Here is a 113,963-nt window from a genome sequence, read left to right on the forward strand (position 1 = left end):
AGGTCCGCCATGTGGAGCACCGTGCGGGCCACGTCGTCGGCCGCCATCACCGGCTCCACGACCAGTTCGCCGTTGGCCTGGAGGGTCCCCGTCCGCATCCGTTCCGTCATGTCCGTCGCCGCGTTGCCGATGTCGATCTGGCCGCAGGCGATGCGGTACGGGCGCCCGTCGAGCGACAGAGACTTCGTCAGGCCGGTGACCGCGTGCTTCGTCGCGGTGTACGCGACCGAGTGCGGGCGGGGCGTGTGCGCGGAGACGGAGCCGTTGTTGATGATGCGTCCGCCCTGCGGGTCCTGTTCCTTCATCTGCCGGTACGCGGCCTGCGCGCAGAGGAACGCCCCCGTGAGGTTCACGTCGACGACCCCGCGCCAGTCCTCGTACGCCAGCTCCTCGACGGGGCCGCCCGGGCCGAAGGTCCCCGCGTTGTTGAAGAGCAGGTCCAGGTGCCCGAAGCACTCCCGTACGGAGGAGAACAACGCGTCCACGTCCTGCGGGCGCGTCACGTCGGCCGGGACGGTGATCAGCCGGGCCTCGGGGCCCGCCAGGGCGGCGGTCCCGGCGAGCGGACCGGGGCGCCGGCCCGCGAGCGCCACCGACCAGCCCGCGCCGGCCAGCGCGAGCGCCACCGCGCGGCCGATGCCGGAGCCGGCGCCCGTGACCACGGCCGTGCGCGGGGCGGAGTCCTTCGTGGAGTTCAACAGATTGTTGCTCATGCCGCCGCAGCGTACGCGCAGTGCGCACCCCTCGGCCGGGAACGTCCACGCCGGGTTCCGGGGCCTGCCCCAGCAGCGCTGCCGCGCCCCGGTGCGCCGCCACGGGCAGCAGCCGCGAGCAGACGCAGCAGGCGGGTGTACGGTCCCGGGCGCGTCCGATTCCACGACCGGGCCAACCCGATTCAGCATCGGCCGTCGCCCAGGAGACGGGCGCCCCCAGCGGCTCCGTCCACCACCGCTTCCCCCGGCCGGTCCGGACGCGGCGCCCAGCAGCACGGCCGCCGAGCACAGCGCCCGCGCGGACCGGGGCGACGGCGCCGCCTCGCCGGAGGCAACCCCGTGGGGTGAATTCGCGGGAAACTCCCGGCGATTCCCGCGCCGCCGCGCCCCCGCTCGATGATCATCGTTTCGCCGCGAACGCGGAGTTTGCCCCCGGGGGCACCATCCTGGCGCACTTCTCATCCGGGCGACGCCCGCGCGACGCGAACACGACAGGCTGCGGATGCGCCGGGCCGCTGGACTTCCCCCACACCACCAGTCAGGGGAGGGACAGATGACGCACTCATCGCCACAGCAGGAGATGCGCGACGCCGCCCGGCACACCGACCGCCGCCGCTTCCTCACAGTCACCGGAGCCGCCGCCGCGCTCGCCTTCTCGGTCGGGCTGCCCGCCGTCGGGACCGCTGCCGCGAGCGAGATGGACGGCCGGCGGATCGTCGAGGACCCGTTCACGCTCGGCGTCGCCTCCGGCGACCCGCTGCCCGGCTCCGTGCTGCTGTGGACACGGCTCGCGCCCCGTCCGTTCGAGCCCGGCAGCGGCCTGCCGGACGCCCGCTTCGAGGTCCGATGGGAGCTGGCCCACGACGAGCGCTTCCACCGGGTCGTCCGGCGCGGCACCACGTACGCCCACCCGGAGTTCCACCACAGCGTGCACGTCGAGGTGCAGGGCCTCGCCCCGGACCGCGTCCTCTACTACCGCTTCCGCACCGGACAGTGGACCAGCCCGGCCGGCCGCACCCGTACGGCACCCGCGCCCGGCGCCCGCAAGCGGGAACTGTCCCTGGCCGCCGTCTCCTGCCAGGCGTACCACGACGGCTACTTCACCGCGTACCGGCACCTCGCCCAGGAGGACGTGGACGTCGTCTTCCACCTCGGCGACTACCTCTACGAGTACGCCGTCACCGCGACCGGCGGCGCCCGCAACTACACCGACCGCACCCTGCCCGCCCTGTTCAACCGGGAGACGATGACGCTGGAGGACTACCGGCTGCGGTACGCCCTCTACAAGTCCGACCCCGACCTGCGCGCCGCCCACGCCGCGCACCCCTTCGTCGTCACCTGGGACGACCACGAGACCGAGAACAACTACGCGGGGGACACCCCCGAGAACAGCGTGCCCCCCGAGGAGTTCCTGATCCGCCGGGCCGCCGCGTACCGCGCGTACTGGGAGAACCAGCCGCTGCGCACGCCCCAGCGGCCGACCGGCCCCGACATGCGGCTCTACCGCCGCCTGAGCTTCGGCCGGCTCGCCCAGTTCGACGTGCTCGACACCCGGCAGTACCGCAGCGACCAGGCGTACGGCGACGGCTGGCAGACGCCCGGTCCCGAGTCCGAGGACCCGAGGCGCACGCTGACCGGCGCCACCCAGGAGCGCTGGCTCATCGACGGCTGGCGCCACTCGCACGCCACCTGGAACGTCGTGCCCCAGCAGGTCACCTTCGCCCAGCGGCGCGACGTGCCCACCGACGCGTTCAAGCTGTCCATGGACTCCTGGGACGGCTACCCGGCCTCCCGCGACCGCATCCTGCAGGGCGCCGAACGCGTCGGCGTGGACAACCTCATGGTCCTCACCGGCGACGTGCACGTCAGCTACGGCTTCGACATCAAGCGGGACTTCGACGACCCGGCGTCCCGCACCATCGGCACCGAGATCGTCACGACGTCCGTCACCAGCGGGAAGGACGGCTCCGAGAAGCCGTCCAACTACAACAACCTGATGGCGGCCAACCCGCACCTGAAGTTCTACAACGGGCGCCGCGGCTACGCCGTCGTCACCCTCCAGGAGCGGGCGGCACGCGCCGACTTCCGTACGGTCTCGGCCGTCACCAAGCCCGGCGCCCCCGTCACCACCGCCGGCTCCTACGTCACCGAAGCCGGCGCCCCCGGCCTCAAGCCCGCCTAGAGAGCGTCCACCGGGTAGCGGACGCCGATGCGGTCACGTACCGCGTCGAGCGTCCGCATCACCGCGAGCGAGCCCTCCAGCGGCACCAGCGGGGACTCCGTCTCGCCCGCCAGGACCGCGCGCATCACCTCGGCCGCCTCGTACTGCATTCCCGACAGGCCCTGCGGACCCGGGCCCGAGGTGATCTCCTCCGGCTCGGCACCGTCCCGGCGCAGCACGAAGCCCTCCGGGTGGAAGAAGCTGTGCGGGATGTCGATGCGCCCGGCCGTCCCGATCACCGTGGCGGCCGTCGGGTGGTGCCCGACGATCGAGCAGGACAGCAGCGCGTTGGCCCCCGAGTCCCAGCCCAGCAGCATCCCGGTGTTCAGGTCCACGCCCTCCGGCGACAGCAGCGCGTCCGCCTGCACCCGGTCCGGCTCGCCCAGCAGCAGATGCGCGAACGACACCGGGTACACGCCCAGGTCCAGCAGCGCCCCGCCGCCCAGCCGGGGATCGCGCAGCCGGTGGTCCGGGCCCAGGTCCGCCGCGAAGCCGAAGTCGGCCTGCACGGTGCGGATCTCGCCGATCGCCCCGTCCCGCACCAGCTCGGTGAGGCGGCGGATCACCGGGTTGCAGTACGTCCACATCGCTTCCATCAGGAAGACCCCGCGGTCCCGGGCGAGCTTCACCAGCTCCCGCGCCTCGCGCTCGTTCAGCGTGAACGCCTTCTCGCACAGCACGTGCTTCCCGGCCTCCAGCGCGAGCGCGGCGGCCTCCCGGTGCGCGGAGTGCGGCGTGGCCACGTACACCACGTCGACCTCGTCGTCCGCGACCAGACCCGCCCAGTCTCCGTACGCCCTCGGTATCCCGAACCGCTCCGCGAACGCCCGCGCCGAGGCTTCCGAGCGGGACGCCACGGCCACCACCTCCGCACCCGGCACGGCCTGGAGATCGGCGGTGAACGTCGCCGCGATCCCGCCGGTCGCCAGCACGCCCCAACGGACAGTCCTGCTCATGCACGCTCCCAAAAAGGTGTCGACCATCCCCGCCGAGCTGAGAGCATAGAGCCGGATTCAACAACTATGGAGATGAGAATGCCGGAGAGCGGCGTCAGCCGGGCCCAGCACATACGCACCACCGACACCGCCCCGCAGGGGGCACCCCTCCCCGGCAAGGCCACTGCCGCCGCCCGGCGCACCGGCCTCCTCGTCACCCTCGTCCTCGGCGGCCTCACGGCGCTCCCGCCGCTGTCGATGGACATGTACCTCCCGGCCCTTCCGGCCGTCACGGACTCGCTGCACGCCCCCGCCGCCACGGTCCAGCTCACCCTGACCGCCTGCCTCACCGGCATGGCGCTCGGCCAGGTCGTCGTCGGACCGATGAGCGACCGCTGGGGCAGGCGCCGCCCGCTGCTCCTCGGCATGGCCGTCTACGTCCTGGCCACCGCGCTCTGCATCTTCGCCCCGTCCGCCGGGCTCCTCATCGCCTTCCGCCTGATCCAGGGCCTCGCCGGCGCGGCCGGCATCGTCATCGCCCGCGCCGTGGTGCGCGACATGTACGACGGCGTCGCGATGGCCCGGTTCTTCTCGACGCTGATGCTGATCTCCGGCGTCGCCCCCGTCATCGCCCCGGTCATCGGCGGACAGGTCCTGCGCCTCACCGACTGGCGCGGCATCTTCGGCGTCCTCACCGTCGTCGGGCTGCTGCTCACCTTCGTCGTCTGGAAGTGGCTCGGCGAGACCCTGCCGCCCGCGGAGCGCCACACCGGCGGCGTCCGCGACGCGCTGCGCACGATGCGCGGTCTGCTCGCCGACCGGGCCTTCACCGGCTACATGATCGCGGGCAGCCTCGCCTTCGCCGCCCTCTTCGCGTACGTGAGCGCCTCGCCGTTCGTCATCCAGGAGATCTACGGGGCGTCCCCGCAGACCTTCAGCCTGCTCTTCGGCATCAACTCCGTCGGGCTGATCACCGTCGGACAGATCAACGGCAAGCTGCTCGTCGGCCGGGTCAGCCTCGACAAGGCCCTCACCTGCGGGCTCGTCGTCATCGTCGCCGCCGCGACCGCGCTGCTCCTGATGACCTCCGGGGTCTTCGGCGACGTCGGTCTCGTGCCGGTGGCCGCCGGGCTCTTCGTGCTGATGTCGGCGATGGGCCTGGCGATGCCCAACACCAACGCCCAGGCCCTGATGCGCACCAAGCACGCCGCCGGATCGGCCTCCGCGCTGCTCGGCACCTCGCAGTTCCTCATCGGCGCCATCGCCTCCCCGCTCGTCGGGATCGCCGGCGAGGAGACCGCGGTCCCCATGGCCGTCGTCCAGCTGGTCTGCGCGGCCGGAGCCCTGGTGTGCTTCCTCGGCCTCTGCCGCCCCTGGCGGCAGCCCTCCGCGATCTGACGGCGGCCCCGGCCCGCCTACAATTCCTCGGTGAACGCCACCCTCCCCACCGCGGACGCCCTGCGCGCGGCTCTCGCCGGACTCCTGGACGGGCTGCCGCCCAAGCAGGCGGGCCAGGCCGTCGACCGGCTCATCGCCCACTACCGGGGCACGATTCCCACCGACGCGCCGGTGCTCCGCGACCGCTCGGACGTGGTCGCGTACGCCGCGTACCGGATGCCCGCCACCTTCGAGGCGGTACGGTCCGCCCTCGACGCCCTGCGCGAGGCCGCCCCCGACTGGGCGCCCGCCACCCACACCGACGTCGGCGGCGGCACCGGGGCGGCGAGCTGGGCCGTCGCGGGGGAGTGGGAGGGCCACCGCACCACCGTCCTGGACTGGGCCGAACCCGCGCTCGCCCTCGGCCGCGAACTGGCCGCCGCCTCCGGACTGCCCGCCCTGCGCACGGCGGACTGGCAGCGGGCCCGTATCGGCACCGACCTCGCCCTCGCGCCCGCGGACCTGGTCACGGTCTCCTACGTGCTCAACGAGCTGACCGTCCCCGCCCGCACCGCGCTCGTGGACGCCGCCGCCGCGGCCGGACAGGCCGTCGTGGTCGTCGAGGCCGGCACCCCCGGCGGCTACGCCCGGATCATCGAGGCCCGTGACCGGCTCGTCGCCGCCGGGCTCACCGTCGCCGCGCCCTGCCCGCACAGCGGCACCTGCCCCATCGAGCCGGGCACGGACTGGTGCCACTTCTCGGCCCGGGTCAGCCGCTCGTCCCTGCACCGGCAGGTCAAGGGCGGATCACTGGCGTACGAGGACGAGAAGTTCAGCTACGTCGTCGCCACCCGGTTCACGCCCGAGCCGGTGGCCGCCCGGGTCGTCCGCAGGCCCCAGATCCGCAAGGGCCAGGTCCTCCTCGACCTCTGCACCCGCGACGAGGGCCTGCGGCGCGACACCGTCACCAAGCGGCACGGCGCCCTGTACCGCGCCGCCCGGGACACCGACTGGGGCGACCCCTGGCCGCCCCCGCATGACGCCGCCTAGGCCCGCAGCTCCTGCGTACAGCACTTCACGCTGCCGCCGCCCTTCAGCAGCTCGCTCAGGTCCATCGGCACCGGCTCGAAGCCGCGCGCCCGCAACGGGTCGAACAGACCCGTCGCCGCCTGGGGCAGCAGCACGTGCAGCCCGTCGCTCACCGCGTTGAGGCCGAGCGCGGCGGCGTCCGGCTCCTCGGCGATCAGCGCGTCGGGGAAGAGCCGCGCCAGCACCGCCCGGCTGCCCGGCGAGAAGGCCGGCGGGTAGTACATGACCTCGTCGGCCGCGTCGTCGAGGACGCTCAGGGCCGTGTCCAGGTGGTAGTAGCGCGGGTCGACCAGGTCCAGGCCGATCACCGGCCGCCCGAAGAACTCCTGCGCCTCCGCGTGCGAGAGCGGCGAGGACCGGAAGCCCCGGCCCGCCAGCACGTAGGAGGCGGTCACCGCGAAGTCGCCCTCACCCTCGTTGACGTGATCGGGCTCACACACCTCGGTGAAGCCGTGACCGACGAACCAGTCGCGGTGGACGGCCGCCTCCTCGAACCGCTCCTGGTACGCGAAGCGGGCGCCCAGCACCCGGCCGTCGATGACCGTGGCCCCGTTCGCCGCGAAGACCATGTCCGGCAGGTCGGGGCGGGGGTCCAGCAGGTCGACGGTGTGGCCGAGGGCGCGGTAGCGGTCGCGCAGGTCCTCCCACTGGGTCTGCGCCAGCGGCAGATCGACGGGCTTGCTGGGATCCATCCACGGATTGATGGAATACGTCACCTTGAAGTGGGCAGGCGCACACATCAGGTAGTGCCGGGGTGTGGCTTCACGAGGCAAAGAAGGCTCCTCACGAATCGTCGCGGCGGCTCATGGCCGCTGCGGCCGGTGCGTCGCACGGGTGTGTGCGTGAGCCCATGGTGCGCCGTCCGGGCGCCCCGCGCTGTGGTCCGAACGGGTGGTTCGCGCCGGCACCGGCCCGTGGCGCGCCGCACGGCCCGGCCGGGACCCGTCACCGGACGTGCTCTTTCATGACAAAGCGTGTGATAGCGCCCCGCGTGCGGCATCGGCCGTCCCACCCCGCTTCCGGACTCCGGCCACCCGAGGCGCAGGATGGTGGGACCATGGGCAGGGGCAACGCAAAGGCAAGGGGATAGATGGGCGCCGATTTCGGCCGTGGTCGCGGCTCGGAGAGCAAGATTTCCCAGTGGCTGCGGCGACGAGCCAAACCGCAGCAGCGCGAGGTCGACGAGACCGCACGGGAGGCGCTGCTCCTGGCCGTCGCGGAGGCCGGAATGCCGATCGCGCCCGCCGCCCACCCGGTCGGCTACCGATGTTCGTGCGAACGCATCGGCTGCCCGACCCCGGCCCGGCACCCGCTCTCCTTCGCCTGGCAGACGCAGTCCACCACCGACGGCGCCCAGATCGAGCGCTGGGCCCGCAGCCAGCCGCAGGCCAACTTCATCACCGCCACCGGCATGATCCACGACGTCCTCGACGTCCCGCTGGCCGCCGGCGAGCAGGCCCTGGAGCGGCTCCTCGCCGCCGGGGTCGAGGTCGGCCCCGTGGCCCGCTCCGGCGACGACCGGATGCTGTTCTTCACCGCGACGCGCGGCACCCCCGAGGACGAGGACGAGTGGTGGCCGTGCGAGCTGGACTGCCACCCCGAGACGATGGACGAGCACCCGGGCCTGCGCTGGCACTGCCGGGGCAGCTACGTCCTGCTGCCGCCGGCCCAGCTCCCCGGTGAGCTGGACGTCGCCTGGCTGCGCGGTCCCGAGAACCCGCTGCCTGACCCGCTGACGCTTCTGGAGACGCTGACGGACGCCTGCGCCCGCTTCGTGGGCTCCGCCGGGCAGAGCGACGTCGACCACGAATCGGTGGCCTGGCCGCTGCGCCGGTAGCCGGGAGGGACCGGGCCGCGGCCTACGAGCCCTTCGCCGACGTCAGGCCCGGCAGCCGGTTGAGCACGGCCACCCGCTCCGTACCGGCGCCCTTCTTCGGCACGTACACCAGCTGGCTGGAGATCCGCTCCTTGGTCAGCGTGCTCTTCACCTCGCCGGTCAGCAGCGCCTCCACATCGGGGTCGACCGTCGGGCGCAACCCCTGCGCGGCGGTCTGCCGCTCGTAGTGCCTGCTGCTGAAGAAGACCAGCGCCCCGCCGTCCTCGGTGGCCAGCGCGAGCGGGGCGTACGAACCGTCGTCCAGCGGCTGGTCGACGTACTGGTACGAGAACCCGGCCCGCCGGGTGTTCAGCCGCGCCTCGCGCCACTGCGAGGTCGCCGCCCCGGGCGCGAAGACGTCCGGCGAGCCCTTCTGCAGGTACTGCGTGTACCGCGTGCCGAGGTCCTGCGGGGCCACCACCAGGCCGGGGCCGTCCGCCGCGACCGGCTCCGCCCCGCCGTCGCCGTCCTTCGCGAGGGCGGGCACCTGACCGGGCGTGACGACCGACAGATAGGCGGCCTTCCAGCCCGCGTCCGGGCCCGACTTGACGAACGCGAGCAGCCAGCGGGTGTCCTGCTTGCCCTGGTCCCGGTCGCGGTTGGAGTCCGTGTCGGCGACGAACCAGCGCGGCCAGCCCGCCTTCTTCGGTATGACGAAGCGGGTGTCGCTCAGCTCCAGCGGCCGGTGCCGGGCGTTGCCGGTGGGCTCGATCCGGTGCCGGGCCTTGAGCCCCGCCTGGTTGACGGCGCCGAGGGAGCCCGTCACCACGTCCGCGTCCAGCGCCGGATCGTACGCCTTGTCGGCGGCGTTGTACGCGGTGGTGAAGGCCTTCAGCGCCTCGGCGGCCTCAGCCTTCGTCGCCGCCGGTACGACTTCCCGCTCCCCGTGCACCGTCACGCACCCGCTCGCCGTCAGGCCCAGCACCGTCGCCACCGCGAGTCCCGTCACCGGCCGCACCGGCTTCAGACTTCTCATCCGTTGCTTTCCGCGCCTTCTGATCCGCCGCCACTGACCGTCCGAACCCTACCGGGGACAGGAACAGCGCGAGGGCCGGGACCAGATACAGCGCCCAGACGCTGAGTTGGAGGACGGTGGGGTCCGGCTGGAAGTTGAACGTGCCCTTCAGCAGGGTGCCGTACCAGCTGTCCGGCGGGATGGTGGAGCTGATGTCGAACGCCCGGTTCTGCAGGCCGCCGAGGAACTCCGCCTCCTGGAGGTCGTGCACCCCGTACGCCAGCACACCGGCGGCGACGACCACCAGCATTCCGCCGGTCCAGGTGAAGAACTTCGCCAGGTTGATCTTCAGCGCGCCCCGGTAGAACAGCCAGCCCAGGACCACCGCCGTGGCGATGCCGAGGACCGCGCCGATCATCGGGTGCCAGCCGTCGTCCGCCGCGTGCACCGCGCGCCACACGAACAACGAGGTCTCCAGGCCCTCCCGGCCGACCGCGAGGAGCGCGGTGGCGACGAGCGCGCCGGTGCCCATGGCGAGCGCCGCGTCGAGCTTGCCGTGCAGCTCCGCCTTGAGGTGGCGCGCGGTCCGCCGCATCCAGAAGACCATCCACGTCACCAGGCCCACCGAGACGATCGACAGCGAACCGCCGAGCGCCTCCTGCGCCTTGAACGTCATCTCCTGCGAGCCGAATTCGAGCCCGGCGCCGAAGGCGAGGCTGACGACGACCGCGACGGCCACACCGATCCAGATCGGCAGCAGCCGGTCGCGGTTGCCGGTCTTCACCAGGTACGCGATGAGGATGCAGACGACCAGGCTGGCCTCCAGGCCCTCACGCAGCCCGATCAGGAAGTTGCTGAACACGTGTCGGTTCCCTTTCCGCTTCGAGTCCCGTTACGAGAACAGCGCCCGGCCCCACCAGTCGTCCTTGTCGCGGACGCCCGGCGGGACGGCGAAATGCGCCGAACCCACGTGCTGGATGTACTCGTTGAGTGCGTCGTGTGCCGCCAGGCGCCGCTGCAGAGGAACGAACGCCTTGCGGGTGTCGCGCTGGTAGGCGAGGAAGAACAGCCCCGCGTCGAGCCGGCCGAGGCCGTCGGTGCCGTCCGTGAAGGAGTAGCCCCGGCGCAGGATCGTCGCCCCGTCGTTGCTGTCCGGGTGGGCGAGGCGCACGTGCGCGGTCGGCAGCATCGCCTTCAGGAACGGCTCGTCGCGCTCCTTGGACTTGCCGACCGGCGCGCCCTCGCCCTTGTCGCGGCCGAAGACGTCCTCCTGCTCCTGGAGCGAGGTGCGGTCCCAGGTCTCGATGTGCATCCGGATGCGCCGGGCCACCAGGTACGAGCCGCCGGTCATCCAGTCGGGCCCGTCCCCCTTCCCGGCCCACACGTGCTTGCCGAGGGCTGCCGTGTCGGTGCCGGAGATGTTCCGGGTGCCGTCCTTGAAGCCGAGCATGTTGCGCGGGGTCTGGGCGTCCGGCGTGGTCGACGACGTCTTGCCGAAACCCAGCTGGGACCAGCGGATCGCGGTGCGGCCCATGCCGATCCTGGCGAGGTTGCGGATGGCGTGCACGGCCACCTGCGGGTCGTCCGCGCACGCCTGGACGCACAGGTCGCCACCGCTGCGGGACCTGTCGAGGTTGTCGCCGGGGAACTTCGGCAGGTCCACGAGCGCGGCGGGGCGCCGGTCCTCCAGACCGAAGCGGTCCTTCGCGAACAGCGAGGGTCCGAAGCCGACCGTCAGCGTGAGCCGGGACGGCTTGAGGCCCAGCGCCTCGCCGGTGTCGTCCGGCGGGGCCTCGGCGAGGCCCCCGTAGGCGCCGTCGCCGACCGCGTGGCCGGCCGTCATCCGCTCGGCCGCCCGGGTCCACTCCTTGAGCAGCGCGACCAGTTCGGCCCGGTCCTTCGTCGTCACGTCGAACGCGGCGAAGTGCAGCCGGTCCTGGACGGCGGTGGCGATACCGGCCTGGTGCGCGCCGTGGAACGGCACCGCGGCGCCGCTGTCCGCGGCCGGGGCGCCGTCGCCGGAGCGGGCCGCGGCGACGCCGACACCGGCGGCCGCGGCGCCGAGCGCGAGCCCGGCACCGCCCCAGCCCAGCAGGGCCCGCCGCGACGGGGCGTTGCCGTCGCGGGGCGCCTCGGGGGTCTCCTCGGTCATGCCCGGAGCCTCTCTTCGGCCGGTTACTTCGTCACCGCGGCGGCGAGCTTGGACAGCGGCTCGGCCAGCGCGTTGACCGCGTCCGACAGCTCCTTGCGGTCCGCCTTGCCGACCTTGTCGTAGGAGGTGAACTCGTACGAGGAGGTGTGCTTGCGGTACTTGTCGAGCAGCTTGTTCAGCTCGGCGAACCGCTTGTCCAGGGTGGCGGTGAGCGCGGAGTCGTTCTTCGACGCGATCGGCTTCAGGAGGTCGTACGACTGCTCGGCGCCCTCGACGTTGGCCTTGAAGTCGACGAGGTCGGTGTGGCTGTAGCGCTCCTCCTCACCGGTGACCTTGCCGGTGGCGACCTCGTCGAGGAGCTCCTTGGCGCCGTTGGCCATCGAGGTCGGGGTGATGTCGGCGGTGCCGACGCGCTTCTGCCAGTCGGTCAGGTCCTTGTACAGGGCCGGCGCGAGCGCCTTCTCCTCGGCGCCCAGCTTCTTGTCCTGCCACAGCGCCTTCTCCAGGCGGTGCCAGCCGGTCCACTTCTGGGCGTCCTCCAGGCCGTCCGCCCGCACGTCGACCTTGGGGTCGATGTCGCCGAAGGACTCGGCGACGGGCTCGGTGCGCTCCCAGCCGATACGGGAGTCGGCGTACGCCTTCTTCGCGGCCTCGACGTCACCGGCGGCGACGGCGTCCGTGAAGACCTTGACCTTCGGCAGCGTCTCGTCGGCCTGCGCCTGCACGTAGGTGCGGTACGCGGCGACGGCCTTGTCCATCTCGGGGCTGCGCTTGGCCGCCTTGCCGCCGCTGACCTCGATCTTCTGCCGGATGCCGTGGCCCTTCATGCCGGGCTTGCAGGCGATCTCGTACGAACCGGCCTTGATCTCGGCCGTGATGGTGGCCTTGGTGCCGGGGCCGATGTTCTCGCGCTCGGCGACGATGCGGTCGTCCGGGAAGAGGACGTAGACCTCGGTGACCTTGGAGCCCTTGTTCTGCACGGCCAGCTCGATGTGCCCGGCCGGCAGCTTCGTCTTCGAGACCTCGCAGGAGTCGTCCTTGGCGACGACCTGGACGGCCCCGTCACCCTTGCCGTCGCTCTTCTCGGCGCAGCCCGTGACGGCGGTCAGAGCGGCCGCGGTGGCGGCGGCGGTGACGACGGAGAGACGAACGGCTCGCATGGAGGCTCCACATGGGGATGAAGAAGAAGGGAAGAGACCGGACAAAGGCAGGTGAGGCGGACCTAACTTAACCGAGGCTTACCTGCCCGCCACCCACCCGTGCAGTGATTCAGCTCTCACTGCCCGGGCCCGGAAACGGAGTGATCACGGCCGACCCATGGACGAACCTCGCACAGGTAATGCGCAGGTCAAGTCCGGAGGTCCGGAACCACGAGCGGCACTCCGGTCCGGGGATGCGGGAACACCGCGACCGGCGGCTCGGGGGCCCTGGCCTCCACCGGCTCCGACGTGCCCACGGGCCGCTGCTCGCCGCTTCGGGCCTGATCGTGGCGGCCGGTGCCGGAGCGGTCGTCGCGGCGCGCCGCCGCCGTACCACCGCCTGATCCGCGCCCCCGGACGGCATCGCCGCCCGGGTGCAGGCCCTTTCGCGGGGCGGGTGCCCGGGCGGGTGCTTGAATGCCTGACGTGAGCGACTACGACGTACCCGCCGGCACCGACGTCCTGCGCGTGTTCTGCGGCCCCGACGGCCGGCACGGCAACGCCCTCGCGGTCGTACGCGACGGGCGCCGCATCCCCGTCCGCGCGGACCGGCAGGATCTCGCCGGGAAACTCGGCTTCAGCGAGACCGTGTTCGTCGACGACCCCGAGCGCGGGCAGCTCGACATCTACACCCCGGGCCTCCGGCTGCCGTTCGCCGGGCACCCGGTCGTCGGCGCCGCCTGGCTGCTCGACCTGGAGATCCTGGAGCTGGAGGTGGGCGACGTGTTCGCCCGCCAGGACGGCGAGTTCAGCTGGATCACCGCCCGACCCGAGTGGGCGCCGCCGCGCACCCTCCAGCAGTACGCGTCGGCCGCCGAGGTCGACGCGCTCCCGGCGCCGCCGCCCGGCGAGGGCTGGCTCTACGCCTGGGCGTGGGAGGAGGAGGCGGCGGGACGCGTCAGGGCGCGCGCCTTCCCGCGCAGGGACGACGGGATCACGGAGGACGAAGCGACGGGAGCCGCCGCCCTGTTGCTGAGCGCTCAGCTCGGGCGCGCGCTCAACATCACACAGGGCCGCGGCTCCCAGATCCTCACGGCGCCCGCGCCGGACGGCACGGTGGAGATCGGCGGCAGGGTGGTCCTGGCCCATCACGGCTGACGGGCCGAGAGGGCTCAGGCGGCGCGGAACTCCTCGCCCAGCTCCCGGAACACGGCGGTGTTCAGCGCGAAGGCGCGCTTGCACTCCTCCACGATCCGCTGCTTCTCCAGGTCGTCCGCGTTCACCGCGTCAAGCAGCTCGCGGTAACCCCGCTTGAAGGAGGCGGGGTTGGAGATCTCCTGGAAGACGTAGAACCGTACCCCGTCGCCCTTGCGCGCGAAGCCCCAGGTCTTCTCCGCCTTGTCCCGGATGATCTGACCGCCCGACAGGTCGCCCAGGTAGCGCGTGTAGTGGTGCGCGATGTACCCGGCGGGCCAGGTGCGGGCGCACTCGGCGACCCGCCCGGCGTACGCGGCGGTGGCCGGCAGCGGCTCCAGGCCCTCGCGCCAGCCGTCACCGCGCAGATGGGCGAGGTCGCGCTCCAGCTCGGCGGTGCGCATCAGCTCCGGCTGTATGAACGGCCCGGCGACCGGGTCGGCGGCCAGCGCCCGGGCACCCTCCTCCAGCGCCCGGTACACGAACCACAGCTGCTCGGTGTAGCGCGTGTACGCGTCCACCCCGAGGCGCCCGCCGAGCAGGTCGCCCATGAACGTCGAGGTCTCCGCCTCGGTGTGCTGCTCGTGGGACGCCGTACGGATCAGCGTCGAGAAGGGCGTGGCGGTGACGGTTGCGTCCAAGGCGGGCCTCCGGGGCCGAGAGGGACGGGGAGTCCGGGAAGAGACGGAAATATCGGCCCGCCGCAGCTGTCCGCGGTGGCGCGGGCCGATGGCTCGATCTTCCTGTTCAGGTATACCTAAGTCAACTCTTTGCCGACGGCTTGTCGGGAACTGCGGACGTGCCGCCGGACGGTCCGGCGCGGGTGCGGCAGGGGTGGGCGGATCCGGCCGGTGTGTGGGTGCGGCAGGGGTGGGCGGATCCGGCCGGGGTGCGGGTGCGGCAGGGGTGGGCGGATCCGGCCGGGGTGCGGGCGCTCCCGTCGGCTCCGGGTCAGCGGCTCTCGTCGGGGGCGGTCGAGATGCGGTCGAGCAGTTCGCCGAGCAGGGCGCGCTCACCCGCCGTCAGGGCGCCGGTCCGGGGGAGGAGGGCGTGCAGGGCCACGGCCGCCGCGGCCGGGCCGGGGGGCGGGGAGGCGGGCGCCTCGGTGGTGATCGCGGCGATGACGGCTTCCCTGGCCAGCCGGGACACGCTCATGTCCCGGCGGTCCTCGGGGGTGGCGATGAGTGAGAGGGTGGTGCCGCCTCCCACCGCGTGCACCAGGTGGGTGGCGCGCGCCTCGTCGATCCGCAGGCGTCCGGCCTCGGCGATCCGGTGGACGTGCGCGCCGAGGATCTCCAGTGCGGCGGTGGCGGCGGGGGAGGGGGTGCCGGGGCTGGGCTGGGCGTACATCAGTGTGTACAGGGCCGGGTTGGCCAGGCCGAACTCCGTGTTGAAGTTCCAGCCCCTGCGCAGGTCCTCCACCGGGTCGCCCGAGAGTTCCAGCGCGGCCTTCTCGTCGATGTGGCTCGCGAAGCCGTGGGCGGCCACGGCGTCGAGCAGGCCCTGCTTGTCCCCGAAGAGCCGGTAGATGGTGGGCGCCTGGACGCCGGCCGCGGCGCTGACGGCCCGGGTCGAGACCGCCTCGCGCCCTTCCTCCGCGAGCAGCCGGGTGGCGGCGGCGATGATCCGTTGGCGGTTGCTATCGGCGGGGGCGGGGCGCTCGGTCTCCATGGTTTCCGATGATAACGGAATTGTGTTAGCGGTTTGCGCTATCGGCGTTAGCGTGCAACCGTTATCAGTGGAAACGGTGAGTTGCCGGCGATCCGCCGGCGTGCCGTGTCCGCGTCCACCGCCATGCCCGCTTCGGAGGTTCCCGTGATCGTCGTTACCGCCCCCACCGGCCAGATCGGCCGCCAAGTGCTCGATGCGCTGCTCGACGGCAGCGAGAAGGTGCGGGTGATCGCCCGCGACCCCGCGAAGATCGCCCCCGAGGCGCGCGAGCGCGTCGAGATTGTCCAGGGTTCCCACAGCGACCCGCGGGTGCTGAGCCAGGCGTTCGAGGGGGCCGACAGCGTCCTGTGGCTGGTCCCGCCGAACCCCCGCGCCGACGACATCGAGGAGCACTACCTCGGCTTCACCCGCCCGGCCTGCGAGGCCCTGCGGCAGCAAGGCGTGCGCCGAGTCGTCGGCGTCAGCAGCCTGGGCCGCGGATACGGGAAGCATGCGGGGCAGCTGTCGGCCGCGTTCGCGATGGACGAGCTGATCGAGAGCACCGGGGTCGGCTACCGCGCCCTGGCGATGCCGTTCTTCATGGAGAACCTGCTGCACCAGGCCGGCGCGCTGAGGACGGAGGGCGTGCTGTCCGTCCTGGCCGCCCCGGATCGCGCGCTGCCGCTCGTCGCCACCCGCGACATCGCCGCGAAGGCCGCCCGCCTCCTCGCCGACGGTTCCTGGTCGGGGCAGGAGACGGTCCCGCTGATCGGCCCGGACTCCCTGACGCCCGCCGGGATGGCCCAGGTCCTGTCCGAGGTCCTGGACCGCCCGGTCCGCTTCGAACGGCCCGACGACGAGGAGTACCGGGCGACGCTGACGCGGTACGGGATGCACGAGGCGTGGGCCCAGGGCCTGCTCGACATGGCCGCCGCCCAGGAGGACGGCATCTACGACCCCGAGTGGCGCACCCTGGACGCCCCGGCCCCCACCGGCTTCCGCCAGTGGTGCCGGGATGTGCTGATACCCGCGGTGGAGGCTACGGGAGCGTGAGGATGTCCGCGCCGGTCTCCGTCACGACGAGCGTGTGCTCGAACTGCGCGGTGCGCTTGCGGTCCTTCGTCACCACGGTCCAGCCGTCGTCCCACATGTCGTAGTCGTGGCTGCCGAGCGTCAGCATCGGCTCGATGGTGAACGTCATGCCGGGCTTCATCACGGTGGTGGCGTGCGGGCTGTCGTAGTGCGGCACGATGAGCCCGGAGTGGAACGAGGTGTTGATCCCGTGGCCGGTGAAGTCCCGGACCACGCCGTACCCGAAGCGCTTCGCGTACGACTCGATGACCCGCCCGATCACGTTGATCTGCCGGCCCGGCTTCACGGCCTTGATCGCGCGCCGCAGCGACTCCTCGGTGCGCTCGACGAGCAGCCGCGACTCCTCGTCGACGTCACCGCAGAGGTACGTGGCGTTGTTGTCGCCGTGCACCCCGTTGATGTACGCGGTCACGTCGAGGTTCACGATGTCGCCGTCGCGCAGCACGGTGGAGTCCGGGATGCCGTGGCAGATCACCTCGTTGAGCGAGGTGCACAGCGACTTGGGGAAGCCGCGGTAGCCCAGCGTCGACGGGTATGCCCCGTGGTCGCACATGAACTCGTGGGCGACGCGGTCGAGTTCGTCCGTCGTGACACCCGGGGCGATGAGCTTGGCGGCCTCGGCCATCGCCTGCGCGGCGATCCGTCCCGCGACGCGCATGCGCTCGACGGTGTCGGCGTCCTGCACCTCCGGCCCGGTGTAGGGCGTCGGAGCCGGCTTGCCCACATACTCGGGGCGCCGGATGTTTCCGGGCACGGAACGGACGGGAGTGATCTCCCCTGGTACGAGCAGCGACTGGCCAGACATGCCAGCGAGTCTAACCAGCGTGTCCGGGGCACCATGGCACAGAGGAAAGGATCCGATGATGGCCCTGTTCAAGAAGCGCACGGTCGGCAAGCCGGGCGAGTGGTTCTACTGCCTGGAGCACAAGAAGGTCGAAGAAGGCCCCGAGTGCCCGGCGAAGGACCGCTTCGGCCCGTACGCCTCCCGGCAGGAGGCGCAGCACGCGATGGAGACCGCCCAGGAACGGAACCTGGAGTGGGACACCGACCCCAAGTGGCACGACCGCAAGGGTCAGGACGAGGACGGCCAGGCGGGCTGACGGGGCCGCCGGGCCTTCGGGCGCGGGGCGGGGCCGCTGGGGCGGCCGGGCGCGCGGCCGGTCACGGCCGCACGCCCATGCCTCAGGCCGCCGCCTCCACGTCCACGCCCTCCGCGTGCCGGGCACGCCTGCGCAGCGCGTCCTCGTCCGTCGCCGAGTCGTACGTGAGGAGCTTCGGGAGCGCCGCCGCCAGCAGCGCCACCGAGGCGACGCACGCCACGCCGCCGGTCCAGATCGCGGGCCTGGTCCCCGTCCACCCGGCCATGCCGCCGGCCCTGACCTGGCCGAGCTGCGGTCCGACGCTGTACGAGAGCACCTCGATGCCCGCGAGGCGGCCGCGCAGCTCCTCCGGGATCGTCTGGTTCCAGATGGTCGACCGGCCGAGCCCGCTGAGCATGTCGCCCGCCCCGGCGAACCCGAGGCAGACCAGCACCAGCCACACGTTGCCGAACCAGCCGGCCGCCGCGATCGAGAGCCCCCAGACGCCGGCACCGAACACGACGAACAGCCCGTGCCGGCGCACCCGCGAGGTCCAGCCGCTGGTCAGACCGAGCACCAGCGAGCCGACCGAGCCCGCCGCGTACATCAGGCCCAGCGACCAGTCGGCGTCCAGCTCGTCCGCGAGGAACGGGAAGATGGTGTTGGGGAACGCGAAGAACATCGCGGCCATGTCGATCGCGTACGTGCCGAGCAGCACCGGCCTGCTCCAGGCGTAGCGGGCGCCCTCCACGATGCCGCGCAGCGACGGCTTCCGCCCCTTCTCGGCGGGCGGCGCGGGGGCGAGCCCGCGGCACATCAGCACCGACACGGCGAAGGTGACGACGGTGATCGCGTACGCGGTGGCGTGCCCGGCGTAGGCCACCACCAGACCGGCCAGCGCCGGGCCCATGATCGCCCCGGCCTGCCAGCGCAGCGAGTTCAGCGCGGCGGCCGCGGTCAGCTGGTCGTGCGGCACGATCCGGGCCATCAGCGAGTCCAGCGCGGGCCGCTGGAGCCCGGCGAGCGCGGAGACCCCGCCCGCCACCACGTACAGCGGCCACAGCATCGGGTCGGGCAGGGCCGCGTTCACCAGCAGGATCACCGCGAGCAGCCCCAGCCCGGCCTCGGTGAGCAGGATGATCTTCCGCCGGTCGGCGGCGTCGGCGAGGGCGCCCCCGTACAGGCCGCATATGACCAGCGGCACCAGCTCCACCGCGCCCATCGCGCCGACGGCGAGGGGCGAGCCCGTGAGGTCCTTGATCTGGAGCGGCAGCGCGATCAGCGCCATGAAGCTGCCGAAGTAGGTGACGATCCCCTGCACCCACAGCAGCCGGAAGTCGGCCGACGAACGCCAGGGCGAGAGGTCGGGAAGCAGTGCGGCCAGCCTGGCGGCGAGGGAGGTGCGAGAGGTCACGAGGAGACATGGTCTGTCGTGATACGTGGAGTATGCAAGCGGGTTTCCCGGGGCCCTGGCCCGCTCATCAGCGAACCCGGGCCCGCTCACCAGCGGGGTGGCGGGGGAGCCGTCAGCTGGTCCGCGAGCCGGGACAGCCGGTCGCGGAACGTGCGGCGGCCGGTGCGCGGGACGGGCGCGCCGTTCTCCCCGGCGGCGGCGCTGACCAGGTGCTGGACGGTGTCCAGGTCCACGTCGTCCCCGTCCGTCACGGACAGCGCCTCATGGGCGAGCCCGCGCACCTGCGGGTCGCCGTTGTCCAGCGAGAGGACCGTCGCCCCGGCCCGCCGCGCGTCGTGGACCCGTTCCAGGAGCCCCTCGCCCGGACGCTCCGGCGTCACCACGAGCAGCGTCTCGCCCCGCCCGGCCGCCTCGATCCGGCCTAGGCCGACCGCGAGGTGCGCCGGGTCGCCGGGCTCCACGCGGTGGCGCACCAGGGTGGGGCGGAGCTCGGGCAGCCCGGACCAGGTGGACTCGTCGACCAGATGGGCCGCCAGGTGCCAGGGCTCGTAGACCTCGGTCCCCACCAGCAGCAGCCCGCCGCCGTGCGGGACCACGGAGGAGCGGAGCGCACCGGCGAACCGCCGGGCGGCGGCGGGCCACTGGGTCCTGGCGAGCACTTCACGCAGTAGCGCCACACGTACGGCATCCATGGCCCGGCATCCTGCACCATGCCGGGGCCCCGGCACCGGCGAAAGGCCGGACAGCCATCCGTACGGGTGGCGGCGCGGGCCCCCGGGCTTTGCCCCGTACCTGGCGTACCTGGCAGTAGTGTCGGGGCCATGACTACGAATGACAGCGGCAGCGCGCCCAAGCCCCCCGCCAAGGACCCCTGGGACCTGCCGGACGTGTCCGGCCTGACCGTCGGCGTGCTCGGCGGCACGGGACCGCAGGGCCGCGGCCTCGCGTACCGCTTCGCCCGCGCGGGCCAGCAGGTGATCATCGGCTCCCGCGCCGCGGACCGCGCGGAGGCGGCGGCCGGGGAGCTGGGCAACGGCGTACGCGGCGCGGACAACGCGACCTGCGCGCGGGAGAGCGACGTCGTGATCGTCGCGGTGCCGTGGGACGGCCACGCCAAGACCCTGGAATCGCTCCGCGAGGAGCTGGCCGGGAAGATCGTCGTCGACTGCGTCAACCCGCTCGGCTTCGACAAGAAGGGCGCCTACGCCCTGAAGCCGGAAGAGGGCAGCGCCGCCGAGCAGGCCGCCGCCCTGCTGCCGGACTCCCGCGTCACGGCCGCCTTCCACCACCTCTCCGCCGTACTGCTCCAGGACGAGACGATCGACGAGATCGACACCGACGTCCTGGTGCTCGGCGAGGCCCGCGCCGACACGGACATCGTCCAGGCCCTGGCCGGCCGCATCGCCGGCATGCGCGGCATCTTCGCGGGCCGCCTGCGCAACGCCCACCAGGTCGAGTCCCTGGTCGCCAACCTGATCTCCGTCAACCGCCGCTACAAGGCCCACGCCGGACTCCGCACCACGGACGTGTGAGCCGGGCCCACCCTCCTTCGGGCGGCCGGGAGCATGGGGGACACTGGTCAGGACCGCACAGCCCCCCGACAGGAGCCACCCCCATGCCCCGCCTCGCCCTCTACGCCCTCGTCGTCTGCGTCCTCGCGCTCGCCGCGGCCGTGACGTCCTTCGTCCAGGGCAGCGTGCTCATCGGCATCGTCTGGGTCCTGCTGGTCGGCCTCTCCTCGAACATGGCCTGGTACTACGTCCGCCGCCGCCGCACCGCGACGGCCGACCGCAGCGCCTAGGGCCCCTCCTTTGGATCATGCCGGGCTCGCGGGCTCCGTGCCTCGCGGCGTCGTCGTCAATCACCAACGCTCCGCGTTGGTTCAATCCTCCGCCTTGCGATGCACGGCACCGGAGCCCGCTCCCTGATCCGCCCTGATCCACAGGAAAGGCCCTAACCGGCCACCTCGCACACCGGGTTCGCCCCCTGCCAGAACCGGTACGCGTCCAGGCCGCAGTCCGTCCAGAACCCGTGCACGCCCAGGCCCCTCAGGATCGCGTAGACCGCGTCGAAGAAGGCCCGGTTCAGCTCCGGCACCCACAGCAGGGCGAAGACCGCGATCAGGCCGAACGGGGCGAACGGCTCGACCGCCCGCCGGGCCGAGTGCGACAGCCAGGGCTCGATGACCCCGTAGCCGTCGAGACCCGGTACGGGCAGGAAGTTCAGGATGGCCGCCGTCACCTGGAGCAGCGCCAGAAAGGCCAGCGCGTTACGGAAGGCGGGGGGCACCCCGTCCAGCGCGTCCAGCCAGAACGGCGCGGTGCACACCACCGCGAACAGCACGTTGGTCAGCGGCCCGGCCGCCGAGATCAGGCTGTGCCGCCACCGCCCGCGGATCCGGCCCCGCTCGATGAACACCGCACCACCGGGCAGCCCGATCCCGCCCATGATCACGAACAGTACCGGCAGCACGATGCTCAGCAGCGCGTGCGTGTACTTCAGCGGGTTCAGCGTCAGATAGCCCTTGGACCCGATCGAGATGTCCCCGCTGTGCAGCGCCGTCCTCGCGTGCGCGTACTCGTGCAGACACAGCGACACGACCCACGCCCCGGTGACGAACAGGAACGTCGCGAACCCCGGTTGCTCGGCGAACCCCGACCACACTCCCCACCCCGCCACGGCCGTCACGGCGGCGATCCCGAGGAAGACCGGACTGATCCGCTGCTGCGCTGCGCTTGCCATGGCCCAGAGCCTAAGCGCTGCACGGTAACCCGAAGGCGGGCATGGTCAACACTGCCTAGACTCCCCGCATGACGAGTGCGGAACTGCGGCGGATCAGGGCCTTCCTGGCGGCCTTCGCCCGCCGCCAGGCCGAGCGGGTCGCCGGCCTTCCGGGCGGGTTCGCCGTGTACGACGACGAGTTCGCGCATTCCCGCGCGAACAATCAGGTCGTCATCGACCGGGCCGTCGACCCCGGCACGCTGCCCTCCGTCGTGGACGAGGCGCTGGCCCCGCTGCCGCACCGGCTGGTCTCCGTCCTCGACGACGAGACGGGCCAGGCGTGCGCGGAGCCGATGACCCGCGCGGGATACACCCACTCCGTCTACCTGGTCATGCTGCACGCGGGCCCGGTGCCGGCCGGCGGGCGTGCGGAGGAGGTGGACCTCGACGCGCTCCGCGCTCCGCTCACCCGGCGGTGGAGGGGGATGCTCCCGGACGTCGACGACGAGGTCGTACGGCACCTCGTCGACCGCCGCGAGGCCCGCCCCCGCGGGGCCGACGACGTCCGCTTCCTCGGCGCCCGCACCGTGGAGGGCGAAGTCGCCTCGTGGGCGGACCTCTACCTGGACCCGGCAACCGGCATCGCCCAGATCGAGGACCTGGTCACCTCCGAGGCCCACCTCGGACGCGGCCATGCCGACGCGGTCCTCGCCACCGCCCTGCGCCTGGCCGCCGACGGGGGCTGCGCCACCCGGTTCCTGACCGCCGACGCGACGGACTGGCCCCGCCACTGGTACGAACGCAGAGGCTTCTCGGCCATCGGCCGCCTCCACTGCTTCGAACGCGGCTGAACCGGAGGCTCCCGGTCCACTGCTAGCGTCCCCACGTGAACGACAACGTGTACGTGGGCAACGCCGGCAAGGACGCCGCGCTCGACCGCGGGTGGATCCTCGGGCACTTCAAGGACGCGGGGGATCCGCGGTACAGCGAGGACGTCGAGATCAAGTGGGGCGTCCACCCCGTGGGCGACGAGCGGGCGCGGTGGGTGCGGGGGGGAGAGCCGGACCGCGTTGCTCGTGCTCATCAGCGGGCGGTTCCGGGTGGAGCTGCCCGGGCGCAGCGTGCTGCTGGAGGAGCAGGGCGACTACGTGGTGTGGGGCGTCGGCGTCGATCACTCCTGGGTCGCGGAGGAGGAGTCCGTGGTGCTCACCGTCCGCTGGCCGTCCGTGCCCGGGTACGCGGTCGGGGCGGCGGAGCCCGCGACGCCGGGGGACTGACGGCGACACGGCGGAAACGGTTCGCTTCCCGCCCCGGGACCGGAAAGGGTGGGCCCATGACGAGCAGGGGCGGGGCGGCTGTGCGGACGGCGGCGGGGGTCACGGAGAATGGGCGCGTGCGCTACGGCATCCTCGGCACGACCCAGGCACTCCGCGACGACGGCTCGGCCCTCTCCGTCGGCGGGGCGCGGCTGCGCGCGCTGCTCACCGTGCTCGCGCTGCGGCCCGGCCGCACGGTCCCGGTCGGCGTGCTCGTCGACGAGGTGTGGGACGGCGAACCGCCCGCCGACGCGGCCGGCGCGCTCCAGGCACTGGTCGGGCGGCTGCGCCGGGCCATCGGGCACGAGGCCGTCGCATCGGCGGAGAACGGCTACCGGCTGGCCGCCGAACCGGAGGCCGTCGACCTCTTCCGCTTCGAGCGGCTCGCCGGTGAGGGCGCGAGGGCCCTCGCGTCCGGCGACCCGGCCCGAGCCCTGGGCCTCCTGGACGAGGCACTCGCCCTCTGGCGGGGTCCCGCGCTCGCCGACCTGCCCGACCGGCACACCGAGGCCGCCCGCTGGACGGCCCGCCGGCTCGACGCCCGCCGGGACAGGCTCGCCGCCGCGCTCCGGCTCGGCCGGGCCCCCGAGGTGCTGCCGGAACTGACCGCGCTCTGCGGCGAGCACCCCCTCGACGAACCCCTCCAGGCGCTGCGCCTGCGCGCCCTGCGCGACGCCGGGCGCACCGCCCAGGCCCTGGCCGCGTACGACGAGGTCCGCACCCTCCTCGCGGACCGTCTCGGCACCGACCCGGGGGCCGAGCTGACCGCCCTGTACACGGAGCTGCTGCGGCAGGATCGTCCGCCGGCGGCGACACCCGCGCCCGCCGCCCTCGGCAACCTCCGCGCCCGGCTCACCAGCTTCGTCGGCCGGGAACGCGAGTTGGAGGCCCTGCGCGGCGACCTCGCGCAGGGAAGGCTCGTCACCCTGCTCGGGCCCGGCGGGGCCGGCAAGACCCGGCTCTCGCAGGAGGTCGCGGACACCGTCGACCCCGGCACCTGGCCCGACGGCATCTGGCTCGCCGAGCTGGCCCCCGTCGACGATCCGGAGGCCGTGCCGGAGGCGGTGCTCGCCGCACTGGGGGCGCGGGAGACGGTGCTCAGCGGGGCCGGTTCCGGGGAGTTCCGGGCGGCCGAGCGGGCCTCCGGCGACGAGCGCGCCGCCGGTGAGTCCACGGCCCGGCTCACCGAGTACTGCTCGCGGCGCCGCATGCTGCTCCTGCTGGACAACTGCGAGCACGTCATCGAGGCCGCCGCCGCCCTCGCCGACCACCTGCTGGCCCGCTGCCCCCGGCTCACCGTCCTCGCGACCAGCCGGGAACCCCTCGGCGTGCCGGGCGAGGCGGTCCGGCCGGTCGACCCGCTGCCGGACCCGACCGCGCTGCGGCTGCTCGCGGAGCGCGGGGCCGCCGCCCGGCCCGGCTTCCGGGTCGACGCGGACGAGGCGACGGCGGCGGCCGCGGCCGAGATCTGCCGCCGTCTGGACGGGCTGCCGCTCGCCATCGAACTCGCCGCGGCCCGGCTGCGGATGCTCACCCCGCAGCAGATCGCGGACCGGCTCGACGACCGCTTCCGGCTGCTGACCAGCGGCAGCCGGACCGTGCTGCCCCGCCAGCAGACCCTGCGGGCCGTCGTCGACTGGTCCTGGGAGCTGCTGGACGACGACGAGCGCGTCACCCTGCGCCGGCTCTCCGTCTTCGCCGGCGGCTGCACCCTGGAGGCCGCCGAGGCCGTCTGCGCCGACGGGACCGGCGGGGCGGGCGACGCCGCCCGCCTGCTGGGCTCCCTCGTCGACAAGTCCCTCGTGGTGGCCGCCCCGGCGGAGGACGGACAGATGCGCTACCGGCTCCTGGAAACCGTCGGCGAGTACGCGGCGGAGCGGCTGGAGGAGTCGGGGGAGCGGGACGCCGTCGAGCGCCGGCACCTGGTGTTCTTCCGCGAGCTGGCCCGTACGACCGACCCGTTGCTGCGGGGCACCGGACAGCTCGCCGCCGTCGGGCTCCTCCAGCGCGAGTACGAGAACCTGCGAACCGCCCTGCGCCACGCCGTCGCCGCACGCGACGAGCAGGAGGCGCTGTGCATGGTGCTGTCGCTCTCCTGGTACTGGCAGATCCGCAACCTGCGCGGCGATGCCCTGCACTGGGCGGACGCGGCGGCCGCCCTCGGCCCCGACCCGTTCGCCATGCCCGTGGAGCCGGCGCCCTCCCTCCACGAGCGCTGCACCGACGCGCCCCCGCCCATGCGGCAGGAGCTGCTGGAGGAGGCGCGGCGGCAGGTGACACTGATCCAGCTGGTCAGCATGGACCACGCGATGGACGAGTGGACGAACGAGGAGAGCATGGCCCGGCTGCGGGCGATCGTCGCCACGTACCGGGCCGGCCAGCCGCAGACCTGCCGCAGCCCCGCCTCGCTCTGGTTCTACGCCGTGATGCTGACCGGCGGCGTCGCCGACCTGCGGCACCTGCTGGACGAGACGGTGCGCGGCTCCCGCGAGTTCGGTTACGAGTGGGAGCTCGCCGCCGCCCTCCAGATGCGGGCCAACGTGCTGGCCAACCGCCCCGACTGGGCCGGCGAGGCCCACAGGGACGCCGACGAGAGCCTGGCGATTTTCACCCGGCTCGGCGACGAGTGGGGCATGGCCGAGGCGCTCTCCTCGCGCGGCGAGGCCAACGAGAAGCAGGGCTCCTACGCGCGGGCGGCCGAGGACTACCAGGCCGCGATCCGCTCGGCCGAGCGGCTGGGCGCCCTGGCCCAGGTCTCCGTACTGCGCATCCGTCACGCCTCCGTGCTCACCGAGCTCGGCCGGGGCGAGGAGGGCGAGGCGATCATGCGCGAGGTGCTGGCCGACGAACGCCAGACCGGGCACGAGGCCAGGCCGGCGGCCCGGCTGTTCCTGGCGATGTGGCTGGGCCGGTGCGGCCGGACCACCGAGGCTCGCGAGCAGTTCGCCCGCCTCCAGGAGGAGTTCGCCTCCGAGACCATGGCGGTGTTCGAGGGTTTCGTCCTCGGCGGCCTGGCCTGGCTGGACAACCAGGACGGCGAGTACGCCCGCGCGCTGGAGCAGAGCCGGCGGGCCCTGAAGGGCGTACAGGACCCGCTGACGCAGATGGTCGCGCCGCAGATGGCGGTGATCAACCTGGTCATCCTGGCCTGGGCGCTCGGCGGGCTCGGCGGCGAGGAGGAGGCCGGAATCGCGGCGCGGCTGCTGGGCGCCGGCCGGGTGCACCTGCCCGAGGGCCACTTCATGAACACGATGGAGCGGGAGAACCTCGCCCGCGCCGAGGCTCTGGTGCGCGGCCGGCTGGGCGACGCCGCCTACGAGGCCGCATACGCCGAGGGCGGCGGCCTCTCTCTGGAGGAGGCCGCCGCCCTCGCGGACGCGCGATCGGAACCGAACCCGTAGGGATCCGAACTCAGGACTTCTTGCGGAACTTGGAGACGGCGAGCGGGGCCACGGCCGCCGTGATGGCCACGGCCCAGCCGAGGGTCAGCCACACGGAGTGGCCGAGCGAGGTGCCCATCATGAGACCGCGCGCGGCGTCCGCCAGGTTCGACAGCGGGTTGTAGTCGGTGAAGGCCTGGAGCCAGCCCGGCATCGTGGTGGGCGGGGCGAAGATCGAGGAACCGAACTGGAGCGGCATCATGACCAGCATCCCCATTCCCTGAACCGCCTGGGACGTCTTCATGGCCAGGCCGAGCAGGATGAAGATCCACATGATGGCGGCGCCGAACGCGGCCGACAGGCCGATCGCCGCGATCAGTCCGAGCACGGACCCGTGGAGCTCCATGCCGAGGGCGAAGCCCATGCCCAGCAGGATGAGCGTGGCGACCATCATCCGGCCGAGCTCGACCACGATCTTGGCGACGAGCACCGAGGAGCGCGCGATCGGCATCGTACGGAAGCGGTCCATGACCCCCTTGCGGAAGTCGTCGTTGACACCGCTGCCGACCGCCATGGCGATGTTCATGCCCATCATCGCCATCAGGCCGGGGATCAGGTAGTTCAGGTACTCCTGCCGGCCGCCGCCCATGCTGCCGCCGACCGAGCCGCCGAAGACGTACACGAACAGCAGCACGAAGATGACGGGCATCAGCAGCGCGTCGAACATCGACTCCGGATCCTTCTTGATCTGGAGCAGATTGCGCCGGACCAGGGCCCCGATGTGGCGCAGGTTGTTCCGCAGGCCGATGCCGCCCTCGTCGTGGAGCTTGGCGGCCGGCGCGGCGACGGGCGTGTCGGTGGGGGTGGGCGTCAGAGTCGTCGTGCTCATGCCGCGACCTCCTCGGGAATCGTGTCGGTGACGGTGGCCTTGTCGCCGGTGATGGCGAGGAAGACCTCGTCCAGGCTGGGCAGCGCGGTGGCGACGTGCGCCAGCGAGAAGCCCCGGGTGCCGAGCAGGCCGATGACGGCGGTGAGCTGCTCGTCGCTGAGGATCGGTACGTAGAGCAGGCCCTCGTCCGGAACCGCCTGCGCGCCCGCGACACCGTCGAGACCGGTCTCCCGCAGCGCCTGCGCCATCGGGGCCAGCTCGGCCGGGTCCGAGGGGCGGATCTGCAGGGTGCGGCCGCCGACCTTGGCCTTCAGCTCGTTGACACCGCCGCGGGCGATGATCCGGCCCTTGTCGATGACGGTCAGCTCGTTGGCCAGCTGTTCGGCCTCTTCCATGTACTGGGTGGTGAGGAGCACGGTCGCCCCCTCCGCGACCATGCGCTGCACCTCGTCCCAGACCTCGTTGCGGGTACGGGGGTCGAGCCCCGTCGTCGGCTCGTCGAGGTAGAGGACGGCCGGGCTGCCGATCATGGAGGCGGCCAGGTCGAGCCGGCGGCGCATCCCGCCGGAGTACTCCATCGCGGCCTTCTTCGCCGCGTCCGTGAGCGAGAAGCGCTCCAGCAGCTCGTCGGCCCGGGCCCGCGCCTTCTTGCGGGGCAGGTCGAGCAGCCGCCCGATCATGTAGAGGTTCTCCCAGCCGGAGAGCTTCTCGTCGACCGAGGCGTACTGGCCGGTCAGGCCGATGGTGCGGCGCAGCGCGCGGGGCTGCTTCACCACGTCGAAGCCGGCGACGACCGCGGTCCCGGCGTCGGGCGTGATCAGCGTGGAGAGGCAGCGTACGAGGGTGGTCTTGCCGGCGCCGTTGGGGCCGAGCACGCCGAGGACGGTGCCCTCGCGCACATCGAGGTCCACGCCGTCCAGGGCCTTGGTCTCGCCGTAGTGCTTGACCAGTCCCCGCACCTCTACGGCGTTTCCGCCGGTCCCGCCGTTTCGGGGGTTCTTGTCGATTCGCGTCATGCCGACTACTAGACCAGCCGCCACCGACAGCCCGCCTACAGCGGGCCGACAGCCTGCCTATAGCCGCCGACAACGGCCGACAGCCCGCCGACGGGGGAAGTCGGCGGGCTGTCGTCGTTACCGGTGGTGCCCGAGGGGGCGCACCTCCAACGGCCTCAGTGGAAGGTGTGCTCCGGGGCCGGGAAGGTGCCGCCGACGACCTCTTCCGCGTACGCCTTCGCGGCGTCGCCGAGGATCTGCCGCAGGTCGGCGTACTGCTTGGTGAAGCGCGGCACCTTGCCGCCGGTCAGCCCGACCATGTCGGTGTAGACCAGCACCTGCGCGTCGGTGTCGGGCCCGGCGCCGATCCCGATGGTCGGGATGTGCAGGGTACGGGTGACCTCGGCGGCCAGTTCGGCCGGTACGAGTTCCAGGACGACGGCGAACGCGCCCGCGTCCTGCACGGCCTTGGCGTCGCGCAGCATCTGCTGGGCGGCCTCCTCGCCGCGGCCCTGGACCCGGTAGCCCATGGCGTTGACGGACTGCGGGGTCAGGCCGATGTGGGCCATGACCGGGATGCCGGCGTCGACCAGGAGCTTGATCTGCTCGTGGCTGCGCTCGCCGCCCTCCAGCTTGACGGCGCCGACACCGGACTCCTTGATGAGCCGGGTGGCGTTGCGCAGGGCCTGGACCGGGCTCTCCTGGTACGCCCCGAAGGGCAGGTCGGCGACGATCAGGGCCCGCCGGGTGCCCCGGACGACGGCGGCGGACAGAATGGCGATCTCGTCCATCGTGACGGGCACGGTGGTCTCGTAGCCGAGGTGACAGTTGCCCATGGAGTCGCCGACGAGCATGACCGGGATGCCGGCCTCGTCGAAGACGGACGCGGTCATCGCGTCGTAGGCGGTGAGCATGGGCCACTTCTCGCCGCGCGCGGTGGCGGCGGCGATGTCGTGGACGGTGACCCGGCGGTTGCTCTTGCCCCCGTACAGCGCCTTGCTGCTGTCGGAGGGGGTACCCGCGGGAGTGGCGGACTGGTTCTGCGCAGCCTGAAGCGACATGGCAGGTGGCTCCTTCGTCATCTCGAGGCGCCCTGACGGCGTCCCCGGACCGCTTCCATGGTGGCATCCCGGAGCCGGTCGCGGGAAGTGGGACGCGCGGCCCGGCCCGAGGGCCTGCCCTCGGTAAAGAATTTACAATACGAGACGGTCTCGTATCGGAATGCCCTTAGGCTGCTGCTCATGTCCACACCGTCCGGCGCTCCCGCCGTGTCCCAGATACCGGAGGCGGTCCACCGCCGCCGCTGGGCGATTCTCGTGGTCCTGATGTTCAGCCTCCTCATCGTGGTGCTGGACAACTCGATCCTGAACGTCGCCGTCAAGACGATCGCCTCCCCCTCGCCCACCGGCATCGGCGCCACCCAGAGCGAGCTGGAGTGGGCGATCAACTCCTACACGCTCGTCTTCGCCGGCCTCCTCTTCACCGCCGGCCTGCTCGGCGACCGCCTGGGCCGCAAGAAGGTCCTGCTCTTCGGCATCACCCTCTTCGGCATCGGCTCCGCCCTCGCCGCCATGTCCGGCTCGCCCGGCGAGCTCATCACCTGGCGCGCTCTGATGGGCTTCGGTGCCGCCTTCGTCATGCCGGCCACGCTCGCCGTCCTGATGAACGTCTTCGAGCGCGACGAGCAGCCCAAGGCCATCGGCATCTGGGCCGGCAGCGTCGGCCTCGGCATCGCGATCGGCCCCATCACCGGCGGCCTGCTCCTCGAACACTTCTGGTGGGGCTCGATCTTCCTGGTCAACGTGCCCGTCGTGATCATCGCCCTGGCCGCCATGGTGTGGCTGGTGCCCGACTCGAAGGACCCGAAGCCGGGCCGGCTCGACCCGGTCGGTGTGGTGCTCTCCATCATCGGCCTGGTGCTGCTGGTGTACGGCATCATCCGCGGCGGCGAGCTCGCCGACTTCACCGACGTCACGGTCCTCCTCCCGGTCGTCGGCGGCCTCGCGGTCCTGGTGCTCTTCGTCCTCCACGAGAAGCGCAGCGCCAGCCCGGCGATCGACATCTCGTACTTCAGGAAGCCCGCGTTCTCCGCCGCCGTCGCCGCCATCGCGCTCGTCTTCTTCGCGCTGATGGGCGTCACCTTCTTCTCCGCCTTCTACATGCAGAGCGTGCGCGGCTACAGCGCCCTCCAGTCCGGGCTGCTGATCCTGCCGCTGGCCGTGGCCCAGATGCTCTTCGCGCCCCGCGCCCGGATCGTCGTCGCCCGCTTCGGCGCCCGCGCCGTCTGCACCGCCGGCATGCTCGCCGTGGCGCTCGGCCTGGCCGCGTTCGCGCTGTTCGACGCCGACACGCCGGTCTGGGTCATGTGCGTGGTCTTCTTCGTCCAGGGCACCGGCATGGCCCACGTCATGCCCCCGGTCACCGTCGCCGTGATGCAGGCCCTGCCGCGCGAGAAGGCCGGCTCCGGCTCGGCCGTCAACAACACGTTCCGCCAGGTCGGCGGCGCCCTCGGGATCGCCGTGCTCGGCTCGGTGCTCTCCACCGTCTACCGCGGCGACATCGAGGACCACCTCGGCGCGCTGCCCGCCGGCGCCCGGGACGCGGCGGGGGAGTCCATCGAGGCCACCCTCGCCGTCGCCGAGAAGCTGGGCCCCAAGGGCGCCCCGCTGGTCGGCGCCGCGAACGACGCGTTCATGAGCGCCATGCACGTGACGGCCATCGGCTCGGCCGCCGTCGCCCTGATCGGCACGCTCGTGGTCGCCCTGTGGCTGCCCGGCCGCGAACCGGCCGCCCAGCAGCCCGTACACGGCGAGGAGAGCCCCGCGAAGGCGGGCGCCGGCCGATGACCCCGGCCGCGTACGGCTGAACCCTTCGGGTGAACCGGGCCGCCCCGCGCGGCCCGGTTCACCCATGAGAGCCGGACGCCTCGCGCGTCGGCGAGAATCGGGGGCGGCGAAAGGTGGTTTCACGTGCAGGCTCAGGCACCGGACGAGCGGTCCGGCGAGGTTCCCGACCCCCCGGAGGGCGCCCCGGAACCCGGCGACGAGCACGAGCCGCGCCGGGGACGGCCGCGCAGCGCCGCCGCCGAGCGGGCCATCCTGGACGCCGTCGTGGAGCTGCTGGAGGCCGGCGAACCCCTCGCCGCCCTCTCCATCGAGCGCATCGCCCGCACCGCCGGCGTCGGCAAGGCCACCATCTACCGGCGCTGGTCCGGCAAGGAGGAGCTCTTCGTCGACGTGCTGCGCGCCATCGAGCCCCCGGAACCGGAGGTCTCCGGCACCGGCGGCCTGCGCGACCTGCGCGTCCTGCTGGAGTCGATGCGCACCCGCGGCCTCGCCCAGCGCTCCTCCGTGCTGCTGCACAACGTGTTCGCGCAGATGAAGAGCCACCCCAAGCTCTGGCACGAGTACCAGTGCACCGTGATAGCCCCCCGCCGCCTCGCGATGGTCGCCGCCGTACGCCGCGCCGTCGAGGCGGGCGAGCTGCGCGACGACACGGACGTGGAGCTGATGGACGACCTCTTCCTCGGCCCCATGCTCGTACGCACCGTCCACCGCCCCGACGCGCCGCTGCCCGAGGACCTCGCCGACCGCATCATCGCGCTGGTCATCGAGGGCCTCGCGCCCCGGCGGCCCGCCGCCCGTCCGGCCGGCGGGATCGCCGGCCGGAGCTGACCCGCCGGGCAGGGACGAGTGTGATCGTTACGTCACAGACCCCCGCGTTCCCCCGCCCCGCCGGAACTGCCCGGGCCGCTCGCCACGTCCTCGTGGCAGTACGGCCGCCCCCGGGCGGCGTGAAAGGCGTCCCGCATCCCCTAGGGTCGGGGGCGCGGCGATGTGTACGGCAAGGCAGTGAGGAAAGCGCGATGGTGCAGGCGTACAGGACGGACACCGGAAACGGCGTGGGACCGCAGCGCTCCGGCTCCCGCTTCCGGGACCTCCGAGACAGACTCGCCCGGCGCCTGAGGGACCGGGGCACCTGGCAGCGCGGGATCGTCCTGGCCTGCTGCGCCCTGCTGCTGACCCTCGTGATGGCCTTCCACTCCCGGATCCCGAACACCATCGGCAACCTGGGCAGCCTCACCGAGACGTTCATGCCCTGGATCGGCGTGTTCTTCCCGGTGCTGCTCGTCCTCGGGCTGGTGCGCCGCTCGGGGACCGCGCTGGTGGCGCTGCTGCTGCCGGTCGTGGTCTGGCTCAACATGTTCGGCGGCCTGTTCACCGACAAGTCCGGCAGCGGCGGCGACCTGACGGTCGCCACGCACAACGTCAACGCGGACAATCCGGACCCCGCCGCCACCGCCGACCAGGTCGCGGGTTCCGGCGCGGACGTCGTCGCCCTCCAGGAACTGCCCGCCGGCAAGGTCGCGGCGTACGAGAAGGCCCTCGCCGGGCGCTTCCGCTACCACTCCGTCCAGGGCACCGTCGGCCTGTGGAGCAAGTACCCGCTCAGCGACACCCGGCCGGTGGACCTCAAGATGGGCTGGGTCCGCGCCATGCGGACCACCGTCGCCACCCCCGAGGGCCCGCTCGCCGTGTACGTGGCGCACCTGCCTTCCGTACGCGTCAAGCTGCACGCCGGCTTCACCGCCAATCAGCGCGACCAGAGCGCCGACGCCCTCGGCAAGGCCATCTCCCACGAACCGCTCGCCCGGATCGCCCTGCTCGGCGACCTCAACGGGACGATGAACGACCGCGCGCTCAACGGGGTCACCTCCCAGATGCGCTCCACCCAGGGCGCCGCCGGCGACGGCTTCGGCTTCAGCTGGCCCGCGAAGTTCCCGATGGCCCGGATCGACCAGATCATGGTCAAGGGCGTCGAACCGATGTCCTCCTGGACCCTCCCCGCCACCGGCAGCGACCACCTCCCGATCGCCGCCCGCGTCGAACTCTGACGCAACAGGGCGTTCACCTGGACGCCCCACATATCTGAGAGACTTTGTTTCGTACGGGAACAAGGTCGCCGGCGACGAAGCCGGTCCGCCGCCGTGCGCACCGCCGACCGGCGGACCGCGCCGGCGTGCGTACGACCACGTGCCCCTCCCGCCCCTCCGCGTCCCCGCAGGCCCCGACCGGGCCCCGCCGGGCTGCGGCGGGGGCCCTCACGCGGAAAGGTCTCTCCTCATGCCCCTGGCCCTGCTCGCGCTGGCCGTGAGCGCCTTCGGCATCGGCACCACCGAGTTCGTGATGATGGGCCTGCTGCCCAACGTCGCGGACGGCCTCGGCACCTCCGTCCCCACCGCCGGCTACCTCGTGTCGGCGTACGCGATCGGCGTGGTGCTCGGTGCCCCGCTGCTCACCGCCGTCGGCTCCCGCATCCCGCGCAAGCGGATGCTCCTGCTGCTGATGGCCCTGTTCACCGTCGGCAACCTCGCCTCCGCGCTCGCCCCCGGCTTCGGATGGCTGATCGCGGGCCGCCTGCTGGCCGGCCTGCCGCACGGCGCGTTCTTCGGCGTCGGAGCCGTCGTCGCCTCCCGGCTCGTGCCCGAGGGGCGCCGGGCCCGGGCCGTCGCCACGATGTTCCTCGGCCTGACCGTCGCCAACATCGTCGGCGTGCCCGCCGCCACCCTGCTCGGCCAGCACCTCGGCTGGCGGGCCACCTTCCTGGTGGTCGCGGCCATCGGCGTCTGCGCGATGGCGGCCCTCGCCCGCCTCGTCCCGCAGATCCCCGTCGAGGCCCGGCAGGACGTGCGCCACGAGGTCCGCGCGATGGGCAACCGGCAGGTGCTGCTCGGCCTGCTCACCGCCGTCTTCGGCTTCGCCGGCGTGTTCGCCGTCTACTCGTACCTCTCGGCGATGACCACGAAGGCCATGGGCTTCGGCGAGTCCGCGGTCACCCCGGTCCTGGCGCTCTTCGGCATCGGTATGACCCTGGGCGCGCTCGCCGCCGGCCCGCTCACGGACCGCGCGCTGCGCCCGACGCTGTACGGGTCGCTGGGCGCCCTCGCCGTCGTCCTGGCCGTCTTCCCGCTGGCAGCGCACGTGAAGTGGGCGGCGCTGGTGATGGTGGTGCTGCTGGGCGCGGTGGGCTTCATGACGACGACGCCGCTCCAGATGCTGGTCATGAACAAGGCCAAGGACGCCCCGACCCTGGCCTCCGCCTCCAACCACTCCGCCTTCAACCTCGCCAACGCGGGCGGCGCGTGGCTCGGCGGCGCGGCGATCGCGGCGGGCTGGGGCTGGACGTCGCCGGCCGTCGTCGGCGCGGCCCTGGCCCTGGCGGGCCTGGCGATCGCGGTGACGGCGGGCGCGCTCGACCGCGAGCGCGGCACATCGAAGGTGGTGGCGCGCCGAGTCCAGGCCCACGCCGCGCACAACCCGGCCCGTCCGGCGCTCGGGGAAGAGACATCGGCTACGACGGACCGCCACTGACCGCGGGCCGTCGACTACATCCAGCCCGTCCGGCGCTTGAGGACAAGACCCCGGCCGGGACGGGCCGCAACTGACGGACAAACGCAGCCCGTCCGGCGCTCGAGGACAAACCTCCAGCCCCGGACGGGCTCGCGTATCAGGGACCCGCCGGCTTCAGACGGCCTCGCGCCAGCGATTCGTGATCGGCAGCCGCCGGTCCTTCCCGAACCCCTTCGGCGAGATCTTCGTCCCCGGCGGGTACTGCCGCCGCTTGTACTCCGCCGCGTCCACCATCCGCAGCGTCTTCGCCACCAGTGCCCGGTCGAACCCGGCCGCGACGATCGCTTCGAGACCCTGGTCCCGGTCCACGTACAGTTCCAGGATGCGGTCCAGCACGTCGTAGTCCGGCAGCGAGTCCGTGTCCACCTGGCCCGGCCGCAGCTCGGCGCTCGGCGGCTTCGTGATGGACGCCTCCGGGATCGGCGGCGTCTGCCCGCGCTCCTCGGCGGCCCGGTTGCGCCACCTGGCCAGCCGGAACACCGACGTCTTGTACACGTCCTTGATCGGCCCGTACGCCCCGACGGAGTCCCCGTACAGCGTGGAGTAGCCGACGGCCAGCTCCGACTTGTTGCCGGGGGCCAGGACGATCTGGCCCTCCTGGTTGGAGATCGCCATCAGCATCGTGCCGCGCAGCCGCGACTGGAGGTTCTCCTCGGCGAGCCCGGTGAGCCCCAGCGACCCCATGTACGCGTCGAACATCGGCTCGATCGGGACCGTCCGGTAGTTCAGGCCCGTGCGCCGGGCCAGCTCGGCCGCGTCGCCCTTGGAGTGGTCCGAGGAGTACTTGGACGGCATCGAGACCCCGTACACCTGCTGCGCACCGAGCGCGTCGCAGGCGATGGCGGCGACCAGCGCCGAGTCGATGCCGCCGGAGAGCCCGATGAGCACGCTGTTGAAGCCGTTCTTCGCGGCGTAGGCCCGCAGGCCCACCACGAGGGCCGTGTACAGCTCCTCGTCGTCGTCGAGCCGGTCCGCGTAACCCCCGGCGAGCTCCGCCTCGTACGGCGGCAGCGGCTCCTCCGAGAGGACCACGTGGTCGATCCGCAGTCCGTCGTTGACGACGCCGGAGGGCGCCTCGGCGGGGGCGGCGGGCAGCTCCAGGTCGAGGATCACGCTGCCCTCGGCGAACTGCGGGGCGCGGGCGACGACCTCGCCCTCCCGGTCCACGACGATCGAGTCGCCGTCGAAGACCAGCTCGTCCTGGCCGCCGATCATCGCGAGGTACGCGGTGGTGCAGCCGGCCTCACGGGCGCGCTTGCGGACCAGTTCCAGCCGGGTGTCGTCCTTGTCCCGCTCGTACGGGGAGGCGTTGACCGAGAGCAGCAGTCCGGCCCCGGCGGCGCGCGCGGCCGGGACGCGGCCGCCGTCCTGCCAGAGGTCCTCGCAGATCGCGAGCGCCACATCGATGCCGTGCACGCGTACGACGGGCATCGAGTCGCCCGGCACGAAGTACCGGAACTCGTCGAAGACGCCGTAGTTCGGCAGGTGGTGCTTGGCGAAGTTCAGCGCGATCGCGCCGCGGTGCAGCACCGCGGCCGCGTTGCGCGGGGAGCCGGCCGGCTGGCCGTAGCGCTCCGCGGCGAACTCAGAGCGGTCGAGGTAGCCGACGAGGACGGGGATCTCCCCGAAGCCCTCCGCGTCGAGCCGGGCCGCGAGCGCGCGCAGCGCTTCGCGCGAGGCCTCGACGAAGGACGACCGCAGGGCCAAATCCTCGACGGGGTAGCCGGTCAGCACCATCTCGGGGAACGCCACGAAGTGGGCGCCCTGTTCGGCGGAGTGCCGGGTCCAGTGGACGATCGCCTCGGCGTTGCCGGCGAGGTCGCCGACGGTCGAGTCGATCTGATTCAGTGCGAGGCGTAGTTGAGGCACGCGGCCCACTCTAATCGTCTGACTGACGCGATGCCCGGGCGGGCCGCGCGGAACAACGCCGCCGCGGTGGATTCAGTGGGGCGAGCGCGAGTAGACCTGCTCCGCCCAGTCGGCGATCTGGTCGTCCGAGAGGTGCCGGGCCAGGTCGGCCTCGCTGATCATCCCGATCAGCTTCTTGTTCTCGACGACCGGCAGCCGGCGGATCTGGTGGTTCTGCATCTCCTCCAGCACCGCTTCCACGTCCGCGTCCGCGTCGATCCAGCGGGGCGTGCCCTGCGCGAGGTCGCCCGCGGTCACCTTGGACGGGTCGCGGCCCTCCGCCACGCAGCCGACCACGATGTCGCGGTCGGTGAGGATGCCGACCATCCGGTCCTCCTCGCCGCTGGCCGAGATGGGCAGCGCGCCGACGTGGTGCTCGCGCATCATCTGGGCGGCGCGGTCGAGGGTCTCGTGCGCCGGAATCCAGGTGGCGCCGGTGTGCATGATGTCCTTGGCGGTGGTCATGGGGGATTCCTCCTGCGTACCGAGGGGCAGCCGTACGTACATCCCCGAGCGAACCCATCGTCATGGGCCCGTTCGGGGGACGCGACCGCTGTAGCCCATTCGGGTGCATTTACGGTACGAGGGAACTTTCCGGGCACTCCGCTCCGCAGGCTTGAGGGCCCGGATCAGGAGCCGTCGAGGCCGCCCGTGCAGGCGGCGCCCGGCTCGGGCGTCTGCGGCCCCTGCACGTAGTGGGCGAAGAACTGCGCCACCCGCGGATCGTCCGCGCCGTCCACCGTGACCTGCTTGCCCCAGGCGCTCAGCATGATCGCCCCGGCCTGGTCCTTGTACGGGCTCATGAGCGAGTACGGCGTCCTCGCCACCCGGTCGGCGAGCTTCCGGACATCGGCGGAAGGCGCCTCGCCCGTGTACGTGACCCAGACCGAACCGTGCTCCAGGGCGTGCACGGCGTTCATGTCGGGGATGGCCTTCTTGTAGACCTCGCCGTCGCAGTTCATCCAGACCGGGCTGTGGTCCCCGCCGACGGGAGGCTTCATCGGGTAGTCGACGGTCTCCTCGACGTGGTTGCGGCTCAGCTTCTTCGCGTCCCAGGACTTCTCGCCCTCGATCGGCCCGGTGGCGAGGTCCTTGTCGTCCTTCTCCCCGGCGGCGGAGCCCCCGCCCTTCCCGTCGTCGCTCATCGAACGGTCCGACGACTTGTCGTCGGCCCTGTCGAGGACCGTATACGCGCCGAAGGTGACGAGCCCGGCGACGACGACGGCGCTCAGACTCACGGCGAGCACCCGGTTGCGGCGGTCCCGCGCGCGGTCGGCGTTGCGCATCTGTTCTATGCGGGTCCTGCGATCGAAGCTCATGTCGTGGATCCTTCGGGGAAGGTGCGATGAGGGGACGGGCGGAGCGCGGAATCCCGGGTGCGCGGGGCGGTGACGAGGTGGTCGGCGCCCGTGCACACCACGGGCGCCGATCGTAGTGGGTGGCCGCGTGCTCCATGTCACGTCGGGTGCGTAATCTGGGGGAAATCCGGGGTCGCGATACTGGAGTCTCTCCCCAGCCCCGGGAGGTGGAGCACGGACCGTCTGAACTGCAAGGATGTGGCTATGGACAAGCAGCAGGAATTCGTCCTCAGGACCCTTGAGGAGCGCGACATCCGGTTCGTACGGCTGTGGTTCACCGATGTGCTCGGTTACCTCAAGTCCGTGGCCGTGGCCCCTGCCGAGCTCGAGCAGGCCTTCGACGAGGGCATCGGCTTCGACGGCTCCGCGATCGAGGGCTTCGCCCGGGTGTACGAGTCGGACATGATCGCCAAGCCGGACCCGGGGACGTTCCAGATCCTGCCGTGGCGCGCGGAGGCACCGGGCACGGCCCGTATGTTCTGCGACATCCTGATGCCGGACGGCTCGCCGTCCTTCGCGGACCCCCGCTTCGTGCTCAAGCGCATCCTGGCCAAGACCTCGGACCTGGGCTTCACCTTCTACACCCACCCGGAGATCGAGTTCTTCCTGCTGAAGGACAAGCCGGTCGACGGCACCCGGCCCACCCCGGCCGACAGCTCCGGCTACTTCGACCACACCCCGCAGAACGTCGGCATGGACTTCCGCCGCCAGGCCATCACGATGCTCGAATCCATGGGCATCTCGGTCGAGTTCAGCCACCACGAGGGTGCGCCGGGCCAGCAGGAGATCGACCTGCGGTACGCGGACGCGCTCTCGACCGCCGACAACATCATGACGTTCCGCCTGGTCATGAAGCAGGTCGCGCTGGAGCAGGGCGTGCAGGCGACGTTCATGCCGAAGCCGTTCTCGGAGTACCCCGGCTCGGGCATGCACACCCACCTCTCCCTCTTCGAGGGCGACCGCAACGCGTTCTACGAGTCCGGCGCGGAGTACCAGCTCTCCAAGGTCGGCCGCTCCTTCATCGCGGGCCTCCTGCGCCACGCCGCGGAGATCTCCGCCGTCACCAACCAGTGGGTCAACTCCTACAAGCGCATCTGGGGCGGCTCCTCCCGCGCCGCGGGCGCCGGCGGCGAGGCCCCCTCGTACATCTGCTGGGGCCACAACAACCGCTCCGCCCTGATCCGCGTCCCCATGTACAAGCCCGGCAAGACCGGCTCCGCCCGCGTCGAGGTCCGCTCCATCGACTCCGGCGCCAACCCGTACCTCACGTACGCCGTCCTCCTCGCCGCCGGCCTCAAGGGCATCGAGGAGGGCTACGAACTCCCGGCCGGCGCCGACGACGACGTCTGGGCCCTCTCCGACGCGGAACGCCGCGCCATGGGCATCGAACCCCTCCCGCAGAACCTGGGCGAGGCGATCTCCCTCATGGAGAAGAGCGAGTTGGTCGCGGAAACCCTGGGTGAGCACGTCTTCGACTTCTTCCTCCGCAACAAGAAGCGCGAGTGGGAGGAGTACCGCAGCGAGGTCACGGCCTTCGAACTGAAGAACCTGCTGCCGGTGCTGTAGGCGCGGTTCGGCGCCCTTGAGGCGCCTGTACGTGGTTCCGGTTCGGGCCGACGGTGACACGCCGTCGGTCCGAAGCCGCTTCAGGCCGATGGATCTCGTCGTCGGCCCCCATCTCCTGTCGGCTTCGCACGTGTTGGGCGTTGTGACTGCCGATGGGAGGATCAGAGCCTGTCCGCATCAGGGCGTTGACGAGGTCGAACGGTGGAGGCGTGCAGTGGGGCTGGGAACAGTGGTGGTCACCGGGGCGGCAGGGAATATCGGTTCATTCGTGCGCCGGGCGTTACGCGGCGAGGTGAGCCGCCTGGTCCTGCTCGACCGCGTTCCGCTCCAGGTCGAAGCCGCGAACGAGGTGGTTCGGACCGTCGATCTACGGGACGCGGCAGCCGTCGAGGCCGCGCTCGCGGGTGCGGACGCCGTGCTTCATCTGGGCGGCCTGCCGGACGAGGCACCGCTTGAGGATCTCCTGGACGCCAATGTGCTGGGCACCCACCATGTCCTGGAAGCCGCCCGCCGTGGGGCGATCCCGCGAGTTGTGCTCGCCGGCAGCAACCGCGTGAGCGGGTTCTATCCCGTGTCCCATCGCACCGGCCCCCAGGAGCCGGTGCGACCCGACGGCCTGTACGGCGTGAGCAAGGCGGCCGTCGAGGCCCTGGGGCGGCTGTACGCGGACAAGTTCGGTGTGTCCGTGATCTGCCTGCGTATCGGCAGCTTCGAGGAGGCGCCCACCGAGTCGCGCCACCTGGCGACCTGGCTGAGCCCGCGTGATGCCGTCGGTTTCTGCCGCGCCGCGCTGACCGCTCCGCTCTCCACACGCTTTGCCACGGCGTACGCCGTCTCTGCCAACACCCGCCGCTTCTGGGAACTGCCCGGGGAATCCGAACTGGACTACACACCCGTCGACAACGCCGAAACACATGCGTCGCACATCCCTGACGCCGACGTCCCTGCCGACCCCGGAGCCCCGCAGGCCGGCCCGTATGCCCTGCCCGAGTTCACGTTGAAGCACATCCGGCCCTGACCTGCCCTCGGCCCCGTGCAACTGCCCGAAACCGGGCCCGTCGGAAACCACGCGGCATCGGGAACCCGGGCCCCGCGAACGAGGCGCAGGGGGTCCCGGGCCGCGCCAGGCATCGCCGGCGGAGCCGGTCAGCCGGCCGACGTGTGCCGTGTCGTCTCGGCCGCCTCGGTGAGGGCGCGCTGCCTGAGAGCGCCGAACAGCTGCTGCCCGACGGCGACCACGACGTCGTCCGCGCCGACCGTCCGCCCGTCCCGGGGGACGACCTCGGCCGCGTCCCGGGCCAGGTCCGTGAGGAACACGCTCGCGATGCCGTCCAAGTCGCGGACCAGCGCCGGGACCGCCCTCACTCCCCGGCTCCCCAGCAGCCTCCTCACCCCGGGCTCGAAGCGGTGGGCGCCGGCCACACCACTCGGAGTACGCGTCCCGCGCCGCTCGCGAAGAGACACGAGCACGCCCTCGGCGTTGCGCAGCTCGCCCAGCAAGCCGTGGAAGGCCGGGCTGTACAGGTACCAGCCCGAGCCCACCTCCACCTCGACGTTCCGGTCGATCGCCGAGATGAGGTCCTCGGGAATCAGCCTCTTCCTGCACTTCTCGGCCGCCGCTGCTCCGGCGGCGTCGATGACCTCCGTCAGCACGGTCCGCGTCACCGACGCGGCGGTCCACGCGGCGACCCGGGAGACGTGCAACGAGGTCACGTCCCTGAACACCGCCCTGACGAGATGAGGCTTGCACGGCAGGCCGGCCACGGCGGAAGAGGGCTGCGGACCGCCGCGCCCGGCGCGCGGAGGACGTGGGGTCATCGAAGAACGCCTCGGGTTGTTCACCCCGGTGATGCTGCCACCCGGGTCCGACAGCGGGTCTCGTGGCACGCCTCGTAGGATCGGCACATGGTGGCCCTGGTACCGTCGTTCATCTGTTTCCTCCTCTTCTGTGTGGGCTTGGTACGAGACCGCCGCCGAGTGAGCAACGCGGTCCTGCTGGGCCTGTCCGTCGTCTTCGCGGTCATCGCACTCCTGCTGCACGTCGCCTCGGAGCGAGCCCAGTTGGGCCGCGACCTGGTCGTCGTGCTGCTGACCCTCGCGGGCGTCGGTGTCGTGACGCTGGCGTGGTTCCTCATCGCCAACGGGATCACCATGGTCCGCAAAGAGGGCCGTAGCCCGGCGAACCTGCTGTCCCTGGGAGCGGGCACGGCCCTGGTCGCCCTGCTCGGGCTGCTGATCACCGCACTGGTGCTGCACACCCACACGCTTCTGGTCGTGGCGGCGACAGCGGTGGCGCTCGCCGGGTACATCGCCTTCCTGTTCCTCTGCTTCCTCGTGTACGGGAGCCTGTACGGGCGTCTGCGCATCCGGCGCCGGGCGGACTTCGTGGTGGTCCTGGGCTCGGGCCTGAGCGGCGGCACCACCGTGCCGCCGCTGCTGGCCGGCCGCCTCGACCGGGCCCGGAAGGAACACGCCAGGCTGTCGCGGAAGGGCCGGCGCCCGGTCCTGCTCACCTCGGGCGGCCAGGGGCCCGACGAGAAGGTGCCGGAGTCCCATGCGATGGCCGACTACCTGGTCGCCCAGGGCTTCTCCGCCGACCTGATCCAACGCGAGGACCGCTCGACCACCACGGACGAGAACCTGACGTTCAGCGGAGAGCTGATGGAGCGCCAGAAGCCGGATTACCGGTGCGTGATCGTCACGAACAACTACCACGTCTTCCGCACCGCGGTCACCGCCCGCCGCACCGGCATCCGGGGCCACGTGATCGGCGCCCCGACAGCCGCGTACTTCTGGCCGAGCGCCATGATCCGCGAGTTCGTCGCCCTCCTGGTCTCCTACCGCCGCACCAACGCCGTGCTCTTCCTGCTCGTCCTGCTGAGCGGCCTCTTCATCTGGTGGCTGGGGTGGCCGTCACCGGGGGCCCTCACGTAGACCTCGCCGGGCGGCGCTCGCGCCCCGGGGGCTGTCCGGTGCCCCGTTCTGCGAGATCAGGGTGACCCACGAGTTCCGCTGCCGGACCTCGTTTCGACGCGGCGAATCGGACCCGGCGGCGAAGCGGGCGATCTTCTCGGCACCTCCGCGCGGGAGGTCCGCCAGGGCTGCCTCGGGCAGGTCCGAGAGGGCCGTGCGCAGTTGTGCCGCAAGGTCCGGAAGCAGGGTCCGGACCGTGGGCGGGACGGTCACTGTGGTGAGCAGGAGGTCGCCCTCGTAGAAGTAGGCGTCGATCAGTGGCCGGGGAGCCCCGGACGATCCGGCACCTGCACCACCTTGACGAACCCCCACGTTCGACCTGCGTAGCAGCGTGGCCAACGCACGGGGCTGCGGCTGTCGTTCAGGTGGTCGGCTCCCCGAGGGCGGCTGATAGCTTGATCGCTCGGGCACCGGGGCGGGGGCATTCCGCGACCCCGGCGAAGTCGAGACGCCGCGCAGACCTGATCGGCCTGTGCGGCACGGGAGGGTATCGACACGTGGATGCGCGGATGCGTTTTGTGGCCGGCAGCGCGGTGGTCGCTCTGATGCTGGTGACCGCGGGGTGCGGCGGCTCGTCCGACGAGGGCGCGAAGCGTGGCGCGAACGCCGCCGAGGGCGGCGCCGGGGCGGGTGGCCTGCCCAGTGCCGGCACCATGGCGGATATCGAGGCCTTCGTCTCCGAACGTGCGACGTGCCTCGACATGTCCCTGCGGCCCGACGACCACGATCAGGAGTGGGTCGGCGAGGAGTGGGGCATCAAGGAACGTGCCATCTGCAACGACGGGGACCGGGCGAGCAGCAGTCTTCTGCTCGTGAACGACATGAAGGTGTTCCAGACCCAGGCCAAGAAGCAGCGCAGGGCCTATTTCATCGGCAAGGACTTCGCCGTCTACGCCCAGGGATCGACGACGAAGGCCGCCCTCCAGGACTCGGGAATGCTGTTCCTCATCTGCAAGGACAAGGACAAGATCCCCAGCGGCTACAAGAAGGAACCGGCGCTCGTGGACGGGTGTGTCCTGACCGACTACGCCCATGGCTTCTGAGGCCGGCCGCCCCATGGACAGTCTGCGAGCAACGACCACCCTGTGGCGGCCCACCGGGCCCGAGGAGCTGGCGCTCGTACGCGAGTCGAACTGGCGCGCCTGGCCGCCCCGGCTTCCCGAGCAGCCGATCTTCTATCCGGTGCTCAACGAGGACTACGCGATCCGGATCGCGAGGGACTGGAACGTGAAGCACAGCGGCGTCGGCTACGTCACCCGGTTCGAGGTCGAGTCGGACTTCCTGAGCCGGTATCCCGTTCAGCAGGCGGGTGGGCGGACGATCCTGGAACTGTGGGTGCCGGCTGAGGAGCTGGACGAGTTCAACGCGCACATCGTCGGTGAGATCACGGTGACCCACGAATTCCGGTGACGCGCGTCCGCGTCGAGAGCCGTGGGCCGCGGCGGGATTTCTCGCCGCGGCCCACGGCCTGATCGGTGGCGGTGGCTTCGAAGCGGGTGGTGGTCTTCGAGTCACCGGCACCGTGCCGGGCCGGAACCACGGAAATCATCTGTGGATGTCTCTCGGGCTCCGTCGGAATTCTAGGGAGCGGATCGCTGCCGATTCCATACGGGGCGCCGATTTACGGATACGTAGAAAACGTCGGGCCGGTCAGAAGCGCGTTGCCGGGTTCGTCCTTCCGTACGGCCAGGCGTCCACCGTCGCGGCAGTCCAGTCGAAGACCCAGCCGGGGCGCGGGCTTCCCGCTCCCCAGCCGTCCGGGCGCCGGCGGGGGAGCGGGAAGCCCGCCTGCTGGGCGGCGGTGGCCGTCGCGCAGGTCTCGCGGGCGATGCGGAGGGCGTCCGACCAGGTGTCGGCCGGCCCCGTGAAGATGTGCAGCCCGCGCTGCTCGGGCCGTCCGGAGTTCCTTATCGGGACGTTGACCTGGTAGTAGGCCTGGGCCATGGCACAGTCTCCTCGGTCCGTAGAGCGGTTGCCGGCCGGGCTGCGCCACCGTATGAAGCCGCCCGGGCCGCGAATATCCGGAACGGACGATCACCTATACGTATCCCGGGCTGCCGGCCGCACCCCCGGGTGCGCCGGGTTTTCTGCGTATACGTGGATCCGCCCCCCTGATGTAACGGCGAGCCCGATGCCTCTAGGGTCCGGTGCGGGCGGCACCGCCGGGCGTGACCCGTGTCCCGAAAGGGCGTGAGGTGTCGCCTTTTCGCTTGGTTTCCATTCAACAGGAATACCGCGGGCTCTGTTGAGAAATATTTCCGATGTCTGCGTCTTGAAATCCCTTCGATCGCTGGGCAATAGTTCCGTTCGCGGCGAGTCAATGACTTTCCGTCAGCCAGAAACCGCCTTCGCCGGTGCGTTGTCCACGCATTCCGGCGTACACCCCCCTTGAGTTTCTGGCTGCCCATCAGAAGGGATCAACGTGCGTAACTCCCGTAAGTACCGCATGGCAGCGCTGGGTATCGCGCTCTCGGCCTCGGCAGTCCTGGGAACCCAGACCCTGGCCCAGGCGCAGGAGACGGAGTCCGCCCCCCGCTACCAGCCCGAGATGGTCCGGGCGCTGGCCGCTTCGCTCGGTGTGAGCGAGAAGGCCGCGACCGAACGGCTGGACCGGCAGGACGCCCAGCAGGCCAGGCTCGCCGCGCTCACGGAGAGCGGCATAGCCGGCGACGGGGCCTTCTTCGACGGCTCCGGCACGCTGACCGTCAACGTCGGCGACAAGGCCGAGGCGGCCGAGGTCGAGAAGGCAGGCCTCGCGGCCCGGGTGCCCGCGAGAGGACAGGCGGCGCTCGACGAGGTCAAGTCCCGGCTGGACGCCCTCGCCGCGAAGAAGGTCCCCTCCGGGGTGGCCTCCTGGTCCGTGGACCTGGCCTCCGACCAGGTGACCGTCAAGGTCAACAACGACCGGAGCGCCGCCGCCAAGGCGTTCCTCGCCGAGGCCGCCGGGTACGGTGCCGCCGTCGAGATCGTGCGCGGCGAGGAACAGCTCGAAGCCAAGGCCGCGATCTACCCCGGCAGCAAGATGACGCTGAACAACACCACCGGCTGGTGTTCCGTGGGGTACGGCGCCCACGACAGCTCCGGCAGGCAGTATCTGGTGAGCGCGGGACACTGCGTCGTCAACACCCTGCGCTACGACGGCACGGCCTTCGCCCAGGGCTACAACACCCGCTACAGGCTCGGCAGCAACAGCGTTGACATGGGCATCGCGACCATCAACTCCGGCCACTCGATCGTCACCGCCGTCGGCACCTGGGGCCAGGGCAGCACCAAGACGGTCGCCGTCAAGGGCAGCAGCCGGGCCGCCGTCGGTGCCACGATCTGCAAGTCCGGCGCCACCACCGGCTGGACCTGCGGCTCCATCTCCTCCTACAACAACACCGTCACGTACATCGACCGCAACGGCGGCCCCGACACGGTGATCACCGGCCTGGGCGCCTCCAGCGTCTGCGTCGAGGGCGGTGACAGCGGCGGTGCGTACATCTCCGGCAACCAGGCCCAGGGCATGACCTCCGGCGGCCCGACCGACCAGCAGTGCACCGGCGGCGTCAACTCCCGCGGCTCCTCGTACTTCCAGCCGCTCGGTGACGCCCTCCAGTACTACGGGCTGACGCTCAACACCAACTGACCACGTCCGCAAGGGGAAAGGGCCGGGGGCCGCTCGCGCAACAGGCGAGCGGCCCCCGGCTGCTTCCCGGCCGGGGCGCGTCCGCCCGGCCGCGGCTCCCGTCCGAAGACCCCCCACCCGCTGGAAGACGCCATGGTGCACACCCCCCACACCACCGACCCGGACACGATGTTCGCAACGACGTTCAAGCAGGCTCTGCAACGGCGTGGTCTGCCGTTGGGGGACGTACGCGATCACCTCGAGGCCCACGGAATCACCCTCAGCGTCGCCACCCTCAGCTACTGGCAGAGCGGCCGCAGCCAGCCGGAGAAGGCGCTGTCCCTGTGTGCCGTCGACATCCTGGAGCCGTTCCTCGGCCTCCCCGGCGGTGCCCTGCGGTCCCTCCTGCGGCGCAGGCCGCGCGGCTGGGTGCCGCCCCACGACCCGGCCGTCGTCCGTGGCGTCTACGGCGAGAACTCCGACGTGGAACAGGCCCTCGGCGTCGACTTCCCGCACTTCAACGCCGGTCTGCGCAGGCTGGTCGTCCACGAGGCGGTACGAGTGAACGAGCACCGCCTCGTCGACGAGATCCGCGTCACCGTCGCGGTCAGAGCCGTCCACCACGACGTGCGGCACCTCACGGTCATCCACACCCTGGACGGTGCGGAGGGCGGTGCGTTCGACGTCACCGTTCCCTCGGGGCCGGCCCCGCGCACCTGGTTCCGGGCGGAGCCCAACTGTGTCGTCGCCGAGATCCCGTTCGGCCGCCGGCTGGTCAGGAACGAGACCGCGGTCGTCGAGTACACCGTGCGTACCGCCGCGACCGGGGGCGTCTCCCACCAGCACGAGTCCCGCGTCACGACACCCTTGCAGACCTATCTGCTCCAGGTCCGCTTCCATCCCTCGGCCCTGCCCTCGAAGTGCTGGCACTCCTACCGCCGACGACTCGGTGCCGAGCCCGGCCGGCAGCTCGCGGCCCTCGACGGACTCCATACGACGCACCTGCTGCCCATGAAGCCGGCACCGGGCGTCCACGGCGTCGAGTGGCGCTGGGCCGACTGAACACGGGCGGGCCCGCCCCGCCACGGCCTTGGTACGGTGCGGGCACCGGCGGCGAGGTGCCGGGGCGCGCCGTCTCCGCACCTTCCGCCAGAACGAGAGCGAGGACGACGACGTGAACCTGACGCCTGGTTCCGCTCTGCGGCCCCTGGCCCGGGCCCTCACCGACGAGCGCGCCGAACCGGTCCTGCTGTTCGTCGAGGGCGCCGCCGGTGAGGGGAAGACCCACCTGCTCCGGGCACTGGCCGGCCTGCCCGGGACGGCGCACACGGTCCGCGTGCGGTGGCGGTGCGGAGCCGGCGCCGGACCGCCGGGCGAGGACGGGAATCGGCAGGCGCCCACCCTGTGGCTGGTGGACGATGTCCACCGCGCGGACGAGGCCGAACTGCGGTGGCTGCGCCGCGTCCTCGGGGGACTGGAGCCGGGATCCGCCGCCGCCGTGGCCTACCGGCCCGAGGAACTGCCCGTCCGCGGCCTGCCGTTGGGCCGTCCGCCGATGACGTACCCCTCCCGGCTCACCGTGCTCCGGCACCGGCTGGCGCCCTGGGGCGAGGAACGCGTCCACCGGGCCGCCGCGGAGGCGCTGGACGGCGGCTGTACGGCCGAGGCGGCGCGCAGACTGTACGAACTCACCGCCGGAGTGCCCCAGGTGGTCGTCGACCTCCTCGCCGTACTGCGGGAACGGCATCCGGCGTTCACCGGCACGGCGGCCGAGGTGGAGGCTGCCGGGGTACCGACCCGCCTCGCGGAACTCGTGCTGAGCCGTACGCACGCGCTGCCGCCGGAGCACCGGCCGGTGGTCTGGGCGGCCGCAGTCCTCGGCGCACCCGCCCCCAGGGACGAGCTGATCGCGGTGTCGGGGCTCGGGACGGCGGCGGGGACCGGCGCGCTGCTCCGGGCCCTGGAGACGGCGGCCCTCGCGGAGCCGGCCGAGGGCCGCTACGGCTTCGCCGTCCCGCTGGCCGCACCGGCCGTACGGGCCTCGGTGCCCGGCCCCGTCCGCCAGGACCTGCACGGCCGTGCGGCGGCCGTCCTGCGCTGCGGGCAGCCCGTGCCCTGGGACGACGTGGCCGCACACCACAGGGCGGCCGGCGAGACCCGCCGGTGGCTCGGCGCGGTGGAGAAGGCGGCAGCGGCGGCGGCCGGGGCCGGGCGGCACCAGGAGGCCGTCACACTGCTGGAAAGGACGCTGGCCACGCCCGGTCTGCCCCCGCGGAGCCGGGCCCGCCTCGCGCCGCTCCTCGCCCGCAGCGCGGTGACCGGGCTGCGCTCGGACCAGACCGTGGAGGTGCTCGCGCAGATCGTGCGGGACGCCTCCCTGCCTCCGGCCATTCGCGGGGAACTGCGGCTCGACCTGGGGCTGATGCTGGCCAACCAGATGGGCCGGGGGCCCGAGGGGCGCCAGGTGCTGGAGACCGCCGTCGGCGAACTGTGCGAGGTCCGGCCCGGACTGGCCGCCCGCGCCATGGCGGCCCTGTCCAGCACGTTCGTACCGGGCAACCACATCGACGCCGACCGGGAGTGGATCGCCAGGGCCGTCGCCATCACGGACGCCGGCGACGACGAGGTCATGCGCACGGCGGTCCTCGCCAACCAGGCGGACCTCGCCCTGAGTTGCGCCGACCCGGGAGCGTGGGACCTGGTCAGGGGGCTGTCCGGCAGGGACACGGACCCCGCGTGCGCGCGACAGGCCGCGCGCGGCCTGTGCAACGCCGCGAACTCCGCGGTCTGGCTCGGCTTCCACGACCGGGCGGAGGACCTGCTCGCCGAAGGACTGGAGCTGGCCGCCCGCAGCGGGGCGCCCTACCTGGAGCACACGGCGCTGGGGGCGCGGCTGCTCCAGGAGTGGTGGACCGGCCGGTGGCCGGGCCTGGCCGAGCGGTGCGAGGACTTCGTCGCGGCGACCGCCGACATGCCGTTCCTCGCCTCCGACGCCTATGTCGTACGAGGCCTGCTCGCCCTCGCCCAGGGCGACTGGGGCGAGGCCGGGCCCTGGCTGTCCCAGCGCGGGACCACCCGGGCCGAGAACCTGCCCGTGCCGCTGGCCGCGACGGCGGCCGGCGCCGCGATCCGTCTCGCCCTGGCCCGCCAGGAGGTGGAAGCGGCGGCGGAACAGGCACGCGCCGCCTGGACGGCCCTCGCCGGGAAGGGGGTGTGGACGTGGGGTTCGGAACTCCTGCCGTGGGCCGTGGAGGCCGTGGCGCGCGCGGGCGACACCGCCGCGGCGCACACCATGGTCCGGGCCTTCTCCCAGGGCATCGACCGACGCGACGCACCCGCCGCCCGGACCGCACTGCTCCGGAGCAGGGCCGTCCTGACCGAGACGGAAGCGCTCGCCGGGCAGGAGCGGGAGCGGCTCCTGCGGGCCGCGGAGCTCTACCAGGAGGCCGCGGCGGCGTACGCGGTCATGCCTCACCCGTACAGCCGGTCACTGACCGCGGAGGGCGCCGCGCGCTGCGTGCTCGTGGCCGCCGCCGATGCGGATTCCGGGCCGGCCGAGGAGGACGTGGACACCCCCGCGCCCCTGGGGCCGGTCCTCTCCACCCCGTGGGCCGTCGCCGAACTGGAGGCCTGCGCCCGGAACTTCACCGAGCTGGGCGCCGTCTGGGACGCGGCACGGGTCAGGGCCCTGCTCCGCGCGCAGCAGCCGGCGAAGAAGGGCCGCCCGCCCGGACGCCCCTCGCACGCCGACGAGTTGTCCCCCCGGGAGGCGGAGGTCGCCCAGCTCGCGGTCTCCGGCCTGACCAACCGGGAGATCGCCGCGACCCTCCACCTCTCTCCCCGGACGGTGGAGCAGCACATCGCCCGCGCCATGCGCAAGACGGGCGCGCTCTCCCGCCGCGACCTCGCCCACCGCCTGGCGACGGTACGTCCGCCGCGCACCTGAGCATCTGGACCCGAGGGAACGGCGGCAACGAGTTCCGGCCCGGGCGGCGCTGAAACCTGAGGTAGTCTTTCGCATCCCCGCACGGGGACACGACCAAGGAGGTGGGACCCATTACCGCTGTTTCGACCAGAGTGCTCCCCTCCCGCGAACGCGTGGCCGACCGGATCTGAACCGGCTGCGGAGCACCCCTCGGCGTTCATCCGAAAGGCTCCGCACCATGCCGGTCCCGTTGTCACCGTCCGACCTCTCCTCCCTCGTCACCACCCTCCGCGCCGCCGGCTGCGTCTTCGCCGAGGACGAGGCCGCGCTCATCGCCGCCACCGCCGGCCGGCCCGCCGACGTCGCCGTCATGGCGGAGCGGCGCGCCGCCGGTCATCCGCTGGAACACGTCCTGGGCTGGGCCGAGTTCAACGGGCTGCGGATCGCCGTGGACCCCGGCGTCTTCGTGCCCCGCCGCCGCACCGAGTTCCTGATCGACCGGGCCGTCGCCCTCGCCCCGGACCCCGCCGTCGTCGTCGACCTGTGCTGCGGCTCGGGCGCGCTCGGCGCCGCGCTCGCCGCCGCCCTGGACCGGGTCGAACTCCACGCCGCCGACGTCGAACCCGCCGCCGTCCGCTGCGCCCGGCGCAACATCGGGGAGCGGGGGCACGTCTACGAGGGCGACCTCTTCGCACCGCTGCCCGGGGCCCTGCGCGGGCGCGTCGACGTGCTGCTCGCCAATGTGCCGTACGTACCGAGCGAGGACGTCGCCCTGCTGCCCGCCGAGGCGCGCGTCCATGAACCGCTCGTCGCGCTCGACGGCGGCGGCGACGGGCTCGACGTCCTGCGCCGGGTCGCCGCCGAGGCACCCCGCTGGCTGGCCCCGGGCGGCAGCCTCCTCGTCGAGACGAGCGAGCGGCAGGCGGAGCGCGCCGCGCGGGTCGTCGCCGACGGCGGGCTCGTGGCGCGGGTGGACTCCTGCGAGGAGCGGTACGCGACCGTCGTCACGGGGACGCGGCAGGCGGGCTGACGCCTCGGGGGCTCAGGCCCCGTCCCGCAGGGCCCGGAGGCGGCGCGCGATGTCGATGTCCCCTGGCAGGGCGCTGAAGCGCGGCTCGTCGCGGCCCGCGTCGAGCACGACCACGTGCAGGCGGTCCCCGGGCCGGGGCGGTGCCGTGTCCTCGTCCCACCAGGAGGGGTGTTTCACCTGGTCGACGAAGCCGGTCCCGCCACCGTCGACATCGACCCGCGAGCCGACCGACGCGACGCCGGTGACTGTCACGTCGAGCTCCTGGTGGTCACGGAACGGGGGCGGGACCTCGGGGCGCGGGTCGTCGGAGAAGGGGCGGAACGTGGTCCCCCAGTCGAAGACGTACCGGTCCCGTGCGGTGTCGTATGCGACCGAGGCGACCGGGACCTCCAGGGCGAACCGCTCGCGGATCCACCCGTCCATGGCCAAGGCCGCCGCCTCGGACCGGTAGTCGCTCAGGGGGTGGTCGAGCGAGATCACCCGGATGAAGACGCCGTCGGGCCGGAGTCCGGCGAGCGCGGGTGCGTGGAGCGACACCCCGAACGCCAGCCAGGCGGCGTCCTTCCAGTACAGGCCGGAGGCGGGCAGTCCGAGCCGGACGTTCCGGTGAATCCGCATGCCGTGCGCGGGCGTGCCGCCGTCGGCCGGAACGGCCTCGGCCCGCAGATCCACCGCGAGCCCGCCCGCCGGGCCCCGGAAACGGAACTTGAACGTGTGGGCCACGGTCGCCCTCCCCCTGGTAGTCGGCTCATGGCACCGTAGATCAGGAGACCGACGGACCACAGTGGTCCCGGGTCTCCCGGTCCGGGGCGGCGGGCCGGGATCAGGCTAGGCTCCGAAGGCTGGAAGCTGATCGGGCGGCGGGCGGGAGAGCGCGGGATGACCATGGTGCCGGGGCGCAGGAGCAGTACGTTCACCCGACTGCTGCGGCACGGATTCACCGACCCGTCCGCCGCCGAGCGCCTCCTCGACCTGCCGGACTTCTCCTCCGTACGGTCCGACTCCGTGCTCCTCGACGCGCTCGGGGCCACCGCCGACCCCGACCTCGCGCTGCGCGGCCTGGTCCGGCTCGTCGAGGCGGAGGAGGCGGGGGAGCGGCAGATCCTGCTGGACACCCTCGTCACCGCCAAGCCCCTGCGGGACCGGCTGCTCGGGGTGCTCGGGGCGTCCGAGGCGCTCGGCGACCACCTGGCCCGCCACCCCCGGGACTGGCAGGCCCTCGTCACGTACGAGGCCGCCGACCTGCACCCCGGGGTCGCCGAGTTCGAGGGGGAGCTGGCCGGGGCGGACGATCCGGACGCCCTGCGCGTCGGCTACCGGCGGTGCCTGCTGTCCATCGCCGCGCGCGACGTCTGCGGCACCACCGATGTCGCCGAGACCGCCGCCGAGCTGGCCGACCTCGCCACCGCGACCCTGCGGGCCGCCCTCCGCATCGCCTCGGCCGCCGCACCCGACGACGCCGCGCAGTGCCGGCTCGCGGTCATCGCGATGGGCAAGTGCGGCGGCCACGAGCTGAACTACGTCTCCGACGTCGACGTCATCTTCGTCGCGGAACCGGCCGACGGCGCCGAGGAGAGCGGGGCCATGCAGGCCGCCACCCGGCTCGCCTCGCACCTCATGCGGATCTGCTCCGACACCACCGTCGAGGGCACCATCTGGCCCGTCGACGCCAACCTCCGCCCCGAGGGCCGCAACGGGCCTCTCGTACGCACGCTCTCCTCGCACCTCGCGTACTACCAGCGCTGGGCCAAGACCTGGGAGTTCCAGGCGCTCCTGAAGGCCCGGCCGGTGGCCGGGGACCGGGCGCTCGGCCAGGAGTACGTCGACGCCGTGTCGCCGCTCGTCTGGCAGGCCGCGGACCGGGAGAACTTCGTCCCCGACGTGCAGAAGATGCGCCGCCGCGTCGTCGACACCATCCCCGCCGACCGCGTCGACCGGGAGCTGAAGCTCGGGCCCGGCGGGCTCCGCGACGTCGAGTTCGCCGTGCAGCTCCTCCAGCTCGTGCACGGCCGCAGCGACCCCGCCCTGCGCAGCGGATCGACGCTGGAGGCGCTGGGGGCGCTCGCCGAGGGCGGGTACGTGGGGCGCGTCGACGCCGTCCAGCTCGATGACGCCTACCGCTTCCTGCGCGCCATGGAGCACCGCATCCAGCTCTACCGGCTGCGCCGTACCCACCTCGTTCCCGACGAGGAGCCGGATCTGCGGCGCCTCGGCCGCTCCCTGGGGCTGCGCACCGACCCGATCGCCGAGCTGAACCAGGCATGGCGGCGGCACGCCTCCGTGGTGCGGCGGCTGCACGAGAAGCTGTTCTACCGGCCGCTCCTCGACGCCGTCGCCCAGCTCGCGCCCGGCGAGTCGCGGCTCAGCACCAAGGCCGCCACCGCCCGGCTCGTCGCCCTCGGCTACGAGGACCCGGCGGCGGCCCTGCGCCACCTGGAGGCCCTGTCCTCCGGGGTCTCCCGCAAGGCCGCCATCCAGCGCACCCTGCTGCCCGTGCTGCTCGGCTGGTTCGCGGACTCCGCCGACCCGGACGCCGGGCTGCTCGGCTTCCGCAAGGTGTCCGACGCGCTCGGCAAGACCCCCTGGTACCTGCGGCTCCTGCGCGACGAGGGCGCCGCAGCGGAGAACCTCGCCCGAGTCCTGTCCGCCGGCCGCCTCGCCCCCGACCTGCTGCTGCGGGCACCCGAGGCCGTCGCCCTCCTCGGCGACCCGCACGGCCTCGCCCCCCGCAGCCGGGAGCACCTGGAGCAGGAGGTCCTGGCCGCCGTCGGACGCGCGGACGACGCGGAGACGGCCGTCGCGGTGGTGCGCGGTGTGCGCAGGCGCGAGCTGTTCCGCACGACGGCCGCCGACCTCATCGGCTCGTACGGTACGGAGGACAGCCCCGCCGAGTCCGATCCGGGCGCCCTCGTCGACCGGGTCGGCAGCGCCGTCACCGACCTGAACGCCGTCACCATCGCCGGCGCGCTGCGAGCCGCCGTCCGCGCGGAGTGGGGCGACACGCTGCCCACCCGGTTCGCGGTCATCGGCATGGGCCGGTTCGGCGGGCACGAGCTGGGATACGGCTCCGACGCGGACGTCCTCTTCGTCCACGAGCCCCGCGAGGGCGTCGACGAGCAGGAGGCGGGCCGGGCCGCGAACCGGGTGGTCTCCGAGATGCGGCGCCTCCTCCAGCTGCCCACCGCGGACCCGCCGCTCATCATCGACCCGGACCTGCGACCCGAGGGCAAGAACGGGCCCCTCGTCCGCACCCTGAAGTCGTACGACGCGTACTACCGGCGCTGGTCCCTGGGCTGGGAGAGCCAGGCCCTGCTGCGGGCCGAGCCGATGGCGGGGGACATGGACCTGGGGGCTCAGTTCGTCGAACTGATCGACCCCCTCCGGTATCCGCAGGACGGGCTGAGCGACGACGCGGTCCGCGAGATCCGGCGGCTCAAGGCCCGGATGGAGTCCGAACGCCTGCCGCGCGGCGCGGACCCGACGCTCCACACGAAGCTGGGGCGCGGCGGACTGAGCGACGTCGAGTGGACGGTCCAGCTGATGCAGATGCAGCACGGGCGCGCCGTGCCGGGCCTCCGTACCACCCGCACCCGGGCCGCGCTGGCCGCGGCGTGCGCGGCGGGGCTCATCCCCGAGGACGACGCGCAGACCCTGGACGAGGCGTGGGTCCTCGCGACCCGCGTCCGCAACGCGGTGATGCTCGTACGGGGCCGCCCCGGCGACACGTTCCCCTCGGTGCCGCGCGAGCTGACCGCCGTCGGGCGGTACCTGGGGTACGAGGAGGGGCATGTGGGGGACATGCTCGACGACTACCGTCGGGTGACGCGGCGGGCGCGGGGTGTTGTGGACGAGCGGTTCTACGGGGGCTGAGCCCTTGTGGGGCGCTGCCCCACACCCCGCTCCTCAATCGCCGGAGGGGCTTGAACGGGCCGCCAAGATCCAGCTCCTCCGGCTATTGAATAGCGGGGTCCGGCGGAGCCCCGGGGTCAGTGGCGGGTTGCCGCCGGTTCTGGACGGGGCTGCGCCCCGAGCGCGCTGAGGCGAGGGCGGTCCGACTTGCGCGGGATGCGCCTCGGCAGCCGGTGCGGCAGCGCCCCGTACCACGCGTACGACACGGCGTAGCCGAACGCCAGGCACGCCACGCCCCCCACCGCGTCCAGCCAGAAGTGGTTCGCCGTCGAGACGATGACCATCAGGGTGACCGTGGGATACAGCAGGCCCAGGATGCGGGCCCAGGGGGCGGAGGCCAGGGCGAAGATGGTGAGGCCGCACCACAGGGACCAGCCGATGTGCATCGACGGCATCGCCGCGTACTGGTTGGACATGTTCTTGAAGTTGCCCGAGGCCATCGAACCCCAGGTCTGGTGGACCAGGACGGTGTCGATGAAGTTGCCGCCGTTCATCAGGCGGGGCGGGGCCAACGGGTACAGGTAGTAGCCGAGGAGCGCGACCGCCGTGGTCGCGAACAGGGCCAGTCTGGCCGCCGCGTACCGGCCGGGATGCCGGCGGAACAACCATACGAGCACACTGATCGTGACGATGAAGTGCAGGGTGGCGTAGTAGTAGTTCATCGAGACGATGAGCCATGTCACCGAGTTCACCGCGTGGTTGACCGACTGCTCGACCGCGATGCCGAGGAACCGTTCGACCGACCAGAGCCAGTCCGCGTTCGCCAGGGCGGCGGTCTTCTGCTCGGGGACCGCGTTGCGCACCAGCGAGTACACCCAGTAACTCATCGCCACGAGCAGGATTTCGAACCAGAGACGGGGCCGCCGGGGCGACCGTGGGGAGCGCAGTCGCGACACGACGTGGCCGAGTGGTCTGTCGAGCGCTCTGCCGGGCCCGTGTGTGCGACCGGACTGCTTGGTGTTCGCCTCGGGAGCCGCCTCGTTCACGATGGGTGACGGGGTGGCCTCCGTGCGGCCTTCCTGTCGTTTCACGCTCAATTCACCCATAGGCACAGAGTCTGCCAGATTTGCCCTCTCCGCCCGATGATCCTCCGGTGGGGCGCGAGTTGCACGTCAGGCGGGAGTGCCCGGGGTGTGCGGCAGGCCGGTTACGCGCCCGCGTGCGATCCTGGAAGGGCCGCGGGGGCGGTGGCGGGCGTGTCCGGGCCGGGGCCCGCGGCGGTGGAGCCGCGTACGACCAGTTCCGGCATGAAGACGAACTCGCTGTGCGGGGCGGGCGTGCCGCCGATCTCCTCCAGGAGCGTGCGCACGGCGGCCTGGCCCATCGCCGTGACCGGCTGGCGGATCGTGGTCAGCGGCGGGTCGGTGAACGCTATGAGCGGCGAGTCGTCGTACCCCACCACCGACAGCTCGCGCGGGACCTCGCGGGAGAGCCGGCGGGCGGCCCTGATCGCACCGAGCGCCATCATGTCGCTCGCGCACACCACCGCCGTGCAGCCCCGCTCCATCAGCGCGGACGCGGCGGCCTGGCCGCCCTCCAGCGTGTACAGGGAGTGCTGGATCAGCTCCTCGACCTCGTCGGCCGTGAGGTTCAACTGCTCGCGCATGGTGGCGTGGAAGCCCTCGATCTTGCGGAGCACCGGCACGAAGCGCTTCGGGCCGACCGCGAGCCCGATCCGGGTGTGGCCGAGCGACACCAGGTGTGTCACCGCCAGCCGCATCGCGGCCCGGTCGTCCGGGGAGATGAAGGGCGCCTGCACCTTGGGCGAGAAGCCGTTGACCAGGACGAAGGGGACGCCCTGGGCGCGCAGTTGCTCGTAGCGCCCCATGTCGGCCGAGGTGTCGGCGTGCAGCCCGGAGACGAAGATGATGCCCGAGACGCCCCGGTCGACCAGCATCTCGGTCAGCTCGTCCTCGGTGGAGCCGCCCGGGGTCTGGGTCGCGAGGACCGGGGTGTAGCCCTGCCGGGTCAACGCCTGCCCGATGACCTGGGCGAGCGCCGGGAAGATCGGGTTCTCCAGCTCGGGCGTGATCAGGCCGACGAGCCCCGCGCTGCGCCTGCGCAGACGTACGGGCCGTTCGTAGCCGAGGACGTCGAGCGCGGCGAGTACGGATTCGCGGGTGGCAGCGGCTACCCCGGGCTTGCCGTTCAGTACGCGGCTGACCGTCGCTTCGCTGACCCCCGCCTGAGTTGCGATATCGGCAAGCCGTGCGGTCATGGCATTGGACTGTACCGGGAGCGGGTCGGATTGCCCACCATGCGCAGGAACCGGGAGGGACCGGGCCCGGGGCCCCGCGGGAAGCCCGGAGCGACGCCGGGCCGGACGCGGCGGCAACATCTTGCAAGGTCTTGCGGGCCCGGCTTGCCGGCTGCGGTCAGATCGTCGCACTGCGGAATCAGGGCTGGTGGGCGTGGTGTGTCAGGGATCCGGGAGTTTCGTCAAGTGGCTTGACGGCAACCTTGAGGACACGCCAATGTAACGATCGCCGGAGCTTGCAGAAATCTTCCGCAAACTCTTTCGGTCGTCTTTCATCCTTGTTACGTTCACGTCGACCCGGCGCCGCGACGGAGCGGTACGGCAGTTGAAGGAGTTCAGATGCGACGTGGCATAACGGCCACCGCCCTGGTCGCGGCCCTGGCGCTCGCGGCGACCGCCTGCGGCAGCGATGACAAGTCCGACAGCACTTCCAAGAGCTCCGGCGAGCTCTCCGGCACCGTGACGTGGTGGGACACATCCACCGCGGGCAGCGAGGACAAGGTCTTCAAGAAGATCGCCGAGGGCTTCGAGAAGCTGCACCCGAAGGTCGACGTCAAGTACGTCAACGTGCCCTTCGGTGACGCGCAGAACAAGTTCAAGAACGCGGCGCAGGCGGGCTCCGGCGCCCCCGACGTGATCCGCTCCGAGGTCGCCTGGACCCCCGAGTTCGCGGACCTCGGCTACCTCGCCCCGCTGGACGGCACCCCCGCCCTGCAGAAGCAGGACGACTTCCTGAAGCAGGCCGCCGCGTCCACCAAGTACGACGGCAAGACGTACGCGGTGCCGCAGGTGATCGACTCCATGGGCATCTTCTACAACAAGAAGATCTTCAAGGAGGCGGGCGTCAAGGTTCCCACCACCATCGACGAGCTGAAGACCGTCTCCAAGAAGATCAAGTCGAAGACCGGCAAGACCGGCTTCTACCTGCGCGGCGACGACGCCTACTGGTTCCTGTCCTTCCTGTACGGCGAGGGCGGCGACATGGTCAGCGCCCCCGACAAGACCGTCACCATCGACAACCCGGCCGGCGTCAAGGCCATGAAGGTCGTCAAGGACCTGGTCGACTCGGGCGCCGCCAAGACGGACGCCACCGACGGCTGGGACAACATGCAGGCGTCGTTCAAGAACGGCGACGTCGCGATGATGATCAACGGCCCGTGGGCCGTCGCCGACACGTACACCGGCAAGGAGTTCAAGGACAAGGCCAACCTGGGTGTCGCCCCGGTCCCGGCCGGCTCCGTCGCCCAGGGCGCGCCGCAGGGCGGTCACAACCTGGCCGTCTACGCCGGTTCCAAGAACCTGGACGCTTCCTACGCCTTCGTCGACTACATGACCTCCGTCGACACGCAGGCCCAGGTCACCAAGGAGCTGAACCTCCTGCCGACCCGTACCTCCGCCTACGCCAAGGAGGACGTCGTCAACAACGAGATCGTCGGCTTCTTCAAGCCGGTCGTCGAGAGCGCCGTCGAGCGCCCCTGGATCCCGGAGACCGGCAGCCTCTTCGCGCCGCTCGTCACCGAGTACACCAAGGTCCTCACCGGTCAGACGACCCCGGAGAAGGCGGTCAAGACGACCGGTGACTCCTACCGCAAGCTCCTCAAGGGCTGGAAGTAACTCAGGAAGGCAGGCCGGCTGATGGCTGTCCACACCAGCCAGTCGGTGGTGAAGGCCGCGGGCGACGACGTCGCCCGCGGCCGGAGCCGCGGTACTGGTAACCCCCCGCCGCCGGGACGGATACGGCGGGCGCTGTCGACGCACTGGTACGCCTGGACGATGGTGGCCCCGGTCGTCGTCGTGATCGGCGTGATCATCGGTTACCCCCTGGTCCGCGGCATCTACCTGTCGCTGACCGACGCCAACGAGCGCAACGTCGCGCGGTCCATCGGTGTCAACCACCTGCCCGCCACGTACAAGTTCGTCGGCCTGGACAACTACACCGACGCACTCACCGGCGAACAGTTCCTCGGCACGCTCGGGTGGACCCTGGTGTGGACGGTCTCCTGCGTGACCATCACCTTCGCCCTCGGCATGGCGCTGGCGAACATCCTCAACCGGAAGATCGCCGGACGCTCCGCCTACCGGATGGCGCTCATCCTGCCCTGGGCCGTCCCCGGCTTCGTCTCCGTCTTCGCCTGGCGCTTCCTCTACAACAACGACCGCGGGCTGCTCAACAAGGTCCTCGCGGGCGGCGGTTTCGACGGGATCGACTGGCTGGGCGACCCCACGATCGCCAAGATCTCCGTCATCGTCGTCAACGTGTGGCTCGGCGTGCCGTTCATGATGGTCGCCCTGCTCGGCGGCCTCCAGTCCATTCCGAGCGAGCACTACGAGGCCGCGGAGATGGACGGCGCCACCGCCTGGCAGCGCTTCCGCCACGTCACGCTGCCCGGACTGCGGCCGGTCTCCACGACCGTCATCCTGCTCTCCACCATCTGGACCTTCAACATGTTCCCGGTGATCTTCCTGCTCACCCGCGGCGGACCCGGTGAAGCGACCCAGATCCTGGTGACCCAGGCGTACAAGTTCTCCTTCGAGATCAGCCCGCGCGACTTCGCGCAGTCCTCCACCTGGGGCGTGCTGATCCTCGTACTCCTGCTGATCTTCGCCACCATCTACCGGCGGGTCCTGCGCACTCAGGGAGATGACTGGTGACCACCACGACCACCCCCACCGCGCGCCACTCCGCGCCGCGCCCGGCCAAGGTGCGCAAGCGCGGGGAGCGTTCGCCGCTGGCCTCCACGGCCCTGCACCTCACGCTGATCGTCGCGTCCGTGATCGCGGTCTTCCCCGTGCTCTGGGTGCTGCTCACCTCGCTGAAGCCGGCCGCGCTCGCGACCACCACGGACTTCTTCAAGGAAACGACGTTCGAGAACTACACGAACCTGATCCAGGACACGAAGTTCCTGACCTGGTTCGGCAACTCGCTGATCGTCGCGGGCCTCACCACGCTCATCGGCGTCATCGTCTCCGCCTCCACCGGCTACGCCGTCAGCCGCTTCCGGTTCCCCGGCAAGCGCGGGCTGATGTGGACGCTGCTGATCACCCAGATGTTCCCGGTCGCCGTCCTCATCGTGCCGATCTACAACATCATGGCGGGTATGGGGCTGCTCAATAAGCCCGCCGGCCTCGTCATCACGTACCTGACCATCTCGGTGCCGTTCTGCGCCTGGATGATGAAGGGCTTCTTCGACACCATCCCGCGCGAGATCGACGAGTCGGGGCAGGTCGACGGCCTCACCCCGTTCGGCACGTTCTGGCGGCTCATCCTGCCGCTGGCCAAGCCCGGGCTCGCCGTCACCGCGTTCTACTCCTTCATCACCGCCTGGGGCGAGGTGGCGTACGCCTCCGCCTTCATGGTCGGCGAGGACAACCTCACCCTCGCGGGCGGACTCCAGCTGTTCGTCAACCAGTACGGCGCCCAGTGGGGCCCGATGACCGCCGCGTCCGTACTGATCGCGATACCCGCGGCGCTGGTGTTCCTCTTCGCCCAGAAGCACCTGGTCACCGGCATGTCCGCCGGAGCCGTCAAGGGCTGAGCACGCCCGTACGACCCGCACGCACGCACCAGTCACGGTGGCGCCGGTATCCCGACCCGGTCCCGGCGCCACCCCCACCCAGACACCCCAGGGACGACATGACCCAGCACCTCGCTGCCCCCTCCACCGGCACGTCCGACGAGGCCGCGGGCCACCGCACCGGCTGGTGGCAGGACGCGGTGATCTACCAGGTCTATCCGCGCAGCTTCGCCGACGGCAACGGTGACGGCATGGGCGATCTCGCAGGCGTACGCGGCCGGCTTCCGTACCTCAAGGAGCTCGGCGTCGACGCGGTCTGGCTCAGCCCGTTCTACGCGTCCCCGCAGGCCGACGCCGGCTACGACGTCGCCGACTACCGGGCCATCGACCCGATGTTCGGCAGCCTGCTGGACGCCGACGCGCTGATCCGCGACGCCCACGACCTCGGCCTGCGGATCATCGTCGACCTGGTGCCCAACCACTCATCCGACCAGCACGAGTGGTTCAAGCGCGCGCTCGCCGAGGGCCCCGGCTCCGCCCTGCGCGACCGCTACCACTTCCGCCCCGGCAAGGGCACCGACGGCGAACTCCCGCCCAACGACTGGGAGTCCATCTTCGGCGGCCCCGCCTGGACCCGCACGGTGAACCCGGACGGCACCCCCGGCGAGTGGTACCTCCACCTCTTCGCGCCCGAGCAGCCCGACTTCAACTGGGAGCACCCGGCCGTCGCCGACGAGTTCCGCTCGATCCTGCGTTTCTGGCTCGACATGGGCGTCGACGGCTTCCGCGTCGACGTCGCGCACGGCTTGGTCAAGGCCGAGGGGCTGCCGGACCTGGGCACCCACGACCAGCTGAAGCTGCTCGGAAACGATGTCATGCCGTTCTTCGACCAGGACGGCGTGCACGAGATCTACCGCAGCTGGCGCACCATCCTCGACGAGTACCCCGGTGACCGCATCGCCGTCGCCGAGGCGTGGACGCCCACCGTCGAGCGCACCGCCAACTACGTGCGCCCCGACGAGATGCACCAGGCGTTCAACTTCCAGTACCTGGCCACAGCCTGGGACGCCGCCGCGCTCCGCGAGGTCATCGACACCTCGCTCGACGCCATGCGCCCGGTCGGCGCCCCCACCACCTGGGTGCTCTCCAACCACGACGTCACCCGGCACGCCACCCGGTTCGCCAACCCCGCGGGCCTCGGCACCCAGATCCGCACCCCCGGCGACCGCGAGCTCGGCCTGCGCCGGGCCCGCGCGGCCAGCCTCCTGATGCTGGCGCTGCCCGGCTCCGCCTACGTCTACCAGGGCGAGGAGCTCGGCCTGCCCGACGTCACCGACCTGCCCGACGAGGCCCGCCAGGACCCGTCGTTCTTCCGGGCCGACGGCCAGGACGGCTTCCGCGACGGCTGCCGCGTCCCGATCCCGTGGACCCGCGAGGGCTCCTCGTACGGCTTCGGCGCGGGCGGCAGCTGGCTTCCGCAGCCCACCGGCTGGGGCGAGCTGAGCGTCGAGGCGCAGACCGGCGCGGCCGGCTCCACGCTGGAGCTGTACCGGGCCGCCATCGCCGCCCGCCGGGCGCACCCCGGCCTCGGCGCGGGCGCCGACGTCCGCTGGCTCGAAGCCCCGGCGGGGCTGCTGTCCTTCGCCCGCCCCGGGTTCGTGTGCACCGTCAACACCACGGGCGCCCCGGTCCGCATCCCCGTACAGGGCACGGTCCTGCTGTCCAGCGCCCCGGTAGAGACCGACGGCGACACGGTCGAGCTGCCCGCCGACACCACGGTGTGGTGGACGGTGTGACGACCGTCCCCCTGCCGCGGGGCCCCGGCGCGGGCGGTGCGCTGAGGCTGTCGGACATCGCCGGCCAGGCGTCCGTCAGCGAGGCCACCGTCAGCCGGGTCCTCAACGGCAAGCCGGGCGTCGCGGACACCACGCGTCAGCGGGTGCTCGCGGCGCTCGACATCCTGGGCTACGAACGGCCCGTGCGGCTGCGGCAGCGCAGCGCCGGGCTGATCGGGCTGGTGACCCCCGAGCTCACCAACCCGATCTTCCCGGCCTTCGCCCAGTCCGTGGAGCAGGTGCTCGCGGGCCACGGCTACACCCCGGTGCTCTGCACCCAGCTGCCCGGCGGCGCCACCGAGGACGAACTCGTCGAGCAGCTCGTCGAACGCGGCGTCGGCGGCATCGTCTTCCTCTCCGGGCTGCACGCCGACACCTCGGCCGACCCGGCGCGCTACGCCGCGCTGAGCGAGCGCGGGGTGCCGTTCGTCCTGATCAACGGCTACAACGAGCGCATCAGCGCCCCGTTCGTCTCGCCCGACGACACCGCCGCCGTGCGGATGGCCGTGAGCCATCTCGCCGAACTCGGCCACCGCCGGGTGGGCCTCGCCATAGGACCGCAGCGCTACGTCCCCTCCCGCCGGAAGCGGGACGGCTTCGTGGACGCGGCGGTCTCCGTGCTGGGCCTGGACCGCGCGGACGCCGAATCCCTGGTGTGCTCCACGCTGTTCAGCGTCGAGGGCGGCCAGGTCGCGGCCGGTGCGCTGCTGGACAGCGGCTGCACCGGCATCGTCTGCGGCAGCGACCTCATGGCGCTGGGCGTGGTCCGCGCGGCCCGGGACCGCGGGCTCGACGTGCCGCGCGACGTCTCGGTGGTGGGCTTCGACGACTCGCAGCTCATCGCGTTCACCGATCCGCCGCTGACCACGGTCCGCCAGCCGGTGCAGGCGATGGCGGCGGCCGCGGTGGGCGCGCTCCTGGAGGAGATCGGCGGCAGCCCCGTGCAGCGCACGGAGTACGTGTTCCAGCCGGAACTGGTGGTAAGGGGCTCGACGGCGGCGCTGAGGAGCGCCTGACGTCGTGGCGGGAACGGGTGCGGGGCCGGCCGGAGGGGGGCCGGCCCCGCACCCGTTCCCGCTCACGCCACCATCGCGACCAGCGGCTTCTCCTCGGGGTCGTCGTTCTCGGCGACGTAGCTCACCCAGTCCGAGGACTTCCGCGTCCAGGAGGCGGGCACGTCGAAGGTGATGCCGCGCTTGGCGTTGACCACCGTCTTCCAGCCGGCGGCGAGCGGGCCCGAACCTCCGCCCTCGCCCCGGTCGGTGCCTCCGTCGCCCGTCGAGGCGCTCGCGGTCGGGGTGAACGTCGGCTGCGGACCCGCCTCGTCGCCGCTGTCGTCGCGCAGTGTCAGGTAGCCCACCGCCGCGCAGGCCACGACGACCGCCGCGCAGACGGCCACCACGGCGACCGTGGTCCGGTTGCGGCGGGGGCGGGGCGGTTCGGGTGCGCCCAGGCCGACCGTGGGCGCCGCGTGCCGGTCGGGGCTGCCCCGGCCGGGCTGCGCGGGGGCCGAACCGTACGGCGTGCGCGGGGTGTTCGGCTGTTCGGGGGACGACTGTTCTCCTGGCCACATGGGGGCGAGCCCAGGGCCTGTCCGGCGGCGGGCCGGGGGGCGGGACGACACAGGAGAGGCACCGGAGGTCGACCCGGATTGGGCCGGCGGGGAGGTGTGACCGCCGGCGCCCCTCTTGTCCCTGACCGGCCCGGCCGGCCGGGCGCGTGGGGCCCGGGGTAACGGGACCCCCGGCCGACCGGACCGGAGTCGGGAGAAACGTAACAGGGCTGCAATGTCTTGCGTAAGAGCTTGCAGGAAGAAATCTGCGGTATTTCGAGGATGTGAGCGGGGGATGTCCAAAGGGTTGACCGGGACCTGTCGGGCTCGTACGGTCTCGCTGCGGCAAGGTTTGCATTCTTGCAGCAAGAACCTTCAGGAGCCTTGAGGGCAGGGCGCGTTGCCGATGAGGCTGCACCGTCACCCGCATTTCCCCCACAGCAGGAGGAAAACATGGCCAGCAGACCACTGTCTGCCGCGCTCGCCCTCGTCGCGGGAGCCGCCGCCCTCGTGGTCCCCGCCACGACGGCCGAGGCATCCGCCCCGGGCACCAAGGACGTCACCGCCGTCCTCTTCGAGTGGAAGTTCGACTCCGTCGCCAAGGCGTGTACGGACACCCTCGGCCCGGCCGGCTACGGCTTCGTCCAGGTCTCGCCGCCCCAGGAGCACATCCAGGGCGGCCAGTGGTGGACCTCGTACCAGCCGGTCAGCTACAAGATCGCCGGGCGGCTCGGGGACCGTACGTCCTTCGCCAACATGGTCAGCACCTGCCACAGTGCCGGCGTCAAGGTCGTCGCGGACTCCGTCATCAACCACATGACCAGCGGTTCGGGCACCGGCACGGGCGGTACCTCGTACACCAAGTACAACTACCCCGGGCTGTACTCCTCGGCCGACATGGACGACTGCACCGCCCAGATCAGCAACTACGGCGACCGCGCCAACGTCCAGAACTGCGAGCTCGTCGGGCTCGCCGACCTGGACACCGGTGAGGACTACGTACGCGGGAAGATCGCCGGCTACCTCAACGACCTCCTCTCGCTCGGCGTCGACGGATTCCGCATCGACGCGGCCAAGCACATGCCCGCCGGCGACCTCGCCAACATCAAGTCCCGGCTCAGCAACCCGGGCGTCTACTGGAAGCAGGAGGCGATCTACGGGGCCGGCGAGGCGGTCTCGCCCGACGAGTACACCGGCAACGGGGACGTCCAGGAGTTCCGCTACGCCCGCAGCCTCAAGCAGGTCTTCAACAACGAGAACCTCGCCAACCTGAAGAACTTCGGCGAGGGCTGGGGCTTCATGTCCTCCTCGAAGGCCGCGGTGTTCGTCGACAACCACGACACCGAGCGGGGCGGCGACACGCTGAACTACAAGGACGGCGCCAACTACACCCTCGCCAGCGTGTTCATGCTGGCCTGGCCCTACGGCTCGCCCGACGTCCACTCCGGCTACGAGTGGTCCGACAAGGACGCCGGCCCGCCCAACGGCGGCACGGTGAACGCCTGCTACAGCGACGGGTGGAAATGCCAGCACGCCTGGCGCGAGATCTCGTCCATGGTCGGCTTCCGCAACACCGCGCGCGGTGAGGCCGTCACCAACTGGTGGGACAACGGCGGCGACCGGATCGCCTTCGGGCGCGGCTCCAAGGCGTACGTCGCGATCAACCACGAGGGCTCCTCGCTGACGCGCACGTTCCAGACCTCGCTGCCCGCCGGCGACTACTGCGACGTCCAGTCCGGCAAGGGCGTCACGGTCAACGGCTCCGGCCAGTTCACCGCCACCCTCGGCGCCAACACCGCCCTGGCCCTGCACACCGGCGCCCGCACCTGTGGCGGCTCCTCCGGCACCACCGACCCCGGCACGGGGACCGGCACCTCCGGCGCCTCCTTCGGCGTCAACGCCACCACCCAGCTGGGCCAGAACATCTACGTCACCGGCAATCAGTCCGCGCTCGGCAACTGGAACACCGGCAGCGCGCTGAAGCTCGACCCGGCGACGTACCCGGTCTGGAAGCTCGACGTGGCCGTGCCCGCGGGCACCACGTTCGAGTACAAGTACATCCGCAAGGACGCGAGCGGCAACGTCACCTGGGAGAGCGGGGCCAACCGCACGGCCACGGTGCCGTCCTCCGGCAAGGTCACGCTGACCTCGGACGTCTGGCGCGGCTGAGACCCCCACCCCCCACCCGCCGGGCGGGCCGTCACCCCCACGCGGCCCGTCCGGCACCGCACACCCCCGTACCCCTGCGAGGAGAGTCCGAGTGAAACGTCCGTACCCGCGCGTGCCCGCACGCAGAACGGCGACCGCCGTCGTCGCGGCCGCCCTGTGCGCGGCCCTGGTGCCCGCGCTGCCCGCCGCCGCGGCCCGGCCGCCCGCCGCGCCCTCGGACGCCAAGCTGGCCGCCCAGGCCACCCGGCACGACCTGACCCGCGAGCAGTTCTACTTCGTGATGCCCGACCGGTTCGCCAACGGCGACACCGGCAACGACCGCGGCGGGCTGACCGGTTCGCGGCTGGAGACCGGGTACGACCCCACCGACAAGGGGTTCTACCAGGGCGGCGACCTCAAGGGGCTCACCGACCGGCTCGACTACATCAAGGGGCTCGGCACCACCGCCATCTGGCTCGCGCCGATCTTCAAGAACCGGCCCGTCCAGGGCACCGGCAAGGACGCATCGGCCGGCTACCACGGCTACTGGATCACCGACTTCACCCAGGTCGACCCGCACTTCGGCACCAACGCCGACCTGACGGAGCTGATCGACAAGGCCCACCGCAAGGGCATGAAGGTCTTCTTCGACGTCATCACCAACCACACCGCCGACACCGTCGACTACGCCGAGAAGACCTACGGCTACAGGTCCAAGGGCGCCTACCCCTACCTCGACCGCGACGGCCGCCCCTTCGACGACGCCGCCGGCATGGCGAGGACGGACGCCGACTCCTTCCCGTACAAGCCGGTGAGCGGCGGCGGCAAGACGCCGTCCTGGCTCAACGACCCGACGATGTACCACAACCGGGGCGACTCGACGTACGCCGGCGAGTCCACCACGTACGGCGACTTCTCCGGGCTCGACGACCTGTGGACCGAGCGCCCCGAGGTCGTCTCCGGCATGGAGAAGATCTACGAGAAGTGGGTCCGGGACTTCGATATCGACGGGTTCCGGATCGACACCGTGAAACACGTCGACATGGACTTCTGGACCCAGTGGGCGACCGCGCTCGACGCGTACGCGGCCAAGCACGGCCGCAAGGACTTCTTCATGTTCGGCGAGGTCTACTCCTCGGACACCGCCGTCACCTCGCCGTACGTCACCCAGGGCCGGCTGGACGCCACGCTCGACTTCCCGTTCCAGGAAGCGGCCCGCCAGTACGCCTCGCAGGGCGCCCCGGCCTCGAAGCTCGCCGCCGTCTTCGGCGACGACTACCGGTACACCACCGACAAGGCCAACGCCTACGAGCAGGTGACCTTCCTCGGCAACCACGACATGGGCCGCATCGGGAGCTTCCTCAAGCAGGACAACCCGCAGGCCGGTGACGCGGAGCTGGTCGAGCGCGCGGAGCTCGCCAACGAGCTGATGTTCCTCGGCCGGGGCAACCCCGTCGTCTACTACGGCGACGAGCAGGGCTTCACGGGCGCCGGCGGCGACAAGGACGCCCGCCAGACGATGTTCGCCTCGAAGACCGCCGACTACCTCGACGACGACGAGCTGGGCACCGACCGCACCCACGCCTCCGACGCGTACGACGAGACCCACCCGCTCTACCGGAACATCGCCGCCCTCTCGAAGCTGACCCGGGACAACCCGGCGCTCCGCGACGGCGTGCAGACCGAGCGGTACGCCGAGGGCTCCGTGTACGCCTTCTCGCGTACGGACGCCAAGCGCGGCCACGAGTACGTGGTCGCCGTCAACAACGGCACCTCCGCGAAGACCGTCGAGCTGCCCACCGGGTCCGCGCGGATGGACTTCCGCACCCTGTACGGCGGCTCCGGCACGGTCCGCAGTGGCGCCGACAAGAAGATCACGGTCACCGTCCCGGCCCTGTCGAGCCTCGTGCTCCGCGCCTCCGGGCCGCTCGCGGCCCCGGCGGCCAAGCCCTCCGCCACGCTGAAGGCCCCCGCCGCCGGCGCCACCGGCACCGTCGAGCTGACCGCCGACGTGGACGGCGGCTCCCTCAACCGGGTCGTCTTCGCCGCCCAGACCGGCAACGGCAAGTGGACCACCCTCGGCACCGCCGACCACGCCCCCTACAAGGTCACCCAGACGCTGAGCGACAGGACGGCCGCCGGCACGCCCCTGCGCTACAAGGCCCTCGTCGTCGACCGCACCGGCCGCACCGCGAGCGCCACCGCCTCGTCCACCGCCGGACAGGCGCCCGCCCCCGCCAAGCCCGTCGCCGTCGAACGCGACTACGCCGTCGTCCACTACAAGCGCGCCGACGGCGACTACGACGGCTGGCAGGTCAAGTCCGGCGGGGCGACCGCCGCGTTCACCGGGCGCGACGCGTACGGCGCGTTCGCCTGGATCAAGGTCCCCGAGGACGCCGCCACCGTCCCGTACACCGTCGAGAAGTCCGGCACCGCCGACGGGCCCGAGCGCACCGTCGACCTCGCGAAGACCGGTGAGGTGTGGATCGCGCAGGGCGAGGACGGCCAGGCCGGCACCGCGCCCGACGGCGCCTACCCGGCGCAGGACACCACCAAGGCCGTCCTGCACTACTACCGGGCCGACGGCGACTACGACGGCTGGGGCCTGCACACCTGGACCGGCGCCAAGGAGCCCACGGACTGGGCCAAGCCGCTCCAGCCCGTGAAGAAGGACGCCTCAGGCCTCACCTTCGAGGTCCCGCTCACCGACGGGGCGACCTCGCTCAGCTACATCCTGCACCGGGGCGACGAGAAGGACCTGCCCAGCGACCAGGCGCTCGACCTCGCCACGTACGGCCACGAGGTGTGGATGCTCGGCGGCCAGGGCGGCTACCTGCTCCCGCAGGCCGGAGGCGTCCCGACGCCCGACCTCGCCAAGGCCGAGGCGCAGTGGATCGACGCCGACACCGTCGTCTGGAAGGTGAAGACCACCGAGGCCACCAGCCAGCAGCTCGTCTACGCGAAGAACGGCGGCATCACCGTCACCGACGGCGCCCTGAGCGACGAGGGCCAGTGGCTGCGCCTCACCCCGTCCGCGCTCACCGACGCCCAGAAGGCGAAGTACCCGCACCTCAAGGACTACCCCGCCTTCACCGTCGACGCCCGCGACCGCGACCGCGTCCGCGAGGCCCTGCGCGGCCAGCTCATCGCCACCCAGCGCGCCGCGAACGGCGCCCTGCTCGCCGCCACCGGAGTGCAGAGCGCCGGAGTGCTCGACGACCTCTACGGCGCGAAGGCGAGCGGCGCCGCCCTCGGCCCGGTCTTCCGGCACGGCACCCCCACCCTCTCGGTGTGGGCGCCCACCGCCCGTACCGTCTCCCTCGAACTCGACGGCCGGACCGTCCCCATGCGGCGCGACGACCGCACCGGCGTCTGGTCCGTCACCGGGAGGAAGAGCTGGAACGGCAAGCCCTACCGGTACGTCGTGAACGTCTGGGCGCCCACCGTCCAGAAGCTCGTCACCAACAAGGTCACCGACCCCTACTCCACCGCCCTGACCACCGACTCCGCCCGCAGCCTCGTCGTCGACCTGGAGGACCGCAGCCTCGCCCCCAAGGGCTGGGACACCCTCCGCAAGCCCGCCGCCGTGCCGCTGCGCGACGCGCAGATCCAGGAACTCCAGATCCGCGACTTCTCCATCGCGGACCCCACCTCGAAGCACCCCGGTGAGTACCTGGCGTTCACCGACACCCGCTCCGACGGGATGAAGCACCTCAAGCAGCTCGCGGACTCCGGCACGAGCTACGTCCACCTGCTGCCCGCCTTCGACATCGGCACCATCCCCGAGAAGAAGAAGGACCAGGCAGTGCCCGCCTGTGACCTGTCCGTCTACGCCCCCGACTCCGCCGAGCAGCAGGCCTGCGTGGCCAAGGCCGCCGCGAAGGACGGTTTCAACTGGGGCTACGACCCGCTGCACTACACCGTTCCCGAGGGCAGCTACGCCTCCGACCCGGACGGCACCGAGCGCACGGTCGAGTTCCGGCGCATGGTCCAGGGCCTCAACGGCGCCGGACTGCGGACCGTCATGGACGTCGTCTACAACCACACCGTCGCCTCCGGCCAGGACGACAAATCCGTCCTCGACCGGATCGTGCCCGGCTACTACCAGCGGCTCCTGGAGGACGGCACCGTCGCCACCTCCACCTGCTGCGCCAACACCGCCCCCGAGAACACCATGATGGGCAAGCTCGTCGTGGACTCGGTGGTCACCTGGGCCAAGGAGTACAAGGTCGACGGCTTCCGCTTCGACCTGATGGGCCACCACCCCAAGGCCAACATCCTGGCCGTCCGCAAGGCCCTCGACGCGCTGACCACCGCCAGGGACGGCGTGGACGGCAAGAAGATCATCCTGTACGGGGAGGGCTGGAACTTCGGGGAGATCGCCGACGACGCCCGCTTCGTCCAGGCCACCCAGAAGAACATGGCCGGCACCGGCATCGCCACCTTCTCCGACCGGGCCCGCGACGCCGTGCGCGGCGGCTCCCCGTTCGACGAGGACCCCGGCGTCCAGGGCTTCGCCACCGGCCTCTACACCGACCCCAACACCTCCACCGCCAACGGTACGCGGGCCGAGCAGAAGGCCCGCCTGCTGCACTACCAGGACCTGATCAAGGTCGGCCTCACCGGTAACCTCGCCGACTACACCTTCACCGACACCTCCGGAAACACCGTCAAGGGCTCCGGCGTCGACTACAACGGGGCCCCGGCCGGCTACGCCGCCGCCCCCGGCGACGCCCTCGCCTACGCGGACGCCCACGACAACGAGTCCCTGTACGACGCGCTCGCGTTCAAGCTCCCGGCGGGCACCTCCGCCGCCGACCGGGCCCGCATGCAGGTCCTGGCCATGGCGACGGCGACCCTCTCGCAGGGCCCCGCGCTCTCCCAGGCCGGCACGGACCTGCTGCGCTCCAAGTCGCTGGACCGCAACTCCTTCGACAGCGGCGACTGGTTCAACGCCCTGCACTGGGACTGCCGGGCCGGCAACGGCTTCGGGCGCGGACTGCCGCCGGCCGCGGACAACGAGGCCAAGTGGCCCTACGCCGAGCCGCTGCTGACCAACGCGAAGGCCACCCCGGGCTGCGCGCAGATCAACGGCGCCTCGGCCGCGTACCAGGACCTGCTCACCCTGCGCACCACGGAGCCGGACTTCGATCTGGCCTCAGCCGCGCAGGTGCGGTCCCGGCTCTCCTTCCCGCTCTCCGGCAAGGACGAGACCCCGGGCGTGATCACCATGCGGCTCGGCAAGCTCGTCGTCGTGTTCAACGCGGCCCCCGGCACCACCACCCAGAAGGTCGCCGAGCTCGCCGGCAAGGACTACGCCCTGCACCCCGTCCAGGCGAAGGGCGCGGATTCTACCGTCAAGGAGTCCTCGTACGAGCGGAGTTCGGGCAGCTTCACCGTTCCGGGACGCACGGTGGCGGTGTTCACCCTGCGCTGACCCCGACAGGACTACCGTATGGGCAGCCGCCCGGAAGTGCCGTTCCACCGCACCCGACGGGCACGCTCCCACTCCACCCGGCCGGCCCCGGTCCCCGCATCCGCGCGGGGGCCGGGGCCGGCCGCTCCACCTGCGCAGCGACGGTGACGATGGTCAGCAACATCCCCGAGGAGACCACCAGCTTTGTCGGACGGACGGCAGAGCTCGCCGGACTCGAACACGCCCTCGCCGCCGGCCGGCTGACCACCCTCACCGGCACCGGGGGAGTCGGCAAGACCCGGCTCGCCCTGCGCGCCGCGCGCCGCGCCGAACCCGGCTACCGCGACGGCGTGTGGTGGGCCGACCTCGCCCCGCTGCACGACGACGAACTCCTCCTCGCCACCGTTTCCGACGCGGTCGGCCTCAGCGACCACACCCTGCGCACTCCCATCGACGTGCTGTGCGAATGGCTCGCCGACAAACAGCTCCTCCTGGTCCTCGACTCCTGCGAGCACCTGCGCCCCGCCTGCGCCCACCTCCTCGGCGAGATCCTCACCACCTCGCCCGGCCTCACCGTCCTCGCCACCAGCCGCCAGCCCCTGGACCTGCGCGGCGAACAGCTCGTCGAGGTCGATCCGCTGCCCGTCGACGGCGCCGCCGACGCCCTCACCCTCTTCCGGGAACGGGCCACGGCCGCCGCCCCCGCCACCCCGTTCCGGGAACCCGGCGCCGCCGAGGCCGCCGCCGAGATCTGCCGCCGCCTCCAGGGCATCCCGCTCGCCATCGAACTCGCCGCCGCCGCGGTCGGGCGGCAGAGCGTCCAGGAGATCGCCCAGCGCCTCGGCTCCCGGCTCGACGTCTTCGCCGACGCCACCCTCCGCCCGGTCCGCCACCGCACCCTGCGCACCGCCATCGGCTGGTCCCACGAGCTGTGCACCCCGCTCGAACGCCTCCTGTGGGCCCGGCTGACCGTGCTGCGCGGCGACTTCGACGAGGCCACCGCCGTCACCGTCTGCACCGGCGGCCCCCTCACCGACGACGGCGTGCGCACCGCGCTGCGCGGCCTGGCCGCCAAATCCGTCGTCACCCGCGACGGCACCCGCCACCGGATGCTCGACGCCCTGCGCGAGTACGGCCGGATGTGGCTCGCGGAGCTGGGCGAGGAACGTGCCGCCGCCGACCGGCACGCCGCCTGCTTCCTGAGCCTCGCCCGCAACGCGCACGCCGGCTGGACCGGCGACGACCAGATCCTCTGGTACCACCGCATCGCCGACGCGCACGCCGACCTGTGCGCCGCGCTCGACCACCTCCTCGCCCACGACCCGGCCGCCGCCCAGGAGATGGCCGGCCGCATCGGCTTCTTCTGGTGCTGCTGCGGCCACCTGCCCCAGACCCGCGGCTACGCCCAGCGCGCCCTGGACACCGGACCCGACCGCGGTCCCCACCGCACCCGGGCCCTGTGGGTGCTCGGCATCTGCGTGCTCCTCCAGGGCGACTACCCGGCCGCCGAACGGATCGGCGCGGAGTGCGTGCGCGCGGCCGCCGCCGACGGCACCGACGAGGGCATCCTCGCCGCCGCCTATCTGCGCGGCCTCACCCATCTGATGACCGGCGACCCCGAGAAGGGGCTGCGCGAGTCACGGCGGGTGCTGCGCACCACCGCCACCGGCACCCGGCTCGAAGCGGCCTACCGGCTGCGCTGCCACCTCATCACCGTCTTCGCCCTGACCGGCCTCGGCAGGCTGGAGGAGGCAGCCTCGGCCGCCGTCGTGCTGCGCGCGGCCTGCGAGGCCCAGGACGAGTGCTGGACCCGCTCCTACGTCGACTACCAGCTCGCCCTGATCGCCCTGCTCCAGGGCCGCGCCGAATCCGCCGCCGCGCACGCCCGCGCCATGCTCGCCGGCAAGCACCGGCTCCGCGACCGCTTCGGGATCGCGCTCGGCCTGGACGTCCTGGCCGCCGCCATCGCCGCCCAGGGCGAGGGCGCCAGGGCCGCCCGGGTCTACGGCACCGGACAGGTCTACTGGCGCATGGTCGGCCATCCCCAGCGGGGCACCCCCGAACTGGGCCCGGTGCGCGAGGCGTGCGAACGCCGCGCCCGGGAGGCCGTCGGCGACGCGGCGTACCGGCGCGCCTTCGAGCAGGGCCGGGCGGACAGTGCGGAGGCGGGGCTGGCCCTCGCGCTCCACGGCGAACTGCTCACATAGTGAATGCCTGTTGTGCGCCCGCGCGGAGCCGGTGAAGGCTGGGCGCAGCCCTGCACCCTCCGCCCGCCCGGGAGCCCGCCATGCCGCAGATCACCGTCGACTACTCCGCCGAGCTCGCCGACACCTTCGACCGTCCCGCCTTCGCCCTCGCACTGCACCCGCTGGTCGCCGAGACCGTCGACGCCAAGATCGCCGCCTGCAAGACCCGCTTCCGGCGGGCCGAGGAGACGGTGGTGGCGGACGCCCCGGGCGGTGACGCGCTCGTGCACGTGGACATCTCGCTGCTGGCCGGCCGCACCCCGGAGGGCAAGGCCCGGCTCACCGAGTCCGTCCTCGCGCTGCTGACCGCCCACCTCGAAGCGGTCACCGGCACGGCCCTGCACCTTTCGGTCGAGGCCCGCGACCTCGACGCCTCGTACCGAAGGGGCTGAGCCGGAACGGGTGCAACCTTCCGGGCGGGTCACGGCACTTACCGGGTGAGACCGTCTCCGGAAGGAACCACCCTGTGCTGAAGTCCAGCCGCCGCACCCTGCTCCGCACCGCCGTGGCCACGGCCGCCCTGACCGTCGCCCTGTCCGTCCCCTTGCCCGCGTCCGCGTCGGACGAGCCCGCCCGCACCTGGGCGAGCGAGCCGACGCCGTACACCGACGCCAACCTCGTCGACGTGGTGGACATGGGGCGGGGGCGGACCTGGGCGGCCGGGTTCACCGTGCGCAGGGAGGGCAAGGTGACCCGCTTCCAGCCCGTCGTGACCGAACGCTCGGCACCCGGTGCGGCATGGACTCCCGTGCCGTCGGCCACCACGGCCGCCGGGGACGTCAGCAGCCGGGTCAACGCCGTGGACGCGAACGGCGCCCGTGACGTGTGGCTCGTCGGCGACGACTCCGCGGTCCTCGACGGTCGCGTCTACACCCAGCACTTCGACGGGACGCGCTGGCAGGTCGTGCCGGCGGAGCTGCCGGACAAGGCGCCGTTCGGCTCCCTGCTGGATGTGGACGCCCGCCCGGGCGGCGCCTGGGCCGCCGGCAACGCGCAGATCGAGGTCTCCCGCACCTGGAACGAGGCGAAGGGGAGCTGGAACATCCAGTACCGGAACGCCGGGATCGTCCGCCACTTCGACGGGGAGGCGTGGCGTGACGTATCGCTCCCGGAACTCCCCAGCGACTACTGGTATCTGAACACCGTCCGGGCGGTCTCCGACCACGACGTCTGGGCGTCCGGTTACGACAACGGCAGCCCGCTACTGATGCACTACGACGGCTCGTCCTGGCAGCGGGTCGACGCCCCCGGCATCACGGACATCCCCGGCCACGCCACGAAGCTCGCCGTGACCGAGGGCGGCGCGGTGTGGCTGGTGGGCGAGGACTGGTCGCCCGAGGACGGATCGACCCGCGCCCTGGTCGCCCGCCACGACGCCACCGGCTGGCACAAGCTCGCCGTACCCGACGTGCCCGCGCGGCTCTTCGGCGTGACCGCACGGTCCGGAGGCGGGATCGCCGTCGTGGGCCAGACGCTCGGTGAGCGGCGGGACGCGCTGGCCTGGGCGTGGAAGCCGGAGGGCGGGGGCCGCTGGAGCGACCTCCGACTCCCGCAGCCCACGGCGACGGGCCCCGCGGAGAACATGGCGACCGGGGTGGACGTCGGCCGGGCGGGCATCACGGTGACCGGCACCTCGACCGTCGAGGGCGCGGAGCCCCAGCCGTTCGTCTCGGCGCGGCCCCGCGGATGAGGCCCGGCGGTGCGTGGGGTTCCGCGCGCCGCCCTACGGCAACCGCTGCGCCGGCACCGCCGGCACGGCCGGGGCCAGCGCGGAGAGCCGGGTCAGCAGGTCCCCGAACGGCCCGTCCGCCGGCTCCTGCGCCAGCACCCGCAGCACGATCCCCGCCATCTCCTCGTCGTACGCCGCGCTCACGGCGGCCAGCGCCGCGAAGTCGTGCACGAGCTGCAACTCCAGCTCCGCCCGGGGCACCCGCCGGCCGTCCAGCCAGAGCAGCGCCGTCGACTCGGCGAGGGAGACCCAGGAGCGTACGACCAACTCCAGCCGGGCCGGGGGCCTACCGGCGTCCAGATGGCCCAGGATCTGCGCGCAGGCGGCCTGGCGCACCCCGTCGATCATCGCGTTCGCGGTGGACGAGCCCACGGCCGGACCGCCCCGCATCAGCGCCGCGAAGCCGGGGCCGTGCTCGTCGACGAAGTCGAAGAACCGGCCCATCACCCGCAGCAGCCGTGCGCCGAGGGGCCCTTCGCGCGGCTCCGTGAACCTGGCGGCCAGCTCGTCGGCCGCCCGGCGCAACGCCGCCTCGTACAGGCTCTGTTTGCCCGGGAAGTAGTGGTAGACCAGCGGTCTGGAGATACCGGCCGCGGCGGCGATCTCGTCGATCGACACCTCGTCCGGCGCCCGGTGGCTGAACAACTCCAGCGCGACGCCGATCAGCTGCTCCCTGCGCTCCTCGACGCCCATCCTGCGCCGCACCCCGGTCGTCATGGCCCCAGCGTACCGACCGGTGGGTCCGGCCCGGTCACAGGTCCAGCACCAGCCGGCCCCCGCCCCGGCACCGGGAGACGCAGATCAGCATGGCCTGCGCGCGCTCCACGTCCGTGAGCAGTTCGTCCCGGTGCTCCACCTCGCCCGCCAGGACGCGCTGTTGGCACGTGCCGCAGAAGCCCTGCTCGCAGGAGTACGGGACATGCGGCAGTTCGGCGCGTACGGCGGCCAGCACCGACTGGTCCGCCGCCACCGGCACGGTGAGCCCCGAGCGGCGCAGCTCCACCTCGAAGGGCTCCGCGTCCGCCGGGTCCGTACCCGCCGCCGAGAACCGCTCCAGGTGCAGGGTGCGGCCGGGCGGCAGCGCGGCGGCGACCGCGTCCATCAGGGGCTGCGGGCCGCAGCAGTGGACCGCCGTGCCCTCCGCCGTGTCCGCGAGGGCGGCGGCCAGGTCCGGGTGGCCCGCCTCGTCCTGCGGGACGACCGTGACCCGGCCGCCTTCCGCGCCCAGCTTCTCGATCTCCTCCAGGAACGGCATGGTGGCGCGGCTGCGGCCCCCGTACAGCAGGTGCCAGTCGGCGCCTTCCGCGGCGAGTCGGCGCAGCATCGGCAGGACGGGGGTGATGCCGATGCCGCCGGCGATCAGGAGGTGCGCGGGGGCCTCGGTGAGCGGGAAGCGGTTGCGCGGACCGCGCACCTCGACCTCCATGCCCTCGTGGAGCGCGGTGTGCACCTCGCGGGAGCCGCCGCGCCCGTCCTCGACGAGCCGGGCCGCCACCGTGTAGGCGCCGGTGTCGGCGGGGTCGCCGCACAGCGAGTACTGGCGGACCAGCCCGGAGGGCAGCACCAGGTCCAGATGGGCGCCGGGTTCCCAGGCGGGCAGGTCCGGTCCCTCCAGGCGGAGTCGGACCACGCCGTCGGCGGGGCTCGTCCGCTCGGTGACCAGCAGCCGCCGCCCGGTCGTCGAACGGCGCTGCAACCGGCCGGATATGGGCTCGTCCAGCGCGGGCAGCGGCCACAGCGGGGACTTCCGGATGCGCCGGCGCAGGGCCCGCTTGGCGAGCAGCGCGGCTCCGGCCGCCACGGCGACCGTACGCAGTCGGGGGAGGGGCAGGGCAGGCGGCATGGTCAGCGCGCTTCCGTCGTACGGGCCTCGGCCGCGACGGCGGCGGGCGAGCGGGTGAGGTAGTCGACGGCCTGTGCCGTGCTGCCCTCCTGGGAGGGGTGGTACGCACGGCTCAGATAGCGCGGGATCGACTTCAGCATGGACGGGGTGCTGGGCAGGGTGCCGCGCCGGCCGCTGCGGTAGAACTGCCCGAAGGACGCCTTGCCCTCCAGGAGGCTCGGGTCGTTCTCCATGAAGAAGCGGGCGCCGCGCTGCCAGAGGAACGCCAGCGCGCTGAACGCCGTCGCCCAGGTCCGCACCCGCCGCCGGTAGCTGCCGTCGACGTGCATGAACACGTCGAAGGCGACCGAGCGGTGCTCGACCTCCTCGGCGCCGTGCCAGCGCAGCAGGTCCAGCATGGTGGGGTCGGCCCCGCGCCGGTCCAGCTCGTCGGCGTTGAGTATCCAGTCGCCGAGGAACGCGGTGTAGTGCTCGATCGCGGCTATCGTCGCCACCCGTTCCAGCAGCCACCACTTGCGCGCCCGGCCGGGCGGCAGGGTCCTGTCGCCGAGCAGCTTCTCGAAGAGCCAGTCGACCTGCGCGGTGTACGGCGTCGGGTCGAGCCCCTGCTCCTTCAGGTGTGGCAGCACGTCGTCGTGGGCCTGGGAGTGCATCGCCTCCTGGCCGATGAAGCCGATGACGTCCTGCCGCAGCTCCTCGTCGTGGATGTACGGGAGCACCTGGCGGTAGACGTGGATGAACCAGCGTTCCCCGGCGGGCAGCAGGAGGTGGAGCACATTGATGGTGTGCGTGGTGAACGGGTCGCCCGGCACCCAGTGCAAGGGGGTGCGGTCCCAGGCGAAGTTGACCCGCCGGGCCTTGAGGAGGGTGCGCTCGGACGCGACCGCCGCTGGCTGCGTGTTAGACATGTTGTCAAAATACTGAGCGGTAAGCCCGGGGAACAGGGGTCTGCGCCGAATTCCCGCGCCCTCCCGCGCCGACGCGCTCCCGACCGGCGGTTCAGTGCAGCGCGACCACACGGCCCCCGTCCTTCAGCCGCCCCTCCAGCCTCGGCCTGGCCCCCGCCTCGGCCGGCACCGCGAGCAGCCGCCCCCGGGCGCTCCCCGTCACCCCGCCCGACGTGGCCAGCGACGCGAACTGCTCGCTGCCTGCCGCCAGGACGTACCACCGGCCGCCCGGCGACTTCCACAGCACGCCCGCCAGCACCCGGGGGGCCCGCGCCCCGCACTCCGGCGCGTCCTCGGCGCGCGCCGCCACCGCACCGGGCTCCGACGGGCGGGCGGCCGGGGCCTGGAACTGGGCGATGACCCGGCTCCCGGTGCCCCGCCAGGTCTCCGCCCTGGTGCACAGCCACTGCGCCGTGCCACCGTCCTCGGGCAGCGGCTGCCGGGCGTACGCCCAGGAGTTGACCGTCCGCACCCCGTGCGACCGGACCTCCGGCAGCAGGCACGCGGTCCGCGCCCAGCTCTCCCGCTCGGCCCGCCCGGTGACGTCGTGCGGCTTCCCCGGCGCACCCGAGGTCAGCCGGGCCGGGGCCAGCTCGCCCAGGTCCGTGACCAGCCGTACCGCCCCGCCCCCGGTCAGCTCGACGGCTTCCCAGGACCGGCAGCCCGGGCCGGTCGCCGGAGCGGCCGACGCGTCGGTCACCCCGTCGGGGGAGCGGGGCAGCGGGCGCGGCGCCCGGTCCGGCGCGAGCAGGTCCCGCACCCGGACGCCCCGCACCCAGGGCGCAGTCAGGTACCGCACACCGTCCCGGGTGCGGGCCACCACCAGGGCGCCCGACGACGCCGCGTCCGCCCCGTCCACCCGGGCGAAGTCGAGGGCGGCGCCCAGCGACGGGTCGGCGTTGCGCGGCTCGGCGTACCGCACGACGCGCAGCCCGTCGTGGAACAGCACCACCGCGGACTCGCCCACCTCACCCGCGTACAGCAGCTGCGGCGCCCCCATCGGCGGGCCCACCGGTGTGCCCGGTGTCGCCGAGGTCCGCACCCCGGCGCCCGGCCGGGCCCACACCTCCAAGGCCCGGCGCAGCAGCCGGGTGTCCCCGGTGCGGTCGCCGCGGGTGGGCCAGGCGGTGAAGTCCGTACGCGGCGAGCGCTGCCAGAACTCCGCGGGCACCCGGCGCAACGACCCGGGGTCCAGGGCCGCTTCGGACGCCGGATTGCGCGCGTACAACGGGGCGGACAGCGAGCCGCGCCCCCAGCCCTCACCGGGCAGCCCGAGCAACGCCCCGCACACCAGCAGCGCGGCGAGGGCCGCGAGCGCGGTCCGGGCCCGCCGGCGGCGGCGCGGCAGGTCGGGCGGCCGGGCCTGGAGCGAGCAGGGGTCGAACTCCGGCGAGGCGAGGAGCGCGTGGCCGGCGGTGATGGTGTCGGCCTCCATCAGGGCCGCGTGCGGATCGGCCACCCCGGCGGCGGCCAGCTCCCGCCGGACTTCCCCGTCGGCCAGCCCTTCGAGGCCGCGCAGGACGAACGCGGCGCGGGCGGGGGCCCCGGCCGCCGCCAGCTCGCGCTCCAGGGCGAGTTCGCCGGCCCCGCCCGGGTGCGGGAGCAGCCGCAGGCCCCAGGCGTACGGCAGGGCGGGAGGGAGCCGGCGCAGCCGCAGGCGCAGTCGGCCGATGCGCCCCGGTGCCAGCGCCCGGCGCAGCACCTGGCGGCGCACGTACGCGTATCCGGGGTCGGTGGGCCCGGTGCGGCCCGGGTGCCGGGGGAGCGGGATCGTGGCGGCTCCGGCGCGGTGGGCGGCCTGGAGGGAGCGCTGGGCGAGGGCGTGGGCGGCGAAGACGCGCCGGCCACGGCTCACCGAGGGCGGCAGCAGGAGGTAGCCGATCCGCACGAGGCGCGGGTAGTGCTCGACGAGCGCGGCCTCGGCCTGTTCCGCGTCGGCCGGGGCGACGGCGGGCGGTAGCTCTGACGGTGTGCGCACATTCAGCTGAACGAGCGAATGGTGCGATGGTCACTCCGGGGCCCGCCCGTCGGGGCCCGGACGGGGTCGGGCGAACCGGGCCAGCGGTTCGTCGACCGGCGCTCCGGTCATCCGGTTGGCGAAGGTGGACAGGGTGTAGGTGGCGATGCCGAGGGTCACCTCCAGCGCGTTGCGCGCGGTGTAGCCGTGGGCGGTGAACGCCTCGATCGCGGCGTCGTCGACGGCCCCGTTCGCCGCCAGGACGGCCAGTATGAACTGCCGCATCGCTTCGAGGCGCTCGTCGGGGAGCGGGGTGCTCCCGCGCAGTGCGGCTATGAGCGCGGGCTCTGCTTCGAGGGCGGTGAGTACGCCGGTGTGCATCGCCACGCAGACGTGGCAGTCGTTCCGGGTGGCCATGGTCATGCTCAGGACCTCGCGGGAGAGCTGGTCCAGGGTGCCGGCCTCGAAGAGCGCGTTCATCTTCAGGAAGCCGCTGAGCACCTCGGGGGAGGTGGCCATCCGGGCGGCGGCGGCCGGCAGGAAGCCCTGCTTCCGCGCGATGGCCGACAGTCCGGCCTGGGCGGCGGCGGGAGCGGATTCGAGGGTGTGGTCGGGGAAGGCGGTCGCGGGCATGGTGGACCTCTCGCGTAAACTCGACAACATGATTGACGAAAACGTAAACCAGGTTGTCGAGTTTCGCAATGGCTGAACGTGCGGGCGGGCGTGGAGAAGTGCGCCCCGAGGAGACCGGCAGAGGCTTCGAGCTGCCCCTTCTGCTGTTCGCCGGCTTCCGGTCGGTCATCGACGCGCTCCATCGCGAACTGGCCGAGCAGGGCCACCCCGACATGCGGCCCGCGTACGGCTACGCCCTCCAGGCCGTGGGGATCGAGGGTGCGACCGCCAGTGAGATCGGCCGCCGCCTCGGTGTCTCCAAGCAGGCCGCGGGCAAGACCGTCGACAGGCTGGAGGCCCTCGGTTACGTGGAACGCGCCGACGACCCGGCCGACGGGCGCCGCAAGCTGGTCCTGCTGACCGCGCGGGGCATCGACGTCCTGCGGCGGTCCGCCGAGGGCTTCGACCGGCTGCGCGCCGAGTGGGTACGGGCCCTCGGCGCCGAGCGGGTCCGCGCCGTGGAGGACGACCTGCGCACGATGGCCCCGGACGGCGCCTTCCGGCTCGACGTCGCGGCCTGGTTCAACGGCTGAGCGCGATCCCGGAGGCTTGGACTACTCGCACGAGACATAGGACGTATGGAGTCCGAACCCTTTCCGTCACCCTCCTGGTGCGGCACCATGCACGCGTCGGCACCCGATAGATCCGACCACTCGTGGTCGCGAAGGAGAGGGAACCATGGCACGACGCACCCATGTGCTCAGCCCGCTCGCGCTGGCGGCCGCCGCCGCGCTCATCCCCGTAACCGCCACCGCACAGCAGGCCGCGCCCGGGCCGTCCGCAGCCGCGGGTGCGTGCCGGGGGCCCGTGAAACCCGCCTCCCAGATGACGGTCGATGACTGCGACAGCCCCGCACGGATCATCGAAAAGGCGGCGAACATCGTTCCCACCGCCGGCCAGCTCGCCTGGCAGCAGCGGGAGGTCACCGCCTTCACCCACTTCGGCATGAACACCTTCACCGGCCGCGAGTGGGGCTCGGGCACCGAGGACGAGAAGCTCTTCGCGCCCGCCGCCATCGACGCCGACCAGTGGATGCGCGTCTACAAGGCCGCCGGCGCCGAACAGGTCATGCTCACCGTCAAGCACCACGACGGCTTCGTCCTCTACCCCAGCCGCTACACCGACCACTCGGTCGCCCTCAGCCCCGGCAGCCCCGACGTCGTCGCCGCCTATGTGAAGGCCGCCCGCAAGGCCGGGCTGAAGGTCGGCTTCTACCTCTCGCCCTCCGACGGCGCCGAACTCCCGCACGCCTGGCACGCCGAGTGGGTCGAGAAGATCCGCGCCAAGCAGGCCGCCGGCCGGCCGCTGTCCCTGCCCGAGCGGATGGCCCTCGAGGACGGCGACCGAGCGCCGGCCGGGCAGGGTCGCTTCGGCAACGGCAGCCCCGTCACCGCACGCACCATCCCCACCCTGGTCCCCGGCGACGACCGCGCCGCCCGTGTCAGGAGCGGCAAGCTGCCCACCTTCCAGGTGCGGGCCGACGACTACGACGCGTACTACCTCAACCAGCTCTACGAGATCTTCACCCAGTACGGCCCCGTCGAGGAGCTGTGGCTCGACGGCGCGAACCCCTGGTCCGGCTCCGGCATCACGCAGAAGTACGACGTCAAGCAGTGGTTCGACATGGTCAAGGCGCTCTCGCCGGACACCGTCGTCTTCCAGGGGCCCCAGGGCGTGCGCTGGGTCGGCAACGAGAACGGCACGGCCCGCGAGACCGAGTGGAGCGTCACCCCGCACACCACCGACCCGTGGACCGGGCTCGGCTCGCTGCCCAACGACTCCACCGACCCCGACATCGGCTCCCGCGACCGGCTCCTCGCACCCGGGGTCAACCATCTCCAGTGGTACCCGGCCGAGGCCGACGTCTCCAACCGGCCCGGCTGGTTCTACCATCCCGACGAACAGCCCAAGAGCGCCGCGCAGTTGATGAGCCTGTACGAGAAGAGCGTCGGCCGCAACGCCTCGCTCCTGCTCAACGTCCCGCCCGCCCCCGACGGCCGGATCGCCGACGCGGACGTGGCGCAACTGACCGCCTTCGGTGCCGACGTGCGCCAAATCTACGGCACCGACGTACGCGAGCACGCCCGCGGCCCGTACACCTTCGACCGGGTCGCCGTCCGCGAGGACATCCGGCACGGACAGCGGGTGGAGAAGTTCGCGGTCGAGGCCAGGGTGAACGGCGTCTGGCAGCGGATCGCCGAGGGCACCACCATCGGCCACGAACGCATCCTCCCCCTGCCCGGGGCCGTCACGGCGTCGGCGGTCCGCGTCAAGGTGCTGGAATCCCGGGCGAAGCCGCACCTCGGCACCACCACCCTGCACCTGGCCGAGTAGCCGCTAACCCCGGTCCAGATACGCCAGTACGGCCAGAACGCGGCGGTTGTCGTCGTCGGACGGCGGCAGGCTCAGCTTCCCGAAGATGTTCGAGGTGTGCTTGGCCACCGCCCGCTCGGTGATCACCATCTGCGAGGCGATCGCCGCGTTCGACCGGCCCTGGGCCATCAGCTCCATGACCTCCCGCTCGCGCGGCGTCAGCCCGCCCATCGGCTTGTCCTGCGAACGCCGTGTCAGCAGCTGCGAGATGACCTGCGGATCCATCGCCGTACCGCCCGCCGCGACCCGGCGCACCGCGTCGATGAACTGGTCCGCGTCGAAGACCCGGTCCTTGAGCAGGTACCCGATCCCGCCGTTGCCGTCGGCCAGCAGCTCGCGCGCGTACAACTGCTCGACGTGCTGGGAGAGTACGAGGACCGGCAGCCCGGGCCGCGCCCGCCGGGCCGCCAGCGCGCACTGGAGCCCCTCGTCCGAGTGGGAAGGCGGGAGCCGGACGTCGACGACCGCGACGTCCGGCTCCAACTCGGCCAGAGCTCTGGTGAGTTCCGGCCCGGTCTCGACGGCGGCCGCGATCTCGAAGTCGTATGCTTCCAGCATCCGGACCAGGCCGTCGCGCAGCAGGAAGAGATCTTCGGCTAGGACAACTCGCAAGGGATCTCCATGGTCACCATGGTGGGACCGCCCGCGGGGCTGCTGACGGCCATGATGCCGTCGAATGTACCGAGCCGGCGTTCGATACCGCTCAGGCCCGAGCCCGCACCCACCGAGGCCCCGCCCCGGCCGTTGTCCGTGACCGAGACCTTCAGCGCTCCTTCGCCGTGGCGCAGGTCCACCCAGATCCGGTCGGCGCCCGAGTGCTTCGCCGCGTTCGTCAGCGCCTCGCTGACAGCGAAGTACGCCGCCGACTCGACCGGCGCGTCCGCCCGGCCCGTCAGTTCCACGTCCACGTCGCACGGGATCGGCAGCCGCAGCGCCAGCGCCTTCACCGCGTCCCCCAGCCCGCGCTCGGCCAGCACCGGCGGGTGGATGCCCCGGACCAGGTCGCGCAGCTCCGTCAGCGCCTCGGCCGAGGACTCCCTGGCCATCGCCAGCAGCTGCTTCGCCTGCGCCGGGTCCTTCTCGATCAGCGCCTCGACGGTGCCCAGGTTCATCCCCATCGCCACCAGCCGGGCCTGCGCCCCGTCGTGCAGATCACGCTCGATGCGCCGCAGCTCGGACGCGGCCGTGTCGACGGCCTCGTGCCGGGTCTCCGTCAACCGGTCGATGCGCAGGGCGAGTTCCTGCTCCTGGGTGGGCGCCAGCACCGACCGGGCGAGCACGAAGTGCGCCCGCAGCAGCCGCTCGCTCACCAGCACCCCGAGCGCGAAGACCGCCGCACCGAGCGCGGCGGCCGCCAGCCCCGTCGCCTGGCTGTCGACCGGGACGAACCCGTACCAGTACTGGTCGTCCCTGAAGACCCGCCACAGACCGGCCGCCAGGACGAACCCCTCCACCGGGTAGACCATCAGCGCCGCCGCCAGTACGGCCACCACGTACCCGGCCGTCATGTCGACCACCATCCAGCGCATGTCCCGCCAGGTCGCCGGGTCCTTCAGCATCAGCGTGGTCCGCTCCACCTGCCCGGTGAAGCCGCTGCGCACATCCTTCGGCAACGGCCGGTACGGGACCGGGATGCGCACGTCGGACCAGGTGACGGCCAGCAGCCGGCGCTGGTTGGCGTGCTTGCGGACCGCCTGGAGGATGTACGGCGTGGTCACCAGGCCGATGCCCAGCGGGATCATGACTATGGAGACCAGCGCCAGTACGAAGAGCGTGCACGAGCCCGCGATGGCGGCGAACGACAGCACCAGCCCGCGTCCCGCGGCCAGCAGCGCCGACCCGATCCGTCCCCGTTTCGCGTCCATCCCGGTCCCTCTTCCCCTCGCCGGGCCCCTGTGCCGGCCCCGTGTCGCACACAGTCTGACCCGGCGCGCCCGGCGAACGTCAGCCGGTTCCCCACCCGGTGGGGGTGTACCCAGCACCACCCTCGCCACCTCGCCCTACGTGCCGCGCGACCGGGGGTTCCACCGGCTGGGGCCGCCCTCCGGCCGTTCCTAGATTCGAGGTGCATCGTCGGACTTCCACCAACAGGGGGCGAACCCGCCATGAGGCGTAACCTCGCGGCACGTATCGGTGTGTGGAGCGCACACCACCGCAAGACGGCCATTCTCGGCTGGCTGCTCTTCGTCGTACTCGCCGCGGGCATCGGCGGCGCCTCGGGCATGGTCGAGATGACCGACGCGGAGAACGGCGCCGGCGACTCCGCCCGCGCCGAACAGATCCTCTCCGACGCGGGCCTGAGCCACCGGGCCGGCGAACTCGTCATGGTCTCGTCCGCCGAGCCCGACGGCTGGCGCCCCGCCGCCCGCGAACTCGCCGCCGCTGTCCGGGACACCGGCGAGGTCACCGGCCTCGCGGACCCGGTCGCCTCGAAGGACCGCAAGGACGCGCTGATCACCTTCGAGATGAAGGGCGACCCGGACACCGCGGCCGACCGGGTCCAACCGGTGCTGGACGCCGTCGCCGGCGTGAAGGAGAGGCAACCTGACGTCACCGTCAGCCAGTTCGGCGACGCCAGCGCCGGCAAGTGGCTCGGCGACCTGCTGTCCGACGACTTCAAGAAGGCCGAGTTCACCGCCGTACCGCTGGCACTCGGCATCCTGCTGGTCGCCTTCGGGGCCGTCGTCGCCGCCCTGCTGCCCGTGGGGCTCGCGCTCACCGCGTGCATGGCCGCCTTCGGACTGCTCTCGCTCGCCAGCCACCAGCTCCACCTGTTCCAGACCACGTACTCCGTGATGTTCCTGATGGGCTTCGCCGTCGGCGTCGACTACTGCCTGTTCTACCTGCGCCGCGAGCGCGACGAGCGGGCCGCCGGACGCGACGCCGAGACCGCCCTGCGCATCGCCGCCGCCACCAGCGGCCGGGCCGTCCTCGTCTCCGGGCTCACCGTCATGGTCGCCATGGCCGGCATGTTCCTGTCCGGCCTGATGCTCTTCAAGGGCTTCGCCCTCGCCACCATCACCGTCGTGTGCATCGCCATGCTGGGCTCCGTCACCGTGCTGCCCGCCCTGCTCTCCTGGCTCGGCGACCGCATTGAGGCGGGCCGGGTGCCGCTGCTGAACCGGCGCGGCAGGCGCGGTGACAAGCAGAGCGGCCGCATCGCAGGACGGGTGCTGCGCCCCGTCCTGAACCGGCCGAAGTTCTTCGCCGCCGCGTCCGTCGTCGTGCTGCTGGTGCTCGCCGTGCCCGCGATCGGCATGAAGACCGAATCCCTGGGCCTGGACAAGCAGTTCGGCTCGGACTCAGCGCTGTCCGTCGCCTACCGCGACATCAGCGAGACCTTCCCCGGCGGCCCCGCCCCGGCCCAGGTCGTCGTCGAGGCCGACGACATCGACGCCCCGGCCGTCCGCAAGGCCCTCTCCGGCTTCGACCACGTCACCGTCCACCGGGCTCAGAACGTCGCCGAGTTCGAGGTCCCGCTGCCCGGCGGCGAGAAGGACCTCACCGAACTGCGCGAGGACCGCCTGCCCGCCGCCTTCGACTCCAGCGGCGCCCACGCCTACGTCACCGGCGAGGTGGCCGGGTCCGTCGACTTCAACGACCAGCTGAAGCGCGGTATCGCACCCGTCTTCCTCTTCATCACCGCGGTGACGTTCCTGCTGATGCTCTTCTGCTTCCGCTCGTACGTCATCGCCGTGACCTCCATCCTGCTCAACCTGCTCTCCGTGGCCGCCGCGTACGGGGTCATGACCGCGGTCTTCCAGCACGGCTGGGGCGCCGGGCTGATCGGCTCGGAGGGCGTCGGCGCGGTCGAGTCCTGGATGCCGCTGTTCGTCCTCGTCGTCCTGTTCGGGCTCTCGATGGACTACCACGTCTTCGTGGTCTCCCGGATCCGCGAGGGCCGCGGCCGCGGCCTCACCACCCGGGCCGCGATCGACGAGGGCATCCGCCGCACGGCCGGCGCGGTCACCGGCGCGGCCGTGATCATGGTGGCGGTGTTCTCGGTCTTCGCGACCCTGTCCATGCAGGACATGCAGCAGATGGGCGTCGGCCTCGCGGTCGCGGTCCTGCTGGACGCCACGCTCGTACGGATGGTGCTGCTGCCCTCCGTGATGGCGCTGCTCGGCGAGCGCAACTGGCGCACCCCGCGCGGCCTCGGCAGGCTGCCGAGCCCGGACCACGGCGAACCGGAGCCGGCCGCGGTCGCGACACCGGTCGGGCCGGGGGCGCGCTGACCCGGGTGTACGAAGGCGGGCCCCGGTTCCGGTAGCGCGTACCGGAGCCGGGGCCCGCCCCTTTGCCGGGTGGTCAGGGCGTGTACTTGTACCCGACCCGGCGCACGGTCTGGATCGAGCGGCGGTGCTCGGCGCCCAGCTTGCGGCGCAGCCGGGCGATGTGGACGTCGACGGTCCGGCCGTCGCCCACGTGTCCGTACCCCCAGACCGTGGTCACCAGCTGGTCGCGGGTGTGGACGCGGTGCGGGTGGGCCACCAGATGGGCGAGGAGCTCGAACTCCAGGTAGGTCAGGTCCAGCAGCCGCCCGTCGACCGAGGCGGAGCGCTGGACGGAGTCGATGGTCACCGGGCCCGCAGCCTCCGCCGACGGCTGCTCGGGCACCGCGTACTGCGCGGCGGCGGCGGTGAGGGCCGGCTGCTGGTCGGCGGGCACGAGCACCAGGTAACCGACCATCGGCGGGCGGCCCGGCAGGCTGGGCAGGGTGTGCTGGGGAGCGGGGAACCAAGTGGCGCCCGGCGTCAGAAGGGCGGAGACGTCGGCCTGCTGGACGACCTCGTCGGGGGCCACGGCGCGCAGCCGGTGCCGGTTGGGGGAGTGGGGAGGGACGGAGGAGGTCGCAGCGGCGGCGGAGAAGGTACGGGTGTTCGGCATGAGGGGTCAGCTCTTTCGCGCGAGGGAGTCGTCGGTGGACGGACTTGCTGCGTGCGCGCGGACCGGAGGCCGGGTGAGGGCGTCAGAGGGCCGGCGCGTTCAGCGCGCGGCAACACACCCGGTCGAAGTCGTGATGCTGACGGGAGGGCCAGAACGGCTCGAGGTCGCTGCGACCTGTCGAGGTGTGCGGGAAGCTGGCCATGCCCCCATTGAAGCAGAGAACACGGCCCGGGAGCAGACCTCTCCCACCCGTCGATACGGTCCCTTTGCGTTACGTTCCTCACGCCGGGGCGGAGGCACCCCCTCCGGGAGCCGGCCTAACCCACCAGCCGCTTGCGCCAGTCCAGCCCCGTCAGCTCGATCGCCTTGTCCGGCGAACCGTCCCACTCCACCGTCAGCCCGGCCCCGCCCAGCACGGCCGCCACCTCGCGGCCCACCGCCGCGGTCGTCTCCGCGGAGTCGTCGAACCCGCCGTAGTACAGCGTCAGACCGTGCCCGGCCGCCGCGCTCTCCGTGCACTGGAGGTGGAAGAAGACGAAGCCCCGGGCGTCCTCGCGCCCGTCCGCGTATATCTCGCTCATCCCGCAGGAACGGCAGCACGTGAAGTGCTCCCGGGCGGTGATCCCGCGCCCGTCCAGCTCGGCGAACGCCCGCTCAAGGCGGTCCGGGTCCGTCACATCGGCCCAGAGCCGCTGCTCCTCGACCCGCTCCAGCCATAGCCGCTCCACCAACTCCCGCGCCTGAGCATGCGACACCGGCCGCACCCCGTCCTTCACGAGGTAGTCCTCGGCCGTCTCGGTGAGCGTCCGCACGCTCCCGTAACCCCCGCGCAGAAGCTCCCGCACCCGCGCCTCCAACTGCCCCCGGATCTCGGCGGGCAGCTCCGGCACCGGGTCCGGCTCGGGTATCCCGGCGCTCTCCCAGACGGTGCCCCCGTCCCAGCCCGGCTCCTGGCGTGCCCAGCCCGTCATCAGCCCGAGGACCCGCTCGGGGTCGTCGACGTCGGCCCGGACATGGCCGGCCGCCGAACCCGCGCGGTGCTCCACCGTGTAACCCGCGCCGGTCTCGTGCCACACCTGGATGAACGTGCCGGGGATGTCCGGGATCCGCTGGACCACCAGGAAGTTGTCCCCGCGCCCGCCGATGCGGTGCACGAGGTCGCCCAGCGCCCGCTCCGAAACGCGGGTGTGGGTCTGCTGGTTCTCGGTCTCGACCTTGACGCTGAGCATGGGACCAGCCTGGCACACCCCACCGACAACGGGAGGCGCCCACCGCGACGTGCGGTGGGCGCCTCCCGTGACGTACGGGCGGATCAGACCTGGCCGGCCTTCTCCAGGGCCGAGCAGCAGGTGTCCACGATCAGCCGCGTGACCACGTACGGGTCGACGTTGGCGTTCGGGCGGCGGTCCTCGATGTAGCCCTTGCGGTCCTGCTCGACCTGCCACGGGATGCGCACCGAGGCACCGCGGTCGGAGACGCCGTAGCTGTACTCGTTCCACGGGGCGGTCTCGTGCAGACCGGTCAGCCGGTCGTCGATGCCCGCGCCGTAGTTCTTGACGTGGTCCATCGGCTTCGAGCCCTCGCCCAGCGACTCGCAGGCCGTGATGATCGCGTCGTAGCCCTCGCGCATCGCCTTCGTGGAGAAGTTGGTGTGCGCGCCGGCGCCGTTCCAGTCGCCCTTGACCGGCTTCGGGTCCAGGGTCGCGGAGACGTTGAAGTCCTCGGCGGTGCGGTAGAGCAGCCAGCGGGCGATCCACAGCTGGTCGGAGACCTCCAGCGGGGACAGCGGGCCCACCTGGAACTCCCACTGGCCCGGCATGACCTCGGCGTTGATGCCCGAGATGCCCAGGCCCGCCTTCAGACAGTTGTCGAGGTGCTTCTCGACGATCTCCCGGCCGAAGATCTCGTCCGAGCCGACACCGCAGTAGTAGCCGCCCTGCGCCGCCGGGAAGCCGCCCTCGGGGAAGCCGAGCGGCCGGTGGCCGTCGAAGAAGGTGTACTCCTGCTCGATACCGAAGATCGCCTCCTGCCCGGCGAACTGCTCGGCGACCGGACGCAGCAGCGCCCGGGTGTTGGACGCGTGCGGGGTCATGTCGATGTCGAAGACCTCGCACAGGACCAGGACGTCGTCGCCGCCGCGGATCGGGTCCGGGCAGGTGAAGACCGGCTTCAGCACCCGGTCCGAGGCGTGCCCCTCGGCCTGGCTGGTGCTCGAACCGTCGAAGCCCCAGATCGGCAGCTCCGCCACGTCGGACGACGGGCCGCCGGACATGATCTTGGTCTTGGAGCGGAGCTTGGCGGTCGGCTCGGTGCCGTCGATCCAGATGTACTCAGCCTTGAACGTCACGGAAGCCATCCTTTGCGGGTGCTGCGGTCTATGCGCCGAAGCTTCGCAAGCCGCGATTTCCCGACCGTTGCCCTCGTGTGAACCCCGTGTTACCGAGGTTTCCGGCGGTGTTCCCCGGCCGCCCGGCCCCTCAGCGGTGCCGCAGCAGCGCCTCGAAGCCCGCGCTCCTGATCCGCCGCCGCAGCTCTTCCTCGCTGGTCCCCAGCGCCCGCGCGGCGTCCGGGAGCCGCCAGTCCGCGCCGGCCAGGCGTTGCAGGAGGTGGCCGCGCCGGACCTGCGCGTCGGACAGGCGGAACGTCTTCAGGTAGGCCACCCGGCCCTTGTGGTCGGTGATCGTCTCGCCGATGTGCTGCCCGCCGCCGTCGCGTACGAAGGGCGGCAGGAACCGCCACAGCGTGAACTCCCCCATCCGGTACACCTGGTCGAAGCCGTACGAGCCGTCCAGCAGGTCGCGCGCGAACAGCGTCCCGTGCGCATCGGACCACGCCCGTTCCTGCTCCCGCGCGGCCGCCCGCAGCGCGTCGAGCGTCCGCAGGTGCGGCCCGTCCGCGATGCGCGCCCCGAACTCCGGAACCGGCGCCCCGAACCACGCGTACTGGTGCACCAGCTCCCCGTACAGGTCCTCCACCAGCGTCGGATGCAGAAGCCGGTAGTCGTCGGGGTGCGGGACGGCGAAGGCGGCGGCCAGGGCGTCGGCCGCGTACACCATCACCCCGCACTGGCCCGGGTGGATCTCGAACGCCCGCAGCGCGTCGCCCAGCCCGCGTACCGACCACCCCAGGTACGCGTCCTCGGCGCGCGGCGACAGCCCGTCCCGCAGCGCCTGCCGGGACCACTCCTCCCAGGCGGTCGACGGGCCCCCGAAGTGCAGGGCGAGATAGCCCTCCAGTGCCAGATGCAGCGGCAGGAACCGCAGCCGGTCACCGGGCCGCCGCTTGGCGAGCCGGTGGTGGCGGTGGCGCGGCAGCCGTACGGTCCGGGCCGGAGCGCCGTCCTCGGCGCCGAACTGCGTCCCGTACGCGGCGCTCTCAGCCCCCTCGCCGGACCAGTCGGCGACGAAACCGTGCGGGATGTACGAGGTGTAGTGGGTACGCGGACCCACCTCCACCGCCCCCGCGCCGAGGCCGCCGTACACCTCCCGGTGCAGCCGCAGCCCCTCGACGGGAGTCTCGCGCACCAGAGGCACCAGCCGGATGCCGCCCCACACCTGCGAGGGACGGGCGGTCAGCCCGGTCAGCTCCAGCTTGTTCACCGCACCCCTCCCGCCTCGTCGTCCGTCGTGAACCGGGCGACCTGCCGGTCCAGATACGCGTACAGCTCGGCGGGCCCCGTGCGCCCCTCGGAGAACCGCGCGATCTCCACCAGCGCCGGCAGGTCCTCCGCGTCCCGGATGCCCGCCGTCGGCACGCCGGCCGACAGCCGCCGCACGTCAAAACCGTCCGCGTCGTATACGGGGTTCACATGCACCACCGCCGTCCGCCGGTCCCGGTCGAGCCGCGTCCGCCACACCCGCAACACCTCGCCCGCCAGCCCCGGCGGCGCGTTGTCCCAGCCGTCCGAGACGATGACCAGCCGCTCCGGTCCGTGCTCCAGGGCGTCGATGATCCGGGTGCCCAGCGGCGTCGGCCCCCACGGGCGCACGAGCAGCGGATCGCGGGTGCCGGTCGTCCAGAGCGGGGTGTACGCGCCGGGGGCGGCGAGCGCCTCCAGCAGGAAGTGGCAGGCCAGCGCCACGGCGAGCGGACGCCGGCGCTTCTCGCCCGAACCCGAGGAGGAGTAGCTGTCGTCCAGCACGGCGGCCACCCGGCCCCAGCTCCCGGCATGCGGCCCGGCCGCCCGGCGGGCCGCCGCACGCAGGGCACCGGTCAGCTCCGCCCGGTGCCGCACCCGCGCTTCCCGGTCCAGCGACAGGACGTACAGGGCGAGCCGGGTCAGCGGCATCACCGTCAGATCGACACCCGCCGGCAGCCCGTCCGCACCGGCTGCCCGCTGCCCCTGGGTGCGCAGCCGCTCCAGCCGGGTCATGCGGGGCGCCATCCGCTCCACGAACGCCTCGCGCCCCATCCCGTGCCGGGCCGCGAAGCCCTCCGCGACGGTGAACGGCAGTTCGCCGACCGCGCCCTGCTCGTAGTGCGCCCGGCGCCAGGCGTCCAGCAGCCGGTGCTCGTAGCGCGGCAGCGTCCCCGGCCGGAACAGGAACGTTCCCAACTCCCCGTCGAGCGGCAGGTGTGCGTGGCGGACGGCGGTCTTCAGCCCGGCGCGGTACTTCACCGCGTCGTGCGCCGCGTCCGGCCGGGCCGCCAGCCAGTCCCGCGTGATCGCCCGGGTCCGCCGGTTGTTCACCTTCGCCGCGCGCAGCTCCCGGAACAGCCGGTAGACCCGCTGCGGCGGCAGCTTCGCCAGCCGGGCCGCGATCAGCTGCCCCTCGGTGCGCTTCTGCACGGGCGACGCCTCGCCCGCGTGCTCCAGCAGTCCGCGCACGACGCGTACGGCGTTGTGGTCGTTGATGTCCAGGGCGAGCGAAGCGGCGTACACCCGGCGGTAGTTGACGCGTACGTACTCGTGCAGGAAGCCGAGCGAGAGCCGCTGCCGGTACGCCTCCGAGCGGAATTCGCGCTGTCCGGTCGCGGTGATCGCGGCGTTGACGAAGAGGAGCACGTCCTCGGCGGCGACCAGGTCGGCGAAGGTCTCGGTGGCGGCAGTCGTCATGGTGGGTCCCCCGTGGTGTTCCGTACGGCGGTACGCGCATGCGGAAGCCGGCCGGGGAATGGGGGCGCGAGCAGCGAAATTATTGCTTCAGAGGCAAGTCCCGGAAGTCGCACCGGAGTCCCGCGGCCGGCCCCGCCAACGTATCCGCTCGGGCGCGGGAGACGCCACCGCATTGCGGGGCGCGGTGGTGCGCCGGGGACTCGGTCCCGGGCCCACCACCCGTCACACTGGACCCATGACGACACCCGAGACCCCCCTGCGCATCGGCCTCGCCGGCACCGGACCCTGGGCCCGCAACACCCACGCACCCGCGCTCGCCGCCCACCCCGGCGTCGTACTCAGCGGGGTGTGGGGCCGACGGGCGGAGGCGGCCGAGGAGCTGGCCGGGGAGTACGGCGCCGCCGCGTTCTCCGGTGACGCGGGGCTCGACGAGCTGTTCGCCGTGAGCGACGCCGTCGCCTTCGCGCTGCCGCCGGACGTGCAGGCCCCGCTCGCCGCCCGCGCCGCCGCGGCCGGCTGCCACCTGATCATGGACAAGCCGGTCGCCACCACGGTCGCCGGTGCCCGCGAGGTCGCCGAGGCCGCCGAGCAGGCCCGGGTGGCGTCCGTCGTGTTCTGCACGCTCAGGTTCGCCCCGCAGACCGCTGCCTGGATCGCCGAACAGAGTGCGGTGGGCGACTGGTTCACCGCCCGCGCCGACTGGATCGGCGCACTGTGGGCCCCGGGCAGCGACAGCGAGTACGCCGCGTCGCCCTGGCGCCGCGAGCGGGGCGGGCTCTGGGACGTCGGGCCGCACGCCCTCTCGGTCCTGATCCCGCTCCTGGGCGACGTCACCGGACTCACCGCCGCCCGCGGCCCCTCCGACGTCCACCACCTCGTCCTGCGCCACACCTCGGGAGCCTCCAGCACCGTGACGCTCTCCCTGGGCGCCCCGACGGCCGCCGCCGGGGTCGAGGTCGTCCTCCGGGGCGAGCACGGCGTCGCCTCGCTGCCGGGCTGGGACGGCGCGGTCGACGCGTTCGCCGCGGCGGTCGACGCGCTGATCGCCTCGGTACGCACGGGCGAGGCCCACCCCTGCGACGTGCGGTTCGGCCTCCGGCTGACGGAGCTCCTCGCGGAGGCGGAGGCGCAGGCCCGGGCACGGTCGGGGGAGTAGGGGCCGGGGCGCGGCGGGGTCAGGCGCCGGTCCCCGCCGCGCCCCCCTGCGACACAGCCGCCAGGAAGCCGTCCAGGAACCGCCGTACCGCCGCGACCTCCCCCGCGTCGAATCCCCGCAGTAGCGCCACCGCGCTCCCGATCGCCGGCCCGAACGCCTCCCACCCCAGCTCCACCGCCTGCGGAGCCACCCGCAGCAGCACCCGCCGCCGGTCCCGCTCGTCGCGCGTCCGCGTCAGATGCCCCAGCCGCTCCAGCCGGTCGATGAGCGCCGTCGTGCCCGCCGAGTTGAGCCCGAGCTCCGCCCCCAGCCGCCCGGCGGTGACCCCCGTCCCGTCGCGCTCCGCGTCCAGCAGGCACACCAACGCGCGTACATCGGTGGGATGCATCCCGTGCCGCGCCGCGAACTCCGCCTGCCGCAGCCCGAATTCGGACGTCACCCGCCGCAGCAGATGCACGATCTCCAGCTCCGGCCCCTGCTCGCCCATCTCCGGCCCCTCCCGATATTGTCTCGCTCAGCGAGATGATATCCAGGTGTACGGAGTCCAAGGGAGCACCCATGACATCCACCCCGCCCGCGAGCCCGGCGTTCCTCGCCGCCTACGACGAGACCGTCGCCGCCACCTGGCCCCCCGGCACCGCACCGACTGCGGTCCCGACCCCGTACGGCACCACCCACCTCAACAGCTACGGCCCCGAGGACGCCCCGCCCCTGCTGCTGCTCCCCGGCGGCGGCGCCACCTCCACCGCCTGGTACGCCCAGGCCGCCGCACTCGGCCGCACCCACCGCGTCCACGCCGCCGACCTCATCGGCGAACCGGGCCGCAGCACCGCGGGGGAGCGCCCCATCCGCAGCGTCGACGACCTCCGCGGCTGGCTCGACGCACTGCTGGACGGCCTGGGCGCCACGGAACCGGTCGCCCTGGCCGGGCACTCGTACGGCGGCTGGATCGCCCTCCACTACGCCCTGCACGCACCCGACCGGCTCCGGAAGCTGATCCTCCTCGACCCCACCGGCTGCTTCAGCGGCTTCCGCCCCGGCTACCTGCTCCACGCCCTGCCGATGCTGCTCCGCCCGAACGCCGCCCGCACCCGCGCCTTCCTGGACTGGGAGACCGGCGGCGCCGCCCTCGACCCCCACTGGCTGCGGCTGCGGGAGGAGGCGGCCGGCTTCCCCTCGGCGCGCCCGGTCACCGGACCCCGCCCGAAGCCGGAGGCCCTGCGCGCACTCGCCGTACCGACACTCGTCCTCCTCGCAGGCGGGAGCCGCGCCCACGACGCCGACAGGGTGGCCGCCGCCGCGCACCGGCTGCTGCCCCGGGCGGAGACGGCCGTCCTGCCGGACGTCTCTCACCACGCACTGCCCCTGCACGCCCCGACGGCCCCCGAACTCAACCGCAGAATGGGCGAGTTCCTCGCCTAGGACGCCCCGCGCCCCAGCGCGTCCCGTACCGCCTCCTCCGACCGGCCCACGACCGCCGTGCCGTCCTCCGCCGTGATGATCGGTCGCTGGATCAGCTTCGGGTGTCCGGCGAGGGCGGTGATCCACCGCTCGCGCGCATCCGCGTCACGCGGCCAGTCCTTCAGCCCCAGCTCCTTCGCGTCCGCCTCCTGCGTCCGCGTGATGTCCCACGGTTCGAGGCCCAGCCGGTCGAGCACCGCCCGGATCTCGTCCGGCGACGGCACGTCCTCCAGGTAACGGCGGACCGTGTAGTCGGCCCCCTCCGCGTCGAGCAGCCGCACCGCGCTGCGGCACTTGGAACACGCGGGATTGATCCAGATCTCCATGGGGCCAAAGGTACGGGACGGGCTCCCCCGGGATGCCCGAAAACCCCTCTGGCCAGGGCCGATTGTCAGTGCCGGGCAGTAGAATGGGAGTCAGATCGTGAGGGTTCCGACGAGTTCCGCCACCGTGCCAGGAGGTTGCCCATGGCCGTTGCCGCAGTCACGACCAAGCCGCTCGACAAGCCCCTGCACCAGCCGCTGACCAAGAAGCCGCTCCCCGCCGGCCGCCCGCGTGAGTGGTACGTCTCGCACAACCGCCGGCTGAAGGCGATGCGCCTCGCCATCGCCCTGCTCGACACCGGCGTCTACATCCCGTCCACCGCGAACAACGCCCGGATACGCACCACCGCCGAGCGCCTCGGCATCCACCCGCCGTCCGACACCACCTGCCGCATGGTCCGCGCCCTGATCCGCTACGGCCGCTGACCGACGAGGGGCGGGCCCCGGATTCCTTCCGGGGCCCGCCCTCTCAGTACCCGTCGCAGGTCGCCGTCGCGAACGCGCCCGACGCCGAGTCCGTACGCCGCGCACCCCCGTCCACGGTCACCGCGCACGACACGTCGCCGCCGCCCCGGCCCACGCTCACCACGAACGAGCCGCCGCTCAGGAAGCCCTTGCTGTCCAGCTCCCCGGCCCACGGCAGCGACCGCAGCGCCAGCCGCCCCGTCGACAGCTCCTCACCCCGCCACGTGCTGTAGGTGAGCACCACGTCCCGGGCGGTCCCCGTCACCTCGTACCGGATGTGCACCTTCCGCGACCCCTCGGAGCGGACCACGTCCGACAGCACCGCCGTGACCGCGCCCGCGGCGAGCGCCAGCAGCACCGCGACCAGCAGCACCACCCACGGCCACACCCGCCGCCGGGGAGGCTGCGGCGGGACCGGATCGCCGGGCGGCACCTGCTCACTCATCCACCCAGCCTCCGCCCTCCGGCTCCGCACCGCGACCCCTCCGCGTCCGTCCGGCTGGAGAACTACAGGTACGGCCGCGTGATCAGCTCGATCGCGTGTCCGGCCGGGTCCTTGAAGTAGACGCCCCGCCCGCCGTGCTCGGTGTTGGTCTCACCGGACCGCTTCATCTGCGGATCCGCCCAGTGCTCGATCCCGCCCTCGACCAGCCGCGCACAGGCCCGGTCGAACAGCTCGTCGTCGAGGAGGAACGCGTAATGCTGCATCTGGATCTCCACCGGCGGCTCGGCGAACTGGAGCAGCACGCCGTGCTCCAACTGGATGTTGACGAACGGCCCCCAGGAAGGAGCCTCGTCCAGCTCCAGCAGCTCCCGGAAGAACCGCGCGGACGCATGGCGGTCCACGGCGGCGATGATGGTGTGGTTGAACGAAACGGACATACTTGACGACCTCTTGATCTCTACGGCTCGGCACAGGGGAAAAACGCACGCTGTACGAGTCGGAGGGAGGTCCTCGCGCGAGAGGGGCGGATCGCCCGACGGGGCGCTTCCGGCGGGGGCTCAGCCCACCACCGGGTAGCCGTTCCGTGCATGGCGTATCGCCGGTCCGGTGTTCACGGACACGACCCTAGGGGCACCGGCCGGGTGTGTACAGTTGTTTGGCGCCCGAGGACGCGCGCGTACGCGTGTGCAGGTTCCACGCCCGGCCACCGCGGACCGGTGGACGCCCCCCGACCGACAGGTACGCCTCCTTGTCCTCCTCCACCACGCCCGCGCTCCGGCTGCGCGCCCTCAAGCCCGACTGGATCGCCGACCCCAAGGTGTGGCGCACCGAGGTCCTCGCCGGACTCGTCGTCGCCCTCGCCCTGATCCCGGAGGCCATCTCCTTCTCGATCATCGCCGGCGTGGACCCCGCGATCGGCCTCTTCGCCTCGTTCACCATGGCGGTCACGATCTCGGTCGTCGGCGGCCGCCGCGCGATGATCTCCGCCGCCACGGGCGCCGTCGCCCTGGTGATCGCCCCGGTCAACCGCGAGCACGGCTTCGGCTACCTGGTCGCTACCGTGATCCTGGCCGGCCTCTTCCAGATCCTGCTGGGCGCCCTCGGCGTCGCCAAGCTGATGCGGTTCGTGCCGCGCTCCGTGATGACGGGCTTCGTCAACGCCCTGGCGATCCTGATCTTCATGGCCCAGGTGCCCGAGATGCACGACGTGCCGTGGGAGGTCTACCCGCTGATCGCGGGCGGCCTGCTCCTGATGGTGTTCTTCCCGAAGGTCACCCGGGTGATCCCGGCGCCCCTGGTCTCCATCGTCGTCCTCACCACGATCACCCTGGCAGCCGGGCTCGCGGTCCCGAGCGTGGGCGACAAGGGCGACCTGCCCTCCTCGCTCCCGGTCCCGGGCCTCCCCGACGTGCCGTTCACCCTGGACACCCTGACGACCATCGCCCCCTACGCCCTGGCGATGGCGCTGGTCGGCCTCATGGAGTCCCTGATGACCGCCCAACTGGTCGACGACATCACGGACACCCGCTCCAACAAGACCCGCGAGTCCGTCGGGCAGGGCGTCGCCAACATCGTCACCGGCTTCTTCGGCGGCATGGGCGGCTGCGCCATGATCGGCCAGACGATGATCAACGTCCGCGTCTCCGGAGCCCGCACCCGGCTGTCCACCTTCCTCGCCGGCTCCTTCCTGATGGTGCTCTGCATCGCCTTCGGCCCGGTCGTCTCCGACATCCCGATGGCCGCGCTGGTCGCCGTGATGGTGATGGTCTCCTTCGCCACGTTCGACTGGCACTCCATCGCCCCGAAGACCCTGCGCCGCATGCCGGTCGGCGAGACCGCCGTCATGGTCATCACCGTGGCCATCGTCGTCGCCACGTCCAACCTGGCGATCGGCGTCGTCGTCGGCTCGGTCACCGCCATGGTGATCTTCGCCCGCCGCGTCGCCCACCTCGCCGACGTCACCGCGGTCGTCGACCCGGACGGCGGCCAGGTCGTCTACTCCGTCACCGGCGAGCTCTTCTTCGCCTCCTCCAACGACCTGGTCACCCGCTTCGCGTACGCCACCGACCCCGACAAGGTCGTCATCGACCTCTCGGCCACCCACATCTGGGACGCCTCGTCGGTCGCGGCCCTGGACGCCATCGGGACGAAGTACGCCCAGCGCGGCAAGACCGTCGAGATCGTGGGCCTCAACCGGCCGAGCGCCGCCCTGCACAACACGCTGAGCGGCGAGCTGACGGGCGGCCACTGAGCTACTCGGCGCTCTCCCCGGCCATGTGCCTGAGGGCGAGTACCAGGCTGGGGAGGGCGACGGCGGCCGAGATCAGGAAGACCGCCTGCGGGTTCCACCACATGACGATCACCGAGGCCGCCACGAACCCGCAGACGCTGATGAAGTTGTCGATCATCGTGTCGATGCCCTCGACCCGGCCGAGATACGCGGCCGGAATCCTGCTCATGAACAGGGACGTCACCGACACGTTGTACGGGGCGTTGGCGAGCGCGCTGACGGCCACCCCCACCCCCAGCACGTAGATGTTCGGCGCCACCCCCATGACCACCTGCGCCACGCACAGCCCCAGCATCGACACCGCCATGAGCCGCCCCAGGAACGCCTGCTTCGCCAGCGCGGTGGCCAGCACCGCCGCGATCACCGCGACCACGCCGTTCAGCGAGTAGATGTACCCGAGAGCCGAGGCGTCCAGCGCGAAGGTGCGCGCGACGACGAAGATCAGCCCGTAGCTCGTGCAGGCGGTCAGGAACGCGATCCCGTACGACGCGAGCAGCAGCGCACGGATGTCCCTGCTCCGCCGGATGATCCTGACGCCGTCGGGGAAGTCCGCCCAGTGACCGCCGCTCTTCTCCTCCCCGTCCTCGCCCGGTTCGGCGGCCACCGGCAGGGGCCCGGGCGCCCCGGGCGCCTTCAGCACCCGGCGCAGGCTCCGGAGGATCACGGCGGACACGACGAACGACGCGCTGTCGACGACGAAGGCGAGGCTCGCGGAGCCGGTCGCCAGGGTGATCGCGGCGAGGGACGGCCCGACGATCTGCACGACCCACTGCCCGGTCTCCATGAACCCGTTGGCACGCGGCAGCCGCTCCGCGCTCACCAGCCGCGGCAGCAGCGAGAACGACGAACTGTTGAAGAAGACGCCGACGCCGTTGCCCACCGCGATCAGGACGAGCGCGGGGACCGTACGCGAATCGAGCGCACACCACGCGAGCCCGAGGCCCACCCCCGTACGGACCAGGTCGGAAACGACGAGCACGTTGTACTTGTCGTACCGGTCCGCGATGACCCCCGAGAGGCCACCGAGCAGCATCCCGGGCAGATTCGCCAGCAGCACCACGAGCAGCCGGGCGCCGGTCGAGCCCGAGGTGGCGGTGAAGATCCACACGTTGACGGCGAGAAGCCGGAAGGCGTCGCCCATGGCGGACACGAGGAACGACGTGTAGAAGAGCCCGAAGGCAGCCCGGCTCTCCCCCCTCTCGGCACGATCGGAGCCGAATCCGGCTTGTACGGTCATCGAGTCCCCGCCCCCAGGCGACAGCCGGCATCCTGACGTCGCACAGCATGTCCATGCCGGGAACCCGCCGCAATCGAATAGTGCGGCGCCCCTCCGCGAGCCGCCCCGGGCCTTGGTCAGCCACGATCCAGAAGCGCCCGCACCGCCGAGGGCCCACCAGGTCTCCGGGCCCTTCCACCGACCCAGCCGCCCGGACGGGGCACGGCGGCGTTGTTGTCGGTGCCGGATGACACCATCCGGCCATGAGCAGAGGATCTTTTGACTGGCGCGAATTCCTGGGGCGCTGGCAGGACGAGTGGATTCCGGCCGAGGACGACGAGGAGGCGGGCGAAGAGGGGCCGCGCCCGCTCGGCGTACCGGGGGCGGCCGAGGCCGAGATCGCCGCCGCCGAGGCCCGCCTCGGGCAGCGGCTGCCGTCCTCGTACCGGGCGTTCCTGGCCGCGAGCAACGGATGGCAGGTGGACCAGACCGCCGGGATCTACCGGCTCGGCGGCGCCGAGGACATCGAGTGGTTCGGGGACCCCTTCGGTATGACCCCGATGTACGAGGAGAACCTCGGCGAGAATCCGCGCCCCGAAGAGGTCCTGATGGCCGGGATGTGGACCCGCGCGCTGCGCCTGGAGACCGACTCCGACATGTCGTACGCGCTCCTCGACCCGGGCGACACCGACGAGGACGGCGAATGGGCCCTGTACGTCTACAAGGGCTGGGGCGGTGAGTACCCGGAGCGCTACGCCTCGTTCCGCGCGTTCATGGAGGACATGTACCGGCACTTCCACGGCGACCGCGCCGCACAGCCCGGCTTCGTGAACGCGACCACGCGCGCCCAGGACGCCGGTGTCGAGGAGGCCAGGCGGCTGGCCCTGTGCGGACGGTACGAGGAGGCCGTGCCGCTGCTGGAGGACGCGCAGTCCTTCGGCCGGCCGCACAGCCGTGTGCTGCTCCAGCAGATCCGGCAGTTCCTCGCCCCGAGCGGCCACCAGGACTACGGCATGCTGGTCGGCGACCCCCGCTACCTGTCCGAGTTCCTGCCCGTGCAGGCCCTGGAGCCCGGCCGGGGTACGGGGCGGCGGCCGGGCGGGGACGGCCACTGGCTCGGGATGATCGCCGCGCGGGGCGTCCCCCGCGAGACGGCCGAGGCCCTCCTCGGCGCCGTCCGGGACGGCACCCACCGCTACGCACCCGACGGCGCCTGGGGCCTGGCCGTCGCCCGCGCCCGGGACGAGGCCCGCTGGGGTGCGACGGACGCCGCCTGGCGCACGCTGCGCGCCGGCCTTCCGGACTGGGAGACCACCGGCCCCTCGCTGATCGCCCCGGTCGGCCTGGTCGCCGACCCGTACCTCGGCCCGCTGCTCACCCCGGAGCGCGGCGCCGAACTCCTCGCCACTCCCCGCTCCGGCGAACGCGGCCCCGCCCCCGTCCCCGTTCCGGACCTCGACCCGCCAGGCCTCCTCTGGCTCACCGAGCCCGACACCTACCAGCCGTCCTTCTCCGGCTACCGCTGCGTCTGGGTGGAGGACGTGTCCCCGGACCGCCTGCCCGCACTCCTCGGCGCGGAGGGCGCCACTCTCGGCGCCCCCATGAACGTCCGCATGACCGCGTACCACCGACGCGACCGACAGGGTCTCGACGACGCCGAGCCGTGGGAAAGCCGGGCCACGGTCAGCGTCGGCCGCACCGCCGAGGGCTGGTCCTTCGCCTTCGACGGCGAGTCCCACCTGCCGGGCGACCGCCTCGCTCCGCCCTCCGTGGCCGCCTCCGCCACCGGCCGGGCGGTCGTGGTCTGGAACGAGCCCCGGCGCGAGGACCCCGATCCCGCCCGCTCCGCCTTCCACCTCTCCGTCGCCGAACAGGGTCGCGAGCTCTACGCGTTCACGGTCCGGGGCGCAGAAATCCAGCGCTTCGGAGAGATACCCGAGGCCCTGGCTCCCGACCGGCTCATCCGCCCCGAGGACACCCCCCTCGCCAACGAACGCCGCTTCCTGACGGCCCTCCACACCGAACTCAACCTCTCCCTGCCCCGCTTCGCCCTCTCCCGCGGCGCCCTCCACAGCTTCCCCACCCGCTCCTGGACCCGCGCCCCGCGCCCGGGGGAGAGCTACGCGTACCTGAGCATCCGCCGGCACCGCCCCTGAGCCACCGGACCCGGACGTAAACGGGCCGGGCCCGCCCCTCCGTCGAGGAGGAGCGGGCCCGGCCCGGCGTGTGCGCGATCCGCGGTCTAGAGGTCGAAGTACAGCTCGAACTCGTGCGGGTGCGGGCGCAGCTGGATCGGGGCGATCTCGTTCGTGCGCTTGTAGTCGATCCACGTCTCGATCAGGTCGGACGTGAAGACGCCGCCGGCCTGGAGGTACTCGTTGTCGGCCTCGAGGGCGTCCAGGACGGCCGGGAGGGACGTCGGGACCTGCTGGACGTTGGCGTGCTCCTCGGGAGCCAGCTCGTACAGGTCCTTGTCGATCGGCTCGGCGGGCTCGATCTTGTTCTTGATGCCGTCCAGGCCGGCCATCAGGAGCGCCGAGAACGCCAGGTACGGGTTGGACGACGGGTCCGGGGCGCGGAACTCGACGCGCTTGGCCTTCGGGTTGGAGCCCGTGATCGGGATGCGCATCGCGGCGGAGCGGTTGCGCTGCGAGTACACCATGTTGACCGGCGCCTCGAAGCCCGGCACCAGGCGGTGGTAGGAGTTCACCGTCGGGTTGGTGAAGGCCAGCAGCGACGGGGCGTGCTTCAGGATGCCGCCGATGTAGTAGCGCGCCATGTCCGACAGGCCCGCGTAACCCTGCTCGTCGTAGAACAGCGGGTCGCCGCCGGCCCACAGGGACTGGTGGACGTGCATGCCCGAGCCGTTGTCGCCGAAGATCGGCTTCGGCATGAAGGTCGCGGTCTTGCCGTTGCGCCAGGCGACGTTCTTCACGATGTACTTGAAGAGCATCAGGTCGTCGGCCGCGGCGAGCAGCGTGTTGAACTTGTAGTTGATCTCCGCCTGGCCGCCGGTGCCGACCTCGTGGTGCTGGCGCTCGATCTCCAGGCCGCTGTTCTGCAGCTCCAGGGACATCTCGGCGCGCAGGTCGGCGAAGTGGTCGACCGGCGAGACCGGGAAGTAGCCGCCCTTGTAGCGGACCTTGTAGCCGCGGTTGTTCTCGACCGCACCGGTGTTCCAGGCGCCGGCCTCGGAGTCGATGTGGTAGAAGCTCTCGTTCGCCGACGTCTGGAAGCGGACGTTGTCGAAGACGTAGAACTCGGCCTCGGGACCGAAGTAGGCGGTGTCGGCGAAGCCCGTGGAGGCGAGGTACGCCTCCGCCTTCTTGGCCACGTTCCGCGGGTCACGGCTGTACTGCTCGCCGGTGATCGGGTCGTGGATGAAGAAGTTGATGTTGACGGTCTTGTCGCGCCGGAAGGGGTCGACCCGGGCGGTCGACAGGTCCGCGCGGAGCGCCATGTCGGACTCGTGGATGGCCTGGAAGCCGCGGATCGACGAGCCGTCGAAGGCAAGCTCGTCGGCCGGGTTGAAGGTCGCCGCCGGCACGGTGACGTGCTGCATCACACCGGGCAGGTCGCAGAACCGGACATCGATGAACTTGACGTCGTTGTCGGCGATGAACTTCTTCGCGTCGTCGGCGTTCTGGAACATCCAACTCCTCCTACTCCCGGCCCGGGAGGGACGGGGTTGCAGCTCGTTGTGTGACCAGTGCGGTGGCACACGCTGGACCCGACCATAGGCAGACCGGATTTCTCAAGCATGACCCATTTGTTTCGCCGAAGTTAACCGGCGCGAGTGCGACGGGCCGTCCCATGGTCTTCGCACTGCCTCCTTCCCCCTGCCTCGCGGGTTTCTCACCCGTTTCAAACGGGTGTCCGAGGAATGGGACGAGGAGTGGGACGGCACCCACCGGGGAAGGCGCACGGCCCGGCGCAGTACCGTGTTCGGGTGGACAACAGGCAAGCAATCGGATCGTGGCTCTCCGGGCCGCGCGCGGCCGCCGAGGAGATGGGCGCCGACTTCGGCCACCGGGGCAAGCGGCTCGGCCTCCCCGAGCAGGGCCCCGGGGCCATCGCCCCGCTCGGCCGGCGCTTCGGGGCCCTCTTCATCGACTGGGCCCTGTGCATGCTGATCGCATACGGACTGTTCGCTCGCGGTGACCAGCAGGCGTCCGGCAACTGGGCACTCGGCATCTTCCTCGTGATGAGCGTCCTCACGGTCGGCACGATCGGCTGCACCCCGGGCAAGCGCATCGTGGGCATCCGCGTCATCTCCGAGGACGGCGGCCGCCTCGGCCTCGTACGCGTCCTCATCCGCAGCGTGCTCCTCTGCCTGGCCATCCCCGCCCTGGTCTGGGACCGAGACGGCCGCGGCCTCCACGACCGCCTGGCCCGCGCGGTCCAGGTCCGCATCTGAGGCGCAGGGAAGCGCGAAGAGGGCGGGCCGTGAACCACGTGGTTCACGGCCCGCCCTCTTCGCTTCTCCGGACGAGTCAGCGCATCTTGCCGCGCGGCATCCGCATGCCCTTCGGCATGGGCCCCTTCGGGAGGGGCATGTTGCTCATGAGGTCCCCCATCGCGCGGAGGCGGTCGTTGGCGGCCGTCACCTGGGGGCCGGTCAGGACGCGGGGGAGCTTGAGCATCTTGGTGCGGACCTTCTTCAGGGGCACCTGGCCCTCGCCGTTGCCGACGATGATGTCGTGGACGGGGACGTCCACCACGATGCGGGCCATCTTCTTCTTCTCGGCCGCGAGCAGGCTCTTCACCCGGTTCGGGTTGCCCTCGGCGACCAGCACGATGCCCGCCTTGCCCACGGCGCGGTGGACGACGTCCTGGCTGCGGTTCATCGCGACCGCGGGGGTCGTCGTCCAGCCGCGGCCCACGCGGTCCAGCACGGCCGCCGCGGCGCCCGGCTGGCCCTCCATCTGCCCGAAGGCGGCGCGCTCGGCGCGGCGTCCGAAGACGATCGCCATCGCGAGGAGGGCGAGCACGAAGCCCAGGATGCCCAGGTAGATCGGGTGGTCGATCAGAAAACCGATCGCGAGGATGACACCGAAGGTGACGATTCCCACACCCGCGACCACAAGACCGATCTTGGAGTCGGACCGCCTGGTCATCTTGTAGGTCAGAGCGATCTGCTTGAGCCGCCCCGCGTTCTCGGCGCTGTCCGCGCCTTCAGTGGTGTTTGCCTTCCTCGCCATGCGATGAAGTTTACGTGGCCCGGGAACGGCGGGCGGCCACGGCCTCCCGTTCCGGCACGTAGCCGGACTCGACCCGGTCCTCGGCCCGGCGGCGGTCCTCCAGGACGGCCGTCCAGGCGTTGCGGCGGGCGGTGCGCTGGCCGCTGCTGAGCAGCAGCGACTCGACGGCGCGGAGGGCATCGGTGACGGTCGGGATGACGGTGGCGCGTACCGGCGCGGCCTGCATCGTGGAAGTCCCCTCGGAAACGATCTGCGTGTGCTGCGCGGACTGGAGACGTCGCGCGGGGGAGACGGTGGTGGACGGAGTCACCACGTCATCGCGCTGCGCGTTCATCCAGGGTCACTGTTCGGTGTTACCAGCGCATGACCGGTCGGTCAAACACCAATGAAACCTTGATACGGGCGCCGCGCACGCCGACGCGGTCCGTCCGCGCCCCGGGGCCTCTCGGACCTGCGGGGAGCGGCCGGACCGCGTCGTTGCGGGCGTCGCGCGGCGGTGGCCGCCTGTGTGCGGTCTCACACGGGCGGCCACCGGCCGGAATGCTGCGGGGTGCTTACGCGGAGGGCGTCGGGACCTGCGCCTCGCGCCGGTCCATCGCCTGCTGGAACAGCCGGCCCGCGCGGTACGAGGAGCGGACGAGCGGTCCGGACATGACGCCCGAGTACCCGATCGCGTCGGCCTCGTCCTTCAGCTCGACGAACTCGTCGGGCTTGACCCAGCGCTCGACGGGGTGGTGGCGCACCGACGGCCGCAGGTACTGCGTGATCGTGATGAGCTCGCAGCCCGCGTCGTACAGGTCCTGGAGCGCCTCGCTGACCTCTTCGCGGGTCTCGCCCATGCCGAGGATCAGGTTCGACTTGGTCACCAGGCCGGCCTCGCGAGCGCGGGTGATGACCTCCAGGGACCGCTCGTAGCGGAAGCCGGGGCGGATGCGCTTGAAGATGCGCGGCACCGTCTCCACGTTGTGCGCGAGCACCTCGGGGCGCGAGGAGAAGACCTCGGCGAGCTGCTCGGGCTCGGCGTTGAAGTCGGGGATCAGCAGCTCGACCTTGGTGCGGCCGGCCTCCCGGTCCGCGGTCAGCGCGTGGATCTGGCGCACGGTCTCCGCGTACAGCCAGGAGCCGCCGTCCTCCAGGTCGTCGCGGGCGACGCCGGTGATGGTGGCGTAGTTCAGGTCCATCGTGACGACCGACTCGCCGACACGGCGGGGTTCGTCCCGGTCCAGGGCCTGCGGCTTGCCCGTGTCGATCTGGCAGAAGTCACAGCGCCGGGTGCACTGGTCGCCGCCGATGAGGAACGTGGCCTCGCGGTCCTCCCAGCACTCGAAGATGTTGGGGCAGCCGGCCTCCTGGCACACCGTGTGCAGGCCCTCGCTCTTGACGAGTTTCTGCAGCTGGTTGTACTCGGGGCCCATCTTCGCCCGCGTCTTGATCCACTCGGGCTTGCGCTCGATGGGGGTCTGGCTGTTCCGGACCTCGAGGCGCAGCATCTTGCGCCCGTCGGGTGCGACAGACACTCCGGCACTCCCCTTTGCTTTCACTGCATTGGATTCTTCGGCGAACACCAGGGTACGCCCGTAGTTCATTCGGTTGTACGTCTGCCCAACCTGGGGCAGGCGGGGCCTATTCCCGGAGGCGTGTTCCGTGGGTCACGCCGTGGCCATGGCGTCGCCGGTGCGTTCGATCGTACGGGGGGCGAGTTCGGCGTTCTCCAGGATGTCCCGGAGGTGCCTCTCGACGACGGGGAGGACCTCGGCGATGGTGATGTCGCGGCCGAGTTCGTAGCTGAGCGAGGTGACACCGGCGTCCCGGATGCCGCAGGGCACGATCCGGTCGAACCAGGTGTTGTCGGGGTTCACGTTGAACGAGAAGCCGTGCATGGTGACGCCCTTGGCGACCCGGATGCCGATCGCGGCGAGCTTGCGGTCCTCGCGGCGCTGTCCGGCGTTGGAGGGGGCGTACTCCGGGCCGTTGAGCCGGGGGTCGAACTCCTCGTCCGCCAGGCGCGGGTCGAAGTCGAGCGTGAGGCCGCCGAGGGCGGGGCGCTGCTCGACGGGGTCCCCGAGGACCCAGACGCCGCTGCGGCCCTCGACGCGGCTGGTCTCGACGCCGAACTCGGCGGCGGTGCGGATGAGGGCGTCCTCCAGGCGGCGCACGTGGGCGACGACGTCGACGGGGCGCGGGAGCTTCTGGATCGGGTAGCCGACGAGCTGGCCGGGGCCGTGCCAGGTGATCTTGCCGCCGCGGTCCACGTCGATGACGGGGGTGCCGTCGAGGGGGCGCTCGCTGTCGGCCGTGCGCCTGCCCGCGGTGTAGACGGGCGGGTGTTCCAGGAGCAGGCAGGTGTCCGGGACGGTGTCCTCGAACCGTGCCGCGTGCACCTCGCGCTGCTTCTGCCACGCCTCCTGGTAGTCGACGGCGTTCTCGCCGAATCCCATACGGACGAACCGGAGCTCAGTCACGGAAGCAGCCTCTCTCCTCGCGGTGCCGTGGGCCGGGGGGTGTCCCCGGGCCGCGTCACCCTGCACGAATCGCGCCCCAGTCACTGTACGACCGGCCTCTGCGCGTGGGCCCGGCAGGTCTTCCCGTCAGCGCCGTCCACAATCCTCACACGATCGGATGAATGTGGAGCGAATGGTGCGGCGGCCGCCCGGGCGACGGCTAAATTCGCGCCGTTCGTCAGAGGAGGCCCCGAGGGCTGCCCGCCCCGCCCCCGAAGGCAGGAGACCCTACAGCTGATGTCGGAACGACCTCCGCAGCGCACGCCCAACCGCCGGCTCGCGGCGCTCATCACCGAGGCCGGTTTCTCCAACGCCGGCCTCGCCCGCCGGGTGGACCAGCTCGGCCTCGAACACGGCCTCGACCTGCGGTACGACAAGACCTCCGTGACCCGCTGGCTGCGGGGCCAGCAGCCCCGGGGCACCACGCCCGCGCTGATCGCCGAGGTCTTCACGCGGCGCCTGGGCCGCCGCCTCTCCGCGCAGGACCTGGGCCTGGACGCATGCGCCCCGGTCTACGCGGGTCTGGAGTTCGCGGCGACCCCGGCCGAGGCGGTCGACATCGTCAGCGGGCTGTGGCGCAAGGACTCGGGCAGCCAGACCGAGCTGCGGAAGATCGCGTTCACCCCGGCCGGTCTCGTCGTCCCCAGCCGGGACTGGCTGATCGGCCGGGCGGACGAGTGGGTCGGCAGGCCGGCGCCCGGCGCGCCCGTGAGGGCCGGTGCCGTGAGGCCCGCGGCCGGTGCGCAGGTCCCGGTCGTGCCCGCCTCGTACGCGGCGCACGGGGCCGTCGTGCCCGAACAGGGCGGCGGGCGGCACGGCGTGCGGGGGCCGGTGCCCTCGCGGCCCGGCGGGGCGCCCGCGCCGCCCGGCGCCCCGGCCGCCACCGGTGTGCCCCGGCAGCGGCAGACCGAGCGGGGTTCGGGGCTCAGGGTCGGCGAGGGGGACGTCGCCGCGCTGCGTTCGGTCGCCGAGCTCTTCCGCACCCTCGACCACGCCTACGGCGGCGGGCACGCCCGGCAGGCCCTCGTGCGGTACCTGGAGCACGAGACGGAGCCGATGCTGCGGGGCACGTACGGGGAGGCGACCGGGCGGCGGCTGTTCGCGGCCGCCGCCGACCTGACCCGGCTGGCCGGCTGGACCTCGTACGACATCGCGGCGCACGGGCTGGCCCAGCGCTACTTCGTACAGTCGCTGCGGCTCTCGCAGGCGGCCGGGGACCGGGCGTACGGCAGCTATGTGCTGATCACCATGAGCCGTCAGGCGGTCTACCTCGCGCACGGGCGGGAAGCGGTGCAGCTGGCCCGGGTGGCCCAGCAGGGCATCGGCTCGGCCGCGCCGCACACCGTCATGGCCCTGCTGCACGCGGTGGAGGCGCGCGGGCACGCGGTGCTCGGGGACGCCAAGGCGTGCACGGCCTCCCTGGCCCGGGCGGAGCGCGCGCTGGAGGCCGCCCGGCCGGGCGACGAGGTGCCGCACTGGGCGCGCCACTTCGACGAGGCGCAGCTCGCCGACGAGTTCGGGCACTGCCACCGCGACCTCCAGCAGTACCGGCCGGCCGCCCAGTACGCGGAGCGCGCGCTCCAGCTGCGCGCCCCCGCGTACGCCCGGAGCAGGCTGTTCTGCCGGGTGGTGCTGGCGTCCGCCCGGCTCGGGCTCGGGGAGCTGGACCAGGCGTGCCGGCTGGGCGCGGAGGCGGCTCAGCAGGCGGCCGAGATGCGTTCGGCGCGGGCCACGGAGTACGTGCGGGACTTCGAGCGCCGGCTGGAGCCCTTCCGGGACGCCGCCGCCGTCCGGGGCTACCGGGAGCGGGTGGCGGCGCTGGGCTGACCCGGGCCCTGTGTGCGGTCAGGCCGCCTCGGGGAGCGCCGGCGCGTCCCCGGTGGCCGGGCGTACGCCGAGGTCGCTGAGGATCGAGGCGGCGGCGCGGTGGCCCGAGGCCAGGGCGCCCTGGACGGTGCCGGTGTCGCGGTGGTCGCCGCAGACGTAGAGGCCGGCGAGGAGCCGGACGGGGCGGTGAGGGTCGTGCGGGGCCGGCATCGCGGGTACGGCCTCCGGGTCGTGGTGGGCGGCCAGCAGCTCCCAGTCGTCGGTGGGCACGCCGTAGAGCGTGGCCAGGTGGGCGCGTACCGTGCGGTCCAAGTCGTCGGGCGGGGTGCCGAGAACCGTGGAGCTGATCAGGGCCCGGCCCCGCGGCGCGCGGGCCGGGTCGACGGCGCTCATCACGGCGGTGTGGGCGACGGGGCCCGAGCGGTCGGCGTCCAGGAGCAGTGAGGCGCCGGTCGGCGGGGGAGCCGGGGCGGTGTGGTGGAGCACCGTGACGGGGTGGAAGGACGGCAGCCGCAGGCCCGGCAGCAGCTCGGCGGCGGCGCTCGCACCGGTGGCCACCAGCAGGGAGCGGCAGCCCAGTTCGCCGTGTTCCTTGGTGCGTACGGAGGTGATGTCGGCCGAGGTGACGTGCACTCCGGTGCGTATGGTGCCGGGCGGCAGGGAAGCGGCGAGGAGCGCCGGCAGCGTACCCGCCCCGCCCTCCGGTACACACAGCCGTCCGCTCGCGTAGGTGCGCAGGGCGAGGTCGGCGCAGCGGCTGGAGGTGGTGAGGTCCGGGTCGCTGAGCAGTGCGGTGAGCAGGGGGCGTACGAAGCCGTTGAGCGTGCGGGAGGACAGCCGGCCGGTCAGGGCGTCGAGCGCGGCACGTTCGGGGCGGTCGAGGACGCGGGCCGTGGGGGTGGCCGCCAGCCGGGCCAGGGCCACGCCGAGCCGGGCGTGGTCGATGGCACCGCCCATGGCCCCGGTGAGGGCGCCCGGGCGTGGCGGCCGAGGGGCGTGCGCGAGGGCGCGCGCCGCCTTGAGCGCGCCCCGTGCGCCCGGTACGCGGCGGGTCTCGCCGGTGCGGTGGCGGCGGCCCTCGCTGTGGACGAGGACCCCGGGATCGAAGGTGCGCAGGGCGAGCCCGTCGAGCCCGGGTGTGGTGCGCAGCTCCGGGTAGGCGGTGTTGAGCAGCGGGCCGATGCGGTCGAGGCGGAACCCGTCCACCTCGTCGGTCGTCATCCGGCCGCCGACGCCGGGGCCGGCCTCCAGGACGCTGACACTGACTCCCGCGCTGGTCAGTCGGCGGGCCGCCGACAGGCCGGCGATCCCGGCCCCGATGATGACGACGTCCGCGTGGTGTGCCGTGCTGAGCACGTGCCCTCCCCGATTCGGCGCAAAGTGGTGGGGGGCTCTTGCCCTCAACCGACCACCGGAATGCGTGAGTTCGTCAGGAGGCTAGGAGAGTGGCCCGATCCCGCGCAGTCGCGCGCGTACCGGAGCACCGATGCACGGGGTCGCACACCCGTCCGAACGATCAGTGCAGGGCGGACCGGATCGCGGCGTCGGCGCCGGGGAAGGCGAACGTGAAGCCGGAGTCCAGCAGGCGGGCGGGCAGCACCCGCTGACTGCCCAGCACGTCCCCGGCGAACTCGCCCAGCGCGACCCGCAGCGCCGGCGCGGGCACCGGGAACAGCGTCGGCCGCCGCAGCACACGCCCCATCGCGGCGGTCACCTCGGCGTTGGTGGCGGGCGCGGGACCGGTCAGGTTCACCGGCCCGGACAGCTCCGGGGTGTCCAGGATGTGCCGCAGCGCCGCGATGTGGTCGTGCAGCGCGATGAAGCTCCAGTACTGCCGCCCGTCGCCCAGCCGGCCGCCGAGGCCCGCCCGGAACAGCGGGAAGAGCCGGCCCCATGCGCCGCCCTCCTGGGCCACCACCAGGCCGGTGCGGGCGTGCACCGTACGCACCCCCGCCTCCTCGGCGGCCGCGGTGGCCTCCTCCCACTCCACGCACACCGACGGCAGGAACCCGTCGCCGGGAGGCGCGTCCTCGTCGACCGCCCGGTCGCCGGTGTCCCCGTAGAAGCCGATCGCGGACCCGGACAGCAGCACGGCGGGCGGGGTGTCGAGCGAGGCGACGGCGTCCGCGATGGCGGCGGTGCCCAGCACCCGGCTGTCCCGGATCTCCCTCTTGTACGCGTCGGTCCAGCGGTGGTCGCCGACCCCGGCCCCGGCGAGGTGGACGACGGCGTCGCAGCCGACCAGGCCGGCCACGTCCACGTACTCGCGCTTCGGGTCCCACTCCACCTCGTCGCCGGCCCGCGCGGGGTGGCGCACGAGGCGGACCACCTCGTGCCCGTCGGCGCGCAGCGAGCGCACGAGCGCCGCTCCGATGAGTCCGGTCGATCCGGTGACGGCGATACGGGAGTGCGGCATGGCGTCCATCCTGCCCCACCCGTGCCGCCGTACACGGCCGTGGCACAGTGGCGGCCATGACCGAATCCGCCATTCCCGCCGTCCCCGTCGTCCGCCGCGCCGTGCCCGGCGACGGCCCCGCCCTCGGCGAGCTGGACCGTGCCACCTGGTCGACGCTGCACGCGGTGCAGCCGCGCCCGCAGCCGCCGTACGAGCCGTTCTTCGACGAGCGGCACCCGCCCCGGGACATCCTGGTGGCGGAGACGCCGGACGAGTCGGGGGAGCCGGTGCCGGCCGGCTACATACGCGTGGTGCCGCCGACCCCGCTGGCCTGCAACGCGCACGTCCGGCAGATACAGGGCCTCGCCGTGGCGCACTGGGCGCGCGGCCGGGGGATCGGGCGGGCCCTGATCCGGGCGGCCTGCGCCGCGGCGCGCGACGAGGGCGCGAGCCGGATCACGCTGCGGGTCCTCGGCCACAACGCGCCCGCCCGCGCGCTGTACGAGGCGGAGGGCTTCACCGTCGAGGGCGTGCTGCCGGGCGAGTTCTTCCTGAACGGGCGGTACGTGGACGACGTGATGATGGGCCGCCCGCTCACCCCGTGACGGGCGCGCTCAGCCGCCGAACCGCTTCCACAGCGCGGGCAGCCGGGCCGCCAGGGCCGCGTCGTCGTCCGGGTCCAGCGGCGTGCCCTCCGGCTCGTCGGCCTGCGGCGGCAGTCCGAGGTCGGGCGCGACGACCCCGGTGAGCTGTTCGTACGCCTCGTCGGCCGCGTACCCCAGCTCCTCGCCGTCGCCGTCCAGCTCCTCGTCGAAGGAGTCGAGCAGCCCGGCCAGGGTGTCCGGGTCGTGCACGGCGCCCTCGAAGACCTCCCGGCCCCGGCCGATCAGCCAGCAGCGGAAGTAGTCGAAGGCGTCGTCGCCCGCGCCGCCGAGCAGGATGGCCGCCGCGCCCCACAGGTCCCAGCGGTAGGCGCGGTTGAAGCGGGCCTCGAAGTGCCGGGCGAAGTCCAGCACGGATTCGGGGTCGAGCAGCACCAGCTTGTCGATGAGCAGGTCGGCGTGGTCCTCGGGGTCGCCGTCGGCGGCCTCGCGCGTGCTGTCGATCAGCTCCCAGAACTCGGTCTCGTCCATCACGGGTCCAGCATCTGCCCTCGGGGCGGCCCGCGCACGCCCAGACACCGATCCGGACCCGTCAGGGCGTGCCCCCGTAGAGGGCGTGCAGGCGGGCCGCGGCCGCCGCGAACCTCTCCCGCAGGGCGGGCGGTTCCAGGACCTCCAACTCCGGTCCGAGGCCCAGCAGCTGGCCGTACGCGACGTCCGGGGACTCGACCGCCAGGGTGACGGTGACCCGGCCGTCCCCGTCGGGCGCCCCGGC

General features: G+C 72.4%; 99 protein-coding genes and 1 pseudogene (2 of these 100 cut by a window edge). 48 read left to right on the top strand and 52 right to left on the bottom strand.

The genetic code is table 11. The features are described 5' to 3' along the window. A protein-coding gene (locus BLW14_RS22845; RefSeq protein ID WP_093709057.1) for an SDR family oxidoreductase crosses the window boundary here: on the bottom strand, positions 1-713 show its 5' portion. 70 nt of this gene lie to the left of the window's left edge; the window shows 713 of its 783 coding nt (coding positions 1-713); its start codon is at positions 711-713; its stop codon lies off the left edge, out of view. A 553-nt stretch (positions 714-1,266) separates the two neighbouring features. Between BLW14_RS22845 and BLW14_RS22850 the strand changes: the two genes are divergently transcribed. Further along, on the top strand, positions 1,267-2,895 hold the full coding sequence (locus tag BLW14_RS22850; RefSeq protein ID WP_093709058.1) for an alkaline phosphatase D family protein: 1,629 nt from the start codon (positions 1,267-1,269) through the stop codon (positions 2,893-2,895). Here BLW14_RS22850 and BLW14_RS22855 read toward each other — a convergent pair. Then, positions 2,892-3,890, bottom strand: coding sequence for a Gfo/Idh/MocA family protein (locus BLW14_RS22855; RefSeq protein ID WP_177154067.1), 999 nt, complete (start codon positions 3,888-3,890; stop codon positions 2,892-2,894). The genes BLW14_RS22850 and BLW14_RS22855 overlap by 4 nt on opposite strands. A 78-nt stretch (positions 3,891-3,968) precedes the next feature. On the opposite strand from BLW14_RS22855, the gene BLW14_RS22860 reads away from it, so the two are divergent. Next, a complete protein-coding gene (locus BLW14_RS22860) occupies positions 3,969-5,267 on the top strand; it encodes a multidrug effflux MFS transporter (RefSeq protein ID WP_093709060.1) in 1,299 nt (432 codons plus the stop codon). A gap of 30 nt (positions 5,268-5,297) precedes the next feature. Beyond that, complete coding sequence (locus BLW14_RS22865; RefSeq protein WP_093709061.1) at positions 5,298-6,296, top strand: small ribosomal subunit Rsm22 family protein; 999 nt, start codon at positions 5,298-5,300, stop codon at positions 6,294-6,296. Here BLW14_RS22865 and ddaH read toward each other — a convergent pair. Beyond that, a complete protein-coding gene (gene ddaH / locus BLW14_RS22870) occupies positions 6,293-7,108 on the bottom strand; it encodes a dimethylargininase (RefSeq protein ID WP_177154068.1) in 816 nt (271 codons plus the stop codon). The genes BLW14_RS22865 and ddaH overlap by 4 nt on opposite strands. 317 nt (positions 7,109-7,425) lie before the next feature. Here ddaH and BLW14_RS22875 point away from each other — a divergent pair, with 317 nt between their 5' ends. Further along, positions 7,426-8,172 (top strand): bifunctional DNA primase/polymerase, encoded by a 747-nt coding sequence (locus BLW14_RS22875; RefSeq protein ID WP_093709063.1) that lies wholly within the window; start codon positions 7,426-7,428, stop codon positions 8,170-8,172. 22 nt (positions 8,173-8,194) lie between these two features. On the opposite strand, the gene BLW14_RS22880 is transcribed toward BLW14_RS22875, so the two are convergent. The 4 genes from BLW14_RS22880 to efeO are packed head-to-tail and all read right to left on the bottom strand — an operon-like array spanning position 8,195 to position 12,478. Further along, positions 8,195-9,145 carry an SCO2278 family lipoprotein gene (locus tag BLW14_RS22880; RefSeq protein WP_093710823.1) on the bottom strand — a complete coding sequence of 317 codons (951 nt, stop codon included), beginning with the start codon at positions 9,143-9,145 and terminating at the stop codon, positions 8,195-8,197. Beyond that, complete coding sequence (gene efeU / locus BLW14_RS22885) at positions 9,060-10,028, bottom strand: iron uptake transporter permease EfeU (RefSeq protein WP_093709064.1); 969 nt, start codon at positions 10,026-10,028, stop codon at positions 9,060-9,062. Before efeU ends, BLW14_RS22880 begins: the two co-directional genes overlap by 86 nt. Positions 10,029-10,058: 30 nt before the next feature. Next, a complete protein-coding gene (efeB, locus tag BLW14_RS22890) occupies positions 10,059-11,318 on the bottom strand; it encodes an iron uptake transporter deferrochelatase/peroxidase subunit (protein ID WP_093709065.1) in 1,260 nt (419 codons plus the stop codon). 23 nt (positions 11,319-11,341) lie between these two features. After that, positions 11,342-12,478 carry an iron uptake system protein EfeO gene (gene efeO / locus BLW14_RS22895; RefSeq protein WP_093709066.1) on the bottom strand — a complete coding sequence of 379 codons (1,137 nt, stop codon included), beginning with the start codon at positions 12,476-12,478 and terminating at the stop codon, positions 11,342-11,344. 233 nt (positions 12,479-12,711) lie between these two features. Between efeO and BLW14_RS34590 the strand changes: the two genes are divergently transcribed. Both BLW14_RS34590 and BLW14_RS22900 read left to right on the top strand, forming a co-directional pair. Continuing rightward, positions 12,712-12,861, top strand: coding sequence for a hypothetical protein (locus BLW14_RS34590; RefSeq protein WP_177153849.1), 150 nt, complete (start codon positions 12,712-12,714; stop codon positions 12,859-12,861). 82 nt (positions 12,862-12,943) lie between these two features. Continuing rightward, positions 12,944-13,615, top strand: coding sequence for a PhzF family phenazine biosynthesis protein (locus BLW14_RS22900; protein ID WP_093709067.1), 672 nt, complete (start codon positions 12,944-12,946; stop codon positions 13,613-13,615). Between the two features lie 14 nt (positions 13,616-13,629). Here the strand turns inward: BLW14_RS22900 and BLW14_RS22905 are convergent, their stop codons facing one another. Both BLW14_RS22905 and BLW14_RS22910 read right to left on the bottom strand, forming a co-directional pair. Continuing rightward, entirely contained in the window at positions 13,630-14,292 is a 663-nt protein-coding gene (locus tag BLW14_RS22905) for a biliverdin-producing heme oxygenase (protein WP_093709068.1), read from the bottom strand. 310 nt (positions 14,293-14,602) lie between these two features. Then, positions 14,603-15,322 carry a TetR/AcrR family transcriptional regulator gene (locus BLW14_RS22910; RefSeq protein WP_093709069.1) on the bottom strand — a complete coding sequence of 240 codons (720 nt, stop codon included), beginning with the start codon at positions 15,320-15,322 and terminating at the stop codon, positions 14,603-14,605. Between the two features lie 144 nt (positions 15,323-15,466). On the opposite strand from BLW14_RS22910, the gene BLW14_RS22915 reads away from it, so the two are divergent. Further along, the gene (locus tag BLW14_RS22915; RefSeq protein WP_093710824.1) at positions 15,467-16,354 is read left to right on the top strand and encodes an NAD(P)H-binding protein; all 888 of its coding nucleotides are present in this window, start codon (positions 15,467-15,469) and stop codon (positions 16,352-16,354) included. Here BLW14_RS22915 and map read toward each other — a convergent pair. Then, complete coding sequence (gene map, locus BLW14_RS22920; protein ID WP_026242711.1) at positions 16,341-17,198, bottom strand: type I methionyl aminopeptidase; 858 nt, start codon at positions 17,196-17,198, stop codon at positions 16,341-16,343. The two genes, BLW14_RS22915 and map, sit on opposite strands and share 14 nt — an antisense overlap. A gap of 58 nt (positions 17,199-17,256) precedes the next feature. Between map and BLW14_RS22925 the strand changes: the two genes are divergently transcribed. Then, complete coding sequence (locus BLW14_RS22925) at positions 17,257-17,493, top strand: hypothetical protein (protein WP_177154237.1); 237 nt, start codon at positions 17,257-17,259, stop codon at positions 17,491-17,493. Positions 17,494-17,575: 82 nt separating this feature from the next. Here the strand turns inward: BLW14_RS22925 and BLW14_RS22930 are convergent, their stop codons facing one another. Both BLW14_RS22930 and BLW14_RS22935 read right to left on the bottom strand, forming a co-directional pair. Then, positions 17,576-18,886 carry an MFS transporter gene (locus BLW14_RS22930; protein WP_093709071.1) on the bottom strand — a complete coding sequence of 437 codons (1,311 nt, stop codon included), beginning with the start codon at positions 18,884-18,886 and terminating at the stop codon, positions 17,576-17,578. Positions 18,887-18,972: 86 nt separating this feature from the next. After that, positions 18,973-19,578: a hypothetical protein gene (locus tag BLW14_RS22935; protein ID WP_093709072.1), complete on the bottom strand. Its 606-nt coding sequence runs from the start codon at positions 19,576-19,578 to the stop codon at positions 18,973-18,975. Positions 19,579-19,707: 129 nt separating this feature from the next. Here BLW14_RS22935 and npdG point away from each other — a divergent pair, with 129 nt between their 5' ends. Together npdG and BLW14_RS22945 are read left to right on the top strand one after the other, a co-directional pair. Beyond that, positions 19,708-20,418 (top strand): NADPH-dependent F420 reductase, encoded by a 711-nt coding sequence (gene npdG / locus BLW14_RS22940; RefSeq protein WP_093709073.1) that lies wholly within the window; start codon positions 19,708-19,710, stop codon positions 20,416-20,418. 83 nt (positions 20,419-20,501) lie between these two features. After that, on the top strand, positions 20,502-20,687 hold the full coding sequence (locus BLW14_RS22945; RefSeq protein WP_093709074.1) for a hypothetical protein: 186 nt from the start codon (positions 20,502-20,504) through the stop codon (positions 20,685-20,687). A gap of 152 nt (positions 20,688-20,839) precedes the next feature. Here BLW14_RS22945 and BLW14_RS22950 read toward each other — a convergent pair whose 3' ends face one another. Further along, positions 20,840-21,628, bottom strand: coding sequence for a site-2 protease family protein (locus BLW14_RS22950; protein ID WP_093709075.1), 789 nt, complete (start codon positions 21,626-21,628; stop codon positions 20,840-20,842). A 68-nt stretch (positions 21,629-21,696) separates the two neighbouring features. Here BLW14_RS22950 and BLW14_RS22955 point away from each other — a divergent pair, with 68 nt between their 5' ends. The 3 genes and pseudogenes from BLW14_RS22955 (at position 21,697) to BLW14_RS22965 (ending at position 26,324) form a co-directional block, all read left to right on the top strand. Beyond that, positions 21,697-22,458 (top strand): GNAT family N-acetyltransferase, encoded by a 762-nt coding sequence (locus tag BLW14_RS22955; protein WP_093709076.1) that lies wholly within the window; start codon positions 21,697-21,699, stop codon positions 22,456-22,458. Positions 22,459-22,493: 35 nt separating this feature from the next. Then, positions 22,494-22,884: pseudogene (locus BLW14_RS22960) on the top strand (signal peptidase I). Between the two features lie 116 nt (positions 22,885-23,000). Continuing rightward, positions 23,001-26,324, top strand: coding sequence for an ATP-binding protein (locus tag BLW14_RS22965; RefSeq protein WP_093709077.1), 3,324 nt, complete (start codon positions 23,001-23,003; stop codon positions 26,322-26,324). Between the two features lie 10 nt (positions 26,325-26,334). Here the strand turns inward: BLW14_RS22965 and BLW14_RS22970 are convergent, their stop codons facing one another. The 3 genes from BLW14_RS22970 to panB form a co-directional block, all read right to left on the bottom strand. Continuing rightward, entirely contained in the window at positions 26,335-27,192 is an 858-nt protein-coding gene (locus BLW14_RS22970; RefSeq protein ID WP_093709078.1) for an ABC transporter permease, read from the bottom strand. Next, the gene (locus BLW14_RS22975; RefSeq protein ID WP_093709079.1) at positions 27,189-28,208 is read right to left on the bottom strand and encodes an ATP-binding cassette domain-containing protein; all 1,020 of its coding nucleotides are present in this window, start codon (positions 28,206-28,208) and stop codon (positions 27,189-27,191) included. The genes BLW14_RS22970 and BLW14_RS22975 overlap by 4 nt, the downstream gene beginning before the upstream one ends. A 155-nt stretch (positions 28,209-28,363) precedes the next feature. After that, complete coding sequence (panB, locus tag BLW14_RS22980) at positions 28,364-29,248, bottom strand: 3-methyl-2-oxobutanoate hydroxymethyltransferase (protein ID WP_093709080.1); 885 nt, start codon at positions 29,246-29,248, stop codon at positions 28,364-28,366. Between the two features lie 180 nt (positions 29,249-29,428). Here panB and BLW14_RS22985 point away from each other — a divergent pair, with 180 nt between their 5' ends. The 4 genes from BLW14_RS22985 to BLW14_RS23000 all read left to right on the top strand — a co-directional run bounded on the left by BLW14_RS22985 (position 29,429) and on the right by BLW14_RS23000 (position 34,558). Further along, positions 29,429-31,033: a DHA2 family efflux MFS transporter permease subunit gene (locus BLW14_RS22985; protein WP_093709081.1), complete on the top strand. Its 1,605-nt coding sequence runs from the start codon at positions 29,429-29,431 to the stop codon at positions 31,031-31,033. Between the two features lie 123 nt (positions 31,034-31,156). After that, a complete protein-coding gene (locus tag BLW14_RS22990) occupies positions 31,157-31,861 on the top strand; it encodes a TetR/AcrR family transcriptional regulator (RefSeq protein ID WP_093709082.1) in 705 nt (234 codons plus the stop codon). 191 nt (positions 31,862-32,052) lie between these two features. Further along, a complete protein-coding gene (locus BLW14_RS22995; RefSeq protein ID WP_093709083.1) occupies positions 32,053-33,081 on the top strand; it encodes an endonuclease/exonuclease/phosphatase family protein in 1,029 nt (342 codons plus the stop codon). Positions 33,082-33,310: 229 nt separating this feature from the next. After that, the gene (locus BLW14_RS23000; protein ID WP_093709084.1) at positions 33,311-34,558 is read left to right on the top strand and encodes an MFS transporter; all 1,248 of its coding nucleotides are present in this window, start codon (positions 33,311-33,313) and stop codon (positions 34,556-34,558) included. A gap of 153 nt (positions 34,559-34,711) precedes the next feature. On the opposite strand, the gene BLW14_RS23005 is transcribed toward BLW14_RS23000, so the two are convergent. The 3 genes from BLW14_RS23005 to BLW14_RS23015 form a co-directional block, all read right to left on the bottom strand. Further along, positions 34,712-36,466: an NAD+ synthase gene (locus BLW14_RS23005; protein ID WP_093710825.1), complete on the bottom strand. Its 1,755-nt coding sequence runs from the start codon at positions 36,464-36,466 to the stop codon at positions 34,712-34,714. A 72-nt stretch (positions 36,467-36,538) separates the two neighbouring features. Next, positions 36,539-36,970, bottom strand: a complete 432-nt coding sequence (locus tag BLW14_RS23010) for a CBS domain-containing protein (RefSeq protein WP_093710826.1) — start codon at positions 36,968-36,970, stop codon at positions 36,539-36,541. 164 nt (positions 36,971-37,134) lie between these two features. After that, entirely contained in the window at positions 37,135-37,824 is a 690-nt protein-coding gene (locus BLW14_RS23015) for a DUF3105 domain-containing protein (protein ID WP_256332865.1), read from the bottom strand. A 243-nt stretch (positions 37,825-38,067) separates the two neighbouring features. Between BLW14_RS23015 and glnA (BLW14_RS23020) the strand changes: the two genes are divergently transcribed. After that, positions 38,068-39,429: a type I glutamate--ammonia ligase gene (glnA, locus tag BLW14_RS23020; protein ID WP_018518530.1), complete on the top strand. Its 1,362-nt coding sequence runs from the start codon at positions 38,068-38,070 to the stop codon at positions 39,427-39,429. An 88-nt stretch (positions 39,430-39,517) separates the two neighbouring features. Next, positions 39,518-40,447, top strand: coding sequence for an NAD-dependent epimerase/dehydratase family protein (locus BLW14_RS23025; RefSeq protein WP_177154069.1), 930 nt, complete (start codon positions 39,518-39,520; stop codon positions 40,445-40,447). A gap of 128 nt (positions 40,448-40,575) precedes the next feature. Here BLW14_RS23025 and BLW14_RS23030 read toward each other — a convergent pair whose 3' ends face one another. Beyond that, entirely contained in the window at positions 40,576-41,247 is a 672-nt protein-coding gene (locus BLW14_RS23030) for a hypothetical protein (RefSeq protein WP_177154070.1), read from the bottom strand. A gap of 87 nt (positions 41,248-41,334) precedes the next feature. Here BLW14_RS23030 and BLW14_RS23035 point away from each other — a divergent pair, with 87 nt between their 5' ends. Continuing rightward, complete coding sequence (locus BLW14_RS23035; protein ID WP_093709088.1) at positions 41,335-42,363, top strand: YdcF family protein; 1,029 nt, start codon at positions 41,335-41,337, stop codon at positions 42,361-42,363. On the opposite strand, the gene BLW14_RS34595 is transcribed toward BLW14_RS23035, so the two are convergent. Continuing rightward, positions 42,343-42,714 (bottom strand): hypothetical protein, encoded by a 372-nt coding sequence (locus tag BLW14_RS34595; RefSeq protein ID WP_177154071.1) that lies wholly within the window; start codon positions 42,712-42,714, stop codon positions 42,343-42,345. The two genes, BLW14_RS23035 and BLW14_RS34595, sit on opposite strands and share 21 nt — an antisense overlap. 197 nt (positions 42,715-42,911) lie before the next feature. Here BLW14_RS34595 and BLW14_RS23045 point away from each other — a divergent pair, with 197 nt between their 5' ends. Beyond that, positions 42,912-43,445, top strand: coding sequence for a hypothetical protein (locus BLW14_RS23045; RefSeq protein WP_093709089.1), 534 nt, complete (start codon positions 42,912-42,914; stop codon positions 43,443-43,445). A gap of 13 nt (positions 43,446-43,458) precedes the next feature. Continuing rightward, positions 43,459-43,812: a hypothetical protein gene (locus tag BLW14_RS23050; RefSeq protein WP_093709090.1), complete on the top strand. Its 354-nt coding sequence runs from the start codon at positions 43,459-43,461 to the stop codon at positions 43,810-43,812. A 240-nt stretch (positions 43,813-44,052) separates the two neighbouring features. Here BLW14_RS23050 and BLW14_RS23055 read toward each other — a convergent pair whose 3' ends face one another. Next, complete coding sequence (locus BLW14_RS23055) at positions 44,053-44,346, bottom strand: hypothetical protein (protein WP_093709091.1); 294 nt, start codon at positions 44,344-44,346, stop codon at positions 44,053-44,055. A gap of 502 nt (positions 44,347-44,848) precedes the next feature. Here BLW14_RS23055 and BLW14_RS23060 point away from each other — a divergent pair. From BLW14_RS23060 to BLW14_RS23075, 4 genes are all read left to right on the top strand, one after another. Further along, on the top strand, positions 44,849-46,030 hold the full coding sequence (locus tag BLW14_RS23060; RefSeq protein ID WP_093709092.1) for a S1 family peptidase: 1,182 nt from the start codon (positions 44,849-44,851) through the stop codon (positions 46,028-46,030). A gap of 132 nt (positions 46,031-46,162) precedes the next feature. Next, positions 46,163-47,071 (top strand): hypothetical protein, encoded by a 909-nt coding sequence (locus BLW14_RS23065; RefSeq protein ID WP_093709093.1) that lies wholly within the window; start codon positions 46,163-46,165, stop codon positions 47,069-47,071. Between the two features lie 112 nt (positions 47,072-47,183). Continuing rightward, positions 47,184-49,955: a LuxR C-terminal-related transcriptional regulator gene (locus BLW14_RS23070; protein ID WP_093709094.1), complete on the top strand. Its 2,772-nt coding sequence runs from the start codon at positions 47,184-47,186 to the stop codon at positions 49,953-49,955. Between the two features lie 217 nt (positions 49,956-50,172). Further along, positions 50,173-50,964, top strand: a complete 792-nt coding sequence (locus tag BLW14_RS23075; protein WP_093709095.1) for a putative protein N(5)-glutamine methyltransferase — start codon at positions 50,173-50,175, stop codon at positions 50,962-50,964. 12 nt (positions 50,965-50,976) lie between these two features. Here BLW14_RS23075 and BLW14_RS23080 read toward each other — a convergent pair whose 3' ends face one another. Then, complete coding sequence (locus BLW14_RS23080; RefSeq protein WP_093709096.1) at positions 50,977-51,687, bottom strand: hypothetical protein; 711 nt, start codon at positions 51,685-51,687, stop codon at positions 50,977-50,979. Between the two features lie 156 nt (positions 51,688-51,843). Here BLW14_RS23080 and BLW14_RS23085 point away from each other — a divergent pair, with 156 nt between their 5' ends. Then, positions 51,844-54,834: a bifunctional [glutamine synthetase] adenylyltransferase/[glutamine synthetase]-adenylyl-L-tyrosine phosphorylase gene (locus tag BLW14_RS23085; protein ID WP_093709097.1), complete on the top strand. Its 2,991-nt coding sequence runs from the start codon at positions 51,844-51,846 to the stop codon at positions 54,832-54,834. Positions 54,835-54,950: 116 nt separating this feature from the next. Here BLW14_RS23085 and BLW14_RS23090 read toward each other — a convergent pair whose 3' ends face one another. Together BLW14_RS23090 and BLW14_RS23095 are read right to left on the bottom strand one after the other, a co-directional pair. Beyond that, positions 54,951-55,859, bottom strand: a complete 909-nt coding sequence (locus BLW14_RS23090; protein WP_093709098.1) for a phosphatase PAP2 family protein — start codon at positions 55,857-55,859, stop codon at positions 54,951-54,953. A gap of 161 nt (positions 55,860-56,020) precedes the next feature. Further along, the gene (locus BLW14_RS23095) at positions 56,021-57,091 is read right to left on the bottom strand and encodes a LacI family DNA-binding transcriptional regulator (protein WP_093709099.1); all 1,071 of its coding nucleotides are present in this window, start codon (positions 57,089-57,091) and stop codon (positions 56,021-56,023) included. A 378-nt stretch (positions 57,092-57,469) separates the two neighbouring features. On the opposite strand from BLW14_RS23095, the gene BLW14_RS23100 reads away from it, so the two are divergent. The 5 genes from BLW14_RS23100 (at position 57,470) to BLW14_RS23120 (ending at position 63,496) form a co-directional block, all read left to right on the top strand. Then, positions 57,470-58,744, top strand: a complete 1,275-nt coding sequence (locus BLW14_RS23100) for an extracellular solute-binding protein (protein WP_093709100.1) — start codon at positions 57,470-57,472, stop codon at positions 58,742-58,744. A 21-nt stretch (positions 58,745-58,765) separates the two neighbouring features. Beyond that, complete coding sequence (locus tag BLW14_RS23105) at positions 58,766-59,782, top strand: carbohydrate ABC transporter permease (protein WP_093709101.1); 1,017 nt, start codon at positions 58,766-58,768, stop codon at positions 59,780-59,782. Further along, a complete protein-coding gene (locus tag BLW14_RS23110; protein WP_093709102.1) occupies positions 59,779-60,666 on the top strand; it encodes a sugar ABC transporter permease in 888 nt (295 codons plus the stop codon). The genes BLW14_RS23105 and BLW14_RS23110 overlap by 4 nt, the downstream gene beginning before the upstream one ends. Before the next feature lie 98 nt (positions 60,667-60,764). Then, on the top strand, positions 60,765-62,441 hold the full coding sequence (locus BLW14_RS23115) for a glycoside hydrolase family 13 protein (RefSeq protein WP_093709103.1): 1,677 nt from the start codon (positions 60,765-60,767) through the stop codon (positions 62,439-62,441). After that, positions 62,426-63,496 (top strand): LacI family DNA-binding transcriptional regulator, encoded by a 1,071-nt coding sequence (locus BLW14_RS23120; protein ID WP_093709104.1) that lies wholly within the window; start codon positions 62,426-62,428, stop codon positions 63,494-63,496. Before BLW14_RS23115 ends, BLW14_RS23120 begins: the two co-directional genes overlap by 16 nt. Before the next feature lie 62 nt (positions 63,497-63,558). Here BLW14_RS23120 and BLW14_RS23125 read toward each other — a convergent pair whose 3' ends face one another. Beyond that, the gene (locus BLW14_RS23125; protein WP_256332866.1) at positions 63,559-64,053 is read right to left on the bottom strand and encodes a DUF8017 domain-containing protein; all 495 of its coding nucleotides are present in this window, start codon (positions 64,051-64,053) and stop codon (positions 63,559-63,561) included. A 432-nt stretch (positions 64,054-64,485) separates the two neighbouring features. Here BLW14_RS23125 and BLW14_RS23130 point away from each other — a divergent pair, with 432 nt between their 5' ends. From BLW14_RS23130 to BLW14_RS23150, 5 genes are all read left to right on the top strand, one after another. Next, positions 64,486-66,201 (top strand): carbohydrate-binding module family 20 domain-containing protein, encoded by a 1,716-nt coding sequence (locus BLW14_RS23130; RefSeq protein ID WP_093709105.1) that lies wholly within the window; start codon positions 64,486-64,488, stop codon positions 66,199-66,201. A 91-nt stretch (positions 66,202-66,292) separates the two neighbouring features. Then, complete coding sequence (gene pulA / locus BLW14_RS23135) at positions 66,293-71,617, top strand: pullulanase-type alpha-1,6-glucosidase (RefSeq protein WP_093709106.1); 5,325 nt, start codon at positions 66,293-66,295, stop codon at positions 71,615-71,617. 149 nt (positions 71,618-71,766) lie between these two features. Further along, the gene (locus tag BLW14_RS23140; RefSeq protein ID WP_093709107.1) at positions 71,767-73,803 is read left to right on the top strand and encodes an ATP-binding protein; all 2,037 of its coding nucleotides are present in this window, start codon (positions 71,767-71,769) and stop codon (positions 73,801-73,803) included. Positions 73,804-73,883: 80 nt separating this feature from the next. Continuing rightward, positions 73,884-74,234: a 5-carboxymethyl-2-hydroxymuconate Delta-isomerase gene (locus tag BLW14_RS23145; protein ID WP_093709108.1), complete on the top strand. Its 351-nt coding sequence runs from the start codon at positions 73,884-73,886 to the stop codon at positions 74,232-74,234. Positions 74,235-74,308: 74 nt separating this feature from the next. Further along, complete coding sequence (locus BLW14_RS23150) at positions 74,309-75,532, top strand: hypothetical protein (protein ID WP_093709109.1); 1,224 nt, start codon at positions 74,309-74,311, stop codon at positions 75,530-75,532. A 33-nt stretch (positions 75,533-75,565) separates the two neighbouring features. On the opposite strand, the gene BLW14_RS23155 is transcribed toward BLW14_RS23150, so the two are convergent. The 5 genes from BLW14_RS23155 to BLW14_RS23175 all read right to left on the bottom strand — a co-directional run bounded on the left by BLW14_RS23155 (position 75,566) and on the right by BLW14_RS23175 (position 80,951). Next, a complete protein-coding gene (locus BLW14_RS23155) occupies positions 75,566-76,288 on the bottom strand; it encodes a TetR/AcrR family transcriptional regulator (protein WP_177154072.1) in 723 nt (240 codons plus the stop codon). Between the two features lie 34 nt (positions 76,289-76,322). Next, complete coding sequence (locus tag BLW14_RS23160; RefSeq protein ID WP_093709111.1) at positions 76,323-77,414, bottom strand: PDR/VanB family oxidoreductase; 1,092 nt, start codon at positions 77,412-77,414, stop codon at positions 76,323-76,325. Between the two features lie 2 nt (positions 77,415-77,416). Then, positions 77,417-78,322 (bottom strand): metal-dependent hydrolase, encoded by a 906-nt coding sequence (locus BLW14_RS23165; RefSeq protein WP_093709112.1) that lies wholly within the window; start codon positions 78,320-78,322, stop codon positions 77,417-77,419. A gap of 91 nt (positions 78,323-78,413) precedes the next feature. Further along, positions 78,414-80,339 carry a hypothetical protein gene (locus BLW14_RS23170; protein WP_093709113.1) on the bottom strand — a complete coding sequence of 642 codons (1,926 nt, stop codon included), beginning with the start codon at positions 80,337-80,339 and terminating at the stop codon, positions 78,414-78,416. A gap of 30 nt (positions 80,340-80,369) precedes the next feature. After that, positions 80,370-80,951 carry a carboxymuconolactone decarboxylase family protein gene (locus tag BLW14_RS23175; RefSeq protein WP_093709114.1) on the bottom strand — a complete coding sequence of 194 codons (582 nt, stop codon included), beginning with the start codon at positions 80,949-80,951 and terminating at the stop codon, positions 80,370-80,372. Positions 80,952-81,019: 68 nt separating this feature from the next. On the opposite strand from BLW14_RS23175, the gene BLW14_RS23180 reads away from it, so the two are divergent. Together BLW14_RS23180 and BLW14_RS23185 are read left to right on the top strand one after the other, a co-directional pair. Continuing rightward, entirely contained in the window at positions 81,020-81,523 is a 504-nt protein-coding gene (locus BLW14_RS23180) for a MarR family winged helix-turn-helix transcriptional regulator (RefSeq protein ID WP_093709115.1), read from the top strand. 145 nt (positions 81,524-81,668) lie between these two features. Next, the gene (locus BLW14_RS23185) at positions 81,669-83,324 is read left to right on the top strand and encodes an alpha-L-fucosidase (protein ID WP_256332867.1); all 1,656 of its coding nucleotides are present in this window, start codon (positions 81,669-81,671) and stop codon (positions 83,322-83,324) included. 3 nt (positions 83,325-83,327) lie between these two features. Here the strand turns inward: BLW14_RS23185 and BLW14_RS23190 are convergent, their stop codons facing one another. Further along, complete coding sequence (locus BLW14_RS23190) at positions 83,328-83,975, bottom strand: LuxR C-terminal-related transcriptional regulator (RefSeq protein ID WP_093709117.1); 648 nt, start codon at positions 83,973-83,975, stop codon at positions 83,328-83,330. Beyond that, positions 83,960-85,228 carry a sensor histidine kinase gene (locus BLW14_RS23195; protein ID WP_093709118.1) on the bottom strand — a complete coding sequence of 423 codons (1,269 nt, stop codon included), beginning with the start codon at positions 85,226-85,228 and terminating at the stop codon, positions 83,960-83,962. Before BLW14_RS23195 ends, BLW14_RS23190 begins: the two co-directional genes overlap by 16 nt. Before the next feature lie 240 nt (positions 85,229-85,468). On the opposite strand from BLW14_RS23195, the gene BLW14_RS23200 reads away from it, so the two are divergent. Next, complete coding sequence (locus tag BLW14_RS23200; protein WP_177154073.1) at positions 85,469-87,598, top strand: MMPL family transporter; 2,130 nt, start codon at positions 85,469-85,471, stop codon at positions 87,596-87,598. Positions 87,599-87,671: 73 nt separating this feature from the next. Here BLW14_RS23200 and BLW14_RS23205 read toward each other — a convergent pair whose 3' ends face one another. The 5 genes from BLW14_RS23205 to BLW14_RS23230 form a co-directional block, all read right to left on the bottom strand. After that, on the bottom strand, positions 87,672-88,250 hold the full coding sequence (locus BLW14_RS23205; protein WP_093709120.1) for a winged helix-turn-helix domain-containing protein: 579 nt from the start codon (positions 88,248-88,250) through the stop codon (positions 87,672-87,674). A 317-nt stretch (positions 88,251-88,567) separates the two neighbouring features. Continuing rightward, positions 88,568-89,479, bottom strand: coding sequence for a DUF6891 domain-containing protein (locus tag BLW14_RS23215; RefSeq protein ID WP_093709121.1), 912 nt, complete (start codon positions 89,477-89,479; stop codon positions 88,568-88,570). Between the two features lie 83 nt (positions 89,480-89,562). After that, entirely contained in the window at positions 89,563-90,597 is a 1,035-nt protein-coding gene (glnII, locus tag BLW14_RS23220) for a glutamine synthetase (RefSeq protein WP_093709122.1), read from the bottom strand. A gap of 130 nt (positions 90,598-90,727) precedes the next feature. Continuing rightward, positions 90,728-91,849: an ARPP-2 domain-containing protein gene (locus BLW14_RS23225; protein WP_093709123.1), complete on the bottom strand. Its 1,122-nt coding sequence runs from the start codon at positions 91,847-91,849 to the stop codon at positions 90,728-90,730. Then, positions 91,846-93,306 (bottom strand): hypothetical protein, encoded by a 1,461-nt coding sequence (locus BLW14_RS23230; protein ID WP_093709124.1) that lies wholly within the window; start codon positions 93,304-93,306, stop codon positions 91,846-91,848. Before BLW14_RS23230 ends, BLW14_RS23225 begins: the two co-directional genes overlap by 4 nt. A 235-nt stretch (positions 93,307-93,541) precedes the next feature. Here BLW14_RS23230 and BLW14_RS23235 point away from each other — a divergent pair, with 235 nt between their 5' ends. After that, positions 93,542-94,462 (top strand): Gfo/Idh/MocA family protein, encoded by a 921-nt coding sequence (locus BLW14_RS23235; RefSeq protein WP_093709125.1) that lies wholly within the window; start codon positions 93,542-93,544, stop codon positions 94,460-94,462. A gap of 19 nt (positions 94,463-94,481) precedes the next feature. Here the strand turns inward: BLW14_RS23235 and BLW14_RS23240 are convergent, their stop codons facing one another. Continuing rightward, on the bottom strand, positions 94,482-94,949 hold the full coding sequence (locus BLW14_RS23240) for a MarR family transcriptional regulator (protein WP_093709126.1): 468 nt from the start codon (positions 94,947-94,949) through the stop codon (positions 94,482-94,484). Positions 94,950-95,020: 71 nt separating this feature from the next. On the opposite strand from BLW14_RS23240, the gene BLW14_RS23245 reads away from it, so the two are divergent. Next, entirely contained in the window at positions 95,021-95,884 is an 864-nt protein-coding gene (locus BLW14_RS23245; RefSeq protein ID WP_093709127.1) for an alpha/beta fold hydrolase, read from the top strand. On the opposite strand, the gene BLW14_RS23250 is transcribed toward BLW14_RS23245, so the two are convergent. Next, positions 95,881-96,249: an arsenate reductase family protein gene (locus BLW14_RS23250; RefSeq protein ID WP_093709128.1), complete on the bottom strand. Its 369-nt coding sequence runs from the start codon at positions 96,247-96,249 to the stop codon at positions 95,881-95,883. The two genes, BLW14_RS23245 and BLW14_RS23250, sit on opposite strands and share 4 nt — an antisense overlap. 141 nt (positions 96,250-96,390) lie before the next feature. On the opposite strand from BLW14_RS23250, the gene BLW14_RS23255 reads away from it, so the two are divergent. Further along, on the top strand, positions 96,391-96,672 hold the full coding sequence (locus BLW14_RS23255) for a hypothetical protein (RefSeq protein WP_093709129.1): 282 nt from the start codon (positions 96,391-96,393) through the stop codon (positions 96,670-96,672). Between the two features lie 43 nt (positions 96,673-96,715). Here the strand turns inward: BLW14_RS23255 and BLW14_RS23260 are convergent, their stop codons facing one another. Together BLW14_RS23260 and BLW14_RS23265 are read right to left on the bottom strand one after the other, a co-directional pair. Continuing rightward, positions 96,716-97,156 carry a hypothetical protein gene (locus tag BLW14_RS23260; protein ID WP_093709130.1) on the bottom strand — a complete coding sequence of 147 codons (441 nt, stop codon included), beginning with the start codon at positions 97,154-97,156 and terminating at the stop codon, positions 96,716-96,718. A gap of 62 nt (positions 97,157-97,218) precedes the next feature. Next, positions 97,219-97,593 (bottom strand): VOC family protein, encoded by a 375-nt coding sequence (locus tag BLW14_RS23265; RefSeq protein ID WP_093709131.1) that lies wholly within the window; start codon positions 97,591-97,593, stop codon positions 97,219-97,221. A 311-nt stretch (positions 97,594-97,904) separates the two neighbouring features. Between BLW14_RS23265 and BLW14_RS23270 the strand changes: the two genes are divergently transcribed. Beyond that, on the top strand, positions 97,905-99,407 hold the full coding sequence (locus BLW14_RS23270; protein WP_093709132.1) for a SulP family inorganic anion transporter: 1,503 nt from the start codon (positions 97,905-97,907) through the stop codon (positions 99,405-99,407). A gap of 1 nt (position 99,408) precedes the next feature. Here the strand turns inward: BLW14_RS23270 and BLW14_RS23275 are convergent, their stop codons facing one another. After that, on the bottom strand, positions 99,409-100,683 hold the full coding sequence (locus tag BLW14_RS23275; protein WP_093709133.1) for an MFS transporter: 1,275 nt from the start codon (positions 100,681-100,683) through the stop codon (positions 99,409-99,411). A 242-nt stretch (positions 100,684-100,925) separates the two neighbouring features. Here BLW14_RS23275 and BLW14_RS23280 point away from each other — a divergent pair, with 242 nt between their 5' ends. After that, the gene (locus tag BLW14_RS23280) at positions 100,926-102,818 is read left to right on the top strand and encodes an SMI1/KNR4 family protein (protein WP_093709134.1); all 1,893 of its coding nucleotides are present in this window, start codon (positions 100,926-100,928) and stop codon (positions 102,816-102,818) included. Between the two features lie 86 nt (positions 102,819-102,904). On the opposite strand, the gene glnA (BLW14_RS23285) is transcribed toward BLW14_RS23280, so the two are convergent. Continuing rightward, positions 102,905-104,314, bottom strand: a complete 1,410-nt coding sequence (gene glnA / locus BLW14_RS23285) for a type I glutamate--ammonia ligase (protein WP_093709135.1) — start codon at positions 104,312-104,314, stop codon at positions 102,905-102,907. Between the two features lie 297 nt (positions 104,315-104,611). On the opposite strand from glnA (BLW14_RS23285), the gene BLW14_RS23290 reads away from it, so the two are divergent. Further along, on the top strand, positions 104,612-105,079 hold the full coding sequence (locus BLW14_RS23290) for an RDD family protein (RefSeq protein ID WP_177154074.1): 468 nt from the start codon (positions 104,612-104,614) through the stop codon (positions 105,077-105,079). A gap of 76 nt (positions 105,080-105,155) precedes the next feature. On the opposite strand, the gene BLW14_RS23295 is transcribed toward BLW14_RS23290, so the two are convergent. The 4 genes from BLW14_RS23295 to lipB all read right to left on the bottom strand — a co-directional run bounded on the left by BLW14_RS23295 (position 105,156) and on the right by lipB (position 108,325). Then, positions 105,156-105,863, bottom strand: a complete 708-nt coding sequence (locus tag BLW14_RS23295; protein WP_093709137.1) for a DUF4191 domain-containing protein — start codon at positions 105,861-105,863, stop codon at positions 105,156-105,158. A gap of 10 nt (positions 105,864-105,873) precedes the next feature. Then, positions 105,874-106,089 (bottom strand): SCO2195 family GlnR-regulated protein, encoded by a 216-nt coding sequence (locus BLW14_RS23300; protein WP_093710827.1) that lies wholly within the window; start codon positions 106,087-106,089, stop codon positions 105,874-105,876. A 328-nt stretch (positions 106,090-106,417) separates the two neighbouring features. After that, positions 106,418-107,353 carry a lipoyl synthase gene (gene lipA, locus BLW14_RS23305; RefSeq protein WP_093709138.1) on the bottom strand — a complete coding sequence of 312 codons (936 nt, stop codon included), beginning with the start codon at positions 107,351-107,353 and terminating at the stop codon, positions 106,418-106,420. 159 nt (positions 107,354-107,512) lie between these two features. Next, entirely contained in the window at positions 107,513-108,325 is an 813-nt protein-coding gene (gene lipB, locus BLW14_RS23310; RefSeq protein ID WP_093709139.1) for a lipoyl(octanoyl) transferase LipB, read from the bottom strand. Between the two features lie 276 nt (positions 108,326-108,601). Here lipB and BLW14_RS23315 point away from each other — a divergent pair, with 276 nt between their 5' ends. Beyond that, entirely contained in the window at positions 108,602-110,191 is a 1,590-nt protein-coding gene (locus tag BLW14_RS23315) for an NsdA family TPR-like regulatory protein (protein ID WP_093709140.1), read from the top strand. 18 nt (positions 110,192-110,209) lie between these two features. On the opposite strand, the gene BLW14_RS23320 is transcribed toward BLW14_RS23315, so the two are convergent. Together BLW14_RS23320 and BLW14_RS23325 are read right to left on the bottom strand one after the other, a co-directional pair. Next, entirely contained in the window at positions 110,210-111,547 is a 1,338-nt protein-coding gene (locus BLW14_RS23320) for an NAD(P)/FAD-dependent oxidoreductase (protein ID WP_093709141.1), read from the bottom strand. Positions 111,548-111,707: 160 nt separating this feature from the next. After that, a complete protein-coding gene (locus BLW14_RS23325; RefSeq protein WP_093709142.1) occupies positions 111,708-112,607 on the bottom strand; it encodes a TIGR01777 family oxidoreductase in 900 nt (299 codons plus the stop codon). Positions 112,608-112,663: 56 nt separating this feature from the next. On the opposite strand from BLW14_RS23325, the gene BLW14_RS23330 reads away from it, so the two are divergent. Further along, complete coding sequence (locus BLW14_RS23330) at positions 112,664-113,191, top strand: GNAT family N-acetyltransferase (protein ID WP_093709143.1); 528 nt, start codon at positions 112,664-112,666, stop codon at positions 113,189-113,191. Between the two features lie 9 nt (positions 113,192-113,200). Here the strand turns inward: BLW14_RS23330 and BLW14_RS23335 are convergent, their stop codons facing one another. Both BLW14_RS23335 and BLW14_RS23340 read right to left on the bottom strand, forming a co-directional pair. Then, the gene (locus BLW14_RS23335) at positions 113,201-113,719 is read right to left on the bottom strand and encodes a DUF4240 domain-containing protein (protein ID WP_093709144.1); all 519 of its coding nucleotides are present in this window, start codon (positions 113,717-113,719) and stop codon (positions 113,201-113,203) included. Between the two features lie 61 nt (positions 113,720-113,780). Beyond that, positions 113,781-113,963 carry the final stretch of a helix-turn-helix transcriptional regulator gene (locus tag BLW14_RS23340; protein ID WP_093709145.1) on the bottom strand. It continues 798 nt past the right edge of the window, so the window shows 183 of its 981 coding nt (coding positions 799-981); the start codon falls outside the window, past its right edge; the stop codon is at positions 113,781-113,783.

Origin of the sequence: Streptomyces sp. 2131.1, from assembly GCF_900105515.1 — a bacterium.
Classification (GTDB): domain Bacteria; phylum Actinomycetota; class Actinomycetes; order Streptomycetales; family Streptomycetaceae; genus Streptomyces; species Streptomyces drozdowiczii.

What these genes read in the sequence shown, in the direction of transcription:
- BLW14_RS22850 (WP_093709058.1), top strand. Translation starts at nt 1,267, where the DNA reads ATGACGCACTCATCGCCACAGCAGGAGATGCGCGACGCCGCCCGGCAC.
- BLW14_RS22855 (WP_177154067.1), bottom strand. Translation starts at nt 3,890, where the DNA reads ATGAGCAGGACTGTCCGTTGGGGCGTGCTGGCGACCGGCGGGATCGCG.
- BLW14_RS22860 (WP_093709060.1), top strand. Translation starts at nt 3,969, where the DNA reads ATGCCGGAGAGCGGCGTCAGCCGGGCCCAGCACATACGCACCACCGAC.
- BLW14_RS22875 (WP_093709063.1), top strand. Translation starts at nt 7,426, where the DNA reads ATGGGCGCCGATTTCGGCCGTGGTCGCGGCTCGGAGAGCAAGATTTCC.
- efeB (WP_093709065.1), bottom strand. Translation starts at nt 11,318, where the DNA reads ATGACCGAGGAGACCCCCGAGGCGCCCCGCGACGGCAACGCCCCGTCG.
- efeO (WP_093709066.1), bottom strand. Translation starts at nt 12,478, where the DNA reads ATGCGAGCCGTTCGTCTCTCCGTCGTCACCGCCGCCGCCACCGCGGCC.
- BLW14_RS34590 (WP_177153849.1), top strand. Translation starts at nt 12,712, where the DNA reads ATGCGGGAACACCGCGACCGGCGGCTCGGGGGCCCTGGCCTCCACCGG.
- BLW14_RS22910 (WP_093709069.1), bottom strand. Translation starts at nt 15,322, where the DNA reads ATGGAGACCGAGCGCCCCGCCCCCGCCGATAGCAACCGCCAACGGATC.
- map (WP_026242711.1), bottom strand. Translation starts at nt 17,198, where the DNA reads ATGTCTGGCCAGTCGCTGCTCGTACCAGGGGAGATCACTCCCGTCCGT.
- BLW14_RS22925 (WP_177154237.1), top strand. Translation starts at nt 17,257, where the DNA reads ATGGCCCTGTTCAAGAAGCGCACGGTCGGCAAGCCGGGCGAGTGGTTC.
- BLW14_RS22935 (WP_093709072.1), bottom strand. Translation starts at nt 19,578, where the DNA reads ATGGATGCCGTACGTGTGGCGCTACTGCGTGAAGTGCTCGCCAGGACC.
- npdG (WP_093709073.1), top strand. Translation starts at nt 19,708, where the DNA reads ATGACTACGAATGACAGCGGCAGCGCGCCCAAGCCCCCCGCCAAGGAC.
- BLW14_RS22945 (WP_093709074.1), top strand. Translation starts at nt 20,502, where the DNA reads ATGCCCCGCCTCGCCCTCTACGCCCTCGTCGTCTGCGTCCTCGCGCTC.
- BLW14_RS22950 (WP_093709075.1), bottom strand. Translation starts at nt 21,628, where the DNA reads ATGGCAAGCGCAGCGCAGCAGCGGATCAGTCCGGTCTTCCTCGGGATC.
- BLW14_RS22955 (WP_093709076.1), top strand. Translation starts at nt 21,697, where the DNA reads ATGACGAGTGCGGAACTGCGGCGGATCAGGGCCTTCCTGGCGGCCTTC.
- BLW14_RS22970 (WP_093709078.1), bottom strand. Translation starts at nt 27,192, where the DNA reads ATGAGCACGACGACTCTGACGCCCACCCCCACCGACACGCCCGTCGCC.
- BLW14_RS22975 (WP_093709079.1), bottom strand. Translation starts at nt 28,208, where the DNA reads ATGACGCGAATCGACAAGAACCCCCGAAACGGCGGGACCGGCGGAAAC.
- panB (WP_093709080.1), bottom strand. Translation starts at nt 29,248, where the DNA reads ATGTCGCTTCAGGCTGCGCAGAACCAGTCCGCCACTCCCGCGGGTACC.
- BLW14_RS22985 (WP_093709081.1), top strand. Translation starts at nt 29,429, where the DNA reads ATGTCCACACCGTCCGGCGCTCCCGCCGTGTCCCAGATACCGGAGGCG.
- BLW14_RS22995 (WP_093709083.1), top strand. Translation starts at nt 32,053, where the DNA reads ATGGTGCAGGCGTACAGGACGGACACCGGAAACGGCGTGGGACCGCAG.
- BLW14_RS23000 (WP_093709084.1), top strand. Translation starts at nt 33,311, where the DNA reads ATGCCCCTGGCCCTGCTCGCGCTGGCCGTGAGCGCCTTCGGCATCGGC.
- BLW14_RS23010 (WP_093710826.1), bottom strand. Translation starts at nt 36,970, where the DNA reads ATGACCACCGCCAAGGACATCATGCACACCGGCGCCACCTGGATTCCG.
- BLW14_RS23015 (WP_256332865.1), bottom strand. Translation starts at nt 37,824, where the DNA reads ATGAGCTTCGATCGCAGGACCCGCATAGAACAGATGCGCAACGCCGAC.
- glnA (WP_018518530.1), top strand. Translation starts at nt 38,068, where the DNA reads ATGGACAAGCAGCAGGAATTCGTCCTCAGGACCCTTGAGGAGCGCGAC.
- BLW14_RS23025 (WP_177154069.1), top strand. Translation starts at nt 39,518, where the DNA reads ATGGATCTCGTCGTCGGCCCCCATCTCCTGTCGGCTTCGCACGTGTTG.
- BLW14_RS23030 (WP_177154070.1), bottom strand. Translation starts at nt 41,247, where the DNA reads ATGACCCCACGTCCTCCGCGCGCCGGGCGCGGCGGTCCGCAGCCCTCT.
- BLW14_RS23035 (WP_093709088.1), top strand. Translation starts at nt 41,335, where the DNA reads ATGGTGGCCCTGGTACCGTCGTTCATCTGTTTCCTCCTCTTCTGTGTG.
- BLW14_RS23045 (WP_093709089.1), top strand. Translation starts at nt 42,912, where the DNA reads ATGCGTTTTGTGGCCGGCAGCGCGGTGGTCGCTCTGATGCTGGTGACC.
- BLW14_RS23050 (WP_093709090.1), top strand. Translation starts at nt 43,459, where the DNA reads ATGGACAGTCTGCGAGCAACGACCACCCTGTGGCGGCCCACCGGGCCC.
- BLW14_RS23055 (WP_093709091.1), bottom strand. Translation starts at nt 44,346, where the DNA reads ATGGCCCAGGCCTACTACCAGGTCAACGTCCCGATAAGGAACTCCGGA.
- BLW14_RS23060 (WP_093709092.1), top strand. Translation starts at nt 44,849, where the DNA reads ATGGCAGCGCTGGGTATCGCGCTCTCGGCCTCGGCAGTCCTGGGAACC.
- BLW14_RS23065 (WP_093709093.1), top strand. Translation starts at nt 46,163, where the DNA reads ATGGTGCACACCCCCCACACCACCGACCCGGACACGATGTTCGCAACG.
- BLW14_RS23075 (WP_093709095.1), top strand. Translation starts at nt 50,173, where the DNA reads ATGCCGGTCCCGTTGTCACCGTCCGACCTCTCCTCCCTCGTCACCACC.
- BLW14_RS23085 (WP_093709097.1), top strand. Translation starts at nt 51,844, where the DNA reads ATGACCATGGTGCCGGGGCGCAGGAGCAGTACGTTCACCCGACTGCTG.
- BLW14_RS23095 (WP_093709099.1), bottom strand. Translation starts at nt 57,091, where the DNA reads ATGACCGCACGGCTTGCCGATATCGCAACTCAGGCGGGGGTCAGCGAA.
- BLW14_RS23100 (WP_093709100.1), top strand. Translation starts at nt 57,470, where the DNA reads ATGCGACGTGGCATAACGGCCACCGCCCTGGTCGCGGCCCTGGCGCTC.
- BLW14_RS23105 (WP_093709101.1), top strand. Translation starts at nt 58,766, where the DNA reads ATGGCTGTCCACACCAGCCAGTCGGTGGTGAAGGCCGCGGGCGACGAC.
- BLW14_RS23115 (WP_093709103.1), top strand. Translation starts at nt 60,765, where the DNA reads ATGACCCAGCACCTCGCTGCCCCCTCCACCGGCACGTCCGACGAGGCC.
- BLW14_RS23125 (WP_256332866.1), bottom strand. Translation starts at nt 64,053, where the DNA reads ATGTGGCCAGGAGAACAGTCGTCCCCCGAACAGCCGAACACCCCGCGC.
- BLW14_RS23130 (WP_093709105.1), top strand. Translation starts at nt 64,486, where the DNA reads ATGGCCAGCAGACCACTGTCTGCCGCGCTCGCCCTCGTCGCGGGAGCC.
- BLW14_RS23140 (WP_093709107.1), top strand. Translation starts at nt 71,767, where the DNA reads ATGGTCAGCAACATCCCCGAGGAGACCACCAGCTTTGTCGGACGGACG.
- BLW14_RS23145 (WP_093709108.1), top strand. Translation starts at nt 73,884, where the DNA reads ATGCCGCAGATCACCGTCGACTACTCCGCCGAGCTCGCCGACACCTTC.
- BLW14_RS23155 (WP_177154072.1), bottom strand. Translation starts at nt 76,288, where the DNA reads ATGACGACCGGGGTGCGGCGCAGGATGGGCGTCGAGGAGCGCAGGGAG.
- BLW14_RS23160 (WP_093709111.1), bottom strand. Translation starts at nt 77,414, where the DNA reads ATGCCGCCTGCCCTGCCCCTCCCCCGACTGCGTACGGTCGCCGTGGCG.
- BLW14_RS23165 (WP_093709112.1), bottom strand. Translation starts at nt 78,322, where the DNA reads ATGTCTAACACGCAGCCAGCGGCGGTCGCGTCCGAGCGCACCCTCCTC.
- BLW14_RS23175 (WP_093709114.1), bottom strand. Translation starts at nt 80,951, where the DNA reads ATGCCCGCGACCGCCTTCCCCGACCACACCCTCGAATCCGCTCCCGCC.
- BLW14_RS23180 (WP_093709115.1), top strand. Translation starts at nt 81,020, where the DNA reads ATGGCTGAACGTGCGGGCGGGCGTGGAGAAGTGCGCCCCGAGGAGACC.
- BLW14_RS23185 (WP_256332867.1), top strand. Translation starts at nt 81,669, where the DNA reads ATGGCACGACGCACCCATGTGCTCAGCCCGCTCGCGCTGGCGGCCGCC.
- BLW14_RS23195 (WP_093709118.1), bottom strand. Translation starts at nt 85,228, where the DNA reads ATGGACGCGAAACGGGGACGGATCGGGTCGGCGCTGCTGGCCGCGGGA.
- BLW14_RS23200 (WP_177154073.1), top strand. Translation starts at nt 85,469, where the DNA reads ATGAGGCGTAACCTCGCGGCACGTATCGGTGTGTGGAGCGCACACCAC.
- BLW14_RS23205 (WP_093709120.1), bottom strand. Translation starts at nt 88,250, where the DNA reads ATGCCGAACACCCGTACCTTCTCCGCCGCCGCTGCGACCTCCTCCGTC.
- BLW14_RS23215 (WP_093709121.1), bottom strand. Translation starts at nt 89,479, where the DNA reads ATGCTCAGCGTCAAGGTCGAGACCGAGAACCAGCAGACCCACACCCGC.
- BLW14_RS23230 (WP_093709124.1), bottom strand. Translation starts at nt 93,306, where the DNA reads ATGACGACTGCCGCCACCGAGACCTTCGCCGACCTGGTCGCCGCCGAG.
- BLW14_RS23235 (WP_093709125.1), top strand. Translation starts at nt 93,542, where the DNA reads ATGACGACACCCGAGACCCCCCTGCGCATCGGCCTCGCCGGCACCGGA.
- BLW14_RS23240 (WP_093709126.1), bottom strand. Translation starts at nt 94,949, where the DNA reads ATGGGCGAGCAGGGGCCGGAGCTGGAGATCGTGCATCTGCTGCGGCGG.
- BLW14_RS23245 (WP_093709127.1), top strand. Translation starts at nt 95,021, where the DNA reads ATGACATCCACCCCGCCCGCGAGCCCGGCGTTCCTCGCCGCCTACGAC.
- BLW14_RS23250 (WP_093709128.1), bottom strand. Translation starts at nt 96,249, where the DNA reads ATGGAGATCTGGATCAATCCCGCGTGTTCCAAGTGCCGCAGCGCGGTG.
- BLW14_RS23255 (WP_093709129.1), top strand. Translation starts at nt 96,391, where the DNA reads ATGGCCGTTGCCGCAGTCACGACCAAGCCGCTCGACAAGCCCCTGCAC.
- BLW14_RS23260 (WP_093709130.1), bottom strand. Translation starts at nt 97,156, where the DNA reads ATGAGTGAGCAGGTGCCGCCCGGCGATCCGGTCCCGCCGCAGCCTCCC.
- BLW14_RS23265 (WP_093709131.1), bottom strand. Translation starts at nt 97,593, where the DNA reads ATGTCCGTTTCGTTCAACCACACCATCATCGCCGCCGTGGACCGCCAT.
- BLW14_RS23275 (WP_093709133.1), bottom strand. Translation starts at nt 100,683, where the DNA reads ATGACCGTACAAGCCGGATTCGGCTCCGATCGTGCCGAGAGGGGGGAG.
- BLW14_RS23280 (WP_093709134.1), top strand. Translation starts at nt 100,926, where the DNA reads ATGAGCAGAGGATCTTTTGACTGGCGCGAATTCCTGGGGCGCTGGCAG.
- glnA (WP_093709135.1), bottom strand. Translation starts at nt 104,314, where the DNA reads ATGTTCCAGAACGCCGACGACGCGAAGAAGTTCATCGCCGACAACGAC.
- BLW14_RS23295 (WP_093709137.1), bottom strand. Translation starts at nt 105,863, where the DNA reads ATGGCGAGGAAGGCAAACACCACTGAAGGCGCGGACAGCGCCGAGAAC.
- BLW14_RS23300 (WP_093710827.1), bottom strand. Translation starts at nt 106,089, where the DNA reads ATGCAGGCCGCGCCGGTACGCGCCACCGTCATCCCGACCGTCACCGAT.
- lipA (WP_093709138.1), bottom strand. Translation starts at nt 107,353, where the DNA reads ATGCTGCGCCTCGAGGTCCGGAACAGCCAGACCCCCATCGAGCGCAAG.
- BLW14_RS23315 (WP_093709140.1), top strand. Translation starts at nt 108,602, where the DNA reads ATGTCGGAACGACCTCCGCAGCGCACGCCCAACCGCCGGCTCGCGGCG.
- BLW14_RS23325 (WP_093709142.1), bottom strand. Translation starts at nt 112,607, where the DNA reads ATGCCGCACTCCCGTATCGCCGTCACCGGATCGACCGGACTCATCGGA.
- BLW14_RS23330 (WP_093709143.1), top strand. Translation starts at nt 112,664, where the DNA reads ATGACCGAATCCGCCATTCCCGCCGTCCCCGTCGTCCGCCGCGCCGTG.
- BLW14_RS23335 (WP_093709144.1), bottom strand. Translation starts at nt 113,719, where the DNA reads ATGGACGAGACCGAGTTCTGGGAGCTGATCGACAGCACGCGCGAGGCC.